This window comes from Aestuariimicrobium kwangyangense DSM 21549, from assembly GCF_000421525.1.
Taxonomy (GTDB): domain Bacteria; phylum Actinomycetota; class Actinomycetes; order Propionibacteriales; family Propionibacteriaceae; genus Aestuariimicrobium; species Aestuariimicrobium kwangyangense.
Genome location: NZ_ATXE01000001.1, coordinates 111,704 through 227,046 on the forward strand (window position 1 = coordinate 111,704; position 115,343 = coordinate 227,046).

Annotated in this window: 101 protein-coding genes (2 of these 101 running past the window's edge); 46 read left to right on the top strand and 55 right to left on the bottom strand. The window is 68.5% G+C overall.

The genetic code is table 11. The annotated features are described in order from the left end of the window. The 5 genes in view from H507_RS13715 to mnhG are tightly spaced (at most 32 nt apart) and all read left to right on the top strand, a layout consistent with a single transcriptional unit that may run on beyond the window. Positions 1-34 carry the 3' portion of a Na(+)/H(+) antiporter subunit C gene (locus tag H507_RS13715; RefSeq protein ID WP_022908771.1) on the top strand. It extends 515 nt beyond the left edge of the window, so 34 of the gene's 549 nt are visible here — the last part of the coding sequence; its start codon lies beyond the left edge, outside the window; the stop codon is at positions 32-34. Further along, positions 34-1,548: a Na+/H+ antiporter subunit D gene (locus tag H507_RS13720; RefSeq protein ID WP_022908772.1), complete on the top strand. Its 1,515-nt coding sequence runs from the start codon at positions 34-36 to the stop codon at positions 1,546-1,548. The genes H507_RS13715 and H507_RS13720 overlap by 1 nt, the downstream gene beginning before the upstream one ends. 32 nt (positions 1,549-1,580) lie before the next feature. Next, positions 1,581-2,123 carry a Na+/H+ antiporter subunit E gene (locus tag H507_RS13725; RefSeq protein ID WP_051139588.1) on the top strand — a complete coding sequence of 181 codons (543 nt, stop codon included), beginning with the start codon at positions 1,581-1,583 and terminating at the stop codon, positions 2,121-2,123. After that, a complete protein-coding gene (locus H507_RS0100575; RefSeq protein ID WP_022908774.1) occupies positions 2,123-2,434 on the top strand; it encodes an MrpF/PhaF family protein in 312 nt (103 codons plus the stop codon). Before H507_RS13725 ends, H507_RS0100575 begins: the two co-directional genes overlap by 1 nt. Continuing rightward, entirely contained in the window at positions 2,431-2,769 is a 339-nt protein-coding gene (mnhG, locus tag H507_RS0100580; protein WP_022908775.1) for a monovalent cation/H(+) antiporter subunit G, read from the top strand. Before H507_RS0100575 ends, mnhG begins: the two co-directional genes overlap by 4 nt. Before the next feature lie 26 nt (positions 2,770-2,795). On the opposite strand, the gene meaB is transcribed toward mnhG, so the two are convergent. The 5 genes from meaB to H507_RS13740 all read right to left on the bottom strand — a co-directional run bounded on the left by meaB (position 2,796) and on the right by H507_RS13740 (position 10,399). Further along, a complete protein-coding gene (gene meaB, locus H507_RS0100585; RefSeq protein ID WP_026377566.1) occupies positions 2,796-3,890 on the bottom strand; it encodes a methylmalonyl Co-A mutase-associated GTPase MeaB in 1,095 nt (364 codons plus the stop codon). Positions 3,891-3,902: 12 nt separating this feature from the next. Continuing rightward, the gene (gene scpA / locus H507_RS0100590) at positions 3,903-6,092 is read right to left on the bottom strand and encodes a methylmalonyl-CoA mutase (RefSeq protein WP_022908777.1); all 2,190 of its coding nucleotides are present in this window, start codon (positions 6,090-6,092) and stop codon (positions 3,903-3,905) included. Further along, entirely contained in the window at positions 6,089-7,978 is a 1,890-nt protein-coding gene (mutA, locus tag H507_RS13730) for a methylmalonyl-CoA mutase small subunit (protein WP_022908778.1), read from the bottom strand. Before mutA ends, scpA begins: the two co-directional genes overlap by 4 nt. A 33-nt stretch (positions 7,979-8,011) precedes the next feature. Next, positions 8,012-8,719, bottom strand: coding sequence for a DNA-3-methyladenine glycosylase (locus H507_RS13735; protein ID WP_022908779.1), 708 nt, complete (start codon positions 8,717-8,719; stop codon positions 8,012-8,014). Between the two features lie 417 nt (positions 8,720-9,136). Next, positions 9,137-10,399 (bottom strand): MFS transporter, encoded by a 1,263-nt coding sequence (locus tag H507_RS13740; protein ID WP_022908780.1) that lies wholly within the window; start codon positions 10,397-10,399, stop codon positions 9,137-9,139. 103 nt (positions 10,400-10,502) lie between these two features. On the opposite strand from H507_RS13740, the gene H507_RS0100610 reads away from it, so the two are divergent. Beyond that, entirely contained in the window at positions 10,503-11,762 is a 1,260-nt protein-coding gene (locus tag H507_RS0100610) for a DUF2207 domain-containing protein (protein ID WP_022908781.1), read from the top strand. Between the two features lie 10 nt (positions 11,763-11,772). On the opposite strand, the gene H507_RS13745 is transcribed toward H507_RS0100610, so the two are convergent. Both H507_RS13745 and H507_RS0100620 read right to left on the bottom strand, forming a co-directional pair. Then, positions 11,773-12,993, bottom strand: coding sequence for an MFS transporter (locus tag H507_RS13745; RefSeq protein WP_022908782.1), 1,221 nt, complete (start codon positions 12,991-12,993; stop codon positions 11,773-11,775). Positions 12,994-13,118: 125 nt separating this feature from the next. After that, on the bottom strand, positions 13,119-14,801 hold the full coding sequence (locus H507_RS0100620; RefSeq protein WP_022908783.1) for an ABC-F family ATP-binding cassette domain-containing protein: 1,683 nt from the start codon (positions 14,799-14,801) through the stop codon (positions 13,119-13,121). 116 nt (positions 14,802-14,917) lie between these two features. Between H507_RS0100620 and H507_RS0100625 the strand changes: the two genes are divergently transcribed. After that, positions 14,918-15,514 (top strand): hypothetical protein, encoded by a 597-nt coding sequence (locus H507_RS0100625; protein WP_157438831.1) that lies wholly within the window; start codon positions 14,918-14,920, stop codon positions 15,512-15,514. 7 nt (positions 15,515-15,521) lie between these two features. Here H507_RS0100625 and H507_RS0100630 read toward each other — a convergent pair whose 3' ends face one another. The 5 genes from H507_RS0100630 to H507_RS0100650 form a co-directional block, all read right to left on the bottom strand. Next, positions 15,522-16,754, bottom strand: coding sequence for an anaerobic glycerol-3-phosphate dehydrogenase subunit C (locus H507_RS0100630; protein ID WP_022908785.1), 1,233 nt, complete (start codon positions 16,752-16,754; stop codon positions 15,522-15,524). 1 nt (position 16,755) lies between these two features. Next, the gene (gene glpB, locus H507_RS13750) at positions 16,756-18,237 is read right to left on the bottom strand and encodes a glycerol-3-phosphate dehydrogenase subunit GlpB (protein WP_022908786.1); all 1,482 of its coding nucleotides are present in this window, start codon (positions 18,235-18,237) and stop codon (positions 16,756-16,758) included. After that, positions 18,237-19,868, bottom strand: coding sequence for an anaerobic glycerol-3-phosphate dehydrogenase subunit GlpA (glpA, locus tag H507_RS0100640; protein WP_022908787.1), 1,632 nt, complete (start codon positions 19,866-19,868; stop codon positions 18,237-18,239). The genes glpB and glpA overlap by 1 nt, the downstream gene beginning before the upstream one ends. Before the next feature lie 342 nt (positions 19,869-20,210). Next, positions 20,211-21,272, bottom strand: a complete 1,062-nt coding sequence (locus H507_RS0100645; RefSeq protein ID WP_022908788.1) for a Gfo/Idh/MocA family protein — start codon at positions 21,270-21,272, stop codon at positions 20,211-20,213. A 59-nt stretch (positions 21,273-21,331) separates the two neighbouring features. After that, positions 21,332-22,264 carry a sugar phosphate isomerase/epimerase family protein gene (locus H507_RS0100650; protein WP_022908789.1) on the bottom strand — a complete coding sequence of 311 codons (933 nt, stop codon included), beginning with the start codon at positions 22,262-22,264 and terminating at the stop codon, positions 21,332-21,334. A gap of 129 nt (positions 22,265-22,393) precedes the next feature. Between H507_RS0100650 and H507_RS0100655 the strand changes: the two genes are divergently transcribed. Next, positions 22,394-23,443, top strand: a complete 1,050-nt coding sequence (locus H507_RS0100655; protein ID WP_022908790.1) for an NAD(P)-dependent alcohol dehydrogenase — start codon at positions 22,394-22,396, stop codon at positions 23,441-23,443. 152 nt (positions 23,444-23,595) lie between these two features. Then, positions 23,596-24,204 (top strand): hypothetical protein, encoded by a 609-nt coding sequence (locus tag H507_RS0100660; RefSeq protein WP_022908791.1) that lies wholly within the window; start codon positions 23,596-23,598, stop codon positions 24,202-24,204. A 16-nt stretch (positions 24,205-24,220) separates the two neighbouring features. On the opposite strand, the gene H507_RS0100665 is transcribed toward H507_RS0100660, so the two are convergent. Both H507_RS0100665 and H507_RS0100670 read right to left on the bottom strand, forming a co-directional pair. After that, on the bottom strand, positions 24,221-25,018 hold the full coding sequence (locus tag H507_RS0100665; protein WP_022908792.1) for a maleylpyruvate isomerase family mycothiol-dependent enzyme: 798 nt from the start codon (positions 25,016-25,018) through the stop codon (positions 24,221-24,223). Positions 25,019-25,064: 46 nt separating this feature from the next. After that, entirely contained in the window at positions 25,065-26,930 is a 1,866-nt protein-coding gene (locus tag H507_RS0100670; RefSeq protein WP_022908793.1) for a DEAD/DEAH box helicase, read from the bottom strand. A 270-nt stretch (positions 26,931-27,200) separates the two neighbouring features. Between H507_RS0100670 and H507_RS0100675 the strand changes: the two genes are divergently transcribed. From H507_RS0100675 to H507_RS0100685, 3 genes are all read left to right on the top strand, one after another. Then, positions 27,201-27,749: a YceI family protein gene (locus H507_RS0100675; RefSeq protein ID WP_022908794.1), complete on the top strand. Its 549-nt coding sequence runs from the start codon at positions 27,201-27,203 to the stop codon at positions 27,747-27,749. A gap of 232 nt (positions 27,750-27,981) precedes the next feature. After that, complete coding sequence (locus tag H507_RS0100680; RefSeq protein ID WP_022908795.1) at positions 27,982-28,413, top strand: SRPBCC family protein; 432 nt, start codon at positions 27,982-27,984, stop codon at positions 28,411-28,413. An 89-nt stretch (positions 28,414-28,502) separates the two neighbouring features. Next, complete coding sequence (locus H507_RS0100685; RefSeq protein ID WP_022908796.1) at positions 28,503-29,405, top strand: aminotransferase class IV; 903 nt, start codon at positions 28,503-28,505, stop codon at positions 29,403-29,405. Positions 29,406-29,412: 7 nt separating this feature from the next. Here the strand turns inward: H507_RS0100685 and H507_RS13755 are convergent, their stop codons facing one another. From H507_RS13755 to H507_RS0100700, 3 genes are read right to left on the bottom strand one after another with little or no spacing between them, the layout of a single operon-like run. Beyond that, on the bottom strand, positions 29,413-29,844 hold the full coding sequence (locus H507_RS13755; RefSeq protein WP_022908797.1) for a COX15/CtaA family protein: 432 nt from the start codon (positions 29,842-29,844) through the stop codon (positions 29,413-29,415). Between the two features lie 9 nt (positions 29,845-29,853). Beyond that, a complete protein-coding gene (locus tag H507_RS0100695) occupies positions 29,854-31,137 on the bottom strand; it encodes an RNA polymerase sigma factor (RefSeq protein ID WP_022908798.1) in 1,284 nt (427 codons plus the stop codon). After that, positions 31,134-31,490, bottom strand: coding sequence for a YciI family protein (locus tag H507_RS0100700; protein ID WP_022908799.1), 357 nt, complete (start codon positions 31,488-31,490; stop codon positions 31,134-31,136). The genes H507_RS0100695 and H507_RS0100700 overlap by 4 nt, the downstream gene beginning before the upstream one ends. A gap of 258 nt (positions 31,491-31,748) precedes the next feature. Here H507_RS0100700 and H507_RS0100705 point away from each other — a divergent pair, with 258 nt between their 5' ends. Continuing rightward, complete coding sequence (locus H507_RS0100705) at positions 31,749-32,729, top strand: ribose-phosphate diphosphokinase (protein ID WP_022908800.1); 981 nt, start codon at positions 31,749-31,751, stop codon at positions 32,727-32,729. Between the two features lie 28 nt (positions 32,730-32,757). Here H507_RS0100705 and H507_RS0100710 read toward each other — a convergent pair whose 3' ends face one another. From H507_RS0100710 to H507_RS0100725, 4 genes are all read right to left on the bottom strand, one after another. Further along, complete coding sequence (locus tag H507_RS0100710) at positions 32,758-33,345, bottom strand: hypothetical protein (protein WP_022908801.1); 588 nt, start codon at positions 33,343-33,345, stop codon at positions 32,758-32,760. Beyond that, complete coding sequence (locus tag H507_RS13760) at positions 33,342-34,193, bottom strand: PIG-L deacetylase family protein (RefSeq protein WP_022908802.1); 852 nt, start codon at positions 34,191-34,193, stop codon at positions 33,342-33,344. The genes H507_RS0100710 and H507_RS13760 overlap by 4 nt, the downstream gene beginning before the upstream one ends. A 106-nt stretch (positions 34,194-34,299) precedes the next feature. After that, complete coding sequence (locus H507_RS0100720) at positions 34,300-34,587, bottom strand: WhiB family transcriptional regulator (protein ID WP_022908803.1); 288 nt, start codon at positions 34,585-34,587, stop codon at positions 34,300-34,302. Positions 34,588-34,831: 244 nt separating this feature from the next. After that, a complete protein-coding gene (locus H507_RS0100725) occupies positions 34,832-35,596 on the bottom strand; it encodes a hypothetical protein (protein ID WP_022908804.1) in 765 nt (254 codons plus the stop codon). 234 nt (positions 35,597-35,830) lie between these two features. Here H507_RS0100725 and H507_RS0100730 point away from each other — a divergent pair, with 234 nt between their 5' ends. After that, on the top strand, positions 35,831-36,916 hold the full coding sequence (locus H507_RS0100730) for a branched-chain amino acid aminotransferase (RefSeq protein WP_022908805.1): 1,086 nt from the start codon (positions 35,831-35,833) through the stop codon (positions 36,914-36,916). Here the strand turns inward: H507_RS0100730 and H507_RS0100735 are convergent. From H507_RS0100735 to H507_RS0100780, 10 genes are all read right to left on the bottom strand, one after another. Then, a complete protein-coding gene (locus H507_RS0100735; RefSeq protein WP_022908806.1) occupies positions 36,906-38,123 on the bottom strand; it encodes a glycosyl hydrolase family 28-related protein in 1,218 nt (405 codons plus the stop codon). The genes H507_RS0100730 and H507_RS0100735 overlap by 11 nt on opposite strands. Continuing rightward, positions 38,123-38,389, bottom strand: a complete 267-nt coding sequence (locus H507_RS18000) for a DUF5302 domain-containing protein (RefSeq protein ID WP_022908807.1) — start codon at positions 38,387-38,389, stop codon at positions 38,123-38,125. Before H507_RS18000 ends, H507_RS0100735 begins: the two co-directional genes overlap by 1 nt. Before the next feature lie 42 nt (positions 38,390-38,431). Continuing rightward, on the bottom strand, positions 38,432-38,983 hold the full coding sequence (locus H507_RS0100745) for a P-loop nucleotide/nucleoside kinase family protein (RefSeq protein WP_022908808.1): 552 nt from the start codon (positions 38,981-38,983) through the stop codon (positions 38,432-38,434). Positions 38,984-39,020: 37 nt separating this feature from the next. Beyond that, the gene (locus tag H507_RS0100750) at positions 39,021-39,326 is read right to left on the bottom strand and encodes a DUF3349 domain-containing protein (protein ID WP_022908809.1); all 306 of its coding nucleotides are present in this window, start codon (positions 39,324-39,326) and stop codon (positions 39,021-39,023) included. Continuing rightward, a complete protein-coding gene (locus H507_RS0100755; RefSeq protein WP_051139589.1) occupies positions 39,323-39,604 on the bottom strand; it encodes a hypothetical protein in 282 nt (93 codons plus the stop codon). The genes H507_RS0100750 and H507_RS0100755 overlap by 4 nt, the downstream gene beginning before the upstream one ends. After that, entirely contained in the window at positions 39,601-40,842 is a 1,242-nt protein-coding gene (locus H507_RS13770; RefSeq protein ID WP_022908811.1) for an inorganic phosphate transporter, read from the bottom strand. The genes H507_RS0100755 and H507_RS13770 overlap by 4 nt, the downstream gene beginning before the upstream one ends. Positions 40,843-41,050: 208 nt before the next feature. Next, positions 41,051-42,001, bottom strand: a complete 951-nt coding sequence (locus H507_RS0100765) for a sugar phosphate isomerase/epimerase family protein (RefSeq protein WP_022908812.1) — start codon at positions 41,999-42,001, stop codon at positions 41,051-41,053. A gap of 21 nt (positions 42,002-42,022) precedes the next feature. Further along, positions 42,023-43,114 (bottom strand): Gfo/Idh/MocA family protein, encoded by a 1,092-nt coding sequence (locus H507_RS0100770; RefSeq protein WP_022908813.1) that lies wholly within the window; start codon positions 43,112-43,114, stop codon positions 42,023-42,025. 124 nt (positions 43,115-43,238) lie between these two features. Next, positions 43,239-43,994 (bottom strand): sugar phosphate isomerase/epimerase family protein, encoded by a 756-nt coding sequence (locus tag H507_RS0100775; RefSeq protein WP_040437336.1) that lies wholly within the window; start codon positions 43,992-43,994, stop codon positions 43,239-43,241. A gap of 110 nt (positions 43,995-44,104) precedes the next feature. Next, complete coding sequence (locus H507_RS0100780) at positions 44,105-45,367, bottom strand: CapA family protein (RefSeq protein ID WP_022908815.1); 1,263 nt, start codon at positions 45,365-45,367, stop codon at positions 44,105-44,107. A gap of 176 nt (positions 45,368-45,543) precedes the next feature. Here H507_RS0100780 and H507_RS0100785 point away from each other — a divergent pair, with 176 nt between their 5' ends. The 4 genes from H507_RS0100785 (at position 45,544) to H507_RS17915 (ending at position 51,228) form a co-directional block, all read left to right on the top strand. Then, positions 45,544-47,769 (top strand): 6-phosphofructokinase, encoded by a 2,226-nt coding sequence (locus H507_RS0100785; RefSeq protein ID WP_022908816.1) that lies wholly within the window; start codon positions 45,544-45,546, stop codon positions 47,767-47,769. Between the two features lie 24 nt (positions 47,770-47,793). Then, positions 47,794-48,267, top strand: a complete 474-nt coding sequence (locus H507_RS0100790; RefSeq protein WP_022908817.1) for an S-ribosylhomocysteine lyase — start codon at positions 47,794-47,796, stop codon at positions 48,265-48,267. Further along, positions 48,177-49,070, top strand: coding sequence for a 5'-methylthioadenosine/S-adenosylhomocysteine nucleosidase (gene mtnN, locus H507_RS0100795; RefSeq protein WP_281166919.1), 894 nt, complete (start codon positions 48,177-48,179; stop codon positions 49,068-49,070). Before H507_RS0100790 ends, mtnN begins: the two co-directional genes overlap by 91 nt. Before the next feature lie 148 nt (positions 49,071-49,218). Beyond that, positions 49,219-51,228 (top strand): glycosyltransferase, encoded by a 2,010-nt coding sequence (locus tag H507_RS17915; RefSeq protein ID WP_245558825.1) that lies wholly within the window; start codon positions 49,219-49,221, stop codon positions 51,226-51,228. On the opposite strand, the gene H507_RS13780 is transcribed toward H507_RS17915, so the two are convergent. After that, the gene (locus tag H507_RS13780; protein ID WP_022908820.1) at positions 51,197-51,877 is read right to left on the bottom strand and encodes a LysR substrate-binding domain-containing protein; all 681 of its coding nucleotides are present in this window, start codon (positions 51,875-51,877) and stop codon (positions 51,197-51,199) included. The genes H507_RS17915 and H507_RS13780 overlap by 32 nt on opposite strands. A 32-nt stretch (positions 51,878-51,909) precedes the next feature. Between H507_RS13780 and H507_RS0100810 the strand changes: the two genes are divergently transcribed. Further along, the gene (locus H507_RS0100810; RefSeq protein WP_026377578.1) at positions 51,910-52,263 is read left to right on the top strand and encodes a DUF5997 family protein; all 354 of its coding nucleotides are present in this window, start codon (positions 51,910-51,912) and stop codon (positions 52,261-52,263) included. Positions 52,264-52,335: 72 nt separating this feature from the next. Here the strand turns inward: H507_RS0100810 and H507_RS0100815 are convergent, their stop codons facing one another. Further along, entirely contained in the window at positions 52,336-53,772 is a 1,437-nt protein-coding gene (locus H507_RS0100815; protein WP_040437340.1) for a sulfatase family protein, read from the bottom strand. Positions 53,773-53,797: 25 nt separating this feature from the next. Here H507_RS0100815 and H507_RS0100820 point away from each other — a divergent pair, with 25 nt between their 5' ends. Next, entirely contained in the window at positions 53,798-54,739 is a 942-nt protein-coding gene (locus H507_RS0100820; RefSeq protein ID WP_022908823.1) for a phosphotransferase, read from the top strand. 138 nt (positions 54,740-54,877) lie between these two features. On the opposite strand, the gene H507_RS0100825 is transcribed toward H507_RS0100820, so the two are convergent. The 3 genes from H507_RS0100825 to H507_RS0100840 form a co-directional block, all read right to left on the bottom strand. Then, entirely contained in the window at positions 54,878-57,988 is a 3,111-nt protein-coding gene (locus H507_RS0100825) for a S8 family peptidase (protein ID WP_026377580.1), read from the bottom strand. Positions 57,989-58,190: 202 nt separating this feature from the next. After that, positions 58,191-58,700, bottom strand: coding sequence for an FBP domain-containing protein (locus H507_RS0100835; protein WP_022908826.1), 510 nt, complete (start codon positions 58,698-58,700; stop codon positions 58,191-58,193). A gap of 109 nt (positions 58,701-58,809) precedes the next feature. Then, a complete protein-coding gene (locus tag H507_RS0100840) occupies positions 58,810-59,682 on the bottom strand; it encodes a hypothetical protein (protein WP_022908827.1) in 873 nt (290 codons plus the stop codon). 316 nt (positions 59,683-59,998) lie between these two features. Here H507_RS0100840 and H507_RS0100845 point away from each other — a divergent pair, with 316 nt between their 5' ends. Further along, the gene (locus H507_RS0100845) at positions 59,999-61,285 is read left to right on the top strand and encodes a citrate synthase (RefSeq protein WP_026377582.1); all 1,287 of its coding nucleotides are present in this window, start codon (positions 59,999-60,001) and stop codon (positions 61,283-61,285) included. Between the two features lie 121 nt (positions 61,286-61,406). On the opposite strand, the gene H507_RS0100850 is transcribed toward H507_RS0100845, so the two are convergent. From H507_RS0100850 to H507_RS0100865, 4 genes are all read right to left on the bottom strand, one after another. After that, positions 61,407-62,156, bottom strand: a complete 750-nt coding sequence (locus H507_RS0100850) for an FAD:protein FMN transferase (RefSeq protein ID WP_051139590.1) — start codon at positions 62,154-62,156, stop codon at positions 61,407-61,409. An 18-nt stretch (positions 62,157-62,174) separates the two neighbouring features. Then, entirely contained in the window at positions 62,175-62,753 is a 579-nt protein-coding gene (locus H507_RS0100855; protein WP_022908830.1) for an FMN-binding protein, read from the bottom strand. Next, positions 62,750-64,195, bottom strand: a complete 1,446-nt coding sequence (locus H507_RS0100860; protein ID WP_026377584.1) for a ferredoxin reductase family protein — start codon at positions 64,193-64,195, stop codon at positions 62,750-62,752. Before H507_RS0100860 ends, H507_RS0100855 begins: the two co-directional genes overlap by 4 nt. Before the next feature lie 682 nt (positions 64,196-64,877). Further along, the gene (locus H507_RS0100865; protein ID WP_169512667.1) at positions 64,878-65,489 is read right to left on the bottom strand and encodes a winged helix-turn-helix transcriptional regulator; all 612 of its coding nucleotides are present in this window, start codon (positions 65,487-65,489) and stop codon (positions 64,878-64,880) included. 218 nt (positions 65,490-65,707) lie between these two features. Between H507_RS0100865 and H507_RS13785 the strand changes: the two genes are divergently transcribed. Both H507_RS13785 and H507_RS0100875 read left to right on the top strand, forming a co-directional pair. Then, on the top strand, positions 65,708-67,669 hold the full coding sequence (locus H507_RS13785) for a penicillin-binding transpeptidase domain-containing protein (protein ID WP_022908833.1): 1,962 nt from the start codon (positions 65,708-65,710) through the stop codon (positions 67,667-67,669). A 25-nt stretch (positions 67,670-67,694) separates the two neighbouring features. Then, positions 67,695-68,465, top strand: coding sequence for an SIR2 family NAD-dependent protein deacylase (locus H507_RS0100875; RefSeq protein ID WP_022908834.1), 771 nt, complete (start codon positions 67,695-67,697; stop codon positions 68,463-68,465). A 68-nt stretch (positions 68,466-68,533) separates the two neighbouring features. Here H507_RS0100875 and H507_RS0100880 read toward each other — a convergent pair whose 3' ends face one another. Genes H507_RS0100880 through H507_RS17055 form a run of 3 tightly spaced genes read right to left on the bottom strand, consistent with a single transcriptional unit; the run spans position 68,534 to position 70,415 of the window. Further along, the gene (locus tag H507_RS0100880) at positions 68,534-69,151 is read right to left on the bottom strand and encodes a DUF3618 domain-containing protein (RefSeq protein ID WP_022908835.1); all 618 of its coding nucleotides are present in this window, start codon (positions 69,149-69,151) and stop codon (positions 68,534-68,536) included. After that, positions 69,151-69,621: a phage holin family protein gene (locus H507_RS13790; RefSeq protein WP_022908836.1), complete on the bottom strand. Its 471-nt coding sequence runs from the start codon at positions 69,619-69,621 to the stop codon at positions 69,151-69,153. Before H507_RS13790 ends, H507_RS0100880 begins: the two co-directional genes overlap by 1 nt. After that, a complete protein-coding gene (locus H507_RS17055; RefSeq protein ID WP_022908837.1) occupies positions 69,618-70,415 on the bottom strand; it encodes a hypothetical protein in 798 nt (265 codons plus the stop codon). The genes H507_RS13790 and H507_RS17055 overlap by 4 nt, the downstream gene beginning before the upstream one ends. Before the next feature lie 354 nt (positions 70,416-70,769). Between H507_RS17055 and H507_RS13800 the strand changes: the two genes are divergently transcribed. From H507_RS13800 to H507_RS0100915, 5 genes are all read left to right on the top strand, one after another. Next, positions 70,770-72,185: a type 2 periplasmic-binding domain-containing protein gene (locus H507_RS13800; RefSeq protein WP_022908838.1), complete on the top strand. Its 1,416-nt coding sequence runs from the start codon at positions 70,770-70,772 to the stop codon at positions 72,183-72,185. After that, positions 72,182-73,111 (top strand): carbohydrate ABC transporter permease, encoded by a 930-nt coding sequence (locus H507_RS0100900; RefSeq protein WP_022908839.1) that lies wholly within the window; start codon positions 72,182-72,184, stop codon positions 73,109-73,111. Before H507_RS13800 ends, H507_RS0100900 begins: the two co-directional genes overlap by 4 nt. Then, positions 73,108-73,983, top strand: a complete 876-nt coding sequence (locus H507_RS0100905; protein ID WP_022908840.1) for a carbohydrate ABC transporter permease — start codon at positions 73,108-73,110, stop codon at positions 73,981-73,983. Before H507_RS0100900 ends, H507_RS0100905 begins: the two co-directional genes overlap by 4 nt. 41 nt (positions 73,984-74,024) lie before the next feature. Next, complete coding sequence (locus H507_RS0100910; protein WP_022908841.1) at positions 74,025-74,897, top strand: mechanosensitive ion channel family protein; 873 nt, start codon at positions 74,025-74,027, stop codon at positions 74,895-74,897. 62 nt (positions 74,898-74,959) lie between these two features. Beyond that, positions 74,960-75,553, top strand: a complete 594-nt coding sequence (locus H507_RS0100915; RefSeq protein WP_022908842.1) for a nucleotidyltransferase domain-containing protein — start codon at positions 74,960-74,962, stop codon at positions 75,551-75,553. Between the two features lie 34 nt (positions 75,554-75,587). On the opposite strand, the gene H507_RS13805 is transcribed toward H507_RS0100915, so the two are convergent. Beyond that, positions 75,588-76,727 (bottom strand): glycerate kinase, encoded by a 1,140-nt coding sequence (locus H507_RS13805; RefSeq protein WP_022908843.1) that lies wholly within the window; start codon positions 76,725-76,727, stop codon positions 75,588-75,590. 75 nt (positions 76,728-76,802) lie between these two features. Between H507_RS13805 and H507_RS0100930 the strand changes: the two genes are divergently transcribed. From H507_RS0100930 to H507_RS0100955, 6 genes are all read left to right on the top strand, one after another. Then, positions 76,803-78,323 (top strand): CCA tRNA nucleotidyltransferase, encoded by a 1,521-nt coding sequence (locus H507_RS0100930; protein ID WP_022908844.1) that lies wholly within the window; start codon positions 76,803-76,805, stop codon positions 78,321-78,323. 26 nt (positions 78,324-78,349) lie between these two features. Next, positions 78,350-80,428, top strand: a complete 2,079-nt coding sequence (locus H507_RS0100935; RefSeq protein ID WP_169512668.1) for a DUF6049 family protein — start codon at positions 78,350-78,352, stop codon at positions 80,426-80,428. 64 nt (positions 80,429-80,492) lie between these two features. Further along, positions 80,493-82,523 (top strand): protein kinase family protein, encoded by a 2,031-nt coding sequence (locus H507_RS0100940; protein WP_022908846.1) that lies wholly within the window; start codon positions 80,493-80,495, stop codon positions 82,521-82,523. Beyond that, positions 82,520-83,104: an RNA polymerase sigma factor SigM gene (sigM, locus tag H507_RS13810; protein WP_022908847.1), complete on the top strand. Its 585-nt coding sequence runs from the start codon at positions 82,520-82,522 to the stop codon at positions 83,102-83,104. The genes H507_RS0100940 and sigM overlap by 4 nt, the downstream gene beginning before the upstream one ends. Before the next feature lies 1 nt (position 83,105). Further along, positions 83,106-83,717 carry a hypothetical protein gene (locus H507_RS0100950; RefSeq protein ID WP_022908848.1) on the top strand — a complete coding sequence of 204 codons (612 nt, stop codon included), beginning with the start codon at positions 83,106-83,108 and terminating at the stop codon, positions 83,715-83,717. A 138-nt stretch (positions 83,718-83,855) separates the two neighbouring features. Further along, positions 83,856-84,113, top strand: coding sequence for a hypothetical protein (locus H507_RS0100955; protein WP_022908849.1), 258 nt, complete (start codon positions 83,856-83,858; stop codon positions 84,111-84,113). Positions 84,114-84,441: 328 nt separating this feature from the next. On the opposite strand, the gene glpK is transcribed toward H507_RS0100955, so the two are convergent. Both glpK and H507_RS0100965 read right to left on the bottom strand, forming a co-directional pair. Further along, positions 84,442-85,959 carry a glycerol kinase GlpK gene (gene glpK / locus H507_RS0100960; protein ID WP_022908850.1) on the bottom strand — a complete coding sequence of 506 codons (1,518 nt, stop codon included), beginning with the start codon at positions 85,957-85,959 and terminating at the stop codon, positions 84,442-84,444. Between the two features lie 145 nt (positions 85,960-86,104). After that, positions 86,105-86,845 carry an MIP/aquaporin family protein gene (locus tag H507_RS0100965; RefSeq protein WP_084707654.1) on the bottom strand — a complete coding sequence of 247 codons (741 nt, stop codon included), beginning with the start codon at positions 86,843-86,845 and terminating at the stop codon, positions 86,105-86,107. Between the two features lie 298 nt (positions 86,846-87,143). Between H507_RS0100965 and H507_RS0100970 the strand changes: the two genes are divergently transcribed. Both H507_RS0100970 and H507_RS0100975 read left to right on the top strand, forming a co-directional pair. Further along, entirely contained in the window at positions 87,144-88,031 is an 888-nt protein-coding gene (locus H507_RS0100970) for a sugar-binding domain-containing protein (RefSeq protein ID WP_084707655.1), read from the top strand. A gap of 275 nt (positions 88,032-88,306) precedes the next feature. Continuing rightward, positions 88,307-90,163 (top strand): glycogen debranching N-terminal domain-containing protein, encoded by a 1,857-nt coding sequence (locus H507_RS0100975; RefSeq protein WP_022908852.1) that lies wholly within the window; start codon positions 88,307-88,309, stop codon positions 90,161-90,163. A gap of 8 nt (positions 90,164-90,171) precedes the next feature. On the opposite strand, the gene H507_RS0100980 is transcribed toward H507_RS0100975, so the two are convergent. The 3 genes from H507_RS0100980 to H507_RS17755 form a co-directional block, all read right to left on the bottom strand. Beyond that, positions 90,172-91,407 (bottom strand): Nramp family divalent metal transporter, encoded by a 1,236-nt coding sequence (locus tag H507_RS0100980; RefSeq protein WP_022908853.1) that lies wholly within the window; start codon positions 91,405-91,407, stop codon positions 90,172-90,174. Positions 91,408-91,471: 64 nt separating this feature from the next. Further along, entirely contained in the window at positions 91,472-93,907 is a 2,436-nt protein-coding gene (locus H507_RS13815) for a beta-galactosidase (protein WP_022908854.1), read from the bottom strand. After that, the gene (locus H507_RS17755; protein WP_022908855.1) at positions 93,904-97,353 is read right to left on the bottom strand and encodes a GH36-type glycosyl hydrolase domain-containing protein; all 3,450 of its coding nucleotides are present in this window, start codon (positions 97,351-97,353) and stop codon (positions 93,904-93,906) included. Before H507_RS17755 ends, H507_RS13815 begins: the two co-directional genes overlap by 4 nt. A 243-nt stretch (positions 97,354-97,596) precedes the next feature. On the opposite strand from H507_RS17755, the gene H507_RS0100995 reads away from it, so the two are divergent. The 5 genes from H507_RS0100995 (at position 97,597) to H507_RS0101015 (ending at position 104,347) form a co-directional block, all read left to right on the top strand. Then, positions 97,597-99,261 (top strand): ABC transporter substrate-binding protein, encoded by a 1,665-nt coding sequence (locus H507_RS0100995; protein ID WP_022908856.1) that lies wholly within the window; start codon positions 97,597-97,599, stop codon positions 99,259-99,261. 103 nt (positions 99,262-99,364) lie between these two features. Further along, entirely contained in the window at positions 99,365-100,354 is a 990-nt protein-coding gene (locus tag H507_RS0101000) for an ABC transporter permease (protein ID WP_022908857.1), read from the top strand. After that, positions 100,351-101,319, top strand: a complete 969-nt coding sequence (locus tag H507_RS0101005) for an ABC transporter permease (RefSeq protein ID WP_022908858.1) — start codon at positions 100,351-100,353, stop codon at positions 101,317-101,319. The genes H507_RS0101000 and H507_RS0101005 overlap by 4 nt, the downstream gene beginning before the upstream one ends. A gap of 1 nt (position 101,320) precedes the next feature. Continuing rightward, a complete protein-coding gene (locus tag H507_RS18130) occupies positions 101,321-103,273 on the top strand; it encodes an ABC transporter ATP-binding protein (protein WP_022908859.1) in 1,953 nt (650 codons plus the stop codon). A 69-nt stretch (positions 103,274-103,342) separates the two neighbouring features. Continuing rightward, positions 103,343-104,347 carry a LacI family DNA-binding transcriptional regulator gene (locus H507_RS0101015; RefSeq protein WP_022908860.1) on the top strand — a complete coding sequence of 335 codons (1,005 nt, stop codon included), beginning with the start codon at positions 103,343-103,345 and terminating at the stop codon, positions 104,345-104,347. 34 nt (positions 104,348-104,381) lie between these two features. On the opposite strand, the gene H507_RS0101020 is transcribed toward H507_RS0101015, so the two are convergent. Further along, the gene (locus H507_RS0101020; RefSeq protein WP_022908861.1) at positions 104,382-106,013 is read right to left on the bottom strand and encodes a glycoside hydrolase family 13 protein; all 1,632 of its coding nucleotides are present in this window, start codon (positions 106,011-106,013) and stop codon (positions 104,382-104,384) included. A 249-nt stretch (positions 106,014-106,262) separates the two neighbouring features. Between H507_RS0101020 and H507_RS0101025 the strand changes: the two genes are divergently transcribed. Next, on the top strand, positions 106,263-107,732 hold the full coding sequence (locus tag H507_RS0101025; RefSeq protein WP_022908862.1) for an MFS transporter: 1,470 nt from the start codon (positions 106,263-106,265) through the stop codon (positions 107,730-107,732). Positions 107,733-107,960: 228 nt separating this feature from the next. On the opposite strand, the gene H507_RS0101030 is transcribed toward H507_RS0101025, so the two are convergent. From H507_RS0101030 to H507_RS0101045, 4 genes are all read right to left on the bottom strand, one after another. After that, complete coding sequence (locus H507_RS0101030; RefSeq protein WP_022908863.1) at positions 107,961-108,794, bottom strand: sugar phosphate isomerase/epimerase family protein; 834 nt, start codon at positions 108,792-108,794, stop codon at positions 107,961-107,963. Next, complete coding sequence (locus H507_RS0101035; protein WP_022908864.1) at positions 108,791-109,981, bottom strand: dihydrodipicolinate synthase family protein; 1,191 nt, start codon at positions 109,979-109,981, stop codon at positions 108,791-108,793. The genes H507_RS0101030 and H507_RS0101035 overlap by 4 nt, the downstream gene beginning before the upstream one ends. A gap of 2 nt (positions 109,982-109,983) precedes the next feature. Then, on the bottom strand, positions 109,984-111,168 hold the full coding sequence (locus H507_RS0101040; RefSeq protein WP_022908865.1) for a Gfo/Idh/MocA family protein: 1,185 nt from the start codon (positions 111,166-111,168) through the stop codon (positions 109,984-109,986). A 115-nt stretch (positions 111,169-111,283) separates the two neighbouring features. Beyond that, positions 111,284-112,339, bottom strand: coding sequence for a LacI family DNA-binding transcriptional regulator (locus H507_RS0101045; RefSeq protein ID WP_022908866.1), 1,056 nt, complete (start codon positions 112,337-112,339; stop codon positions 111,284-111,286). A 329-nt stretch (positions 112,340-112,668) separates the two neighbouring features. Here H507_RS0101045 and trxB point away from each other — a divergent pair, with 329 nt between their 5' ends. From trxB to H507_RS0101065, 4 genes are all read left to right on the top strand, one after another. Then, positions 112,669-113,619, top strand: a complete 951-nt coding sequence (trxB, locus tag H507_RS0101050; protein ID WP_022908867.1) for a thioredoxin-disulfide reductase — start codon at positions 112,669-112,671, stop codon at positions 113,617-113,619. Positions 113,620-113,756: 137 nt separating this feature from the next. After that, positions 113,757-114,083, top strand: coding sequence for a thioredoxin (gene trxA, locus H507_RS0101055; protein WP_022908868.1), 327 nt, complete (start codon positions 113,757-113,759; stop codon positions 114,081-114,083). A 155-nt stretch (positions 114,084-114,238) separates the two neighbouring features. Continuing rightward, positions 114,239-114,724 (top strand): hypothetical protein, encoded by a 486-nt coding sequence (locus H507_RS0101060; RefSeq protein WP_026377597.1) that lies wholly within the window; start codon positions 114,239-114,241, stop codon positions 114,722-114,724. Between the two features lie 19 nt (positions 114,725-114,743). Then, the gene (locus H507_RS0101065) at positions 114,744-115,181 is read left to right on the top strand and encodes an OsmC family protein (protein ID WP_022908870.1); all 438 of its coding nucleotides are present in this window, start codon (positions 114,744-114,746) and stop codon (positions 115,179-115,181) included. Here the strand turns inward: H507_RS0101065 and H507_RS0101070 are convergent. Beyond that, positions 115,134-115,343 carry the end of a GNAT family N-acetyltransferase gene (locus H507_RS0101070; RefSeq protein WP_157438835.1) on the bottom strand. It continues 477 nt past the right edge of the window, so only the last 210 of its 687 coding nucleotides appear in the window; its start codon lies off the right edge, out of view; the stop codon is at positions 115,134-115,136. The genes H507_RS0101065 and H507_RS0101070 overlap by 48 nt on opposite strands.

A 115,343-nucleotide genomic window follows, 5' to 3' on the forward strand; every position in this document is an offset into this window, starting at 1 on the left:
GACCACCCCCACCCAGCCCGGGGAGGCCCCCTGATGGACCTGACCAATCTCGTCCCGATCCCGGTGATCCTGCCCTTGGTGGGTGCGGGGATCACCCTGGCCGCGGCCCGGCGTCCACGCGTGCAGAGGGTTGTCTCGGGCGTCGTGCTGGGGCTGGTCGTGGTGGTCGCCCTCACGCTGTGTTTCGCCGCCGACCGGGTCGGGCCGATCGTGTTGTGGGTGGGCTCCTGGGACTCGTTCCTGGGTATCGCCCTGGTGGCCGACCGGTTGTCGTCGCTGATGTTGCTGGTCTCGAGCATCGTCACTGCCCTGGTGGTGATCTTCCCGTCACGCCGGGAGGTGACCGACTCCCCCGACGGGGTTCCGGTCTCGATCTTCCACCCCACCTACCTGGTGTTGACGGCGGGCGTCTCGAACGCCTTCCTCGCCGGAGACCTGTTCAACCTGTTCGTCGGGTTCGAGATGCTGCTGTTCGCCTCCTACGTGCTGCTGATGCTGGGGGCCACCCGCGAGCGGGTGAGGGCGGGGGCGACCTACATGGTGATCGGCGTGCTCTCGTCCACCCTGTTCCTGATCGCGATCGCAGTGGTCTACGGCGCCACCGGCACCGTCAACCTGGCCCAACTCTCCCAGCGGCTGGCCGACCTGCCGGCCAGCCTGCAACTGACGATCCAGTTGCTGCTGCTCGTGGTCTTCGCCATCAAGGCGGCCATCTTCCCGCTGTCGACGTGGTTGCCGGACTCTTACCCGATCGCCCCCGCGAGCGTCACCGCCGTCTTCGCCGGGCTGCTCACCAAGGTCGGCGTTTACGCGATCATCCGGCTGCAGTCGTTGCTGTTCCCCGACAGCCACCTGACCCCGTTGTTGCTGGTGGCCGCCATCGGATCGCTGCTCGTCGGCATCCTGGGAGCGCTCGCGCAGGGAGAGATCAAGCGGTTGCTCTCGTTCACCCTGGTCAGTCACATCGGCTACATGCTGATCGGTGTCGCCCTCGGTACCGAGGCGGGCATGGCCGGTGCCATCTTCTACGTGGCCCACCACATCCTCATCCAGACAGCGCTGTTCATCGTCGTCGGACTGATCGAGCGCGTCGGCGGGTCGACCTCGATGCGCAAATTGGGAGGTCTCTCGGCCGTACCGGTGCTGGCGGTGCTCTACCTGGTGCCGGCGCTGAACCTCGGTGGCATGCCACCCTTCTCGGGCTTCATCGGCAAGGTGTCCCTCATCCAGGCTGCCTTCGCCCAGGGCTCACCCCTGGCCATCGTGGCGGTGGTCGCGTCGGTCGTGACCAGCCTGTTGACCCTGATCGCCGTGATGCGTGTCTGGAACCGGGTGTTCTGGCGTCCATTGCCCGAGGGCGCCGACACCGGACGAACCCCCAGCCTTCGCACCGTCCCACGCATCTGGATCGCCGCGACCTCGGTGCTGGTGCTGATCACCATGTCGCTCACCGTGCTCGCCGGACCACTGACGGCCTACGCCCAACGAGCCGCCGCCGACATGCACGGTGGCAGCTACGTCGCCGCGGTCAAGGAGTCCCTGAGATGACGGAGAAGGGGGCGATGACAGAGAAAGGGGCGATGAGGGAGCGGCCCCCGCTCAGGCATCGGGTGAACCTGTCGACCACCGTGGGCCTGACGGTCATCTGGGTGATGCTGTGGGGTAGCCTCAGCCTCGGCACCGTTGTGTTCGGGCTCCTCACCGCGGTCGTCATCCAGGTGACCTTCCCCCTGCCCGACGTGGACGAACTCGAGCACTTCCGCCCGCTCGCCTTCCTGGCACTGGCCGCGCACACGGCCAGCGGCCTGGTCACCTCGTCCATCTCGGTGGCAGCGAAGGTGTTGGCCTTCCGGACGCCCACCCGCAACGCCATGATCCGGGTGCCGCTGCGCACCACCAGCCAGTTCGTGAGCTCGATCACGGCGGAGCTCACGACGCTGGTTCCCGGGTCGATCGTGATCGACGTCGACGACGGTGACCTGGTGGTGCATGTCTTCGACGCCTCCACACCGGAGGCGATCGACCGGGCCCGTCTCTCGGTGCGGCGTACCGAGGCGAGGGTGATCCGTGCGTTCGGGTCGAACCAGGAACGCGCCGAACTGCGCGAGGAGGGAGGAGCCTGATGGTCGTGCTGTTGTGGATCTCGGGGGTGATGTTCACCCTGGCGGCGGTGCTGACGGTGGTGAGGATCGTCCGCGGCCCCGGGGCCGCCAATCGGGTCGTCGCCACTGACGTGCTGATCGCAACCGTGGTGGGCGGATTGGTGATCGAGGCCGCCGCCAACCGTCACGCGTACACCATCCCGATCGTGCTGGTGCTCGCCCTGGTGGCCTTCTCGGGCACGGTCTCGATGGCCCGCTTCGTCGCCGGCCGCCAGGAGGTCTTCGACGCCTCCCCCGACGCCGAGATCAGCAGGGAACGAGGCATCCGATGACCATTCTGGTGGGGTGGCCTGGGGTGCTCGACGTCACCGGCGCGGTGCTGATCCTGCTCGGTGCGCTGCTGTGCCTGGTCGCAGCCATCGGCCTCGTCCGGCTGCCCGACGTGCTCAATCGCATGCACGCCGCGTCGAAACCGCAGACCCTTGGCCTCGTGCTGCTCTGCATCGGCCTGGCCCTGATCCTGCGCACGACCCAGGCCTCGCTGATGCTCACCCTGGCGGGCATGTTGCAGTTGGTCACCGCACCGGTCGCGACCCAGGTGATGGGACGAAGCGCCTACCGTACCCGGCAGCACGAGCAGTCGCTCATCGTCCAGGACGAGACCTGAACGTGCCGTTCTGGCTGCGACCCGGATCAGTCGCGGGCGGCCCACGGTTGATCGGGGACCGACCTCGCGAAGGTCTCCAGCACCTGCGCGGCTCCGTCGAGGGCCGACACCCGGTGGGTGCTCAGACCTTCCTCCAGTGAGGACGCGAGCCGGCGGACCTCCGGATCGGCCTTGAGGGAGTCGAGCAGGGTGGCCTCGACCATCGACCACATCCAGCGCTTCTGCTGCCCCGACCGGAACCCCGCCAGACCGCCGGGTTGCGCCTCACGGTACGCACGGTGATCCATCACGGCGGCCCACACCTCGTCGAGACCGATGCGTTCAGCTGCCGAACAGGTCAGCACCGGCACCCGGCGCTTGTTCGCGTCACCCGAGATCAGCTTCATGGCGATCGACAGTTCGCGGGCCGTCACCCGGGCCTCACCGGCGTTCTCACCGTCGGCCTTGTTGACGGCGATGACGTCGGCCAACTCGAGGATGCCGCGTTTGATGCCCTGCAACTGGTCGCCTGACCGCGCCAGGGCAAGCATCAAAAAGGTGTCGACCATGTCTGCGACGGCCACCTCGGACTGTCCGACACCGACGGTCTCCACGATCACCACGTCGTACCCGGCCGCCTCGACCAGCAACATCGCCTCACGGGTCGCCCTGGCGACACCACCCAGGTGATTGGCCGTCGGTGAGGGGCGGACGAAGGCCGCCTCGTGCATCGTGAGCTCGCCCATCCGGGTGCGGTCACCGAGCACCGAACCACCCGTGGCGGGGGACGAGGGGTCGACGGCCAGCACCGCGACGCGGTGGCCCTGCTCGATCAGCCGCAGCCCCATCGCGTTGATGAACGTGGACTTGCCTGCCCCGGGCACGCCGGAGATGCCGACGCGGATGCTCGAGGGGATCAGGACACGGGGCTCGTCCCTCGCCCCTGCATGATCACCGTTCTCGCGTGCGGGGTGATCGGATGTGGGTTGACCTGTCTCGGTCACCCGCAGCAGCAACTCGCGGGCGAACTCACGGTGGGCGGGGAGTTTCGACTCCACCAGGGTGATGGCCCGGGCCAGGTGCGCGCGGGAACCCGCGCGCACCCCGGCCACCAGGCCGTCCAGATCGATTCGGCGAGCCAAGTCAGCTCACCCTCACGCCTGGCTGTCGAGCCGCTCCCGCAACTCGGTCAACAGACGCTCGGCCGACTCGGGGATCACCGTGCCGGGCGGGAAGATGTCGTCGGCACCCTTGGCGCGCAGTTCGGCGAAGTCCTGCTCGGGGATGACGCCGCCCACGACGATCATCATGTCGTCACGGCCGAGCTTGTCCAGCTCCTCACGGAGAGCCGGCACCAGGGTGAGGTGACCGGCCGCGAGCGAGGAGACACCCACGACGTGCACGTCGGACTCGACGGCCTGGCGGGCGACCTCCTCGGGGGTCTGGAACAGGGGGCCGACGTCGACGTCGAAGCCGAGATCGGCGAAGGCGGTGGCGATCACCTTCTGACCGCGGTCATGCCCGTCCTGGCCCATCTTGGCGACCAGGATGCGCGGACGACGTCCCTCCTCGGCCTCGAACTCCTCGACGGCGGCGCGGGTGCGGGTCACGGCGGGGGTGTCGGCGGCTTCCTTGGAGTACACACCGCTGATGGTACGGATCTGCGCCGTGTAGCGGTCGAACACCTTCTCCATGGCCGACGAGATCTCACCGACCGAGGCCTGGGCGCGGGCGGCGTCGATGGCCAGCTTCAACAGGTTGCGCTCGGGATCGGTCGAGTCGGGGTTGGCCGCTGCCCAGGTGATCTTCTCCAACGCCGCCTGGGTGGCAGCCTCGTCCCGCTCGGCACGCAGCTTCTGCAGCTTGGCGATCTGCGAGGCGCGAACCGTGGCGTTGTCGACCTTGAGCACCTCGAGTGGGTCCTCGGAGTCGAGCCGGTACTTGTTGACGCCGATCACGGGCTGACGGCCCGAGTCGATGCGGGCCTGGGTGCGAGCCGCCGCCTCCTCGATGCGCATCTTGGGGATGCCCGCCTCGATGGCCTTGGCCATGCCTCCGGCCGCCTCGACCTCCTCGATGTGGGCCCACGCCTTGCGGGCCAGGTCGAGGGTCAACTTCTCGACGTAGGCCGAACCCGCCCACGGGTCGATCACCTTGGTCGTGTTCGACTCCTGCTGCAGGAACAGCTGGGTGTTGCGGGCGATGCGGGCCGAGAAGTCGGTGGGCAGGGCGATGGCCTCGTCCAGGGCGTTGGTGTGCAGCGACTGGGTGTGCCCTTGGGTGGCGGCCATGGCCTCGACACAGGTGCGGACCACGTTGTTGTAGACGTCCTGGGCGGTCAGCGACCAGCCGGAGGTCTGCGAGTGGGTGCGCAGGCTCATCGACTTGGGGTTCTTGGGGTCGAACTGCTTCACCAGGCGGGCCCAGAGCATGCGCGCGGCACGCATCTTGGCGACCTCCATGAAGAAGTTCATCCCGATGGCCCAGAAGAAGCTCAACCGCGGGGCGAACGCGTCGACGTTGAGTCCCACGGACTCCCCGGCGCGGATGTAGTCGACACCGTCGGCCAGCGTGTAGGCCATCTCGATGTCGGCCGTCGCCCCGGCCTCCTGCATGTGGTAGCCCGAGATCGAGATCGAGTTCCACTTGGGCATGTTGTGGCTGGTGTAGGCGAAGATCTCGCTGATGATCCGCATCGACGGGGTCGGCGGGTAGATGTAGGTGTTGCGGACCATGAACTCCTTGAGGATGTCGTTCTGGATGGTCCCCGCCAACTGCTCCGGCTTCACCCCCTGTTCCTCGGCAGCGACGACGTAGAGCGCCAGGATCGGCAGCACGGCACCGTTCATCGTCATCGACACCGACATGCGGTCGAGCGGGATCCCGTCGAACAGCTGGCGCATGTCGAGGATCGAGTCGATCGCCACACCCGCCATGCCGACGTCACCGGCCACGCGTGGGTGGTCGGAGTCGTAGCCGCGGTGGGTGGCCAGGTCGAACGCGACCGACAGGCCCTTCTGGCCGGCGGCGAGGTTGCGTCGGTAGAAGGCGTTCGACTCCTCGGCGGTGGAGAACCCGGCGTACTGGCGGATCGTCCACGGCTGGGAGGTGTACATGGTGGCGTAGGGGCCCCGCAGGAAGGGCGGCAGTCCCGGGTAGGTGTCGAGGTGGTCCATGGCGGCGTACGCGTCGCTGCCGTAGAGGGTCGACACCTCGATCTGCTCGGGGGTCACCCACCCCTCACGGCTGCCGGTCGCGGCGAGCAACTGCTCGAAACGCGCGGCGGCGTCGGCGCTCGGCTGACCGCCTCCCTCGAAGGGCACCTGGTCGAATCGGATGCTCACTGCTCCACTCCCTCTGCCTGCACGCCCAGTTGGTCGAGGACCGATGTCAGGAAGGCGACGACATCCATTCCCATGGCGACGGTTCCGTCGATCACCGAGGTGTCGTCGGCGCCGAGTTCCTTCAGGTTGCCGGCCAGGAAGACCTTCCCGGCTCCTGCCTGCTTCAATGCCTGCGCTGCCTCGAGCCCGTGTTCGGCATACACCTTGGCCGAGGAGCACAGCACCGCCACCGAACTTCCGGACGCCCGGAACGCCGCCACCACCTCGTCGACGCCGCCGTCTCCGGTGGGGGTGGAGATGCCTGCGATGTTGAACAGCGGGGTGGTGAACCCCTCGCGTGCGCCGAAGTCCCGGCGACTGCCCAGACAGGCCAGGAAGACCGACGGCTTGGCCGCGGAGGCCCGGTCGCGCAATGCCTCGAAGACCTGTGAGTCGCGCACGAGCGCCAACCCGGCCAGTGCGGGGGCATGGGGCCGCGGGGTCCGTTCGACGACCGGTTCGGTGGTCTGCGGGAACATCGAGACACCGGTGATCGGCTGGGCCCGGGTCGCCAACTGCTTGGCGCGCTTGGCGTTCAGGTCGGCGAGGGTGTCGGCGACCAGCCCGGAGTCGAGGGCTGCCACCATCCCACCGGCCACCTCGACCTGCTGGAACGCCGCCCAGGCTGCCTCGCCCAACTGGGCGGTGAGGCTCTCCACGTACCAGGAGCCGCCGGCTGGGTCGTTGACGCGGCCGATGTTGGACTCCTCGGCGAGCACGATCTGGGTGTTGCGGGCAACCCGCCGCGAGAACGGCGTCGGCAGCCCGATCACGGTGTCGAAGGGAAGCACTGTGATCGCCTCGGCACCGCCGATGGCCGCGCCGAAGCACTGGATGGTGCCGCGCAGCACGTTGACGTAGGGGTCGTCGCGGGTCAGCTGCCGGGCGGACGAGACCGCGTGCTGCCTGGCCCCCCGATGCTCCTCGGAGACGCCGAAGACCTCTCCGACCCGGTTCCAGACGGTGCGCAGGGCCCGCAGCCGGGCGATGGTGGCGAACTGGTCGGTGCCGGCGGTGACGCGGAAGTTGATGGCGTCGAAGGCCTCGTCGGCGGTGTGATCCTGGTCGATCAGGGCACGCACGTACTCGACCGCGCTGGCGATCGCCCAGGCCACCTCGTGCACGTCGCCCGCACCGAAGTTCGAGAACTGGTTGGCGTCGACCACGATGGCCCGCGACTTGGTGTAGCCGGCGAGGCGGGTGACGTACTCCCCCAGGTACGAGAGGTCTGCCGACGAACCGGTCAGCGCCGCCTGCCCGATCGGGTCGAGGCCCAGGTTCAACGACAGCGAGGAGTGGTCATGGTGCGTCCCCTCGTAGACGGCCAGCAGGGCGTCGGCGGCGGCGCGCTGGTCGGTGTGGCTCGAGACGTCGATCTTGGCGAGGTCGAGCAGCACGTCGGCCAGCACGGTCTCCAGGTCACCGGCTGCGATGGCGTCGGGGTCGACCCGCAGCCACAGCGACGTGGCTCCACGTTCGAGGTCCTCGAGGATCGCCTTGCGGGTGGTGTCGACGTCGGGATCCTCGTGCAGGGCACGCACGTCCCAGGCGTCCATGTCGCCACTGCGCACCGTCGTGCCCCGGGTGAACGGGGCTGCTCCCGGGTGACCGAGGGGCGGGTCGTCGTCCGATCGGGTGAACAGCGGCTCGATGTCGAGACCGTCGACGGTGTGGCTGACGAGGCGCTTGTGGCCTGCCTCCCAGTCGAGTTCCTTGCCCTCGGGGCGACCCTTGTTCAGCACCTTGAGCACGGCGTCCTGCCACTGCTGCTCGGTGGGGGTCTCGAAGACTCGTGCGAAGCCGGTGTCGCCGGCTTCGACCCCCGTGTCGGTGATCGGTGTGGTCATGTTTCAGCTCCACTGGTTGGTGACAGGGTCACGCTACCCAGCGCCGGTTCCCATCCATGGCTCGGGGTGGGAATTGCCCTCGTCGAGCCGCCTTCCGGCGCGGTTCAGGGCCGGACTGCCCGAGACCGTCGGGTCGTCCGCGATCCAGAACCTCCAGCCGAACAGGTCAGGGTCGGCACCCGCGGCGGGCACCCCGATCCGCGGTCCCGAGCGGATGCAGGCGGGATCGAGCGCGGGCTGGGGCCACTGCCAGCCGAATTCGTGGTCGGCGTCGGCGAGACCGGGGTGCCAGGCAACGGCGTCGTCGGCGTGGACGATGCCCAGGGCGACGGTGAGTCTGGCTGGACCCCGGGCGAGGTCGAGGGGCGCGCGGCAGACCCCCGTCCGGGTGCGTCGGGCCAGGGCCACCTGCTGCCCGGCGATCACCTCACCGGCCCGGATCAGCAGGCCATGGCCCAGCCCTTCGTCACTGCAGACCAGGTTCACGCAGTGGTGCAGCCCCATGTGCCGGTAGACGTAGAGGTGGCCGGACGGCCCGAACATCGTCTGGTTGCGGGGGGTGCGTCCGCGGAAGGTGTGGGCGGCGGGGTCATCGGCACCCCGATAGGCCTCGACCTCGGTGACGCGGATGGCGACCAGGGCACCGTCGCGCCAGGTGGAGAGCACGCCACCGAGGGCATGGCGGGCCGCCACCAGGGGGTCGGCCAAGCGGGGGTCGGACGCTCGGGGGTCGCGGGTCATGGCCCAACATTCCCGCAAACTCGTCGCCAGATCAGCAATCGGGCCGTCGGGGGGGCGGTGGGGCGACTTCTGGGGACGAGTTCCCGGGTTCCGTCGACGGGGCACCGGTCCTCCTCCCGCACCAGGTGCCCTCCCCCCGCACCAGTTGCCCTCGTCCGGCCCACCTGCCCTCCCCCCGCACGATCTGCCCTCGTCCGGCCCACCTGCCCTCCTCACGCACCAGTTGCCCTCGTCCGGTCCACCTGCCCTGTCCCTGGACGGGGGCAAGTGCGCCCAACGAGGGCAACCAGCACCGAACAGGGGCAAGTGGGCGGCTGGTCCCAACACGGGACGAGGGCAAGTGCGCGGAACGAGGGCAAACAGGACCGACCAGGGGCGAACCAGGACCCGACGAGAGGGGGCAACGAGCCCACCCGATCAGGACGCGGCCACCGGATGGAAGGGATCGGAGTCCACGTTCAGGTGCCGCTCCTTGCGGGTGTCCAGCACCCGCGAGAGCACCAGGATCCCTATGGCGTAGAGCGGCACCAACCAGAGGGCACGGGCGAGCGTCAGCTGGTCGGAGACCCATCCCACCAGCGGGGGGCTGAGGAAGAACCCGAGCCGGGCCAACCAGCCGACCACGGTGACCCCGAGTCCGTGCGGGATGCCCTCCAGCTCGTCCGCGGCGCGGAAGGCGGCCGGGAACAGGGTGGCGATACCCCATCCCACCAGCGCGAACCCGATCACCGCGGTCACGGGATGGGGAACGAGCAACGCCAGGCTCATACCGACGATCGCCAGCAGTGATCCCACCCGGGCCGTCATGCGGTCGCCCCACCTGTCGACCACCGGATCACCCAGGAATCGTCCGACCATCTGCGCCCCCTGCATGGCGATGAACGGGAGTCCGGCCACGAAGGGGGTGACGGTGAAGGTCGCGTTCATGAACAGGGCACCCCAGGAGTTGCCGGCGTCCTCGATCGAACCGGTGAACACGAGGACGAAGCCCAGGGCCACCACCACACCCATGGCCTTGGCCATGCCCCGGGGCAGCCGCGAACTGCGCTCGCTCAGCACCTCGCCCGCAGAGGCCGGGTGGGGCGAGGACACCATCCGCTCCGAGGAGTCGTGCCCGGGCAGGTGGTGGCGGAACGAGAACAGCGCCAGCGAGGCGAAGACCAGGAACCCGATGCCCCCCTGCCACAGCAGGGGTAGTCCCACCTGCGCCCCGAGCGCCCCCAGGAGCCCACCCACGACGGCACCCATCGACCACCAGCCGTGGTAGCTGTTCATGATCGATCGTCGGTAGCGCCGCTCGACCCGCATGCCGTGGGCGTTCATCGAGATGTCGGTGATGGCATCGCACGCGCTCGCGAACATCAAGGAGGCCATCAACCACAGCCACGACTGCGAGGCGTAGATGGTCAGGTGGAACAGGCTCGCGAGCACCTGCAACCCGACCGACAACCGGGCCGTCCCGAACCGACGCATCAACGAGGCGGCCGCCAGTCCGGCCAGCAGGCCGCCGATGGGCCCGAGACCGATCGCGAGACCGAACGCGGTGTTGGTCAGGTCGAGCTTGCGGACGAGCTCGGGGTAACGGGGCAACACCATGCACATCGACGCGCCGTTGATGAAGAACACCAACGACACGGCCCAGCGGGCGCGACGGTCCTCGAGGGCAGGGATGGAGCTCATCCGAGCAGTGTTCCATGTGCCGCAGTCGGGGATGAACGAGTGTTCAGTTCGGTCGATCGGTCACTCCTTGGACCCGCTTGGACCCATCCGGGAAGATGGACCCGTGGACAACATCGACCTCGGCTTCCTGGTGATCTCCGTGCTGGTCTCGGCGGTGTTGTTCGGTGTGGGCGCGATCGCCAACCGCTTCTACCACGACCGCATCTACTCGGGCCTGGTGCCGGGCATGGTGCCACTGCCGGGCACGCCCGCGCCCGACGAGAAGGTGAAGGGACGATCCCGTGAGTACTCCGGTGAGGTGGCCGTCGCCTTCTCGCCACCACGCGGTCTACGTCCGGGACTGGTGGGCACCATCGTCGACGGCAAGGCCGAGATGCGTGACCTGTCGGCCACCATCGTCGACCTGGCGGTGCGCGGGCACGTTCACATCGAGGCGGTCGACACCGACCAGACCAGAGTGGACGACCCCACCAAGAAGGCCAGGGACTGGCGCATCAGCCGGGTCGCCCCTGGCCCCGCCGACCCGCTGTCGCCGTTCGAGAACGACGTGATGACCAGTCTCTTCCAAGGCGACTGGCAGCCTGCTCGCGTGGCGCATCGCACCCAACTGCTCGGGCAGCACCTGGTGGGGCACGCGGACGAGCAACCCGACTCGATCCTGATGAGCCAGTGGGTGCGAACCCGTGGTGACTCGATCCGGGCCCTGCGTGAGTCACTGTATGCCCAGACGGTCGCCAACGGCTGGTACGCCAAGCCCCCGACCCAGGCCGGGGTGGGCTGTCTGGGACTGCTCGGACTGGTGGTCGCGTTCGGGTTCGTCGGACTGATGCTGCTCACCCAGGTGTCGATCGTCACCCTCGTCTCCGGAGCCCTGATCATTGGATCGGCGCTGTGGCTGCGGTCGAGGCTCAGGCCGCGCGTACCCCGAACTGCCCTGGGCACGGCCGCGCAGATCCAGGCGCTCGGTTTCAAGAAGTACCTCGAGACCGCCGAGGCCAGCCAGTTCAAGGTCGAGGAGGCAGCAGGGATCTTCGGGCGCTACCTGCCCTACGCCATCGTGTTCGGGGTCTCGGGGCACTGGGCGAAGGTGTTCGGCGAGATCCGCGAGGCGGCGCTGGCCAGTGACGGCTACGACATCCTCGAGGGACTCATCTGGTTCGACCTCCTGGGCGGCGACAACCTGCTGTTCGGCACCATGGCGATGCTGGGAGACGGTGGCTTCGCCGACCTGTTCGACGGAGGTGGACTCGACGCGCTGGGCTCGATCGCCGACATCGGTGACCTGGCCGGTGGTCTGGGTGACTTCGCCAGTGGTGTCGGGGACTTCGTGTCGAACATCGACTTCGGCGACTTCGACTTCTGAGGCCAAGCCCCTACTCCGCTGTCGCCACCCCCTCGACGGCCCCCTCGGCCGGAACCCGGTCCGCGACCACGGTGCCCCGCCGCTCGCGCGCCGCGAAGGCCAAGGCGGCGAAGCCAAGACCCAGGGTGGCGGGAACCGCGAAGGCCGTGCTGAGGCTGGAGTGGTGCGCGATCAGTCCCAGCAGCGCGGGCCCGATCAGGAATCCTCCGTAGGCCAGCGTCGAGGCGATCGCGATGGCGTGGTCGGAGTGTCGTCCGCCGACCTCGCTGGCGGCGGAGATGCCGGCCGGGAAGACGACGGCCAGCCCTGCACCCCACAGGGCAGCCCCGAGGAAGCTGACCGAGATGTGCGGGGCGACGATCACCAGCACCACCCCGAGCGCCGTGCAGAGGCCCGACAGCCGGATGGCGTTGACCCGTCCGAACCTGGCGATCAGCAGCGAGCCGCTCAGCCTCGACACGGTCAGGAACAGGGCGTACACGGTGTAAGCACTCGCCCCGATCGAGGCGGTCGAGCCCTTGTCCTCGATCAGTTGCAGAGCGATCCAGTCGGCGGCCGACCCCTCACCGATGGTGGAGCAGAGCATCATCACCCCGATCAGCAGCACCGGCACCAGGATCCCGCGGGCCGAACTCTGCGGGCTGTCGGCATGGGACGCGGCCGTGTGCGCCCGATAGTCCGTCCAGGTCGACACGGCGACAAGGGTGAGCACGGCGACCACCGGCATCGCGACAAGGATGTGCGGGCCCAGCCCCACCCCCAACCGTGTGACCAGGGTGCCGGTGGCGGCGCCGAGCAACATGCCACCACCCCACATGCCGTGCAGGGCAGGCATGATCGTCCGGCCCGAGGCCGCCTCCACGGCTGCCCCCTGCACGTTGACGGTGACGTCCCACGCACCGAAGAAGAAACCGGCGAGTGCATAGAGTCCCGCGAACGCCCACACCTGGGTGACCTGGGAGAGGGTGGCGAAGATGCTGGACGCACCCAGCACGCAGATCACCGACATCTGCTTGGGGCTCAGCACCTTCAGCACGAACCCCGTGAGCGGCATCGAGACCAACGAGCCGAGGCCCAGGCACAGGAAGACCAGCCCGAGGGTGCCCAGATCGACGGCGAGGTGCTGCTTGACGGCCGGGATCCGGCTGGTCCAACTGCCGATCAGGGCACCGTTGAGGGCGAACACGGCGAAGACCGTGATGACGTCGCGACGAATGTGGGCGGGGCTCATGGGTGCTCCGAGCGGGTGAGGGAAGGGCGGGCCGACAGGAACCGGCCGGACTCCCCCAGACTACGGTCGTCTGCGCCCGTGGTCGGCGGGTATCAGCGCCGGCCTCGGCGCCACCCCCACAACGCTCAGCGCGCCCGCACGACTCTCTTCTCGTCCCAGACCGGGGTCTCGGACTCGAGCACCCGTCCGTCGCTGCCGAAGACCAGGAAGCGGTCGAACCCGCGGGCGAACCACCGGTCGTGGGTGACCGCCAGCACGGTTCCCTCGAAGGACGACAACCCGTGCTCCAGCGCCTCCGCCGACTCGATGTCGAGGTTGTCGGTCGGTTCGTCGAGCAGCAACATGGTTGCCCCACCCAATTCGAGCAGCAGGATCTGCAGGCGCGCCTGTTGCCCACCCGACAAGGTCTCATAGGGCTGCTCGGCGGCCATCGCGAGCTCATAGCGGTCGAGCTTCCTGGCGGCCTCCTCCCGTGGCAGGCCGCCCCGGTGGTCGTCCCCGCGGTGCAGGATCTCGAGCAGGGTGCGTCCAACCAGTTCCGGCTTCTGGTTGGTCTGGGCGAACCATCCCGGACGAACCCGTTGCCCCAGCCTGGCCACGCCGGTGTGGGCCACCGGGGTGATCCGTTCGTGGTCGACGGCGGTGTTGGACGAGTCCGGCAGCGACCCTCCGCGGGCGAGCAGTCGCAGGAAGTGTGACTTGCCCGAGCCGTTGGAGCCGAGCACCCCGACCCGGTCGCCGTACCAGATCTCGGTCGAGAACGGCTTCATCAGACCGGTCAGTTCGAGGTTCTCGCACACGACGGCCCGCTTGGCGGTGCGGCCACCACCCAACCGCATGGTGACGTTCTGCTTGATCGGCACCGCGGTGGGTGGCCCCGCCTGCTCGAACTTCGCGAGTCGGGTCAGGGCAGCGGCGTAGCGGGAGGCGTTGGCGTCATTGCTGGCGGCGCGAATCTTCATGGTGAGCACGAGTTGCCTGAGCTTGGCGTGCTCCTCGTCCCATCGCCGACGTAGTTCCTCGAGCCGGGCGAACCGTTCCGCCCTGGCCTCGTGGAAGCTGGCGAACGACTTCCCGTGCACCCAGACGGTGTTGCCGGCGGCCCCGAGTTCGAGGGCGGCCACCTTGGTGGACGCGTTGGCGAGCAGTTCGCGGTCGTGGCTGACCAGCAGCACCGTCTTCTGGGTCTGGCGCAGTTGTTCCTCGAGCCACTGCTTGCCGGGCACGTCGAGGTAGTTGTCGGGTTCGTCGAGCAGCAGCACCTCGTCATTGCCCCGGAAGAGCACCTCCAACGCCAACCGCTTCTGCTCCCCACCCGACAGGGTCGAGACCTCACGCCAGCGCACCCGGTCGTACCCCACGCCGAGGGCCGCGGTGCAGCAGGCGTCGAAGATCACCTCGGCGTCGTACCCGCCCGCATCGGCGTACTCGGCCAGCGCCGTGGCGTAGGCGAGTTGCACTGCCTCCGAGTCGTCGTCCATCAACTGCAGTTCGAGCCGATCGACCTCCTCCGCGGCGGCGCCGATGCGCGCGGGTGACAGGGAGAGCAACAGGTCGCGGACCGTGGTCTCGTCCCTGATCTGCCCGATGAACTGGCGCATCACCCCGACAGACCCGGACCGCGAGATGACCCCGTCGTCCGGATCCAGGTCACCCTGCACGATGCGCAGCAACGTGGTCTTGCCAGCTCCGTTGGGGCCGACCAGTGCGACGATGGCGCCCTCACCGACCCGGAACGAGACCCCACTCAGCAGCGGCCGCCCGTCGGGCAGCGAGAAGTCGACGCCCGCCAGATCGATGTAGCCCACCGCTGCACTGTAGCGACCAAGCCCGGGCTGGCTCCCCACCATCTTCGCCTGACCCGCTGCCCGACTGGCCACAGGTGGCCGGTTCGGCTGACCGGTCGGTCGGGCAGACTGGCACCGTGAACCAGGCGAGCCGACGACCGAGCACCGGCCGGCCACGCGCGCGTTGGCTGGTGCTGGCTGCGTGGGTGCTGGCCGTCGCCATCGGGCTCACCCTCGGCGCCCGAGCCCTCATCGGACGAGGCGAACAGCCCCTCTCCCAACCCGTCCTGAGCGCTCCCCCGCCGCTCAGGACCACGCCCACGCCCCCCGCCGAGCCGGACTTCGGCACCTCCGCCACACCCGTCACGTTCCCGGCGGTGGTGGCCGACCAGCAGCCTCGTCCCTCGACCCTGCCCGACGGGTGGACGATCCTGCCGGGCGAACCGGAACTGTTCTCCGCTGCCGCTCCGGTGGTCTACGCCGACGGTGGCGTGGGCACTCTGATGGTCCTGGTGCAGCGCGCACCCGCCGGGACCACGGGGCTCGGCCGCTCGATGTCGTGGACGACCAACCGTGGCAGCGTCGTCTGCGGACGGCACCTCACCCAGGACGTGCTGCTGTGCGCCTTCCGCACTGCCGACGACGGTCTGCTCGTCGTGCAGGGGCGCGGGACGACGCTCGACGCCATCGCCCGTGCCACCCAGGACCTGCAGTCCCGGCTACCCGCCTCCTGAGGTCCGCTCAGATCCCGGGGATCGTCCCCAGTCCCAGCGCATGGTGCACCAGTTCGATCGGGTGGATCGTGTTCACCCCGGAACCCTTGCGGATCTGCCAACGACAGGTCTCGGTGTCGCAGGTGGCGAGGTTCTCGTTCGTGGCCCGGATCATCTCGAAGACGGGCCGTCCCACCTCTTGGGCGATCGCGTACTTCTCGGCCTTCAGCCCGTAGGTGCCGGCGATACCGCAGCAGGGCTGTCCAGACTCCTCGACCACCACCCCGGGGATGAGTTGCATCAACGTCTTGGCCGGCATGCCCATGCCCTGCGACTTCACCTGACAGGGCTGGTGATAGGGCACCGTGACGTTGGTCTCCCGGAACTGGGAGGGGTCGAACTCCCCCGCGTCGTACAACTCGACCAGCAACTCGGAGATGTCACGGATGCGGGTGCCCACCTTCGCGAGACGCTCGTCGTCAATGCCCAGGATGGTGTGGGCCTCATGCTTCAGCATGCCCGTGCACGAACCGGACGAGGACACGATCGTCAGCTCACCCGCCGACAGCAGGTCGTCGCACAGGGCCATCACCGACCTGCGGGCACCGTCGAAGAGCCCGTTGGACTGCTGGGCCAGACCGCAGCACCCCTGCTTGGGAACCAATACCTCGTAGCCCAGGTGTTCGAGCACCTCGATGGACTTCTTCGAGGTCTCCACTTCGAAGTAGCCCCCGGCGCAACCGGAGAAGAACACCACCGAGCCTCGCGTGACCGGGGTGGTCGACGGCTTGCGCTTGCGCAGCCACTGGGCCAACGTCTGCTTCTGGGCCGGCGGCATGGGAGCGTCCTTGGCGACCTTGAAGGTCGCCTGCACGAGACTGCGGACCAGACCGTTGCCCAACGCGGCATTGGCCAGCGGTGCAACCGGGTTCATCATGGCGCCCATCAGCGTCGTCTGGGAGATGAGCCGGTCGCGCAGCGGCATGTGCTCCTCCTTCATCACCGCCCGCGCCTGGGTGTTCATCTCGGCGATCTTCACCCCCTGGGGGCAGGCTTGGGTGCAGATGCCGCAGCTCGAGCAGTAGTCGATGGACATGTCGACCGACTCGCCGTCGCGGAAGCGTTCAGCCTGCGGACCCACGAACTTGGGGCCCGGGAACAGCGGGGTCACGCGCGCCACGGGGCACTGGGTCTCGCAAATGGTGCACTTCACGCAGTGGTCGAGCGTCATCCGGTTCAGCTGGTCGTGTTCGTGAGCCATCTCAGGCGCCCTTCTGTTCGCGGGGGGCGACCCCCTGCACCCCCGCAGGGGCGTCGGTCTGTTCGCGGGGGGCGACCCCCTGCACCCCCGCAGGGGCGTCGGTCTGTTCGCGGGGGGCGACCCCCTGCACCCCCGCAGGGGCGTCGGTCTGTTCGCGGGAAGTCTCGACGATCGCGTCGATGCAGCGCCGGGCAGAACCGAGGGCGATGCCCTCACCCGACTTCTCCTGCCAGCGGTACGCACCGGCCAGGATGGACCCTGCCGCGTGCAGGTTGGAGTAGACGACGGCACCGGTCTCGTCCACCGGCCTCTGCAGGCCATCGGTGCGCAAACCGACGGCGAACAGCTTCTGCGGGGCACCCCAGTAGTCCCCGTGCACGAGTTCCTCGATCGGGAGCACACCGTGGAGCGGAAGCCCCAGCGCGGTCTCGTGCAGCTGATCGTGGGAGTCGAGTTCGAGTGCCCCCGACTCGAACCCGCCTGGTGCGAACACGACGTGGTCGCAGGCGATGTCGCGGTCACCGCCGGCGACGTGCACCGTGACGGCGGTGACGCGCTGGTCACCGCCCGCGGACTGTTCGGACTTCACCCCCACCACGGACGACCCGAGCAGCAACCGTCCATGGCCCGCCTTGTAGGCGCGGGTGAGGGCCTGGTTGAGACGCATGCCCGGCACCGACGGTGGCTGCATGACGATCTCGAAGATGCGAACGCCCGATGCCCGCTCCAGCGTGCTGAGCACCTCGGGGTGGCGTTCCAGCCCGAGCACGGCGGGAAGCCCGAGCACCGCACCCTCGGGCAGGGCCTGTTCGCGCACATGGGTCGCGAGGCGGTCGGCGAACCGGCTCAGCGTCGCGGGCTCGTCGAGGGCGCGGGCGTAGACGACAGGGGATGAGTCGATCTCACCGGCACGGGCCAGAAAGTCAAGCGAGCTCCAGCTGGACTCGACCGGGCCCACGCCGTCGAGGGGGGTGCGGCCCAGGTTGGTGGCGATCAGTTGGGGATGGAAGTCCTTCAACTGTCGGATGCCCACGATGTGCAGGTGCTTGCCGGGTTCGGGCGCACCGGCCAGCATCGACACGGGCACGAAGGCGGTGGGCCGCCACGCCCCCACGGCCGTCGGCAACAGCGTGGGACGGCGCACGTCACCGCGCATCACCACCGCGCCGGGTGCATCGGCGGCCAGCTCCAGGAACTCGGCGACTCCCCGTTCCACGGCGTCGGCGCCGATGGTGCGGTAGGGGTGCTCCTCGGGGAGTTCATCGATGGCTGCGAGGGAGTCCGTGACCCGCTCGCTCCCTCGTTCGTCCGTGGCGCGGTAGCCGAGCACGTCAAGGGTTCCCTGGCTCAGCTGCATGCCACCCAGACCCTGGGTGACCAGGGTGACGCGGTGTCCGGCGCGATCCAGCGCGGTGGCCGCGTAGAGGCCGGCGAACCCGGCACCGACGACGACCACCCGCGATCCGGTGGGAGGGGTGGACATCAGACGATCTCCTTCTCGTCGGAGGGCAGGTGTTCGAGGTCGAACATGCCTTGAAAGATCCAGTTGTCGAGGGCCGTCTGGCGCACCTGGTCGCCGTACATGATGGGCCACAGCCCGATCCAGCGGTTGGCCAGGAACCGGCGCATCAACGCGGTGGCACGTGAGATGTCGACCATCTTCTCCTCGACGGCGATGCCAGTGGCGCGCATGGAACAGAACCCGCCCTGGCAGGGGCCCATGCCCAGTCGCAACTGCCGGCGCAGGTCGTCGAAGTTGGCAGTGGGCTGTTCGGCCATCAGCTCGGTGATCATGCCGCGGGTCATCAGCTCGCACTCGCAGATCACCTGGTCGTCGAGGTCGGCGTGGTCGTCGTCGCACGTGGCGGGCAGCTCGGCGTGTGAATGCGCCCGGCGGGAGCGTTCGTGCTCCCGCTCCTCGAGCCGATGGGTGACCACGTAGGTGGGCGCCGTCGCAGGGTCGATCTGGGTGGTGGCCGTCACGCAGGGACGATCCTCACCCAACTGCTCGCACATGGCGTCGACCATGCGTTCGGCCATCAACCGGTAGGTGGTGAGCTTGCCCCCGATGATCGAGATGATGCCGTGCACGCCGTCACGCTCGTCGTGGCGAAGGATGCTCATGCCACGGGTCATGTGACGGGTGTCGCTCGCGTGAGCCTTCGGGTCGTTGAACAACGGACGAGCGCCCGCCCACGCGTGCACGGCACGAGCCTGGCGGAAGCCCGGCACGAGCACCTCGCCCGCATCGAGCATCTGCTGCACCTCGGCGCGGGGGATCTCGAGCTTGTCGGGGTCAACGGCCCGCACGTCGGTCGTCCCGATGATGCTGACCGTGTGAACCGGCACCAGGATGTCGCCGTCGGCGGGATAGATGCAGCGGTTGACCACGGTGTTCACCAACCGGTGGTTCATCGCGATCATGATCCCTCGTCCGGGCACCACCTCGACCCCCTCGCAACCGGCGAGGTGGGCGATCTGTCCGGCCCACGGGCCGCCCGTGTTGAGCACGAACCTGCAGTCGATGACGACGTCCTCACCGGTCTTCTCGTCGATCGCCTTGACGGCGGTGACGCGACGGTCATCGGTGACGATGTCGACGACGCGGTGATAGGTGAGCACGCTCGCCCCGTGCGCGATGGCATCACGGGCGGCACCCCAGACCATCTGCCAACCATCGACCGAGGCGTCCTGCACGGCGAACGCACGTTGCATGCGGGGGTTCAGCCGGGGCTCGCGGCGCAGGGCCTCGGCGACGCTGATCTCCTCCGCGGGCACTCGGGTGGCCTGGGCAGCTGGCAGGAACTTCTCCGCGTAGGCGGGGTCGTCGTCCGGGCCGACGATGAACAGCCCACCGGTGCGCTCGACGCAGTGGGGCTGGATGCGGGTGATGATGTCGTTCTCCTCGGCACACTCCGTGGCCGAGTGGGGATCGGAGACGACATATCGCCCGCCGGAGTGCAGCAGGCCGTGATAGCGACCCGTGGTCCCCTGACCGAGGTCGGCCTTGTCGAGCAGGATGGTCGCGTAGCCCCGCAGGGCGGCATCGCGGAGCACTCCCGCGCCGGTGGCCCCGCCACCGATCACGACGACGTCAGCACTGAGCTTCTTCATTGAACCCTCCTGCGACCGGTCCCCCCGCGGCGAACTGGTGCCGGCGATGGAGTCGAGCTTTGCGTACGAGCCTAGTCACCGACCCCCGGCGAGGCATCGGATGCGGGGAGCAGGGCAAGCACGTGCATCACCCCTCTGGGGTTCTGCACGATCGTGCAGAGGGTCTGACCATTGGTGCAGAGGGCTGCAATCACCCCCAGTGGACGGTTGCGCCGGGCGGCCCAGTCCCGGCACAAGACGCACCGTGCGGTCACACCATCACCTCGGGGGTGTGGTGTGACCGCACGGTGTCGCTGTGGGTCGCTGGGCAGGACGTGGGCGTCCGGCCCCGTGGGCGAACGGTCAGCGGGTGATCTGGATCTCCTTGCCGGACTCGGCCGACTCGTAGATGCCGCGCAGGATGCGGATCATCTCGACTCCGTCGGCGACCGGGACGAAGGGCTCGGCCTCGCCCTTCACCAGTTCGACGAAGTGCCCGATCTCCTTCGAGAACGACGCGAAGTCGAAGCTCGGGTTCTGGATCTGCGGGTCGATGTTGAGGATGGTGTCGTACTTCTCGGTGACGAGCTTGAGCGCGGGCTCCAGCTCCGCCCCACCCTTGTTCCCGTACACCGCGACGAGCGTGGTCTCCCGGGGGATGTGCAGCGAGTAGGAGACGTCGGTGACGATCGAGGCACCGTTCTCGAACCGGATCACGGCGTTCACCAGGTCCTCGACCCCGTTGACGGCGGGGTCGTAGTCGGACGCCAACCAGCGGTCGAGGCCGGTGATGTTGGCCCGGTTGCCGATGGTCGAGTACGAGTTGGCGCTGATCGAGGTCACCTTGGGCTTGCCCATCAGCCACCAGGCCAGGTCGATGCAGTGCACGCCGATGTCGATCAGCGGGCCACCGCCGGAACGCTCGGGGTCGGCGAACCAACCACCGGGGTTGCCCGCACGGCGCAACATCGAGGCCTTCGCGTAGTGGATGTCACCCAGGTCACCCTCGTCGATGAACTTCTTCAACACGGTGGCGTTCTGTCCGTAGCGGCGCACCTGACCCAGTTCGAAGTGCAGACCGGTCTCGGCCACCACCTTCTCGAGCTCGAGGGCCTCGTCCACCGTCTTGCACAACGGCTTCTCGCCCAGCACGTGCTTGCCGGCGCGCAGGGCCTGCATGGCGATGGCGGCGTGGGAGTTGTTCCAGGTGCAGACGCTGACCGCGTCGATGTCGTCGCGGGCCAGCAGTTCCTCGACCGAGCCGTAGCTGTTGGCGAAGCCGTGGATCGAAGCCTTCTCGGCTGCCCGCTCGGCGACCTGGTCGGCGATCGCGACCAGCTCGACGTCGTCACGCTGCTTGTAGGCGCCGACGTGCATCTCGGAGATGTTGCCGGCGCCGATGACGCCGATTCCGACCTTGCTCATTCAGGGTGTCCCTTCGTTGGGGGTGATGGGTGGTGTGCGGGGACGAACCGAGCCGTGGCTCAGGCCTCGTCCAGGATGCGACGGGTGTTCTCCAGCGCTGCCTTGCAGGCCGGCAGGGCGTCCTCGATGCCCTCGAACTCGATGGTGATGAAGTCGTCGTAGCCCGACTCCTTGACCACCTTCGCGACCGCGGGGATGTCGATGTCGCCCTGGCCGACGATGGCGCCGCGCAGGAACTGTCCACCGCGAGTGCCGAAGAAGCCCAGGCCGGGGTTCGTCTGACGGATGTAGAAGTCCTTGAAGTGGACGATGTTGGCGTAGGCGATGTTGTTCTTGGTCGCGACGACGGGGTTCTCGTCGAGGCAGAGGAAGTTGCCGATGTCGAGGGTGGTGCCGAAGTTGGGCTCGTCCACGGCGTGGATGACCCGACGGACGCGCTCGGAGCCCTGCACGAAGAACCCGTGGTTCTCGATGGAGGTCCTGACTCCCTTGGTGGCCGCGTACTGGGCAATGGTCTTGGAGTGCTCGACGATCACCGGGAGGGCCTGCTCGAACAGCGGCAGGTCGTCACCGGGGTGGTTGCCGTGGCTCACGTCGTGCCGCAGCAGTCCGACGCCCAACTCGGCGCACAGGTCGATGTGGGCCTTGACCCGGTCGAGTTCGGCCTCGATGCCCCGGGCCGAGCTCGACTGGCCACCCGCACCGGGAGCCTGACCGTCTGCCGTCTCGGGCTTGGTCCAGAAGGTGGCGGGGAGGGCGATCTGGGCGATCGGCAGTCCCGTCTTGTCCTGGGCGGCCTTGATGGCGTCGACCAGGGGGCGATTGTTGGGCAGGTCGGACAGGTCGGACATCGGGTTGTCGCTGGCGAACCCAGCGGCGATCTCGATGTGGGCCGCGCCTGCCTCCTTTGCCCAGTCGAAGACCTCGGGCAGGCTCATGCGCCCGGTGCCGAGGTACTGGTGGAAGCTGTAAGAGCTGAATCCAACGCGCATGGTTCGACCCTAGTGGCGACGGGTGGCCCGTGGTGAGCTCGCGCAAACCGCGTGCGCGCTCGCCCGTCACGGTGCTGCTGCAGCCTGACTCGATGAGGGGTTCGGGCGCAGCAGTGGTTGGATGGAGACATGCCACAGGTTCTTGCATATGCCACCTCGTCCAAGGACGGGATCTTCGAGAAGACCACCATCGAGCGGCGTGAGCCCGGCCCCACCGAGATCTTCTTCGAGGTGAAGTACGCCGGCATCTGCCACTCCGACATCCACACGGTGCGCGAGGAGTGGGGTCCCGTCGACTTCCCCATCGTTCCCGGCCACGAACTGGCCGGCATCGTCACCCAGATCGGTTCCGAGGTCACCAAGTTCGCCGTCGGCGACAAGGTGGGCGTCGGGTGTTTCGTCGACTCCTGCGGGGAGTGCGAGTACTGCACCTCCGGTCAGGAGCAGTTCTGCTCGTCCACCGAGAAGCCCACGGTCTGGACCTACGGCGACAAGGGTCGTGACGGGAAGAAGACCGACGGCGGGTACTCCCAGGGCATCACCGTCGAACAGAACTACGCGTGCCACATCCCCGACGAGATCCCCTTCGAGGCCGCCGCTCCGCTGATGTGCGCCGGCATCACCACCTACTCCCCCCTCAAGCGCTGGGGGGCCGCCCCCGGCAAGCAGGTCGCCGTCGTCGGCATGGGTGGTCTGGGACACATGGGTGTGCAGATCGCCGCCGCGCTCGGAGCGGAGGTGACCGTGATCAGCCAGACCATGAGCAAGAAGGACGACGGGATCAAGTTCGGCGCCCAGCACTACTTCGCCATGAGCGACCCGGAGACCAAGAAGCAGTTGCGGGCCAGCTTCGACCTGATCCTGACCACGGTCTCGAACGCCGACACCGTCGCCGACCTGCTGCCGATGCTCAAGGTGAGCGGCGCACTGGTGAACGTGGGACTGCCCGAGGAGCCCGTCAAGGTCGCGTTCGGCGCCCTGTGTGGCGGCAACAAGATCATCGCCGGCTCCAACATCGGAGGCATCGGCGAGACCCAGGAGATGCTCGACTTCTGCGCCGAGCACGGGCTGGCCCCGCAGGTCGAGGTGATCTCCGGTGAGGAGATCACCGGGGCCTACGACAAGGTGGTCAACTCCCAGGTGCGGTACCGCTACGTGATCGACACCTCGACCTTCTGAGTCGGACCGCCGTCCACACGGCGCCGATTGGTTCCTCACGCCGCCCCGTGCCCTCACCGGCACGGGGCGGTCGTGCTCCAGTGCACCGGCAAGCTCACCCGTACGGCGGTGCGGGCGTCAGCTGCACCCGGGGGCACCTAGGGTTCTCGACCATGACCAACCCGAACCAGCCCGGAGACCCGCAGCCGCAGGCATGGGGCCAGCCCCAGTGGGCACCCGCCCCCGCGTACCACGGTCAGCCTGCGCCCCCCTTCCAGACACCCCAGCATCAGGCACCCCAGCATCAGGCACCCCAGTACCAGCCTTCCGCATGGCAGCAGGCCCCCGGGTGGCAGCAGCCCGTCTCGGCTCAGGCCTCACCGGAACAGGCCGTCCAGGGTGCCGGTCAGGGTTTCGTGGAGCTGACCGTGCAGGGCAACGCCTTCACCAGCAGCATGCTGACGCCCACGGTGACGATCGACGGCCACCGGATCACCACTCGCTACGGCCTCAACACCATCCCCGTGCCGGCCGGCCACCACCACATCGACGCCTCCAGCCAGTGGATGCGTACCTACGGGCAGGCGTCGCTCGATGTGACGGTCCGTCCCGGCGAGCACGTCCCGGTGTTCTACGCCTCACCCTTCCACCAGTTCACGACCGGCTCGATGGGCCACGAGCCCCAGAAGCGCAAGGGGCTGGGAGTGATGCTGGGCATCGTGGTCTCCCTGCCGCTCGTGATCTTCGTCCTGGGGCTCGCGGCATCCCTGGCCGGGTCCTGAAGCCCGTCAGCCGGGCTCACTGGATGCCGAACTCCCGCAGGGCCGTGAGTTCGGCGATGGCGTCCTGGTCACCGGTCTGCTCCACCGTCGCCGGGCGCGACCAGACGAAGAGGTCGAGCTGGGCCACCGGCGCGGTCACCACCGCGGCGGGTGCGCGATCGCCGTCAGCGCGGCGTCCACCGATCTGGTCGGTGAACTGCCGACCCCAGGCCGTGCCCGACCAGCGGTAGAGCTCGAGCAGCCATCGCTGGCCGGTGTCGGCGCCCCGGAGTTCGACCACGGGCCCAGGCGTCACCTCGGCCGAGTCCGGCACCCAGTTGAGCATCACGTCGAGCACGTGGTCGACGCCTCCAGCTGCCACCTCGTCAGCGATCGGTGACACCGCACCGCCAGCCGCAGTCTCTGCGTCGACCCGGTGCATGGTCGCCTCATGGGTCTGCATCCGCCGGGTGAAACCGACCGTCTGGTCGGGCCCGAACCAGCTCCACGCCTCCTCGTGCGGCTCCCGTTTGCGCAGCGCCACCAGCAGTCGACCGGTGGCCTCCTCGCGTTGGCGGAAGAGCTCGTCGACGTCGTCGGTGAACGGGGGGCGCGACTTCTCGTACGCCTCGACCTGCTCGCCCATCAGGTGGTCGCCGATCACCGCCGCCCAGAAGTCATGCACCTCGATCAGGTGCTTGAGCAGGTCGCGGGCCGTCCAGCCCGGGCAGGTCGGAACGGGGGTGTCGGGGTCGATCCGCTGCAGCACTTCGGCGAAGCGGGCCGCCTCGGCATCGACGACGGCCAACGGGTCGAAACTCAGGTCAGTGTCCATGGTTCGAAGCTACGTCGACGGAGCGACAATTTCCCGGGATGCACCATCAGGCGGCGAACCACTGCTTCACCCGGTTGATCCGCTGGTCCACCTGCTCGCTGGTGGCCTTGGCCAGGGGCGGCCCACCGCACTCACGTCTCAGGTCGGCATGCACGTGGCTGTGCGGGCGACCCGTCTGTCGCGCGAAGGCGCTGACCAAGGTGTTCAGCTCCTTGCGCTTGGTGGCCAGCGCCCGGTGCAGCGAGACCTCGTCGGGCACCTTCTGCTTCTGCTCCACCCGCTTGCGACGGGCGAGGTGGCGACGTTGCCGCTCGGCCAGCACCATCGCCATCTCCTGGTCGGGCTCCAGCAACCCGGGAAGCCCCAGGTAGTCGCGCTCCTCGTCGGTGACACCGTTCATGGTGTCCCCCTCGTCGGCGACGAAGCCGTACTGCTGGGAGTCGAAGAGCACGTGGTCGAAGGCTGCCCGTGAGGTCAGGGCCTCGAACTGGCCCAGCAGGTCGTCCGAGGCGGCCTCTGACTGGTTCGCCTGTTCGACCAGTGACTCCTCCCACAGTCCGTCCTCGTCACGGGCGGGCTTGCGGTCGAGCACGTGGTCGCGCTGACGCTCCAGCATGGTGGCGTGCGCGAGGATGATCGGCACGGTGGGGAGGAACACCGTGGCCAGTTCCCCGCGACGCCTGGCCCGGACGAACCGACCGACCGCCTGGGCGAAGAACAGCGGCGTCGAGGTCGAGGTGGCGTAGACCCCCACCGCGAGCCGGGGCACGTCGACCCCCTCGGAGACCATCCGCACCGCCACCAGCCACCGTTCGTCGGAGGCCGAGAACTCGTCGATCTTCTGGGACGAGCCGGGGCTGTCCGAGAGCACGACGGTGGGCTTGGCGCCGGTGATGGCCTCCAGGATGCGCGCGTACGCCCGGGCGACGGTCTGGTTCGTGCAGATCACCAGCCCACCGGCGTCCGGGACGTGGCGACGCACCTCGGTGAGCCGGTGGTCGGCGGCCGAGAGCACGGACTGGATCCACTCACCCTTGGGGTCGAGCGCCGTGCGCCACGCGTGCCCGGTGAGGTCTTTCGTGAGGGCCTCCGACAGGTTGGCCTCGATCTCGTCGCCCGCCTTGGTGCGCCACCTCATCGGCCCGCCGTAGTTCATGAACACCACCGGACGGACCACGTGGTCACGCAGCGCCTCGGCATAACCGTAGGTGTAGTCGGCCCGGGAGCGACGCCCGCCGTCGTCGTCCGGCTCGTAGGTGACGAACGGGATCGGGTTGTCATCGGAGCGGAAGGGGGTTCCGGTGAGCATCAGTCGGTGCCGTGCCCACTGGAAGGCGTCCCTGACGGCGTCGCCCCAACTGAGTGCGTCGCCAGCGTGGTGGATCTCGTCGAGGATGACCAGGGTGCGCAGGTTGGCCACCCGCGCCTGGAAGCCGAACATGTTCGCTGCCACGCCGGCGTAGGTGGTGGTGAGGCCCACGTACTGCTTGCTGCGACCCTTGCGCGACGAACCGCCCATCCCCGGATCGAGCTGGATGCCGGCCCTCGCGGCGGCGTCGGCCCACTGGACCTTGAGGTGTTCGGTCGGGCAGACGACGATCACCCGCTCGACGGTGCGGTCGTGCAGCAGTTCGGCGGCCACCCGCAGCGCGAACGTGGTCTTGCCTGCGCCGGGGGTCGCCACGGCCAGGAAGTCGCGGGGACATGACTCCAGGTACTGGCCCAGTGCCTCGGCCTGCCAGGCGCGCAGGCGATGGGCGGTGCCCCACGGTGCGCGCCCCGGGAAGGCCGGCGAGAGGTGGTCGAAGCCCGAGACCTGCCCCGGCTCGGCGACGCGCGGGGGGTGGGGTGGTGGCTCCAGTCCACCCGTGGCGCTGGGGTGGGCGGTGTCGTCCGCGGGCAGTTCGAGCATCGGAGTACCGAGGGTAACCGGCGGTGGTGACAATCCCCCAAACCCGGTGGCCGAGCCGCGGACGAGAGGGGTCGGCCACCGACAGCCGACTGTCATCGGGTTCGGGACGGCCCCGTCCGGCGGAGGTCTGCAGGGCGTCGGGGGTCGTTCCTGAAGAACTTTCTTGCCTCGGGAACAAAACCTGCCGGCCCCGGCGTTCTAGGATGTGTTCGGGTAGTTGAAACTTGAACAACCCAGCTCGCCACTTCAGTGACTTCAAGGAGAAACACCATGACCGCTCTCACCGATCTCAACGGCACCTTCGCCCTCGACCCCAGCCACACCCGCATCGGCTTCGTGACCCGCCACGCCATGGTCACCAAGGTGCGCGGCTCGTTCGACGAGTTCGAGGGCACTGCCTCGGGCAACGGCCAGGACGCCTCGAGCGCCTCCGTCAACGTCGCCATCAACGCCGCCTCGTTCGACTCCCGCAACGAGCAGCGCGACGGACACGTCAAGAGCGCCGACTTCCTCGACGTCGAGAAGTACCCCACCATCACCTTCGCCTCGACCAATGTGGCCATCAACGGGAACGACCTGGTCGTGACCGGTGACCTCACCGTCAAGGACGTCACCCGTTCGATCAGCATCCCCTTCGAGTTCACCGGTGCCGCCACCGACCCCTTCGGCAACGAGCGCATCGGCTTCGAGGGCAGCACCAAGATCAGCCGCAAGGACTTCGGCCTCACCTGGAACGCCGCCCTCGAGACCGGCGGTGTGCTGGTCAGCGACGATGTGACCCTCGAACTCGAGATCTCGGCCATCAAGCAGGCCGCCTGAGTCCTGTCCGCGGAGCGGACCTGACACCCCCGGTTCCCCCGGTGCCGACGCACGTCGGTACCGGGGGAATCGTGCTTTACCACGTTGCAATGGCAAACACCGCTCAACCGAACCGGTTCTTGGGCAAAACGTCTGGAAAATCACACCTTTGCGCCCAGCCGACACCTTGATCGCGGTAGGCCCACCAGCGAAACTGAGGGCTAGCCGAAGGGGGCACCTCATGACTCATCCGATGGTCATCGAAGTCGTTGTTCCTCTGCCGGTCAAGGATCTCTGGGTCCTGTGCACGACCGAAGAGGGTTTGTCACAGTGGTGGTGGCCGCAGTTTGGTGACACGACGTACCAGATCGACCCACGCCCACTCCACCGCTATCGATTCGCCAGCGCCACCGCAGGCGTGGGTGTGCACGGTGACTACATCATCGTCGAGAAGTTCGGGGCCCTGGAGTTCAGTTGGGTGTGGGAGGACGACGGGCCCCAGGTCAGCGACCACGTGCGCCTGACCTTCACCCCGCACGGAAATCGCACCGTCGTCCGCGTCACCCACACGATGGTCGAACCACACCCGAGCACCCGCCACAAGTTCGAGCACTGCTGGCATGACGTGATCGCACGCCTGGTCAACTGCCACCCTCACTACGAGCTCGAGGTACGCGCCAGCTGAGCGTCTCGGGCGGATGACCTGGGCGAGCCCCCGCGTGAAGCCGGGGGATGCAACCGGGGCGAGAAGGTGGAACGCCCTAGGCTGGGCCCATGACGACACAGCTGGTGGGCGTGGTGGGTCGCGGCCTTCTCGCCCCGGACTCCCCGCACGCCCGCGAACCGAAGACCGCTCCCGGGCAGGTCATCAGCGTCGATGACCTGGGCTTCACCAGGGGCGACGGGGTGTTCGACGCCACCCGGGTCGTCACCGCCGACGACGGTTCATCGTCGGTTGACCATCTCGACCGGCACCTCGCCAGGTTCGCACGCAGTGTCGCGGGCATGGATGGCGACCCACTCGACGAGGGGCCGTGGCGTGAGCTCATCGGCCGGGCCGTCGAGGCGTGGACGACACCCGGCGAGGCGGTGCTGAAGATCATGTGGACGCGCGGCCTCGAGTCATCGACCAGCGAACCGACCCAGGTGCTCACCATCACCCCTCTCAGCGAGGGAGCCATCCGCCTGCGCGAGGGCATCGCGGTCGCCCTGATGAGCCGCGGCACCAGCTCGGACGCCTACCGCGACGCCCGCTGGTTGCTGGGCGGGGTGAAGACGCTCTCGTACGGGATCAACATGGCCGTGAAGCGGGAGGCTGCACGGCGAGGCTGCGACGAGGTGTTGCTGACCAGCACGGATGGGTGGGTGATGGAAGGCCCCAATGCATCGTTGGTCACCCTCCACCTCGACGGTGGCCGTCCGGTGCTGCGCTCCACCCCGGTGGAGGGGACGGGGATCCTGCGCTCCATCACCCAGGAGGTGCTCTTCGAACGTGCCGCCAGCGAGGGCGTCGCGACGGAGCTCGTGCTGCAGACCCCCGAGGAGGTCAAGCGGGCCGACGCCGCCTGGTACCTGTCATCGGTGCGCGGCGCAGCCAGGGTCACCCGATTCGACGAACACCCTGTGGCCGGGTCGGACGAATGGACGGCCCGGATCCGGGGCTGGATCGGCTTCTGAGCCGACCTCACTCCTCGATCAGGTCGAGGTCATCGTCCTCGGTGTGCTCGCCGGGCACCTTGGCGATCATGGCGTAGAGCGCCCCGATGGCCACGGCGATGAGCAGACCCAGCACGATGTGGACGACGGTGACACGCATCGAGCCCAGTCCGATCTGGACCACCATGAGGATCGGGATCGACAACGCGTGGAAGAAGACACCCTTCCTCCCTGTCACCTTGGCATGACCGCGGGCGAAGGCAGCCGCCACGATCGAGACCAGGAACAGTGTGTAGGCCACCACCGCGTGCACACCCTGGAGTGCGGTCATCTGGGCAGCCACGGCGGCACCCAGCAGCACCTGCAGGCCGACGAGCGCAAGGGCGATGATCACGGTGATGCGCAGGCGACGGGTCGCGGGGGCGGCGACCACGGGCGCGGGGTGGTTGGTGTCAGTCATGCGGCCAGCCTATTGCAACGCGCCGATCCCCTTCGTGGCTGGCACCTCCCCCAGCTCGTGCAGTCGTCTCTCGATGTGCAGCCTCGCCCCATCGGTACGCGCCAACTGCAGTGCCTCCCGGTGGCATGCCAGGGCGGCTTGGTGGTCACCGGCTCGACGCAGCAGCTCTGCCCTGGCCAGCGCGACCTGCGGTGAACCAACCAGGTGCGGATCGGCGGCAACCCGTTCCAGGGCGACCAGCCCCGCCGGCGGGCCATCCCTCATGCCCAGGGCGATCGCCCGGTTCAGCGCGACCACCGGTGACCCCGTCGCCTGCAGCAGGGCGTCGTACCAGACCAGGATGGTCGCCCAGTCGGTCAGCTGGGGTGTCGGGGAGGTGCTGTGCACGACCGCGATCTCTGCCTGGGCCCGGTACGGTCCGGCTGGTTCGCCCGAGGTGGCTGACAGTTCACGGGACCGTTCGAGCGATTCGATCCCTGCCACGACCATTGGACGATCCCACAGGCTGCGGTCCTGCTCGTCCAGCGGGATGAAGGCACCGTCGGTGCCGGTCCTGGCGGGTCGTCTGGCGTGCTGGAGCAACAACAGCGCCCGCAGCCCGTGCACCTCGGGGTCGAGAGGCATCAGCCATGCCGTCAACTGCGCCAGCACGAGGGCCTCGTCGGCCAGGACGTCCCTCAGTCCCGAACCCTCGGTCGAGTCGTGGGCCTCCGTGAAGATCAAGTGGATGACGGCGAGCACCGCGTCGATGCGGTCGTCCAGGTCGTCGACGGGGGGCACCGCGAGCAGCAGGCCGTCCCGACTGATCCGGGCTCGCGTTCGCCTCAGTCGCTGGCTCATGGTCTGCTCCTGCACCAGGAACAGGCGTGCCAGCTCACGGGTCGAGAGGCCGTTGACGGTCTTGAGGGTGAGGGCGACCCGATCACCGATCGCGATGTCGGGGTGGCAGCAGGTGAACAACAGCCGGAGTCGATCGTCCGCGTAGCCACCACCGTCGTCGGCGAGGGCCGGGGAGCGCTCCTCGACCACCTGCGCACGTGCCAGCGCCCGCGCCTCGGCCGTCCGCCGTCGGATCACGTCGAGTGCACGTCGGCGGGCCACCGTGGTCAGCCAGGCGGCAGGCGACTCGGGCACGCCCTGCCGCCCCCAGGACACCAACGCCCGCTCCGCAGCGTCCTGCAGGCAGTCCTCTGCCAGTTCCCAGTCGGAGGTGGCACGCAGCAGGGTGGCCACGATCTGTGGCCGGTCCCTGCGCAGTGCCACCTCCAGCGCGGCGCGGACGAGATCGGTCACTGGTCCTCGAAGGGCCAGAATGCCCTCAGTTCGATGACTCCGCGGTGCGCCATGGGGTGTCCCACGGCCACCTCGATCGCCTCGTCCAGGTCGGCGCAGTCGAGCACGTCGAACCCCCCGATGAACTCCCCGGCCTCGGTGAACGGGCCCTCGGTCACCAGCCGGGCGCCACCGCGCACCCTCACCGTGACGGCCTCGGGGGCCGGGCGGAGCGGGCTGCCGATGACATACCTGCCGTCGTCGTTCGCCTGTTGCCACCATTGCTCGACATCGGGGGCTCCCGCGATGTCGGCATCGCTGGGTGCGGTGGACGAGTGGGCGGGTTCCTGGCAGACCAACATCAAGTACTGCATGGCTGACTCCTCATCGTTGTGTGCTTGTGTCCCACTGACGATCGGGGATCCCCAGATCCGACACATCCGTCCCCGAAACTTCCGCGGCCCAAACTCCGTCCCCGACATTTCTGCGACCGACACTGCCACAGTGCTGTGCCGAGCACCCGGACGACGCGGTGACGCCGAGTGCGGCAAGCCCGGGCCGCCAGCCCACGGCCGGGGGAGCGCCGATAGTCTGTGCCCAACGCAGCTCAGCTCGAACCCTTGGGGGTAGGCATGAAAGACGCCGTTCTCTTCTCCGGATCCGCCCACCCCGCGCTCGCCGCCGAGATCGCGGACAGCCTCCGTCTGCCGCTGAGCAAGGCCAAGATCAGCCGGTTCTCCAACGACTGCCTGCAGGCCCAGCTCCTGGCCAACTGCCGCATGCGTGACGTGTACATCATCCAGCCACTGGTGCCCCCCACCCAGGAGCACCTGGTCGAACTGCTGATGATGATCGACGCCGCTCGCGGGTCGTCGGCCGCCCAGATCACGGCCGTGATGCCCCACTACGCGTATGCCAGGTCGGACAAGAAGGACGCCTCCCGCATCTCGCTCGGTGGCCGGCTGGTGGCAGACCTGCTGGTGACCGCAGGGGTGAGCCGCGTGCTGACGATGGCGTTGCACGCCCCTCAGGTGCACGGGTTCTTCTCGGTGCCCGTCGACCACCTCACGGCGATCGGGGAACTGGCGGCCCACTACCGCGGACGAGACCTCAGCAACCACGTCGTCATCTCCCCCGACCTGGGCAATGCGAAGACAGCCACCCAGTTCGCCCGGCTGCTGAACCTGCCGGTGGCGGCCGGCTCGAAGCAGCGGCTGGCCGACGACAAGGTGGTGATCGACTCCATCGTCGGCGACGTCGCAGGCAAGCGGGCCATCGTGCTCGACGACGAGATCGCCACCGGCGGTTCCATCGTCGAACTGCTCGATCGCCTGGCCGAGTTCGGGGCCATCGATGCCTCGGTCGCCTGCACCCATGGCCTGTTCACCGGGAGGGCCGTCGAGAGGTTGTCGAACCATCCGATGATCACCGAGGTGGTCACCACCAACACCGTTCCCAGTCCGCACGACTGGGACGCGCTCGAGGTGCGCAGCGTCGCGCCGCTGTTCGCCGACGCCATCCGTCGCATCCATGAGGGCCGGTCGGTCTCAAAGCTGTTCAAGGACGTCGACCCGGCCTACGCTCCCCCACCACCGGCTGACGGATTGTTCTGAGCCAGGCCGTCCCGCGTCGGCCCCAGGATCACCGACGGGAGACGAGGGGGCGGACGAACCACGGCGCCCCGGGAACCATCACCACAGCAACGACGACCAACCCCAGCCACGCCAGCGAGAGCCCTTGGGCGAACAGTCCCGAGCCGAGCACGACCAGCAGGGCGAGCAAGGTCAACGCCAGCAGTGCCGTCACCAGCACTCCCACCACCACCCACGCGGTTCGCCGCGAGCGCGCCATCTGGCTGCGAGCAGCGAGCACCGTGATCAGGGTCGGTCCGATGAGGCACCCGAAGACGATGCCGAAGGTGGCCGCCACCAGCCCGCTGAGGGTGCCGATGCGCAGCGCGCCATCCTCGCCGCCACTGAACGCGATCCTCAGCCAGAGCGCGACGCTCGCGCCGAGCGAGGCAACCGCCACCACCAAGGCCACCCGCAGCGCGATCCGCGCCATCGGCAGGGGCTCGACATCCCGCTGGGCGCCTGTGTCGCCATGGCGGCCCCCATGGCCGCGACCAGACCTGCCGCGGCCACCCTTGGTGCGGCGCGCCTGCTCTCGTCGTTCGCGTCGCTGTCGATAGGGGTCGGAGGTCTCGATCGACTCCAGTCCGCCGATCACGCTCGGTCGTCCCCCACCCGAACCGTCGCCGGTGAGTCATCGGGCACGGAACCCGCCGAGGAGCCGAACGGCCAGGCCGCCGTCATGGGTTGGGCCAGCCCCTCCTCGATGAAGTACTCATGGCCGAAGGCCAACTCGAACACCTCGTCGGGCATCGAGAGCATCGACTGCACGTCGGACTGCGAAGCGTGGCACTGCAGCGCCGCACGTTTGCTGGCGATCACGTCAGTGATGTCGACGTCCCAGTGCAGGTCGGCCTCCAGGGTGCCCATCGGGTTGCCATCGTCGGCCGGGCCGTCCGGGTCCCAGTCGAGATCCATGCCGGCGGCCCGGGCCTCCTGGGCCCGCTGACGCTGCCGGTCGCGGTTGAAGGTGGCCTGCAGGACCCGAGGACGGCGGGCCGCCTGCTCAGCGGCCTGGTTCATCACGGTGTGCACCATGATGTGGTCAGGATGCCCGTAGCCCCCATGCCAGTCGTAGCCCACCAGCACCTCGGCGCCCTCCTCGTCGAGAACATCGGCCACCTTGCGGCCTGCCTCGACCGGGTTGGCACGGGCAAAGCTCAGGTCGTTGTGGTTCTGCTCCCACCCGGTCATGCCCGAGTCGGCATAGCCCAACCAGACGAGACGGTCCACACCGAGCACGCGCGCACTGGCCTCGGCCTCGAGGCGGCGAGCGGCCGCCACCTCGTCCGGGGTGGTGCACCCCTCGGGAGCAGTGCCGTGGTCACCGTTGGTGGCGCAGACCCACACCACCCGGTGACCGTGCTCCTTGGCCAGCACCATCGTCCCCGAGGTGCCGGACGCCTCGTCGTCGGGGTGGGCGTGAAGGAAGACCAGGGTTGCCATGAACCACCTTTCGAGCGAACGGCCTCACTCTAGTGGCGCATGGCAACCCTGCCGGGACTTCCCGAGGAGTCGCGCGATGCAGCGTTGCTGCACGTGGGGCTGTGTCTCAGCTGGCTGCCTGCTGGTGCATCGGCATCTCGACCAGCACCTCGTGCCAGTTCTTGACGTCGGGCCGCTGGCGCAGCAGTGCCCGGCGCTCGCGCTCGGTCATGCCCCCCCAGATGCCCCACTCGATGCGATGGTCGAGCGCCTCGGCGAGGCAATTGGCCCTCACCGGACAACCGACGCACACGGCGGCGGCGCGCTTCTGCTGCTTGCCTTCGGGGAAGAGGTCATCCTCTGCTCCCCGGCAACGAGCCAATTCAACCCACGAACTGATCTGGACAGTGGTCAAGGTGGCCTCCTCAGGTTGGATTGCGTCCCCGCGCCGTTGCGGCCGGACCCGCCTTGGAGTTGCTCTGCTCAATCAGCCAACCACGCGGCAGGGCCGCTGACAAGGGTTTCCCGTGACCTTTCTGTGACCTCACACCCCGGCTCACCCGGAGGGCATTTGGCATAGTCGCGCCGAAGATGCGAGGGAGCATCTACCCACACCCGGAGGACGCTGTCAAGGTTTGGGAGAGCAATTCAACAGATCGTCAGCATTCGGGACGGACCCCTGGCGCGGGCCCGAACTCGACTCCCTTGAACACCGAGTTCTTCGCCCACTCGTAGTAGGCGCGCTGGCTGGCGCCGGCTCGGTCGTAGGGGTTGTCGAGGGCGCACCGCGAGACGTAGTAGCCGATCACCTCTGACATGGTCTCGGAGGACGACCCTCGTCCGTACTTGGAGAACCCCCCGTGGCGGGAGTACAGAGCACGGAAGCTGTCGAGGTCCGCCTGGTGACCGCCGGGCTTCATCTGGTGCATGTGTCCGAGTTCGTGGATCACGATGCGCACGAGTCGTCCCTTGTCGGAGGGGTACGCGGAGTGCCACTTCGCGAAGTCGAAGGTGAGCCGGCCCGGATTGGTCAGCCCCCAGTCACCCCACGCCCAACTGCGGGTCGGGCCGGCATGGATGCGGATCACCCGTTGCCCGGAGTTCCTGCGCACGTCATCCAGGTAGCTGGTGCACGAGACCGCGTCGAGGGTCTCCCAGACGATCTTCATCAGCGGGCGATTGGCGGGGTTGGTCCATCCAGCACCCGTGAGCTGGAGACCGAAGGCCTGCTCCATCGTCTTGCGGGTGACGGCGGGTGTGGCGGAGGAGGGCCACGGGTGCCGCGCGGGACACGGCTCCGGGATGCCCGCCACCGGGGCGATGCTGAGCGGCGGCGCCACCGGCAGCGCGGTGGGGGGCGAGGGGAACCAGCCACCCAGCCCGAGGATGACGGCACTCACCAGACCGGCCACGAGGGCGTTCACGGTTGGGGCCTCCCTCGGGGGTGGGACGGTGGGGAATCAACAGTGGTGGAACTCCGCCCACCATCACCCTAAGAGTTTCTCAGGAACTTGGCTCGGGCACAACTCCGCGACCCAGGCGTCGGCCCCGGGGGCAAGGCCTTGGACGGCGGGGCGGCGCAAGATGACATCCCAGCGGTGCGACCATCGTCCGAACCACCACTCCACCCCGTGAGCCGCTGGCATACGCTGACCGACATGAGCCCCTTCGCCGTCGCCGAGCCCCCCAGCCCCACCTCCCCCGAGGTGCGAGCAGACATTCTGGCGGCGCCGACCTTCGGGCAGCACTTCACCGACCACATGACCGTGGCCCAGTGGGATTCCGACCAGGGCTGGCACGACCAGGCCATCGTTCCCCAGGGGCCGCTGCAGCTGCACCCGTCCACGGCCGCGTTGCACTACGGCCAGGAGATCTTCGAGGGTCTCAAGGCCTACCGTCACGATGACGGGTCGGTGTGGATGTTCCGTCCCGAGATGAACGCGCGCCGCTTCCAGCGGTCGGCGGAGCGGTTGGCCATGCCGGCGCTGCCCGTCGAGGACTTCCTCACCTCGCTGCAGTTGCTGGTCGACCTCGACCGGGACTGGGTCCCGTCCCCCGAGGGTGAGCAGAACCTCTACCTTCGTCCGTTCATGTTCGGCACCGAGCACCTCATCGGCGTGCGCGCCTCGCACAGCTACACCTACTGCGTGCTGGCCACCCCCGCGGGTGCCTACTACTCCCAGCCGCTCAAGCTGTGGGTCACACCCAACTACTCGCGGGCGGCAGTCGGTGGCACCGGCGCCGCCAAGTGCGGAGGCAACTACGCTGCCAGCCTGAAGGCCGCCGACGAGGCCGCCGAGCACGGCTGCGGTCAGGTGCTCTGGCTCGACGGTGCGGAACATCGTTGGGTCGAGGAGTGCGGCACCATGAACATCATGTTCGTCACCTCCGACGGCGAACTGCTCACCCCTGCCACCAACGGCAACATCCTGGAGGGCGTGACCCGCGACTCCCTGCTGCAGCTGGCCCCCGACCACGGTCTGCGACCAGTGGAGCGCGCCATCGAGTTCACCGAGGTGCAGCGTCGGCTGCTCGACGGCACCATCACCGAGGTCTTCGCCTGCGGCACGGCAGCCGTGGTCACTCCCATCACCGGGTTCCGCACCCCCGACGGTGGTGCCGACCTCACCGTGGCGGACGGCCAGGTCGGCCCGCTGACAGCCGCCATCCGCCAGCACCTGCTCGACATCCAGTACGGACGCGCCGCCGACCAGCACGGTTGGCTGGTGAAGGTCAGCGACTGACCAGTCGCCGCAGCGTCCGCAGAGTTCTCGACCGAAGCGGACGAAGCCGCTCGCGCACCCGACGTCCTGCCTCGACGGCTCGTGACCCCATCGAGCGGGTGAGTGGTGGGGGCACCACGGTGCTGCCGCCGGGCTCGGACGTGCCGGGCGCCAGGTAGCTCGCGTTTCCCTTGTACTCGACCTGGTTCCACTGGTCACCGCTGATGGTGGCCCGCACCCCGGAACCCTCTGCCCAGCGGTAGGCCAGTTGGTGGAGTCCCGACCGGGGTGGGTTGCCTCCCTTGAAGGTGTTGCCCAACGCCACGATGCTCGCCGTGGTGGCGGCGCCATCGGCATCGATCCACACCCGTTGGTTGGTGAGGTAGACGTAACACCCCAGCGCCGTCACGGTCGAGGAGCGGGTCCCGCTCAGCTGCACCCCCACGGCCCCCCTCACAGGGTCGAGCTCGGGGTGGGGAGGGTTCGACTCGAAGTAGACCGAGTGCAGGTGGATGGAGTCATGGTGGGCGGCCTTGATGCCCACGCTGTAGGCCTCGATGGCGCCCCCGAAGATCTTCACGTCAACGTTGTCGGCGAGGCTCAGCCCGATGCCGGCACGATCGTCGGGATCGACGCAGTTGATCCGCGGCGCGATCAGGGTGAGGTTGTAGGCACGCTCCACGCGCACCCCGACCCGGTTGCGGTAGAGGCGCAGCCCGGTGAAGTGGCCGTACCAGAGGTCGAGGCACTCCAGGGCGAGGTCGAAACGCTGCAGGCTGACGTGCTCGAGGACCACCCTGCCGTGGACGACCATGCCGGTGCCCGAGCCGGAGCCCTCGATGCGCAGCTGCTTGAAGGTGGTGTTGTAGCGAGCATCGATGGCCGGGCCGTCGCTCACCCGGGTCAGCAGCGTGTTCGGGACGGGATCGCTGTCAGTCGACGTGTCGGCGATGCCGACACCCTGCCACTGCTGGTCGGGAGGTACCACCACGGTGCGGGTCAGCAGGAAACGGCCTCGTCCGAACAGGACGATGCCGTGGCTGCCCGCGGCGCGGCTGGCTGCCTGGATGGCGTCGGTGTCATCGGTCACCCCGTCGCCGACGGCGCCGTAGCGCCTGACGTCGTGCAGCACCCCGCCGCGGGTCTCGAGTTCGTCAAGCCTGGCCGACAGGCGCTGCAGTTCGGCGCGCAGGTCGTCCTGGCCGGGCGCCGGGTCGGCGTCAGCCATCAGCCGCCGGACTTGCGGCGGAAGACCCGCTTGCCGCCGGCCTGGCCATGCGGGCCACCGGCAACCTTCTGGTCACCCTGAGGTCCGGCGGCAGCCGAGGCGTGGTTGGACCGGTTCTTCTTCTCCAGCGCCAGCCGCATGGCTTCCTTGGGGTCGACCGGCGACGCCGTCTCGTCCCCGGGGTTGCTGCTGGTCGGCTGGTCGCTGCTGGTCGGCTGGTCGCCGCTCGTGGGCTGGTCGCCGCTCGTGGGCCTGTCGCTGCTCATGGCCCCACTGTGGCACAGACCCGCCCGGGGCAGGGTGGCTTTTCAGCTCAGGTCGAGCCGAGGCAGAGAGGGCCACCGCCACGCTGCCCAGGCGGCCCACGTCTCGTGTCCGGCCGGGGGATCGGGAATCGGGGCGTAGGCCAACTCGTCGGCACTGGGTGGGATGCAGGCCGCGAGATAACGGTCCTGGTCGGCAGCGCTCATCGGGAAGGTCTCGTGGGGCACCTCGAGCCAGCGCGCGTCGCAGCGGGCGCGGCGAACCTCCTCGTCCACCCACAGGTGGTGCAGCCGGAAGTCGGCCCCGGCCAGTCCGGCCAGGTCACGGATGGCCCATCTCTCCTCGGGTGACCAGCAGCCGAAGTCGAGGATCACCGACAGTCCCCCGCGCAGGGCCCGGAATCCGGTCCAGATCAGGCGTCCTTCGAGCACGTCACGCTTGCCGTCGACATCGGAGACACCGAACAGCGGCTGCATCCACTCGTCGGGGGTCAGCCTCAGCGCGCCCGTCCGGGTGGCCAGGTCGCGCGCCAAGGTGGTCTTGCCGCTGCCGGGCAGTCCGACGGTCAGGTGGAGGGTGACGGGCTCGCTGGTCATCGGTGACATGCTGCCACTCCCCGTGACAGGTTCGCGATCAGTTCTCCGGATGGCCGAAGTCCATCAGCGGCCAGCCGCCGATGGCCAGGTGCGACGCCACCCGGTGCACGTCATCGTCCGATGGCTGCTCGAGCACCACTCGCTGCACCATCCCGCGGATCTGTTCGGGGGTGACGGGCAGCACGCGTTCCTCGACGAGTCGCTGGGCGACGGCGTCGACCTCGGCCGGGGTGAGCCTGCGTCGCAGCACCTCCATCAGCGGCATCACGTCCTGGGCGGGCACGCCCTGGGGGTACCCAGCCGTCAGCCACCCGAGGATGCGGGTGATGACGTTGTCGGTCACAGCTGCGCCATGATCTGCTTGCCGGCCACGATGAAGGCGATGCCCAAGACGACGGCCACCAGCACGACGCCGAAGCACAGGGTGCTGAGCACCCGGCCCGACATCGACATGGTGCCCGTCTCGACGTGCCCGTCGGCGCTCACCGTGCGGCCCAGGGTGGTGGCTCGCATGCCCAGCGCGAAGATCGCCGGGACACCGGCTCCGAGCACGAGCGCGACGGCCATCACGGTGGCCAGGTTCCGGGCCATGGCGGCCACGTCGAACTGCATGAGCGTCATGCCAACACCTTCGCTTCGCTCGGGGCCCCACCGGCCAGTTGCGTGGCGGGGCCGGTCAGGCCACCGAGGGGACGAGCCGTAGGCACCAGGCCTCCGTCCCACTCGTCGTTCACGTTGTCGTGGTGGATCGGGTTGCGGCGGGCGCGGCGCAGGATCAGTAGCGAGGCGGCCACGAGCAGCACCACGACGGCAGCCTCACCTCCCAGACCGGGGACCAGTCGCACGAGCAGCTCGCAGAGGCCCCCCACCAACGCGGCAGCCGGCAGGGTGATCAGCCAGGCCACCACCATGCGTCCGGCCACCGACCAGCGCACGACAGCTCCGGACTTGCCGACTCCGGTGCCCAGGATCGAGCCCGTCGCGACATGGGTGGTCGACAGCGACATGCCGGCGTGGGACGAGGACAGGATGATCGCCGCCGAGGCGGTCTCTGCCGCCATGCCCTGGGGTGAGTCGATCTCGACCAGTCCCTTGCCGAGGGTGCGGATGACCCGCCAGCCGCCCGACCAGGTGCCAGCGGCGATGGCGACGGCGCACAGCACCTTGACCCACCACGGAATGCCCTGGGCGACGGTCCACTGACCCGAGGCGATCAGCGCGAGGGTGATCACACCCATCGTCTTCTGAGCGTCATTGGTGCCGTGCGCGAGCGAGACCAGGGAGGCGGAGCCGATCTGACCCCACCGGAAGCCGCGGGAGCGGGTGTGGTCGGGCACCTTCGCGGCGATCCGGTAGACCAGCCAGGTGCCGACCGCTGCCACCACTCCGGCGACCAGCGGCGCTGCGATCGCGGGGATGGCGACCTTCTCGAGAATGCCCTCCCACTTCACGGCCGAGGTGCCCAGACCGGCGATGGTGGCACCGATGAGTCCGCCGAACAGCGCATGGGAGGACGAGGAGGGAATTCCCAGGAGCCACGTGATCAGGTTCCAGAGCACGCCGCCGACGAGCCCGGCGAGTACGACGCCCAGCAGCACGGTGTGGTCGATCGCGAGTGGTGCGCCGGTGGGGTCCTGGATCTTGATGACGTCCTTGGTGACGGTGAGTGCCACCTGGATCGACAGGAACGCCCCGACCAGGTTGAGCACGGCCGACAGGCCGACAGCCGTGCGTGGCTTGAGCGCCCCGGTGGCGATGGAGGTGGCCATCGCGTTGGCGGTGTCATGGAAGCCGTTGGTGAAGTCGAAAGCCAGGGCGACGACGATCACCGCCCCCAGGATGATGAGAACTTCGGTCACACCAAAATGGTGCGCCCGCCGCGCCCGCGCCACCAAACCGCTGGGAAGCAATCAGGGGGGTTGTTTGCCCAGTGTTCATCTTGGGCGCAGCGATCTGTGACCAAGATCACCACCGTGGCGACGTCCGAGCCCAGCGTGGGGGCCACCAGAACAGCAGAGGGCCCCGCCGGACGGATCCGGCGGGGCCCTGCTGGACGAACGGTCGGCCTCAGGCGAGGTGCGACAGATTCGGTTCGATCGACCCGATCAGCGGACGAAGGTGGTTGTAGGCAATCCGCAACCCCTCGATGTTCTTCTCGGGGTCACCTCCCCACAGCGGGTCCTCGTGCTCGACCGAGAGGGTGCCGGTGTAGCCGACCTCGTAGAGCTTGTCGACGACCTTGGCCCAGTCGACGGTGCCACGGCCGGGGATCCGGTAGCGCCACCAGCCCATGTACCAAGGGTTGCCGCCCTTGTTGATGGTGCCGTAGAAGCCCATCTCGTTCCGCTTGCGCGGGAACAGTTCGAGGTCCTTGGCCTGGGCGTGCACGATGTACTCGGCGAAGGGCTCGATGGTCTCGACGGGGTCGATGCCGATCCACGTGAGGTGGCTCGGGTCCCAGTTGAGGAACAACCCCAACTCCTTGCACATCCACTCCCACAGTTCCGGGGAGTACGCGATGTTTCCGGGGTAACCGTCGGGGTGCCAACCCTCCATCACGCAGTTCTCGATGACGACCTTGACGCCCTTCTCGCCAGCGTGGTCGGTGATCTCGGGGAAGACCCGCTCCGCCTCCCGCTGGTTCTCGTTGATCGACTTGGCCATGTCACGTCCGATGAAGGTGCCCGCGGTGGGCACCTCCAGGGCCGCGGCCATGTCGATCACCTTCTTGAAGTGTTCACGGATCTGGCCCCGCCGCTCGAGGTCACCGTTGAGGTTGTTCTCGTAGTAGGCCAGCGAGGTGATCTCGAGGCCCGTGCGCTCGCGGATGGCGTTGACCCGCTCGACCTCGGCATCGAGGTTCGAGACGTCGATGTGCGAGGCCTCGAAGTCGCGAGTGGCGGGGCCACCGGGCCAACAGGCCACCTCGAGGGTCTGGTAGCCCTGTTCGACCGCGTAGTCGGCGATCTGTTCGAGCGACCACGACGGCAGACAGGCCGTCAGGAATCCCAACTTCATGTGCGTGCCTTTCCCGATCCGTCAGAAGTTGACCGGCTGGCCCGACTTGGCCGAGGCGTAGATGGCCTCCAGGATCTGGGTCACGACCAGCGCCTGCTCGGGCTTGACCACCAGTTCGCTCTCGCCCTTGACGGCACCGTAGAAGGCCTTGGCCTCGTTGGTGGCGTCGTTCGCGGCGCCTGCTCCCGGTGAGAAGAACCGCGAGGTGTCCGACTTGGTGAGCACGGTGCGGCCGGCCACGACATTGTTGATGGTGGCCTGGTAGGCACCACCGTCGTGGTCGAGTTCGACGCCACCCTTGGTGCCGGCGAGGGTGACCGCGGCCTCACGCGAGTGCGCGAAGTTGATCGCCCAGGCCGCCTCGAGGAAGATCATGGCGCCGTTCTTCATCTTCACGTAGCCGAAGGCTGAGTCCTCGGTCGAGAAGTTGTCCTGCGGGAAGTCCGAACCGGCCTCGCCGTAGGGGATGTCGGCGATCTTGTGGAAGACCGACCCGTTGACCGACTCGACCTCGTAGTTGTCCATCAGCCACAGCGACAGGTCGAGGGCGTGGGTGCCGATGTCGATCAGCGGGCCACCGCCCTGCTTCTCGACATCGGTGAAGACGCCCCAGGTGGGCACGCCACGGCGGCGGATGGCGTGGGCCTTGCCGACGTAGATGTCACCGAGCAGGCCGTCGTCGACAGCCTTGCGGGCCATCTGCACGTCGTCGCGGTAGCGGTTCTGGTAGCCGATCGACAAGATCTTGCCGGTCTTCTTGGCGGTGTCGACCATCTGCTTGGCCTCGGCCGACGAGATGGCCATGGGCTTCTCGCACAGCACGTGCTTGCCGGCCTCGAGGGCGGCACAGGTGATCTCGGCGTGGCTGACGTTCCAGGTGCAGACGTGGATCACGTCGATGGTCTCGTCGGCCACCACCTGCTTCCAGTCGTTGGTGGTGTAGCTGCCCTCGACGCCGTACTGCGCGATGTACTCGTCGCACTTCTCCTGCTCGAAGTCGCAGAAGGCGATGATGTCGACGTCGTCGGAGACCGACGCCAGGCCGGGCAGGTGCTTGCCTCGCGCGATGAAGCCGAGGCCGATGATCCCGACGCGGATCTTCTTGTCACTCATGAATGTCCTTATTGAGGGTGTGTTGACGGAACGTGTCTTGACGAAAGGTTTGGTGCTGGAGGGGGTGGTGGTGCGTGGGTGGGGCCGCAGCGCTGCCGGTCCCGGGGGTGCTGGGAGCGAACTCTCAGCGGTTCTGCAGGTAGGCGATCGACGCGACGACCTCGTCGAGGATGTCACCGTCGGTCTTGTCGAACTCGACCACCCAGGTCTTGTCCTCGGTGGCACCCAGCAGGGTGTCGAGGTCCATGCTGCCCTGCCCGAGCACCACGTTGGCGGGCTGCTCGTCGTGCTTCTCCCTCGAGAACTCGCGGGTGACGGGGGCGGGGCCGTCCTTGATGTGCAGGTGGGTGACGCGGTCACCCAGACGCTGCACCAGTTCGACCGGGTCGAGACCGGCCACCGAGACCCAGTAGGTGTCGATCTCGAGCACCACCTCGGGGTCGAGCAGGCTGACGAAGTAGTCGTAGGAGTTGACGCCGTCGAAGTCGGTGAAGAACTCGAAGTGGTGGTTGTGGTAGCCGACCTTGAGTCCCTCGGGGGCTGCCTTGCGGGCGGCCTCGTTGAGCTGGGTGGCCAGCTCCTGGATGCCTTCCTTGGTCGTCCACTTCTGGGGATCGAAGAAGGGCTGCACCAGCGTGGTGCCACCGACCTCCTTGAGGGCGGCGACCGAGTTGTCGAAGTCGCCCAGCAGGTCGGTGTGGGTGGTGGTCACCTTCAGTCCGCGCTTGGCGAGGGCGGCGGGCAGCCACTCCCGGAACTGGGTGATGCCGAAGGGCTCGACCTCGGTGATACCGGTGCCGGCCACGACATCGAGGGCGTGCTCGGCGTCGCGCTCGAGCTCCTCGCGGATGGTGTAAAGCTGCAGGGACAGATTGCTCATGGGTTCCACTCTTCCTTGACTGGATTCCTCCGCGCAGGAGGACGACGATGTTTCCTGGCTCCATTCAAACAGAGTGGCCATTCAGTTTGTAGCGGGTCCAGCGTAAACGGTCAACCCTCGCTCAGCCCCTCGTCCCCACCCATGGAATGGACGGCCTGGCGGGTCCGCTGGAGGGCCACCTGCAGCCGCGCCCGGTCGCCCGTACCGCTGGCCAGGCTCGGGACGACGGGGAGGATCCGGACGGGATGGCCGGGGCTGTAGTGGGTGACCAGCGTCGGTATGTACTCGGCCCTCGACACCTCGAACCCACCCCCGGAACGCTCGGCCACCGTGAACCGCACCGTGATCCCCTCGTAGCCCCTGGGCACGTCGGTCAGGTGCTGGGCGACCAGGTTGCCCATGCCGTAGACCACCCAGGTGTGGTTGACCCTGGTGATGGGCTGCACCACGTGCACGTGCTCGCCCACGACCAGGTCGACATCGGACGACGCCGTCAGTCTGCGCACCAGTTCACGTTGCGCCTGGTTGGGGGCGGTCTGGTACTCGTCCCCACCGTGCATCGACACGACGACGAAGTCGGCCCCCGCCTGCCGGGCGCGGTGGGCCTGCGCGAGCAGGTTGTCGGCGTCCCACATCGACAGTGACCACTCCCGACCCTTCGGCAGCGGGATGCCGTTGGTGGCGTAGGTGCCCGAGACCAGGCCGATGCGCACTCCCTGCCGGGTGGTGAGGATCACCGGGGTGGCCCGGGCCGCTGCCGTGGGGAACGTGCCGACGGGTTGCACCCCGTGCTGGCGCAGCAGGTCATAGGTGTCCTTCAGGCCGCTGAACCCCTGGTCGATGGAATGGTTCGAGGCCGTGGTGCAGGCGTCCCACCCCATGGTCGGGATCCACGCGGCGATCTGCCGAGGTGCACGGAAGGTGGGATAGCCGACAGGCGCCTGGCCGAGCTTGGCGAACGGCACCTCCTCGTGGCAGACGGCGAGGTCGGCCGACGAGATCACGGGCTTCATGGCAGCGAACATCGGGTCGAAGTCGTAGGTGTCGCCCTTGCCGGTGCGGCGATGGTCGTCGGCGGCGGAGAGCCACACGGAGTCATGCCACAGCAGGTCGCCGGAGAACACCAGGGTGGCGGCGCGGTGCTGGGCGGTGGTCGACCCGGTGGGGCTCGCCGCCGGGGCGGTCGGCCGTGGGGACCGCTCGCCGACGGTCGTGCCTGCCGTCGACGGCCTTGTCGTCGCCGAACTCGGGCCGTCCAGCGGGATCCGCGCGCAGCCTGTGACGGCCAGCGCCCCGACCATGGCCGCGGCCAACCAACGACGGCTCCCGCGTGTCATCTCGTCGCTCTCCTCCCCGTCAGTGTTCGGGACCATCCTCGACCCCTCGTCCCTCACACGCCCCGGAGGCCCCACCGGTTGCCCGACTCGACGGCAACTTCTGGCCCACCCTCGGCCCGGACGACGGCGACTGCGACACTGGGGGCGTGCCAGCGACACCAGCCCTGCCTTCCGCCGACGCCGCTCCGCTCGCGGATGCCCCAGCCCGCGCCGTGGCCGCCAGCGGGTCGGTCCCCCGGCTGGGCATCCTGACCTCCGGAGGCGATGCCCAGGGCATGAACGCGGCCGTCAGGGCCGTCGTCCGCACCGCGCTCTCGATGGGCGCCGAGGCCTTCGCCATCTACGAGGGCTACCAAGGCATGATCGAAGGCGGCGACGGGATCAAGCAGTTCAGCTGGGACGACGTCGGCTCGGTGTTGCACCGCGGTGGCACCGTCATCGGCACCTTTCGCAGTCTCGACTTCAAGGAGCGTTGGGGACGCAAGAAGGCCGCCGCGAACCTGGTCGACCGCGGGATCGACCGGCTGATCGTGATCGGCGGTGACGGGTCCCTGTCGGGCCTCGACCTGTTCTCACGCGAGTGGCCGGGCCTGCTCGACGAACTGGTCGCCGAGGGGCGCATCAGCCAGACCAGCGCCGACGCCCACCCCGCCCTGATGATCGCCGGACTGGTCGGTTCCATCGACAACGACCTGGTGGGAACCGAGACCACCATCGGCGCCGACAGCGCCCTGCACCGCATCATCGACGCGCTCGACGCGCTCTCGTCCACCTCGGCCAGCCACCAGCGCCGCTTCGTGGTCGAGGTGATGGGACGACACTGCGGCTACCTGGCGCTGATGTCGGCGATCGCCGGCGGGTGCGACTGGGTGTTCGTACCCGAGAACCCGCCCGCCGACGGGTGGGAGGACAGGATGGCTGCCGCCCTCAGCCGTGGCCGAGCCCAAGGTCGCCGCGAGTCGATGGTGATCGTGGCCGAGGGCGCCCAGGATCGGCACGGCACCCCGATCACGGCCCGCCTGGTGGCCGATGTCATCAAGGACAAACTCAACGAGGACGCCCGAATCACCATCCTGGGTCACGTGCAGCGGGGCGGTCGTCCCAGTGCCTACGACCGGTGGGCCTCGACCTGGCTGGGGTACAAGGCCGTGCACCAGGTTCTCGCCGCCCGGCCGGGGGATGCGGGCACCGTGCTCGGCATCCGCGGCAACAGGGTGGCCGCCTTCGACCTGGTCGAGGCGGTCGAGCGCACCCGGCAGGTGCCGGTGCGCATCCAGGAGCAGGACTTCGAGGGGGCCATGCAACTGCGAGGGGGCTCCTTCCACGAGATGGCCGACATCTTCGACGAGTTGAACAATCCCGAGCACGTCGAGTCGTCCTCCCCCGACACCCAGCGGATCGCGGTCCTGCACGCCGGTGGACTGGCGCCCGGCATGAACACCGCCGCCGAGGCGGCGGTGCGGTTGGGCCTGAGTCGGGGATTCAGCGTGCTGGGGGTCCGCAACGGCTTCGACGGGCTGCGAGACGGCGACCTCACCGAACTCGGCTGGGGCGACGTCGAGGGCTGGATGGGCGAGGGCGGGGCCAACCTGGGCACCAAGCGCGACGTGCCCGAGATCGAGCACCTCTACTCCATCTCACGGGCCATCGAGGACAACCGGATCTCGGCCCTGCTGGTGGTCGGCGGCTTCAATGCCTACGAAGGGGCCTGGCTGCTCAACCACGAACGCGACCGCTACCCCGCCTTCAACCTGCCCATCGTGTGCGTGCCCGCCAGCATCGACAACAACCTGCCGGGCTCGGAACTCTCGGTCGGCGCGGACACCGCCCTGAACGCCATCACCGAGTCGATCGACCGCATCAAGCAGTCCGGTACGGCGACGAAACGTTGCTTCGTGATCGAGACGATGGGACGCCAGTGCGGCTACCTGGCCGCCATCGGCGGACTGGCCGGCGGTGCGGAGCGGATCTACCTGCACGAGGAAGGCATCACCCTCGACGACCTGGTCACCGATCTGGAGTGGATGCGTGACTCCTTCGCGACCGGACGACGCCTGTTCCTGGCGGTGCGGAGCGAGGGCGCCAATGACCACTACACCACCGACTTCCTCGCCCGACTGTTCGACGAGGGGGGTGGCGACCTCTTCGACGTGCGCCAGTCCATCCTCGGTCACCTGCAGCAGGGCGGGAACCCGACCCCCTTCGACCGACTCCTGGCGGTCAGGCTGGTGAGCCGGGCGCTCAATGTCATCGGCGGACAGTTCGCGTCCGGGAAGCACGACGGTCTCTACGTCGGCCTCACAGCTTCCGGGATCGAGACCGGCAACCTGGCCCACTTCCACGAAGTGATGGACATGAAGCACCGGCGCCCACTGGAGCAGTGGTGGCTGGAACTGGGGCCGATCGTGCAGGCGACCGCGCACGGGCCGGGAGCGTAGAACCCTCGGACTAGGGTGGGCGTCATGACCCAGAAGATGAACGTCGAGAGCTTCAACCTCGACCATCGCACCGTGGCGGCGCCCTACGTCCGCGTGGCCGACACCAAGCAATTGCCCGGCGGTGACGTGCTCACCAAGTACGACGTGCGCTTCACCCAGCCCAACCAGTCGCACCTGGAGATGCCGACGGTGCACTCACTCGAGCACACCATCGCCGAGAAGATCCGCGACCACGTCGACAACGTGATCGACGTGTCGCCGATGGGCTGCCAGACGGGCTTCTACGTGCTCGTGGTGAACCAGGAGTCGCTCGGCGGATTCGAGGGATTCCTGACGACGCTCGAGCAGGCCCTCAACGACGTCGTCAACGCCACCGAGGTGCCCGCCGCCAATGAGGTGCAGTGCGGATGGGCCGCCTCGCACACCCTCGAAGGTGCACAGGCCGCTGCGCGGGAATTCCTGGGCAAGCGCGACGAGTGGGCCCGGGTCACCGCGTGAGTTCCTCCCCCCTCCCGGAGAACCCCGTCCACTCGAATCCCGGCCACTCGAATCCCGGCCACTCGAATCCAGGCCACTCGAACCCCGCCCGGTCGACGACAGCAGACCGGACGAGGGTTCGCGCCGTCATCGTGGCAGCCATGGAGTCGGAGTTCGCGCCCCTCCTGGCCCGTGGTGAGGTGACCGGCGACGCGGTGGAGGTCGGCGGCGCCCGGTTGCAGCCGGCCCGCCTGGCCGAGTCCGAGGTGCTGCTGGTCAGGTCGGGCATCGGTCTGGTCAACGCGGCCCTCGCCACCACCGCCGCGCTGCTGCGCCTGTCCGGGGAAGGACTCGAACCGGGCCTGGTCGTCTCGGTGGGGTCAGCCGGCGGGTTCGCCGGGGCCGTCTCGGTGGGTCAGGTGGCCGTCGGCAGCGAACATCGCCACCACCAGGCCGACGCGGTCGCCTTCGGTTACGTGCTGGGACAGGTGCCGGGCATGCCGGAGCACTTCCCTGCCGACCCCTCGGCCCTGGCCGCCGTGGCCGGGCTGGACGGGGTGGTCGTCGGACCCCACGCATCGGCCGACGTGTTCGTGGCCGGTCCGCTGATCGAGAAGGTGCTGGCTGACTTCCCCGGGACGGTCGCCGTCGAGATGGAGGCCACGGCCATCGCCCAGGTGGCGCACTCGTTCGGCATCGGTTTCGTCTCGGTGCGCGGTATCTCCGACCTGTGCGGGGTCGACGCGGCCGCTGACCATGCGGCCACGGTCGATCGGGTGAGCGCTGCGGCCGCCGAGGTGGTCCTGCGCATCCTGTCGTCCTGATCACCCGTTCCCGAACACCCGTTGCGAACACCCAAGGCCCGAAAGCCGGGGTGGAGGACGTCCGCGTGGTCGCTGCTCGGGTTTGTGCTGAGGGCTGACGGCTGTCGGCTCCCGAGAGCCTGATCGCTACGCTCGACGCGTGAAGATCATGTTCGTGTCGATGCACACCTCCCCCGTCGCCACCCCCGGGTCGGGGGACGCGGGAGGCATGAACGTCGTCGAATGGAACATCGCCACCGCCCTGGCTCGGCAGGGGCACGACGTCACCTTGGTCACCCGCAAGTCCAGCCCGGACGATGCCGACAGCACCGAGGTCGGCCCCGAGGGCGCACCCGGGCGGATCACCCTGGTGACGCTGCCCGCCGGCCCCCTGGCTCCCTTGGCGAAGTCGGAGATCGACGCCCACATCGACGAGTTCCGGGCCGGGCTCGCCGGGCTCGAGGCCCCCGGGATCGTCCACTCCCACCACTGGATGTCGGGGGTGGCCGCCCTCGACGTGGCCCGTGGGTGGCGGGTGCCGCACGTGCAGAGCTTCCATTCGGTCGCGGCCCTGCCGGGATCCCCCTTGTCGAGCGGGGAACCCCCGGAGTCGCCAGCCCGCGTTCCCGGGGAGCGGGTCACCGCCCAGACCTCCGATGCCGTGGTCGCCATCTCGGCCGCGGAGGCCGGAACGGTGGTGCAACGCTGCGGGGCCAACCCCGATCGGGTGCACATCGTGGCCCCTGGCGTCGACCGCACCCAGTTCTTCCCACGCCCGGGCGGAGTGGTGGGACCGGATCGGGACGATCCCGGGTACGCCGTCTTCGCGGCGCGGCTGCAACCTCTGAAGGGGCCAGACCTCGCCATGCGCGCCCTCGCCCATGTCGAGAAGTGGCTTCGCCCACGGCTGGTGATCGCCGGCGACTACTCCGCCGACTTCGCCGACTACGGACGAGACCTCGCCGCGCTCGTGGGGCGGCTGGGGCTGTCCGAGGAGGTCGAGTTCGTGGGCGGTCAGGACCGCGAGTCGCTGGCCGAACTGATCCGCGGGGCCCGGCTGATGCTCGTCCCCTCGCACTCGGAGACCTTCGGGCTGATCGCGCTGGAGGCCGCGGCTTCCGGGGTGCCCGTGATCGCCGCCGCCGCGGGTGGTCTGCGTGAGGCGGTCGTGCACGGCGAAACGGGGCAACTGATGGACTCCCGCGACCCGGCCGAATGGGGCAAGGCAATCACGCACGTGCTCACCACCCCGGGGCTGCACGAGCGAATGAGTGTCGTCGCGCCCATCCACGCCCGTCGCTTCGACTGGAACCACACGGCCACCGCGCTGGTGGAGCTGTACGAGTCGCTCACCTCGCGGGCCCATGCCCACCCGACCTCGACCCAGGAGTCGTCCGTGACCCACCCCCTGCTCGACGACGTGCGACGTGTCGCCATCGTGCACGCCCACCCCGACGACGAGACGATCGCCACCGGTGCGCTGATCGCCCACCTGCGCGAACGCGGGGTCGAGGTGAGGGTGCTGACCGCCACCCGTGGGGAACGCGGTGAGATCGTGCCGGGAACCTTCGACGTCAGTGACGCCGACGCCCTGCACCACGCCGACGACCTCGATGCCGAACGCGAACGTGAACTGGCGCGGGCGCTCGCCACCCTGGGGGTGGAACGCGCCGAGTTCCTCGGCCAGGGCAGCGCGCGGGTCGCGGGACTGCAGGAACGCCGCTACTCCGACTCGGGCATGCGCTGGGTCACCCCGTCGGTCGCCGGACCTGCCCTCGACTCCCCCGATCACGCGTTCAGCCTGTCGCCGGTCGACGAGGTCGCCGGCGACATCGCCGCCTGGCTCGAGTCGGTGCGGACCGATCTGGTGATCACCTATGACGAACTCGGCGGGTATGGGCACCCCGACCACGTGCGTGCCCGTGAGGCGGTCGAGATCGCGACCCGGCGACTTCGTCTGCCGTTGGCCGAGGTGTTCCAGGCGGGCCACTCGGAGCGCTTCGGCGAGGGCTCGATCGGTGAGGGGGTCGAGTGGCTCGACCTCACCGACAAGCTCGGGGTCGTGAAGCGAGCACTGGGCCAGCACCGCACGCAGTTGACCGTGGACGGCGACGACATCGTGCACGTCGGCGGTCAGCGCGAGCCGATCACCGTCCGCGTCGGGTTGCGCGAGGTCTAGGACGACGGGCCTTCGGGCTGGTCCGGGTGGCCGGTGCCGGTGTTGACCGGCCGGCTCTCTCCTGCGCGCTGCGTGAACTGGTGGCACTTCGTCCGCGGACGACGCCGATGAACTCCTCGACCAGGGGGTGGTCGTTGGTGACCAGCCACGCCAACCCGATGGTGGTGGGTTCGGCGTCGGTCACCACCCGGTGCACGAGGTCCTTCCGGCTGCCGCTGCGTGCGATCGACATCGGCACCCGCAGCACGGCCGCTGACCAGGTGGCGAGCTCGATGCTCCCGGGGTCGGCGTGGGTGATCACGCGCTCGTCCACGAGATCGTCCGAGCTGACCTCGTCGAGGGCTGCCAGCAGGTGGTCGCCGCTCATCCAGACCACGGGGACCTCGTCGTAGAGCGTGATCAGGTGCAGCCCCGAGCGGTCGATGGGCAGGCGGACGAAGGCCAGGTCGACCCGTCCCTCGACCAGTGCCCGCCGCTGGTCGTCCTGGGCGAGTTCCACCACCTCGAGTGACGACCGGAAGCGCTCAGCCCAGATGCGTCGCCACTTCGTGAGCGTCACTCCAGGCACGAATCCCACCCTCAGCCCGCGCCTGCTCACCCGGGGTCGGTCGACGGGTTCGGGGACGGCATCGCCGGGCTCAGTGGTCACCCGCCGAGGCTAACCGGTCTACGCTTCCCCGCATGAGCCAAACGATGAAGCCGGCCACTGCGGCGGCCAAGCTCGGCATCCACCTGCCCGCGGCACCCGAGGACTTCCAGAACACCCCGATCACCCGTGCCGAGGTGGACGAACTGCGCGCCAACCCGCCCCAGTGGCTGGTCGATCTGCGCCGCAACGGACCCTTCCCCCGCGACGTGATGGCACAGAAGCTCGGGGTGTCGAAGTCGGGGCTGGCCCGCTCGGGCATCACCGAGGCCCTGACCAGCGACCAGATCGGTGAACTGATCGCAGACCCGCCGGAGTGGCTGGTGCACGAGCGTCAGGTGCACCGCAAGGTGACCATCGAGGAGAACCGCCTGCGCAACCGGGGCTGAAGCTCACCCCGGGGTTCGACAGGGTCGCTCCGCTCCCCACTCAACCCCACAAGACACCAGGCGGGTGCCTGCTCAGCCGACGTAGGGCTCATCGTTGTAGTGGCGTTGCAGTCTCGCCAGCTCACGTTCCAGCTCGGCCCGCACGTGGGCGTACTGAGGGTCGTCGGCGACGTTGACCAGCTCCTGGGGGTCGTTGACGAGGTCGATCAACTCCCACTCAGGGGGGTAAACCTTGTCACTGGCCCCCTTCACCCCGAGCCCCGCGGCGTAGTAGTAGACGAGCTTGTGGGTCGCGGTCCGCACGCCGTAGTGGCTCCAGGCCCCGTGGCTGGGGTCGTCGTGCTCCCAGTAGCGGTAGTACACCGAGTCGGCGTGACCGGTGCCGGCGGCAGGGTCACCGAACAGGGGGACGAAGCTCTCGCCCTGCTGCTGCGGGAGGTCGGCGGGCCCGAGACCGGCCAGGTCGAGGAAGGTGGCCGCGAAGTCGACATTGGTCAGCGACCTCGCCACCCGCGTGCCGGGGGCGATCACCCGGGGCCAGCGGGCCAGGAAGGGCATCTGCAACGACTCGTCGTAGATGAATCGCTTGTCGTACCAGCCGTGGTCCCCGAGGAAGAAGCCCTGGTCGGAGGTGTAGATGACCAGCGTGTCCTCGGCCACCCCTGCCGCGTCGAGGGAGTCGAGCACTCGTCCCATCGACTCGTCGATCGCCTGGATGCAGCCCAGGTAGTCACGCATGTAGCGCTGGTAGTTCCAGCGGGTGCGCTCCACCCGGTTCTCCTCACCCAGCAGTTCGGCGGGCACGTCTTCCTTGACGTCGGTGACCGTGAGGTCGTCCGAGACCCGCATGCGCGCCACCTTCACGGCCGTCGGCTTGGTCTCGTAGTCGTCGAACAGGGTGTCGGGTTCGGGGATGGTGCCGACCGGGTAGGCGTCGGCGTGGCGGGGGTGGGGCTCCCAGGGGCGATGGGGAGCCTTGTGGTGCAGCAGCAGGCAGAAGGGTTGGTCCGGCTCGCGCCCTGCGATCCAGTCGCAGGCCAGATCCGTGATCAGGTCAGTGGCGTAGCCCTCCACGTGGGACGAACCCTCGGCCGTGATCAGCTCGGGGTCGAAGTACTCGCCCTGACCCCGGAAGATGGCCCAGTCGTCGAACCCCTGCGGCAGGTTCTCGTCGGCCTCCCCGAGATGCCACTTGCCGAAAAGGGCGGTGGCGTAACCCTTGCGCTGGAGCACCTGCGGGAAGGTGGGCAGGCGGTAGTCGAAGTCCTCGTAGATCGAGCGCACGCCATTGAGGTGCGAGTACGTACCGGTCAGGATCGTCGCGCGTGAAGGTGCGCACACCGAGTTGGTGCAGTACACCGCCTCGAACAACGCCCCCTCGTCAGCCAGCCGGTCGAGCTGGGGCGTGCGGTTGATCCTCGAGCCGTAGGCGCCGATGGCGTGGGCGGCGTGGTCATCCGACATCACGAAGGCAATGTTCGGGCGTCTCATCGGGTTCGCGCGGCTCATGGCCCCCGATCCTAGGGTTGCTGCCATGAGTGACACCCCCACCACCGCCGGTCCGGTCATGCATGCTGACCAGATCGACATCTCCATCGACGTGGTCGCGCGGTTGCTCGCCGGGCAGTTCGGCCCACTCGTGGGCCGTCACCCCACCGTGACCCCGGTGACGGGCTCGGGAACGGTCAACGCCATCTTCCGGGTGGGTGACGAAGTCACGGCTCGGTTCCCCCTGCAGCCGGGAGCGGGCCCCGACCAGCTGCGCGACGACCTGGCGGCCGAGCAGGCCGCCCTGGCAGAGCTGGCGCAGATCTCACCCGTGGCCACCCCTCGTCCGCTCGGGGTGGGCGAGCCGGGGCACGGTCACCCCCTGCCCTGGGCAGTGCAGACGTGGCTCGACGGGGTGGACGGGTTCCGGGCCGAGACCTCCACCGCTGGGTTCGCCGATGACCTCGTGAGCCTGGTCACGGCCTTCCGTGAGGCCGACACGCGCGGTCGTCCCTTCTGCGGCAGGGGGCGTGGGGGCAGCGTCGCCGACCACGGACCCTGGGTCGAGACCTGCCTGCACGAGACAGCCCGCTTCGTCGATTCCGAGACCATGGGACGGCTGACCCGCCTGTGGCACGGCTTCCGCGACCTGGGGTTCGCCTCGACGCCGCCGGTGATGGCTCACGGTGACCTCATCCCCGGCAACGTGCTGGTGGCCGACGGCCGACTGGTCGGGCTGCTCGACGGTGGTGGCTTCGGACCCGCCGACCGGTCCCTCGACCTGGTCTCGGTCTGGCACCTGCTCGGCCCCGAGTGGTGGCAGTCGGTGCGCGAACGCCTGGGCAGCGATGACGAGGAGTGGCAGCGCGGTCGGGCGTGGGCCTTCGAGCAGGCGATCGGGCTGTGGTGGTACTACCGCACGAGCAACCCGCAGATGTCGCGTCTGGGTGAACGGACCCTGCGACGGCTGCTGGTCGACCAGCCTTGACCACCGCCGCTTCCAGAGCCTCCTGACCCTCGGGCTCCCGCGCCGGGCCCTCGGCCCCGGACGTGAACAGGCCCCCGGAGCCTGGGCTCCGGGGGCCTGGTCGAACCACGTGGTGGTCGCGTCAGCAGCGAGGGTGCCTCATCGTGCGGTCACCAGCAGGGCCTCGTCGGCCCCGGAGTGGTTGTCGTACGAGACGACCATCACGCCCAGGGGCTTGGTGGCCGACGCGGCCGCCGGGTCGATGGCGAGCTTGACCTCGGCCTTCTGGCCCTTCGCCAGCTCGACCCAGTCACCGTCGCTGATCGCCTTGTTCCACGGGCTGTAGTGAGCCGTTCCCGAGAACTCGTCCCCGACGGAGCTGTCCTCGATGGAGTAGCTGGCCGCCGACCAGTCGAAGGCACCCGACGCCTGGGTCACATCCAGGTCACTGGCGTAGACCGGCAGCAGCACCGTCGAGGAGTCCGTCGGCGCCTGCGCGAGGAAGCCGGAGACCGACAGCCCCTTGGTGGCCACGTCGTAGATGAAGACCTCGGTCACACCGTTGGGGTCATCGGCACGGACGAGGCCGGAGTCGACCGCGAAGACGATCTTGTCGGCCTTGCCGTCCCGGTTGGTGTCGAGGACGACGTCATACTCCAGCGTGGCCGCGTTCGAGAAGCGGGTCCACGAGTTCACGGCGAAGACCATCAACTGGTCCGACCCGTCGGCGAAGGACTGCACACCGGCAGCCCTCAGGTCGACGCCACCGTAGTAGGAGCTGGCGTCACCCTTCTTGTCGGTGACACCGAGGGTGTAGAAGTCGGCCGTGCCCGGCTGGGCCTGACCGTTCTTCACCTGGACGACAGCACTCGACCTGGCCAGGTCGAACTGGCCCTTGCTGGTGGCCGTCACCTGGCTGGTGGAGCGAGGCACCAGCAGGTAGGGCACCGCCAGGGTCTCGTCACCGGAGGTGGCGACAACCCGACCCGACACCTCGAAGAACGACCACTGACCGGGGCCAGCCATCGACGAGGGGATGTCGCTGGCGTTCACCGACAGGGTCACGTCGACCTTGACGGTCGCGCCGGCGGGAACCGTCACGGTTGCGGGCGAGATCGAGACCTTGGCCGGCTTCGACTGCGGGCTGGCCACGCTCGACAGGCTGAACGTGCGTGCCGTGGTGCCCTTGTTGGTCAGGCTGACCGACTTGGTCTTGACGTAGTCCTTGCCGAACTCGGCCTCCCCGAAGCTGAGCGAGGCCTCGGTCTGCCTGGTGTTCTTGGCATTCCAGGCGTCCCCGGAGGCGAGCACCGAGGTGTTGAGCAGTTGCCTGATGTCGACCAGACCGTTGCCCTCACGGGTGACGCGGTAGTCCGACAGCTTGGAGGCGTCGGAGGTGGACACGAGCGCGTTGCTGATCTCGACACCGCTCCACGTCGGGTGCGCCTGCACCGCCAAGGCAGCGACGCCGGTCACGTGCGGAGCAGCCATCGAGGTGCCCGACATGATGGCGTTGCCGTTGCCGGTACCCACCCCGACCGACGAGATCGACACTCCCGGGGCGGTGACGCCCGGCTTCAGGCTGGACGAACCGTTGGTGGGTCCACCCGAGGAGAACGAGGCTGCCTTGCCGAATCCGGGGTTGCTGATCTGGGCGGCTGCCATGGTCAGGGCCTGACCGGCAGCGGCGTTGAACAGCGGGCCGTCGGAGCTCCGCACCCCCACGAAGGGAATGGTGACGGTGTAGGCCGCTCCGGTGTCGGGGTTCTCGGTGATGGGGCCCTCGTAGGGGGGCAGGTCATTGGTGGAGTTCACCATGACCACCGCATCGGCACCGGCCTGCTGGCCGTAGATGGCCTTGGCGACCCGGGCGCAGGTACCACGGACGACGACGGCCACCTGGGCCGGTGCCGCAGGGTCGGCCGAGATGCCCGCGTTGGTGAACGACGCCGGTGAGCAACCCTCGGCCTCGTTCGCCGGGGTGGCGGGGTTGTCCTTCACCACGACGATGTTGAAGGGCGTGCTGGGGATGGTCGCGGCGTTGGCGTTGATCGCCTCGACCGTGTTGCCGTTGAAGCTGAGCTTCACCCCGGGGAAGGTGGCGGTCGAATCGCTGGCCGCAACCGAGATGACCCCCGACCCACTGGCGGGCGAACCGGTCATGTAGGGGTTGCCACCGGAGTTCCCTGCCGAGGCGACGACCACGACACCGGCAGCGGCGGCGTTGCTGGCAGCCACGGCCGAGGCGTCGTCGTCACGCCCGTAGGTGGAACCCAGCGACATGTTGATGACATCCATGTCGTTGGCGACGGCCCAGTCGATGGCCTCGGTGGTGACGTCGGTCGAGCCCGCGCAGCCGAACACGCGGACCGCGTACAGGTCTGCCTGCGGAGCGACGCCGGGTCCGACGGTCCATGCCTTGGTGGTGGTGGACGAGTCGTAGGGGCCGGTGTAGCTGGCCCCGTCCGCGGTCACACCGCCGCCTGCGGCGGTGCCGGCCACGTGAGACCCGTGACCCTGGCAGTCCAGCGGGTTGGGGTCTGGCTTGGGCACCGAGCCGGCCACGTTCGCGTTGTAGGCATCACCGACGAGGTCGATGCCACCCTTGACGCGCGGGGCGTTGGGCCCGAAGAGGCTCGGATCGGCCGGCTTCGTCTCGTTGGCATGCGCGGCCTGATACGCGGCTGCGGTGCCGGGACCACCGAAATCGGCGTGGGTGTAGTCGATACCGGTGTCGATGATGGCGACCTTGACACCCTTGCCGGTCTTGCCGGTGGACTCCCACGCCTGGGGGGCGCCCAGGTAGGGAACCGAGGTGGCGTTGTCGAAGGTGTACACGTGCACGGCAGTGACGGACTTCACTCCGGGCAGGGCAGCCAGGGAGGCGACGTCGCCACGCTTGACCTGCACCTTCACACCGTTGATGGCCGACTGCATCTGGGCCTCGACCCGTCCACCCTTGGCCTTGACGGCCTTGACCACTTCCTCCTGGGAGGCCTTGAGGCTGGAACGCAGCTGGGCCTTCTGGCTCTTGCTGAGCTTGCCCTGGTTGGCCTCGACCACGGCGACGGGGTCGGCGGTCAACTGGACGACGACCTTGACGGTCGCATCAGGGTTGGCGGCTCCGGGGCGGAATTCGGAGGCCAGCTTGGCGCCGGCCTCGACTGTCTGGAAGTTCTTGACGTTGTTCGCTGGTTCGGCATGGGCAGTGGCGGGGAAGGCCAGCGCCAGGACGCCAGCTCCCAGCAACACAGGGAGTTTCTTGCGCACGGGTGCACCTCACGATTGGGACGACCACGACTAAAGGATGGGGTGAACCTAGGCCAGGGCTGTGTCCCATGTCCACGAATTCACACAATTCGGTGACACTGTTACGCCACCGACACCAACCCGTCCCACGTCGGGCCCACGCTCACGCGCTCCGAGAGCGCCGCCTCGACCACCACCCCCCTCCGGCAGGACGCGAGGGAGGTCACTCCTGCGCGAGCCGCTCCACGAACTCCGTGAGGTTGCTGCGCAACCTCATCACCTTGACCTCGCGGGTGATCGTCTCGTGGGGCTGCACCCGGGCCGGTTGCCGCAGGCCGCGCACGTACAACGAACAGCCGAGGTCGGCGCACAGGTAGTTGCCGCGGGAGTTGCCGGCACGACCGGCCGCGCCGGGTCGGGCCGCCGTCATCAGCGCAACGTCGGAGCTGGAGTGCACCGTGAGGCACAGGGAGCACATGCTCTGCCGCTTGACCCCCGACCCCTTGCTCGCCCGCAACACGAACCCGATCGGTTCGGAATCGTCCTCGGAACCGTGGACCGGGCGCTCGGTGACCAGGTACGAGGTGCCCGAGCCGCTGGGGTCGACCCAACCCAGCAGGTCGAGGTCGTCCCAGGGTTGCGCATCGAGGTCGGGCAGCGAGAGCCGCTGCGCCACCCCCTTCGAGCAGTTGACGAAGGAGGCGCGGATCTCATCGGCGGTCAGCTTCTTCACGCGGTCCAGCGTGGCACATCGCGGCAACTGAATTCCGGGTCACGGTTCGAGCTGAGCGCCCGTGTGCCTGCCACTGAGTGGGGAGCGGAGCGACCGTGACGGAACCACGTCACGGGCGGGCGAAGCTGCCCTGACCCCGGTACATCTCCACCGATTCGCGCAGCGCCTTGAGGAAGTAGGGCGGGAACTCCATGCCGTTGTGGTTGGCCCACAACAGGCGGGCCTCGAGGCGACCCAACTCACGGGCGTACAGCTCGATCTCCTGGTCGTAGCCAAGACCGACCACCACGCCGCCCATGTCGGCCTGGAACTGCTTGACGTAGTCGACGCCCACGAGCGTGAAACTCTTCGACCGCAACTGCTTCGCGAGGAACATCTGCCATGGGGCGAGCACCTGGTCCTGCACCATCTTGGTCGCAGACATCTGGTAGAAGGCGAAGTGCCCCGGTTCCTGCTGCTTGATGGGGTGGATCACGGTCCTGGCAATGGCGTGCTCCCCCATCCGGTCCAGTTCCTGGATCAGCGTCGAATAGGCGAGCACCGCTTGCCGCTCCGTCGAGGCGCCGGTGAGGTAGTAGAGGAAGCGACTCACTTCCTGGATGGGCTGCACGTGAGCCATGGCGCCCAGCAGGCGCATGCGCAACGGCACCGTCATGAAGGCCTGGGCGGGTTCGAGTCCCAGGTCGACCTGCAGTTGGTCGAGCAGGTAACCGTGCGCCATTTCCTGGTCGTACCAGACGTCCTGGTAGAAGAGACGGTCGACCTCGCTCACCTCGGGCAGGATCGTCAACAGTTCGAGCACATTGCGGTCGACCTCGAGTTCCACGCGCGCCAGGTAGTCGATCACTCCGGCGAACCGCTCCCGCACCAGGTCGGGACGATGGATCGTCCGGTCGGCGGACTCCAGGGGAATCGGCGGGTGGTTGTCACCCAGACGCAACACGTGGTCGGTCAGGGATCGTTCCGTGATCAGCTTGGCCACAGGCACACTGTGCCAGTTGCGGTGGCGGCTCTCCACACGCAGCGATGGTGCGGAAGCTCACACGCACACACCGGACGCCCTCTTGCGCTGCTCTGCCGGGTGAATGTGCTCGTCGGAACGAGCGCGGGTTCCGCACTGGGCGAACACCCACGAACGCCGTGGTCACCTGCACGGTGCCAAGCGACCACCGCCGTTGGTCACGGGTGGTCCGGGCACCTCCGCTGAGGGTAGGGTCGAATCACTGGACCACTGGCTGTCACCCGCCTCGATGATGTCGGGAGACCGGTGGTCTTCGGTTCAAGGAGGAATGGAAGCGATGCCAACACCTGCAACCCTGAAGTACGAGGGCGGCGAACTCGAGCTCGCCGGGATTGACGCAACCGCCGGGAACAACGGCTACGACATCTCAAAGGTGTTGGCCACGACCGGCAACACCACTCTCGACGTCGGATACGTCAACACCGCCTCGTGCCGTTCGTCCATCACCTTCATCGATGGCGACCAGGGCATCCTGAGGTACCGCGGCTACCCGATCGAACAGTTGGCCGAGGAGTCCACCTTCCTCGAGGTCTCGTACCTGTTGATCTACGGCGAGTTGCCCTCCCAGGAGCAGCTCGACACGTTCGCGGGCAAGATCTCGCGCCGCATGCTGCTGGACGAGCGCATGCGCGAACTGTTCCGCTGTTTCCCGCGCGGCGCCCACCCGATGCAGGTGCTGGCAGCCGGTGTGATGGCGCTCGGCTCCTTCAACCGCGACACCCTGTCGGTGGACGACCCCGAGCAGGTCGAGCAGGCAAGCCTGCGGCTGATGGGTTCCACCCCGACGTTGGCCGCCTATGCCTACAAGAGCTCGGTGGGTGAGCCCTTCCTGTACCCGCAGACGAAGCTGAACTACGTCGAGAACTACCTTCGCCTGTCGTTCGGCTCCCCCCAGGAGGAGTACGAGATCGACCCGGCAGTCGTCCGCGCGTTCGAGACCCTGTTCATCCTGCACGCCGACCACGAACAGAACTGTTCGACCTCGACCGTGCGCATGGTGGGTTCGGCCGATGCCTCGATCTACGCGTCGGTCTCGGCTGGCGTCAACGCCCTGTCGGGCCCGCTCCACGGCGGTGCCAACCAGGCGGTGCTCGAGATGCTCACCCAGTTGAAGCACCAGGGACTCGACGCCAAGACCTACGTCTCGCAGGTCAAGGACAAGAAGTCGGGCGTCAAGCTGATGGGCTTCGGTCACCGCGTCTACAAGAACTACGATCCCCGCGCCAAGATCATCAAGGGCCACGCGGACGAACTGCTGCGGGTCTCGGGCAAGTCGAATGCGCTGCTCGACATGGCACTCGAGCTGGAGGAGACGGCCCTCAAGGACGACTACTTCGTCTCACGTCGTCTCTACCCGAACGTCGACTTCTACACCGGTCTGATCTACGAGGCCATGGGCTTCCCCGCGAACTACTTCACCGCGCTGTTCGCCATGGGCCGCATGCCCGGATGGATTGCCCAGTGGCGCGAGGAGCGCAACGACCCGGCACGCAAGATCGGTCGCCCCCGACAGATCTACACCGGCGAGGTCGAGCGCAACTACGTGCCGATGTCCGACCGCTGACGCAGCTCAGCACCGGGGAACTCGTCCCCACCACGAACACCCTGTGCCCTCGGCACAGGGTGTTCGTCGGTTGAGGGTGTTCGTCGGTTCAGGGTGTTCGTCAATTCAGGGTTCTTTCGTGTCAGGCCCGGAACGCCGGAGTGGCCCAGACATCGCCGGTCTGACCGAACGCCAGCACCTCGAGCTGGTGCTCGGTCTGCATCTGCTGCAGGGTCTGGCGACCCCCCGCCATGATCGCGGTGGCAAGGACGTCGGCCGTGACGATGTCGCGGGCCTGCACCGTGACCTGTCTGAACTGGTGCTCCTGGGGCAGTCGCCAGATGTGTTCGCCTCGTAGCGCCGTGCCCGAGGTCGCGACGGCGGGCAACTCCTCGGTCAGCAGTGCCTGGCTGACCAACTGGTGCTGGTCGTCGGGGTCGACGATGCCCGCGACCCACGGCCGTCCGTCGGCGTCGTGGCCGCGTGCCACCAGGTCACCACCCACGTTCAGGCACCAGTCGGGCAGGCCCTGCAAGAGATCGGCGGCCGCGTCGATGGCGAGGGCCTTCACCACGCCGTGCAGGTCGATGGTGCCGTCAAGCCGGTACGGATGGAACGCGCCGTCGGTCAGTGTTCCCCAGTCGTGGGCCACCCAGTAGGCCGACCGGTAGGCAGGCGAGGCATCGGCGAACGCCAGCTCACGTCGGCTCACCCGACTCGCCTCTGACTGGGGCTTGTAGAGGCTGAACCGTTCGTCCATCTCGGAGAAGACCGACATCACCCGCGGGCCCAGGTTGGCCGGCAGTCCGCCGGGAGCCACCAACGACCCCACGGTGCCCATGGTCTCAAAGACGAGGCGGTCAGGGGTGGCGTGGCTCACGGACCTGCTCATGTCTGCCTTCATGTCGCCTCATTTCGCCTGGTCGAGGGCGCTCTGCAGGGATTGCAGGTAGGCCTCAGAGGTGTAGGTACCCCCCGAGATCGTGTTCACGGCGGCGGAGTTGGCGGCCAGCACCTCACTGCGGAGCATCGGCACGGCCTGCTCGTCGATGCGGATGGAGTGGTGGTCGCCATCGGAGGAGACCTGTTCGGACAGGCCCGAGATCCTTCCGCCCGAGACGGTCACGGTGACGGTGACCGATCCGTACTGGTGGTTGATCGTCTGACCGGTGTAGGTCCCGTCCTTCAGCCCGGACGAGGGAGTGCTCGCCTGACCGCTCGCGGACGGGGCGCTGGAACTCGGTGCTGCCTGGCTCGTCGTCGACTGGTCCCCCGACTGCCCCGTGGAGCCGGACCTGCCGGTCTGACCCGCCCCCGTCGCGCCGGATCCAGTGCTGCCGGACTGGGTCGTGGTCGACTGGGTGGTCGACTGGGTGGTCGACGGCTGGCTGGCACCCAGGGTCTGTGAGTTGACGGTGCCGATGTTCCAGCCGAGCGCGAGAACCCCCGCCCCGGCCGTGACGGCTGCGATGGTTGATCGAGTACTCACCAGGAGAACCTTTCGTGGTGGATGTGGTCGGCATCGAGGCCTGCCTGCATGGCTTCCTCGGTCAGGGCGTCGGCCCAGGCCTGGGGTCCGCAGATGTAGAGGTCGGCCTGGGCGATCCAGCCGACGACGTGGGCCAGGTGCAGGGGACCCGCGCTGGCGGGGGCCCAGCTGCCCCCGCGTGATCCCGTGAGCACCACCAACTGGGCGCCCTTGGCGCGGCACAGCCGGTCGAACTCGGCGAGGTGGACCAGGTCGTCCTGGCGAGAGCCCCGGGCGATCACGACCGCCCGGCCCGGCTCGACCTCCATGCCCTCCAGCAACGACTTCAGCGGGGCCAGTCCGACTCCGGCACCGGCGAGCACGACCGGGACGCGGGTGCGCACGTCCGGCGTGAGCAGCCCGAAGGGTCCCTCGACGCTCACCCTCGTACCCAGGCGAACCGCAGCCAGGGAGCGAGTGCCGGTACCCAGTCCACGAACGGTGATGCTGAGGCTTCGTCCGTCGGGCGCGGCCGACAGCGAGAACGGGTGGGCGTGCCACCACAGCCCCGGTGCCCAGAAGCGCCAGCTGAGGAACTGGCCCGGGCGCGCCCCCAGGTGGTCAAGGTTGCGGCCGGTCATGGTGATGCAGACGGAGTCGCGGCTGACGGGGCGAACCGAGGCGACGCGCAGTCCGTGCTCGAGTGAGCCGACCAACGGACGGACCACCCGGAAGGCCACCAGCGCCGCCGCGGTGGCACTCAGCAGCAGCACCCAGTAGTCGCGGACGACACCGCCGGCCAACAGTCCGCCCGTCGTGAACTGGTGGGGGATGGCCAGCCCGATGGCGGCGTAGCTGGTGACGTGGACGACATGCCACACCTCGCGGGGGATGAGGCGCCGGGCGGCCGGGACGGACGTGAGTCCCACCAGTGCGGCGACGCCCGTGCCGACGATGGCCAGCACGACGTCGGGGGTGCTCCACAGGTCGGAGATCCCACCCGACCAACTGCCGGCCGTCACCGACCAGGCGGCGGTGAGGAAGAAGATGTGCAGGCCGAGGGTGATGAAGGTACTGGGCCCGAGCCGCCTGTGCAGCTCGAGCGCCCCGTCGTGACCGATCGCTCGGTCGACGAACGGGATCCGCGCGGCCAGCAGCAACATCAGCACCATCAGGGTCATGGCGACCAGACCTGCGATGGCGCCCAGACTGGTGAGCGCCTTGGCGATGCTGCCGAACCCGTAGTCCGATCGTCCGGCCAGGAAGACAGCCACGGACGCGGCGATCAGCACCCACCCGGTGACGGTGACCAGATCGGCCCTGGCCCGACGCAGCCAGCTGCGCCGGCGGGCACCGGGGAGGCTGGCCCCGTCTGACCGCCCCCAGGAGGGGCGGGGAGCGGCGGGCACCCGACCCTGACGCGGGGGCGCCTGCTGTGAGGAAGGACGAACGGTGACTGACATGACTCGAGTTGACGCCCGTTGGCTGTGCGCGGGCTGTGTGTCAGCCGTGGGCGGCCTTCGAAGCCTGCGATCGGACGACGCGCAGGTGCGGACGAAGGCAGTGCGCGATGTCGTGCATCGCCGTCTGGGCGAGCGTCGTCAACGCCTCCGGAGCGATGCGAAGGAAGGGGCTCCCGCCGGGCCCTGAATGGCCTCCACGCCATTGGTGGTGCGCGGCCGACAAGGGGTCGTGTCCCCGCCGATCGGAAACATGTCCGCGTAGCGGAAAGTGGTCGCGATGGCAGGCATCAACCGGTTCCCCGGGTTGCCAGCGGTCACCAGTCGACACCCGGCGCGCGAGCCGCTGTCAGCCCCTCACGGTGCTCGCGGAACCCATCGGGCGGGTCACCGGCGGACATCAGTACCCGGGCATGTGGGAACCCGGACCACGAGCATTTGGGGGGATGCGCAAAATGGGGGGATGCGCGCGCTGTGATCCGGGTTCGACAACCATGTTAGGTGACACTTGCCCCGTTCGCGAACCCAGTCCCACCACCCCACTCTCTGAAAGAAGATGAAAGAAGTCTCACAAGGGGGGATGTGGTTGTGGAATTGGTCACATTCGCTTGAATCTCCGTGATCCAGCCGTGATGTGACCGTTTCGGGGCGCGCCGGGGCCGCCGGAGCTGGCATTTCGCAGGGGTCAGGCGCCGAGCCGATAGCCCAGCCCGCGCTGGGTGAAGATGACTCGCGGACCGTGCGCCTCGAGGCGACGGCGCAGCGACGAGAGGTGCACCTCGACGAGGTTCTGCCCGTACCCCTCGTATCCCCAGACGGCAGACATCAACTCCCCCTTGGACACCGTCAGCCCCGGGGTGCGTGCCAACCGCCACAAGAGTTTGCGCTCCGTCTCGGTGAGGGCCACCTCGGAACCGTCGCGGAGCACCCGGTGGGCACCGGGTTCGATCACGAGGTCGTCGACCGTCACGGCCGATCCCGAGTCCCCGTCCAACAGCTGGGCGACTCGCTCCACCATCGCCGCGGCCTCGAGCGAACGAGGCAGGTGAAGGTCTGCTGGCACCCTGGTGGCCCGGGAGCGGCCGGACGTCTTGCCCACGACCAACACCCTGACAGCGGTCTCGCCGCGCGCAGCCTTGAGTGCGGCGACGTCCGCCTCGGGCAGCGCGCCTTCGACGACGAGCACCTCGGGACGAAGGGCTTGGAGGGCCGGCAACAAGGGGCTGCCATCTGCCAGCCCGTGCGCCTGGTGCCCGTGGGAGCGCAGGCTGCTCACGAGGGCGCGACGATTTGCCATCGTGTCCCCCACCACCAGTACCCGCCCCACGGGGTACATCTTGCTCCTGTTGGGGCCATCACACCAGTGCCTGTTTTCGTGCTCACTAGGCATGGCGACCCGAACCGGTGTGACTGGGGCGGCTCCGGCCCCCCTGAGCGGAAATCGATGGCCACAGGGGCCGGGGAGAGTTGTCGGAGGGGGCGGCTATTGTCGACCGCAACGAGAGGATGCCAGCGATGCCCGACACCCCCCGAGCGCTCGGCGCAGCCCTTCGACCGGCTGTCGTCTGTCTGCTCGCCGTGACAGTCAGCCTGGCTGGGTGCAGCACAGTGCCGTCCTTCAAACCGAACCCCAGTCCCACCGCGGCACAGGCGACTCCCTACCAGGGCCCGGTCGCCGATCAGACGGTGACGGCGCTGGTGCAGGGGCTGGTGGCGGGGAATCTCGACAAGGTGCCGATCATCGGAGACGCCGCCTCTGCCAAGGGTGCGCGCGATGACTACGCGACGATCATGTCGGGCATGGACGGGCTGACTCCCTCGATCACCACCACCCCGGTGCGCTACCTGCCGGGTGGGGTCGCCCAGGTCGACCTGAAGCAGAGTTACGCGTTCGAGACCTCGAGTTGGCAGTTCACGACCACGGCGCGGCTGAACCTCAGCGAGGGCCGCTGGTTCGTCCAGTGGGACCCGAGCATCATCCACAGTGACCTGGACGAGCGGAACCGCCTGAGGCACACGCGCACCGTGCCGGGGCGCGCAGCCATCGTCGGCGCAGGCAACCAGACCCTGATGGAGGAACGCGAACTCTTCCGGGTCGGCATCGACAAGCAGAACCTGCCGGCGTCGCAGTGGGACTCCTCGGCCAAGGCGCTGGCGACCCTCGTCAATGCCAATCCAGGCGAGTTCGCCGCCCGCGTGAAGGCTGCCGGCGCCAAGGCCTTCGTCGCGGTCGCAACCCTGCGTCAGACCGACATCCCGGCCGGGATGACCGCCATCCCGGGAGCCGCGACCGTGGCGACGACCGGGGTGGTCGGGCCCAGCCGTACGTTCGCCAGGTCCATCCTGGGTGTGGTCGGCGAGGCCACCCCTGAGCAGATCAAGGCGAGCAAGGGGTTGCTGCAGGTCGGCGACCTGGTCGGGCAGAGCGGCCTGCAGCGCCGTTATGACAAGCAGTTGCGCGGGTCGGTGGGGCACGTCATCTCGTTGGTGCCCCGCAAGGGGCTGTCGACCCCGGCCCCGAGTGACAAACCGGACGTCGAGACCGACTTGTTCACCCAGGCGCAGGTGGAAGGGAAACCCTTGCAGGTCTCCCTCGACATCGATAGGCAGATGAAGGCAGAGGAGGTGCTCGCCACAGTGGCGCCGATCGCCTCGATGGTGGTCATCAAGCCATCGACCGGCGAGATCGTCGCCGCTGCCAACTCCCCTGCTGCCGGGGAGAACCCGGATGCGACCTTCGGCCGCTATGCCCCCGGCTCCACGTTCAAGGTGGTGACCGCCCTGGCCCTGCTGCGCAAGGGGTACAGCGCGGGCACTCCGGTGAACTGCTCCCCGACCGTCACGGTCAACGGTCGCGTCTTCAAGAACTACTCCGACTTCCCCGCCTCCAGGGTGGGCACCATGAGCCTGCAGGACGCCTTGGCCCTGTCGTGCAACACCGCCATGATCCGTGCCTACACCAAGCTCGGGCCCGGCGACCTGGCCCAGGCCGCCTCGAGTCTGGGGCTCGGGAAGGACTACGACGCAGGCTTCTCGTCCTTCTTCGGGTCGGTGCCACAGGCGCCGAACCTGACCACCAAGGCGGCCGACATGATCGGCCAGGGACAGGTCGAGGCCTCACCGATGGCCATGGCGGGGTTGGCAGCCTCGGTCTCGGCCGGACGGACCACGATCCCGTGGCTGGTGGCGACCAGCAAGCCGCGCCCCGCCGCTCCTCCGCTCACCAGTGGCGAGGCCGCCCAACTGCGCCAGATGATGCAAGCTGTCGTGTCGAGTGGCACCGCGCACGGCCTGCAGGGTCTGATGCTGGGTGCCAAGTCGGGCACGGCGGAGTACGGCTCCGCCAAACCCCCCAGGACACACGCCTGGATGATCGCCTACAACTCCAAGGACCTGGCGATCGCGGTCATGGTGGCCGACGGGGAGTCGGGTTCGAAGAGTGCGCTCCCCCTGATCAAGGCCTACCTGGCCCCCTGACCGCCCGACCCTCGATGGAGGACCCATGCATCTGGCATCCGTGGACGAGGTACGCGAACGACTGGACGCCGCCTCACGCATCGTGGTGCTGACCGGCGCCGGCATCTCGACAGCGGCTGGGATCCCCGACTTCCGCGGCCCCCAGGGCCTGTGGACCCAGGACCCGGACGCCGAACTCGTCTCGACACTCTCGTACTACCTCGAGGACGAGGATGTCCGGCGGACCGCTTGGCAGCGCCGCTTGGCCCAGGCGGCGGACCACCACCAGCCGACCGACGCCCACCGTGCCCTGGTGGCACTCGAGCACCAGGGCCGTTTGTCAGGGGTCGTGACGCAGAACACCGACGGTCTCCACCTCGACGCCGGTCACAGCCCGGCGGTGGTGCACGAGATCCACGGTTCGGCGCGAACCTGCAGGTGTGAGCGGTGCGGACACCGGCAGCCCATGGCACAGGTGCTGGCCCGCGTGGGCGCAGGCGAGGCGGACCCCCATTGTCAGCAGCCCGAGGGACGGGGGACCTGTGACGGCATCCTTCGGGCCACGGTGGTGCTCTTCGGGGAGATGCTCGATCCGCACGTGCTGCAGGCGTGCGTCGACGCCGTGGAGCGATGCGACCTGCTGGTTGCGATCGGCTCGACGCTCGCCGTCAACCCGGCAGCTGCGCTGGTGCCCTTCGCCATCGGGAACGGGGCGCGGGTCGTGATCGTGAACAATGCGGAGACCGAGCACGACGACCTCGCGCACGACGTGCTCCGCGGAGACATCCAGGACCTGGTGCCGCGCCTCGTGCGGTGACCCCCGGGGAACCGCCGTCCAACAGCGCTCGACGGGCCGGGGCCGCGCCCCGGCCCGTCGTCGTGCGCTCAGCTCCCCTGGACCTCGCGAACGGTGGCGGCTGACTCCTGGGCCTGTCCCTGCACCTGCTCCTTGGCGGCCTGACCCTCGTCCTTGACGCGGTTGGCGGCGTCACCGGCACTCGCCTTCACGGAGTCGACTGCCTCCTGAGCGGGTGCCTTGAGGTTCTGGGCCACATCCTTGGCGGCCTGCACCGCCTTCTCCTTGAGCGGCTCGACCTCATCCTGCAGGTGGGACACCGCCCGCTGCTCCTTCTCGGACGCAGGCACGAGGGACGACACGAGCAGACCCACCCCAAAGGCGACCAGACCTGCCGCCAGCGGATTGCCGCGTGCCTTGCGCTTCACGACGGAAGGCGCATGTGAGACGCGGTCGCCCATGTCGGAGAGGGTCTCGGACGCGCCCTCCTTGAGGTCACCGACCCGACCACCGTCATGGGGGTCGTCGGGAGATCCCATGATGGCGTCGCGAGCGCCGCTGACCGCCCCCTTCACCCGTTCCACCTGCCGGTGGGCCACGTTTCGGGGGTCGGCGGTGTCGACCAGCGCGTCGACGTTGTGGCTCAACTCCGAGCGGGTCTGGTCGATGTCGGATCGAATCTGGTCTGGATCATTGTTGATGGTCATCACATCTCCTGTCCTTGGCCCTTGATGGCGCCCGGTACCTTGCTCAATGTTTCGGTGGTCTGTTCCAGTCCCCGAATGCGTGCGAATTCGTGTTTGCCCTTCAGGAACAAAACTCCGGCGACAATGGCCCACACGATCGCAACGATCAATGCTGACCATTCCTTGCCCATGAACTGGCCCAGTCCCCACCATGCACTGGTCGAGACGAACCCGAGGAACATCAGGCCGCCGATGCCTGCGCCGGCGAAGAGGCCGATGCCCTTTCCTGCTTGGGTTCCGGACTGGCGAACCTCCGCCTTGGCCAAGGCCACTTCCTGACGCATCAGCGTGGACAGATTGCTCGCGACGTCGCCGAGCACCTCCCCGAGGCTGCGGCCGTCGTCGGTCTCGAGCGCGGGCCTGCGGCCCTGGTAACCCTCGCGCACCGCGTCGGTCACCGAGCCGCCCGACGGATTGAACTCCTCGCTCATCGCAGCCCCCCTCCCGGCCCGACCGGCTGGTCGGTGGTCAGGAATCCAGCCCCTCCCACCGGTTCGGGAGCGAAGGGAGCCGACTCCCTGACTGCCGGGTACTCCGACCTGCGCGCCTCGACGGCGCGCGCGCCATCACCGGAATCAAGGCTGGTGTTGGCCGCGACCGCACCTCGGGTCAGCCGGCCGGCAACCACCCCCGCGAGACCGCACAGGGCCAGGAAGGTGACGGGCTTGCGTCGGGCGAAAGAGGTCACCTCTGCCAGCACGTCGGCCGGTTCGCGCGTCTCGAGCCACTCGGCCGCCCTGCTCCCCTCGTGGGCAGCTTGGCGGGCGAGGCTGGTGAGCGGCCCGCTCTCGGTCGACCCTGTCGCCATCCCGTGCATCTCCCGGGTCAGCGAGCGGAGCCCGGAGGCGAGGCTCTGCTGTTGGGTGCCCGCCTGCTCGCTGAGCTGCTGGGTCAGGGAGTCGAGCAGGTTCTTGGCGTGGTCCCTGGCTTCTGCTGCGACGTGGGCGGCTTCCGAGCGGGCGGTGTCGACCACCTGGCTGCCGGCATCGACGGCCGCGTCCTTGACGCGAGTGGCCTCCTCCTTGCCGACCTGCGTCGTCGAACGATCATCAGTGGTCCGATCCTGCGAACTGCCTGCGGGAGCTCCGGTGGCCGTTGTCGGCCACGCTCCACCATCGCCGCGGCTGGCTTCGGTCTGGACGAAGTCGCTGTCGGCGGTCGGGAATGGCTCCTCAGGTGCCCACTGGGTGTAGGCGGGATCGTTGTCTCGTGGGGTGTGTGTCATGGTGCAGCTCCTCGTTGCTCGCGGTCATCGATCCGGAGTCGGATGACCCGGAATCACAGCGTGAACAGCTGTCTCTCCACGGTAGGCACAAATGCGGCCAATGGGCGCGTTCACCGATTTTGAGTCCAAAAGGGTGGATGGGGACCTGCCACTTCACCCTTTTGGATGATTCATCGCGCCGCCATCGAGGCGTAGCTTCCGAACAAGTCACTCCCACGGATCGGTCACTGCTGACCGACCCCTCGGGGCGTCAGAGCGCTGCTCATGTTGCCACCTGCAAGGAGGAATTCCATGTCCGGAATCAGACAGGTCGATCGGCGAGGTTCGAGCACCCCGGTCCGAGGAGGGGACCGCGTGGGTGCAGGGCGCCTCGCCGTCCTGGGGGTGGCCGGGGCCATCGGGTTGAGCGTGGTCCTCGCCGCCTGCAACCCGGCGGCCAGCCGACCGGAAGCCGGATCCACGGGGTCCAGCACCGCAGCGAGCGGCTCGAGCACCGGGCCCTTCACCAAGCAGCCGAACGGCAGTTTGCGGATCAGCGGCTTCAACCCGTCCGATGAGGTGGGCAAGTCGCGCAGCGACTACGCCGCCTCCCAGTCCGCCGGTGTCAAGGTCAGTCAGGACACCACGAACTTCGATCCGCAGAAGTTCACCGCCCAGGTCGCGTCGGGCAACGTGCCGGATCTGATCCAGGCCGATCGTGCGATCATCGCCACCTTGGCCGACAAGAAGCTGGTGATGCCGCTCGACCAGTGCTACTCCGTGTGGGGCGTGAAGCCGACCGAGCAGTACTACCCCGCCGCGATCGACGACCTCACCTACCAGGGCAAGGTCTACGGCATCCCGCAGTTCTTCCAGGCCAGCATCATCATCGGCAACGACACGGTCCTCGGCCAACACGGCCTCAAGGTCAGCGACCTGGACACCTCTGACCCGGAGGGACTGGTGAAGGCCGCGGCCACCATGACCAAGAAGCAGGGCAACAAGCTGACCACGGAGGGGTTCGAGGGTGACATCCCCGGCAGCGCCGCCCTGTGGCTCAAGGTCTTCGGCGGGGGGATGTACGACAAGGACGGCAAGCCCACCCTCGACACTCCCGAGAACGAGAAGGCGCTGACCTTCATGAAGCAGCTCTCAGACGCCCAGGGCGGCTACGCCACCATCAAGTCCTTCAAGGATGCCCAGGACGTCTTCGGGGACAACAACGCCTACGTCGCCAACCAGGTCGGGGCCCAGGTGTGGGCCCAGTGGTACGTGAACGTGCTCACCAACACCAAGGACAAGGTGAAGATCTCGGGACAGGTGATCAAGGACAACCAGGGCAAGCCGCTGGGATTCGCCGGCGGGTCGGCCTTCGCCATCCCGAGCAAGGCGAAGAATCCCTCGGCCGCCTGCGCCTGGGCGGTCAATGCCACCTCGACCAAGGCGTGGGACGCAGCCGCGCAGGCGAGACTGCAGACGGTGAAGGAGAAGAAGGGGCTGTTCACGGGCCTGTTCACCGGCTCCCCCGTGGCTGACCAGCAGATCCGCTCCGCCTACGTGAAGCCCACGGGCAACGCCGGCTTCGACCAGACCATCGAGACCACCTACGCCGCGCTCGAGAACACCGTCTCGACGGGCTCCTCGCCGGTGGGGCAGCAGGCGTCCAATGCGCTGAGCAATGCCGTCCAGAGCGCCCTCACCGGTTCGGCCTCACCGTCGGCAGCACTCAAGCGGGCCCAGTCGACGGCGATGGAGGCGTGGGCCCAGTCCGCAGCAGGCAAGGGCAAGTGAGCACCACCGCCAAGCGACGACGGCGGGAGACGTACCAGTGGCGTGAGGCTGTGGCCGGCTACCTGTTCATCCTGCCCTGGCTGATCGGCCTGGCCGTGTTCACCGTCCTGTCGATGGGCTGGAGCCTCAGGCTCAGCTTCCAGCACTACGACCTGGCCACCGCCACGGGCACGTCGGCAGGACTCGACAACTACCGCCAGTTGGTCGGCAACCCGCGGGTGGCGACGGCCCTGGGCAACACCTTCACCTACGCCCTGATGGCGGTACCCGTCGACATCTGCTTCGCGCTGCTGTTGGCCATGCTCCTGAGTCATCAGCGTCGGTTCACCGGTCCCTTCCGGGTCATCTACTACCTGCCGAAGATGACGCCCCCGGTTGCGACGGCGGCGGTGTTCCTGCTGCTGCTCAACGGCCAGTACGGGGCCATCAACCGCTTCCTCGGCTGGTTCGGCGTCGACGGGCCGACGTGGCTGGTCGACCCGCACTGGGTCAAGGTGTCGATCGTCATCATGACGCTGTGGGCGGTCGGGGGCACGACGGTCATCCTGCTCGCGGCCCTGCAGAACGTGCCCCGGGAACTGTACGAATCGGCCCAGGTCGACGGCGCGAACGGCCTGGCCCAGTTCCTCAGGATCACGGTGCCGATGATCAGCCCCACCCTCTTCTTCCTCGTCATCACCAACACGATCGGGGCGTTGCAGGTGTTCGACCAGGCATACCTGCTGTTCTACCGGGACGGGAACGCGGCCGCCCCCGACGCCGCACTGTTCTACGGCGTCTACCTCTACCAACAGGCCTTCCAGCAGTTCAATTTCGGACTGGCGGCCGCCATGTCCTGGCTGCTGTTCGCCATCCTCATGGTGATCACCGCGGTGCAGCTGAAGCTGGGGAATCGCTTCGTCCACTACGAGGGAGGCAATCGATGAGTGGGCCGGGGCTGAGCCCTTGGTCGGCTCTGGGACGCCGCTCCGCGGGGGTCGTCCGCCTCGTCCTGCTGCTGGCCTTCGCCGCGATGTTCCTCTACCCGTTCGCCTGGCTGTTGTCTGCGTCGCTGAAGCCGCGAGGTCAGGTGTTCGACAACCGGATCCCTCCTCGTACCTGGGTCTTCGGCAACTACGTGGAGGTCTTCCACCAGCTTCCGCTGTTGGCCTGGGTGTTCAACTCCGTGCTCATCGCCGTGCTCGCCGCCACCTTGGTGACGCTCTCCAGTTCTGCGGTGGCCTTCGGCTTCGCCTACTTCCGGTTCCCGGGACGCAAGGTGCTGTTCGGTCTGCTGCTGGCGACCATGATGCTGCCCGGCGCCGTCACCCTGATCCCCAACTACCTGATCTGGAAGTGGCTGGGCTGGTTGGGCACGAACGTCCCCCTGTGGGGAGGCACTCTGTTCGGCTCGGCGTTCTACATCTTCTTGATGAGGCAGTTCTTCCTCGGAGTCTCACGAGACCTGTTCGAGGCGGCCCGGGTCGACGGTTGTTCCTACTTCGGCCTGTTCTGGCGCATCGCACTGCCGCTGGCCAAACCTTCGGCCATCATCGTGTGGCTCTTCGAGTTCCAGGCCTCCTGGAACAACTTCCAGGGCCCCCTGATCTACCTCAACTTCGGAGACCCGTCCTCGTACACCGTGCCGCTGGGCATCAGCTACGCCATGACGATGTACTCCCCCACCGCCGGCGGTCACGGCGACTACCAGTACGTGATGGTCGCCTCATTGCTGGTCACCCTGCCGATGTTGGTGATCTTCGCCTTCGCCCAGCGTCACTTCATCGAGGGGATCGCGGCAGGCGGGGTCAAGGGCTGACCGACGCCGCGTCCTTGATGCGATGCGGTTGAATGAGGCACGTGGTGCTCGAAACATGGTGGCAGGTCTCGACCGGCAAGCTGATCCAGGCGGCGGTGGTGCTGCTGGCCGCCGCACTGGTCCGTGGCCTGGCGGTGCTGGCCGTCCGCAAGTCGATCGACGGCATGGTGCAGCGCACCCAGGCGAGGCTCGAGGCACAGACGACCCGCCGCACCATCGTTCCGGCTGCGTGGACGAGCGCCCGCCAACTCGCCCGCACCCGCACGCTCGGGTCGATGCTGAGCTCGACCATCACGGTCGTGGTCGTCACCATCGCCGCCCTCACCCTGATGAGCATCTTCGGGGTGCCGATGGGGCCACTGCTCACCTCGGCCGGTGTCGGAGGAGTGGCACTGGCGTTCGGGGCCCAGTCACTCGTCAAGGACTACCTGACCGGCATCTTCCTGATCGCCGAGGACCAGTTCGGCGTCGGTGACGTGGTCACTCTCGGCGCCGTCACCGGCACCGTCGAGGAGGTGACGCTGCGGGTCACCCGCGTCCGTGACGGCAACGGGCAGGTCTGGTACGTGCGCAACGGCGAGATCGTCACCGTGGGCAACACCTCCCAGGGCTACTCCAACGCGCTGGTCGACGTCGCGGTGCACTACACCGCCCAGGCGGAGGCGGTGATCGCGATCGTCCAGTCAGTCGTCGACGAGTTCGACGCCGACGAGACCTGGTCGAAGCACCTGCTCGAGAAGCCCACGGTGCTGGGCGTGGAGTCGATCCAGGGCGAGACCATGACGATCAGGGTCGCCGCGAAGTGTCTGCCCAACGAGCAGTGGGGGGTGCAGCGAGAACTGCGTGAGCGGTCGAAGCGGGCGCTCGACGAGGCGGGGATCCGTGGCCCCGGACTCGCGTGGCCACGCCACTGAGCTTTCGGGTCGAGCGGCGTTGGGTCGAGCAGGGAACGAACCGGACCTGACAGGATGGCGCCGTGAATCACAGTGCAGACGCCGACGACAGCGACGTGACCGGCTCGGACGAGGTCACCGAGCGCTCCCAGGGCATCTCGGCCGAGGAGGTGGCAGCCATCGTCGACCACCTGGAGTCGTCCGGGGTGACCTACCAGGTCAACGGTGGCTGGGGCGTCGACGCCCTGGTCGGGCGCCAGACGCGGGAGCACTCCGATGTCGACGTGTTCGTCGACGGCCTCGCCTTCGAGCAGGTGGCCGACTGGCTGCTGGCCCGCGGTTACGTCGAGGAACAGGACTTCATGCCGGTGGCCACCTGGTTCGTGCAGGTGACCGAGGACCGCATCAACCGCGTCGACCTGCACCCGATGGTGCTGGACGACGACGGCAACGGATACCAGTCGGGCGAGCTCGACCGGTACTTCCACCACCGGGCGGACCAGCGCACGACCGGCACCATCGCCGGCAGGCCGGTCGTGGTGGGCAACCGGGAACATCTGGTCAGTCTGCGGAAGGGCTACCCGCCGCGTCCGGTCGACCTGCACGACCTGATCGAGCTCGAGAAGTTGCGCGGGCTCGAGGTCGGACGAGTCGACCTCCCGGGCCACACCGACTGACGCCGGGCCGGGGCAGTCCACACCCAGACGGTGGTCAGCCGGGGGCCAACCCGAGGTCGCGGACGATGGTGGCGGCCGCCAGCTCGAGCAGCGGTCCGGCCTCGGTGAGGCAACGCTCGAGCGAGGGTTCGAGATCGGTGAGGGCCACGGCGCGCGCGAATCCGGCCGCGCGCAGTTGGCTGTCGCTCAGCGATCGGCGTCCACTGAGCACTCCCACGGGTACGCGGTGTCGGGCGGCGAGGTCGGCCACGCCCACCGGCGCCTTGCCTGCCAAGGACTGATCGTCGAGCGACCCCTCACCGGTCAGCACCAGGTCGGCGCCCTCCACGGCCGCGTCGGCACCCGACCAGTCGAGCACCACGTCGACCCCCCGACGCATCCGCCCACCGAGCACGAGCAGGGCCCACCCCGCACCGCCGGCCGCGCCAGCCCCCGCACGCTCACGTGCGCCTCGCCCCTGCGCACCCTCCAGCAGGTCGGCCAGCCGCGCGAGCTCCTGGTCAGCGCGGTCGACGTCCTCGGTGGTCAGCCCCTTCTGCGGGCCGAACACGTGCGCCGCCCCCGAGGGGCCCAGCAGGGGGTTGTCCACGTCGCTGGCCACCACCACCTCGACCTGCCCGAGGCGCGGGTGGAGCCCGGTCGTGTCGACGCTGGCGAGCCGGGCCAATCCGTCCAGGCCAGGAGGCACCTGCCTGCCATCCTCGTCGAGGAGGTCGACTCCCAGCGCCTGCAACAAGCCCGCCCCACCATCGGTGGAGGCCGATCCACCCAGCCCGACCACGAGCTGGCTGCAGTGCGCGTCGAGGGCGGCGGCCATCACCTCGCCGAGCCCGCGGGTCGAGGAGCGTCCAGCGGCGAGAACCGTTCGCCCGTCGGGGCCCGGGGGCAGGCGCAGGAGACCGCACGCGTCGGCCAGTTCGGCGACGACCACCCCGTCACGCAGGGCGAAACCGGACTCGACCGGCTCGCCCGTGGGACCGGTGCAGGTCACGGGATGCCACTCGAAGCCGGCCGCCCGGGCGGCGTCGAGGGTGCCGTCACCCCCGTCGGCCACGGGGAGGGTCACCACGTCGGCACCCGGCAGCACCGACCGGGCACCCCGGGCCACCCGGGCATTCGCCTCGACCGCCGTCAGCGAGCCCTTGAACTTGTCCATGGCGACCACGACTCTCATGAGGTCATTCTCCCGGTTCCACCCGCCACGGGGTGATTCAGCGCCGCCGGGACGGTCGAACTAGACTTGCCCCTCGTGTCCCTCGCTCCCGCCCAGCAAGCCGCCATCGACGACCTGATCTCGTCCACACCGGTGATCAGGCGGCTGGGTGACCTGTTCGCCGCCGCGGGCCACGAGCTGTACCTGGTCGGGGGTTCGGTGCGCGACGTGCTGCTCGGGCACCTGGTCAACGACCTCGACTTCACCACCTCGGCGCGCCCCGGGCAGACCGAGAAGCTGCTCAAGCAGGTGGCCGACCACGTGTGGGACGTCGGACGCGAGTTCGGCACCATCACCGCCAGGGTCAGCGACCCGGCGGCCCCCGCCACCGCAGATCCTGCCGACCAGCCCCACGAGGCCGAGGCCGGTGCGGACCGACACTGGCTCATCGAGGTGACCACCTTCCGAGCCGACGCCTATCGCTCGGACTCGCGCAAACCGGAGGTCAACTTCGGCGACTCGATCGACGACGACCTGGTCAGGCGCGATTTCACGGTCAATGCCATGGCCATCGAGGTCTCGGACGACCACCCCACCTTCGTCGACCCGCACGGGGGACTGGCAGACCTGGCGGCGCGCCGCCTGATGACGCCGTTCGCCCCCGAGCGGTCGTTCTCGGACGACCCGCTGCGCATGATGCGCGCCGCGCGGTTCGCCAGCCAGCTGGACTTCCAGCCAGCAGGTCCGGTGATCGCGGCCATGACCAGCATGGCCGACCGCATCGAGATCATCTCGGCCGAACGTGTGCGGGACGAACTGTCTCGGCTGCTGCTCACCGCCCAGCCCGCCCGCGGTCTCGACCTGCTCTGCACCACGGGCATCGCCGACCACGTGCTGCCGGAGCTGCCGGCGCTGCGTCTGGAGGTGGACGAGCACCACCGCCACAAGGACGTCTACCAGCACTCCCTGATCGTGCTGCAACAGGCCATCGAGCTCGAGCAGGCCCGCGGCCACCGTCCCGACCTGGTCAACCGCCTGGCGGCCCTGCTGCACGACGTGGGCAAGCCGTCCACCCGGCGGTTCGAGGACGACGGCCGCGTCTCGTTCCACCACCATGACGTGGTCGGGGCGAAGCTGGTCCGCAAGCGGCTGAAGGCGCTGCGATTCTCGTCCGAGGAGGTCAAGGCGGTCTCCAAACTGGTGGAGTTGCACCTGCGCTTCCACGGTTACTCCGATGGCCTGACCGGCGAGAACGCCGGCTGGACCGACTCCGCGGTCCGGCGCTACGTGCGCGATGCCGGCGACCAGCTCGAACACCTGCACATCCTCACCCGGGCCGACTGCACCACCCGGAACCAGCGCAAGGCGACCCGGTTGCGCCGTGCGTACGACGACCTTGAGGCCCGCATCGACGACCTGTTCGCCCGCGAGGAGCTGAATGCGATGCGCCCCGACCTTGACGGCACCCAGATCATGGCGTTGCTCGACCTCGCTCCGGGCCCACAGGTCGGGCGGGCCTACCAGCACCTGCTCGACCTGCGGATCGAGAACGGTCCCCTCGGCGAGGAGCGCGCGACCGAGGAACTGCGCCGCTGGTGGGAGCAGCAGGAATCCTGACCGACCGCGGCAACTACGATGAGCGGGTGACCCGCCCCTCCAGCGCCGACGGCAGTGCCCGACGCTGGGTGAGCGCTGCTGTGGGGCTGCTGCTGGTGGTCCTCGCCACCCTCGCAGGCGCCCCGCCGGCCCATGCGGACGACCCGATCGAGGTGGCCATCACGTTGACCTCGGTCTCCCCGCAGGTGGTGCCGAAGGATCCTGCGGCCCGGATCACGATCTCCGGCGAGGTCGTGAACACCTCCAAGGTCGCGATGAAGGGGGTGCAGGTCTCGTTCTGGCGCTCCCGCGACCCCATCTCCACCACCGCGGAACTGCAGCAGGCCGCCGCCAGCCCCTGGGACGTCCCCTTCGGTGAGCGGATGGGCGTCGACGGCACCGAACCCGACCTCAACCTGTTCAACATCACCACCGAGAACGAGCCGAGCTTCGGCCCCGGCGCGAAGGCGACCTTCACCGTCAGCGCCCGGGTCGACCAACTCGACCTGGGATCAGTGAGCGCGGACGATCCCAGCGGTGGCGTGCGCCTGGTGGGGGTCCACGTGCGCGGTACGCCCGCCGGAGGCACCAACCACACCGTGGGCAGGGCGCGCGTCTTCATGCCCATGTCGGCGCCCACCTCCGTCGACCGCGCGTCCATCGTGGTGTTGACCTCGGCCCCGTCGATGTTGCCCGACGGGACCTTCACCGACACCCACCTCGCCGGCGAACTGGGCGGCCGGTTGGGTCGACTGTTGGCCGAGGCGGCGCAACCGGGCGCCACCGTGCTGATCGACCCCTCGCTGTACGACGAGTTGACGGCGATGACCTCGGAGGGCGGTTACCGCCTCTCCAGTGGGCAGGTGACCACCGAGGGGGCACAACAGGCCAGTGACTTCCTGCTCGGGTTCGGGGCGTTGCAGTCGGTCAACACGGTCTACCGCCTGCCCTTCGGCAATCCCGACCTCGCCCTCGCGCACCAGTTCGACCAACCCGAGGTGGTCAGCCGGGCGGCGGCAGCCCTGCCCGCGAACCATCCCCTCAGTGGGTTGCCGGTCGCCGTCGTCCCTGACCGCAGCGTCGACTCGTCCATCGTGTCGTTCATCGCGCCCCTGCATCCCACGTTGCTGGTGCTCCGGAACAATCCGGGGCCGGAACGCCAGCAGGTGGGCGACCTGATGGTGGTGCGCACCGACACCCGGCTGGGGTTGGGCGGACCCGGGCCAGCGCCCAGCTCCACCGATCCGCAGCGGGTGGGCCGGGCCCTGAGTGAGCTGCTGCTCGATCCCTCACCCCAGATCGTCACCCTCTCCGACCAGGTACTGCCCGCCGTCGATCGCGCCATTCGTCCGCTCTCGACGCTGGTACCCCTGACTGCCCTGGAGGAGAGCTCCGGTCGGGTCGTGTGGCCGAAGGCGGTCAAGGGCAATGTCGTCTCCGCCGACTGGTGGGCGCAGCTCGACACCACCGCACAACGGCTCACCGACGCCGGCGACCTGCGTGGTGATCTGGCCACGGGCAAGCGGCAGGCAGCGGCCGCCACCTCGCGAGCGGCCGCCTCCAGGTTCACCGCCGAGTCACGGGTGGCCTACCTCAGCGCCGTGCGCGGACTCATTCCCAGCATCGACAGCCAGAACGTGCGCATCGTCAGCGCCGAGAAGTTCGTCGTCTCCGAGGCCACCACCCGGTTGCCGATCACGGTCACCAACAACACCGACCAGCCGGTGGCGGTGCGCGTGGTCTTCATCTCCGAGAACCCACAGCGCATCTCGCTGCCTCCCACCGACGTGGTGACGGTTCCTCCCCACGGTTCGCACGCCTTCACCTTCACCGTCGAGGCCCACACCAACGGCGCCCTCACGGTCCGCGCGCGGCTCGAGACCTCGACCGGGGTGCCGGTGGGCGTCGAGCACCGATTCATCCTGACCGCCAACTCCCTGGGCCGGATCGGCTGGATCCTGATGGTCAGCTCGGGACTGGTGGTGTTGGCCGCGACCGCGCTGCGCATCCGTCAGGTGCGTGGCGAGCGCGGACGAGCCTCCCTCCCCGCAGTGGCCGGCGCACCGTCGGTGAGCGGCGAGGGGTTCGTGACCCCTCCTGACCTGGGAACACGCCCGCACCCGTGACCACCCAAACAGACCGCCGTCCAGCCATACTGGGGACGACCACTGGCAACCCGAGGACGCACCCATGACCCCACCTGACAACGCCCCCGGGCGGAGCGGGGACGGCTCCGGTGACTCCTGGGTGAGTGGGGACCGCAGCGACCAGCAGGGCTACGTGCCACCGCAGTGGGACTCATGGTCCGACCCGCCCGAGGCCTTCCCCGAGTTCACCCATCGCCCGCCCCGGGAGGGGCGCGCGCCCGATGGGGGCACGGTTCCCCCGCAGCCGGAGTCGTCGGACGATGAGGCGACCGAGGTCTTCCATGCCTTTCCCTCCCACTCTGGTCAGGGGCATCCGGGCCAGTCGCGTCCGGGCCAGGACGCGAGCGTGTTCAGCGGCACTGCGGCCACCACCGGGTCACTCGCGCAGCCTGACCCCTCGGACGAACCCACCGATCATGACCTGCCCGTGGGACTGCCCAGCGTGCGCGTGAACCAGGTGATCGCCGACCGGTACCGGCTCGAGGAGGAGCTGACCCAGCGCCACCAGACCCTGACTTGGCGCGCCTTCGACACGAAACTGTCCCGGGCGGTGCTGGTGCACGCCATCGCGGCCACCGATCCGCGCCGCCATGCCGTGCTCGAGGCGGCCCGCCGGTCGGCGATCGCCACTGATTCGCGGTTCCTGCGCGTGCTCGACGCCGTCTCGGACGATGCCCAGGACGGCACCTACATCATCTGCGAGTACGTGCCGGGGGAATCCCTCGAACGGCTGCTGGCTCAGGGACCACTGAGCGTGCTGGAGGCCGCGTGGGTCGTCCGCGAACTCGCCGATGCCCTGACCCCCATGCACGCGGCCGGTCTGTTCCACGGCATGCTCACCCCCGACACCGTGCTGGTCACGGCAACCGGCAGCGTCAAGATCGTCGGATTCCTGATCGATGCTGCCCTCGCCCCGGACGGCCATCCGACCGCCGCATGGTCGGACCGCGAGGAGGCCGATGTCAGGGCTCTGGGGCAGCTGCTGTACGCCTGCCTCGTGACCCGCTGGCCCACCATGGACGAGTCCGACCGCACGTGGTGGGGCCTGCGCGCGGCCCCCTTCGATGCGAAGGGATGGCTCACCCCCCGACAGGTGCGCGCCGGCGTCTCGCCGGCCCTCGACCAGGTCTGCGACCAGATCCTGCACGAGCGACCCAGGCTCGGCGGCGCTCCGCTGCGTTCCGCGGCCCAGGTCGACCAGGCACTCTCCCGGGTTCTCGGAACCGCGGAGGCCTCCGCCGACCTGGAGCACCGGGTACGCCACCCGCAGGCGCGCTCCGGCATCGATGACACCCTCAGCGACCTCACCGGCACCGGGCGGGTGCCGGTCGCCGCGGTCGGGGCCGCACCGACCCCGAGGTCCGCGGACACGCCCGACGAGTTGGAGGCCGGTCCGTCCACGCGTCTGCTCCCCGCCCATGACGGCGTCCACGGGCCGGACCACCCACGGACTCGTCCGTCGACCTCGCGTCCATGGCTGCGAGTACTGCTGGTGCTGGTGCTGGTCAGCGTCGTCGTGGGACTGGTCGCCGTCGCGCTCCACCGGACGGGCAAGCCGGGTGCAGGGCCGGTCACCACGCCTTCGCCCTCGGCCGCCAGGACACTGCCGATCTCCAAGGTGGACGACTTCGACCCGACCGCCGACGGCGGCAACGACGAGGAGAACCCCAACCAGGTGGCGCTGGCCTGGGACGGCAAGCCGACGACTGCGTGGACCACCCTCACCTATCGCGGGAACCCGAAGCTGGGCGGGCTCAAGCCCGGGGTCGGTCTCGTGGTCGACCTGGGACAGTCGGTCACCGTCGGCAGCGTCCGGGTCACCCTGCAGGGCAGCCCCACGGCCATCGCCGTCATGGTGCCGCAGGGCAATGCGGCCTCGGTCACCGAACCCGACATGTCGAGCGTGAAGAAGTGGCGGCAGGTGGCCGTCAACGGTGAGGCGGGAACCTCGGTGACGCTGAGCCCCAGCAAGCCGGTGACCACCCGCTTCGTGCTCGTCTACCTGACCTCCCTGCCCAAGGTGGACGCCGGGCGCTACCGGGCAGGCATCTCGGAACTCCAGGTGACCACGTGACCTCGCTGCTGCACGAACTGGCCGATGTCACCGACGCCGACCTGTTGGCCCGACACGTCGCAGGTGACGAGCAGGCCTTCGAGGTGCTGTTCACCCGACACCGTGATCGCCTCTGGGCGGTCGCGCTACGCACCATGCGCAACCCGGACGAGGCCGCCGACGCCCTGCAAGAGGCGATGATCTCGGCCTTCCGACGAGCCGACTCGTTCCGCGGACAGGCTGCGGTCACGACCTGGCTGCACCGGATCGTGGTGAATGCCTGCCTCGACCGCATGCGCCGCAACAAGGTGCGCGCCACCCAACCGATGCCGGACAATCCCGACCACGATCCCACCCTGGCCGTGGCCGGCGACCTGCAGGAAGAGTTCAGTGACAAGGAGACCGCGGCCGACGTGGCCCGAGCCCTGGCGTCGATCAATGCCGACCAACGGGCGGCGCTGGTCCTGGTCGACATGCAGGGCTACTCGGTGGACGAGGCAGCCGCCCTGCTCGGCTGCGCGCCCGGCACCGTCAAGAGTCGTTGTTCGAGGGGACGAGCCAGACTGGCTCCCCTGTTGGCGCACCTGCGCGAGGATGGCTGAGATGACCCGCCCTGACCACGATCCTGCACCCGGTTCCGGTCCGATCCCCGACCGGGACGCCGGACCCGACCGCGACCCGAAGCTGCCTTCCGGGGCGGGTGATGCAGGGCTCGCGAGTCGTCCGATCCTGGTGACCCGCACCGACCTGCTCGAGGCCGAACCGCTCCCCCCGCTCAAGAGCCCACGAGAACGCATGCTGCGGGCGCTGGTGATCGTGGTCGTCTTCGGGGTGCTCGGATTCCTCGGCGGACGTGACACCTGGTGGTTGATCTTCGCCGGGGTGGTCGTGTGGGGCATCTACTGTGCGAGCGTGTGGTGGGACGCACGAGCCTTCGTCCAGGCCAGGGGCCGCACCCTGGCCGTACGCAACCACCTACGGATGCATGAGATCGACGCCGCGGACGTCGCCGGGGTGCGCTACCAGTTCAACGGACGACGACCCGACTTCACGGTGCAGACCCGGCAGGGGAGGTCGATCTGGGTGCCCTGCTCCCGTCTGGAACGGGGCCACTCGACCTTGTTCGCATGGGTGGGATGGTTCGCCCCGACCGCGGAACTCGACCAGAAGTCGCAGCGCTACTTCGACCACCTCGTCGCCGAGAAGCTGATCTGATGCCGCCGACAGCCGGGAACCAGATGTCGGTCCGTGCTCGTCCAACAGGGCGAGACGCTGCTCCGTCCGACCCCCGGCTGGTCACCGAGGCCTCGGTGCTGGGGGCCGGACGTGGCGACGCGAACCGTCAGGAGAATCATGAGCACGAACGCTGACTGGGTCGGTGAGGTGCTGGGCGCCGAACCCACCCCGGCCATGCCGGACGAGGTGCAGGCCCGCATCGTCGCCGCCCTGCGCGACGAGGTTGCCCACCGCAACGCCGGCGAACTCGCAGCGGAGGCCAAGCAGGCCTTCGACGAGGTCGACCGCCGATCGTCCCTGGGGAGCTTCTCGCCCAATCCGCCCAGCCACTACGACAAGCCGGGGCTGGGGATGCGCGAGCTGAAGGACGCGTGAGCGCCCACTGGTTCGTCGTCCCTCCCTGCCGGGTTCGGTCCCAGTTGCCCGGGTTTCTTCCCAGGTGCCCACGAACGGCGCACTTGCCCTGCCCTTGGACGGGGGCAGGTGCACCGCACGAGGGCAACGGGTGCGGTTCGGGGGCAAGTGGTCTGGTCCGGGGGCATCAGTACGCGACCTGCAGCGGACGAGGCCACCCGCTCAATCGACCGCGCACCGAGCACTGAACACCGAGCACTGACACAGGGATCGGCCCCCGCCACCCGAAGGTGACGAGGGCCGATCCGGCTTGCCTGTCGTGCTCACCCGCTCCCGCGGGCAGCCGAGCTCACTTCACGTCGTCGTCGACCCAGTCGAAGGTGCGCGTGACGGCCTTCTTCCACAGGCGGTACTGACGGTCGCGGTCCTCGGAGTCCATGTTGGGCTCCCAGCGCTTGTCCTCGGCCCAGTTGTCGATGACGTCCTGCTCGCCCGACCAGTAACCGACGGCGATACCGGCGGCGTAGGCGGCGCCCAGCGCGGTCGTCTCGGCAACAACCGGACGAACCACCGGCACCCCGACCATGTCTGCCTGGAACTGCATGAGGGTCTCGTTGGCGGTCATGCCACCGTCAACCTTGAGCTCCTGCAGCTTGGCACCCGAGTCGGCCTCCATGGCGTCCAGCACCTCGCGGGTCTGGAAGGCGGTGGCCTCCAGCACGGCGCGGGCGATGTGGCCACGGTTGACGTAACGGGTCAGGCCCACGATGGCGCCACGGGCGTCCGACTTCCAGTAGGGAGCGAACAGACCCGAGAAGGCGGGGACGAAGTACGCGCCGCCGTTGTCCTCGACGCTGGCCGCCAGTTCCTCGATCTCGGGGGCCGACGAGAACATCTTCAGGTTGTCGCGCAGCCACTGCACCAGGGACCCGGTCACCGCGATCGATCCCTCGAGGCCGTACACGGTCTCAGCGTCGCCGATCTTGTACACCGGAACCGTCAGCAGGCCGTTGGTCGAGGGGACGATCTCGTGCCCGGTGTTCATGATCATGAAGCAGCCGGTGCCGTAGGTGTTCTTCGCCATGCCCTTCTCGAAGCAGGCCTGACCGAAGGTCGCCGCCTGCTGGTCACCGAGGATGCCGGCGATCGGCACACCCGGGAGCAGACCCTGGGATCGTCCCTCGCCGTAGACCTCGGAGCAGGACTTGATCTCGGGGAGCATGCTCATCGGGATCGTCATGTCCTTGCAGATCTCCTCGTCCCAGCTGAGGGTCTTGAGGTCCATCAGCATGGTGCGGGAGGCGTTGGTGATGTCGGTGATGTGCAGGCCACCGTCGACGCCACCGGTCATGTTCCACACGACCCAGGAGTCGATGGTGCCCATCACGAGCTTGCCTGCCTCGGCATCGGCGCGTGCGCCCTCGACGTTGTCGAGCACCCACTTCACCTTGGGGCCACAGAAGTAGGTGGCCAGGGGCAGACCGACACGATCGCGGTACTTGTCCTGGTTGCCGCCGCCGAGCTCCTCGACGATCTTCTGGGTGCGGGTGTCCTGCCAGACGATGGCGTTGTAGACGGGCTCGCCGGTCTCCTTGTTCCAGACAACGGTGGTCTCACGCTGGTTGGTGATGCCGACCGCGGCGATGTCGTTGTGGTTGACCGAGGCCTTCGACAAGGCCATGCCGACGACCTCGCGGACGTTGTCCCAGATCTCCTTCGGGTTGTGCTCGACCCAGCCGGCGCGCGGGAAGATCTGCTCGTGCTCCTTCTGGCCCGAGGCCACGATCTGGCCGGAGTGGTCGAAGACGATCGCTCGCGAGCTGGTGGTTCCCTGGTCGATGGCCAGGATGTACTTGGTGTCGCTCATTGACTCTGTTCCTCTTCCTTGAGTGAGTGTCGTGCTGAGTGAGGGTTGTGGTTCGAGTTTCCGTGCCGTCTGCCCTCGGGTCGGCGGCTCGGAGGTGGTGCCGGTCGCTGCCGTCACAGGTCGACGGCAGCGGTTGGTCGTCCGGTCAGGGAAGCAGCACGTGGCTCAGGGCACCGGCGAGCAGACCACCGATGATCGGGCCGACGACCGGAACCCAGGAGTAACCCCAGTCGGAGTGGCCCTTGCCCTTGATGGGGAGCAGAGCGTGTGCGATGCGGGGTCCGAGGTCACGGGCGGGGTTGATGGCGTACCCGGTGGGGCCACCGAGGGAGGCGCCGATGCCGACGATCAGCAGCGCGACTCCGAGCGCTCCGAGCCAGCCGAGGTTGGCAGGGCCGGTCTCACCGTTGGAGCTGAACTTGCCGGCGCCGATGACCACGAAGACCAGGACGAAGGTGCCGATGGCCTCGGTGATGACGTTCCACATGTAGTTGCGGCTCTCGGGGCCGGTCGAGAAGACACCCAGCTTGAGGGCGGGGTCCTCAGCGGCATCGAACTGCTCCTTGTAGGCCAGCCAGCACAGCACGGCGCCGAGGAAGGCACCGACCATCTGGGCGGCGATGTAGGTGAGAACGGTGCCGACCGACATCTTCACCCCGGAGGCGAGCAGGCCCAGCGTGACGGCCGGGTTGAGGTGACCGCCGGACTTGTACGAGACGAGAACACCGGCGAAGACTGCAAGTCCCCACCCGAAGTTCACCATCAGGAAGCCGGTGCCCTTCCCCTTGTTGAGGGGAAGGATGTTGTTGGCGACGACGCCGCCACCGAGGAGGAGCAGCATCGCTGTGCCCACGACCTCGGAGAGGAAAATTGTTCCCACGGGAATCTCCCTTCGGTGCCTCAGCACCTGTGAACGCGCCTGGGGCGCGGGTCAATGCGGATGATCGGAACGGATCGATCGGGGTGGGCTGCACATCGCTGTGGGGCCCGGGTGGCGAGTCAGGGAGATTGGCAGCGGTGCCCACCCCCATGGCGCGACACCATGATGTTGCGCTCAGTCAATCGACTGTTGCACGATTGCGCCATGCTCCTGCACGAACGTGCAGGTGCACCCCAAGGGGTGAGCGAATTTGTCCGACGAGCTCTATTCGGTGGCCCAGCTCTATTACGTGCAGGGCGAGACGATGGACTCCATCGCGCGCCAGTTCCGCACGTCCCGCTCCACCATCTCGCGACTGCTGAAGGAGGCCCGCGAAACCGGGGTGGTCGAGATCCAGGTGAGGGAGCACGACTCGTCCTCGGGAACGCTGGCATCGACCCTGCGCCAACTGTTCGGGGTCAAGGTGACCGTGGTCCCCGTCAAGGGCCAGGCGACCGAGGTGATGCGGCTCGACCGGGTGGCCCAGGTCGCCGCGCACCAACTGAACTCGATGGTGCTGGACGGCCACACGGTCGGTGTGGCCTGGGGGACGACCCTGGCCGCCATCGTCAGCCACCTCAACCCGCGGGAGCACTCGGGAGTGACCCTGGTGCAGTTGAACGGCGGTGCCAACGGCATGACCACCGGCATCCCCTACGTGAGCTCGATCATGGCCCGCATGGCCGAGCTGTGGGATGCCCAGATGCTGTTGTTCCCGGTGCCGGCCTTCTTCGACTACCCCGAGAGCCGGCAGGCCATGTGGCGCGAGCGCAGCGTCCAGAGCGTCCGCGCCGTCCAGCGCTCAGCCGACGTGGCCGTCTTCGGAGTCGGGAGCATGACCGCCGGGGTACCGAGCCACGTGTACTCCGCCGGTTACCTCAACGAGGACGACATGGTGAGCCTGCGCGCCGACAAGGTGGTCGGCGACATCTGCACGGTGCTGTTGCGCGAGGACGGCTCGTGGCGCGACGTCTCGCTCAACCAGCGGGCGTCGGGCCTCACCCCCGGTGAACTGCAGGCGATCCCGCGCAGGTTGTGCGTCGCGGCCGGGGCGGCCAAGGCGCTTCCCCTGCTGGCCGCGCTGCGGGCCCGGGCCGCGACGGAGGTCGTGGTGGACGACGCGGCCGCCCGCGCACTGCTGGAGCGCCTCTGAGAGTGGGCGCCGCCGCCGAACCCCCCTCAGGCGCGACCGGAGCGGAGCAGGACCTGCAGGATGTGCATCTGAATGGTCGATCGCGTCCCGGATGGGCTGCGATGGGCGGTTCAGCTGCACGGGCTGCACCAGCCTCGCCGAGGGCACGAGGCTGGCTCGCCCGCTGGCCGCGCCCGGCTGGCGGGGCCGGCGGGGCCAGCGGTAGCGGGGGGATGGCTCGCCGGTCATCACCTGAACTGCCCGTGCGCCCCGTCACGATGTGGAACGCTCGAACCATGAACCAGCCGTACCTGCACGCCGACGTGTGCGTGCTCAATGCTCCCCTGCAGGCGTGGTCCCAGCGTGACGGCCAACTCACCGGTCAGGGAGCACAGGGTGTCTACGTCGGCGACGAGCGGGTCCTCTCACGGCTCCTGCTCGAGGTGGCCGAACGCACCGTCGAACCCACCTGCACCCACGTGCCGGGGGGGCCGACAGCCCGGTTCCACGCCATCGTCCGCACACCCGAGTACGGGGTCGACCCGGCGATGTGGCTGCAACGCACCCGTGAGGTGAGCAACGACACGCTCACCGAAACCATCAGCGTGCGCTCCTCGGCCACGGTCGAGACACCGCTGGGGCTGGTCATCCGGTTGGTGCCCGACACGAGCACCATGGAACAGATCAAGCAGGGTCTCGCCGGGGCACCGGTCGACCTCACCACGCTGGCCCGAGAGGGCGAGGGGTTGGTCTGGTCATGGCGCGACGACTCCACCAAGGCCTCACTGGCGGGCCCCTTCGAGGTCGAGGGCTCCGAGCTGGTGGCCCGGGTCACGGTGCTCGTCCCACCACGCGGTGAAGCAAGCTTCTCGTTCACCCTGTCGGTCACCGACACCGGCGCACCCTTCGGCGCCACCACCGCCGCTCCCCTGGAACTGCCGGAGACCCGCTCCGAAACGGCACTCGACCGGCTGCTCACCACCAGCCTGCGTGACCTCAACGGGCTCCGGATGGCGGAGCCGGACCGTCCCGACGATGCCTTCTTCGCCGCCGGTTCGCCCTGGTACTTCACCCTGTTCGGCCGGGACTCGCTGATCAGCGCGAGGTTGGTGCTCGACCACGACCCGTCGATCGCTGCCTCCACCCTGCGCGTGCTGTCGCGCCGTCAGGGCACCGCCACGAATGTCGACACCGCCGAACAGCCGGGCAAGATCCTGCACGAGGTGCGCCGGGTCACCCTGAACCTCGACCAGACCACGAGCCTTCCGCCGGAGTACTTCGGGACCATCGACGCCACTCCCCTGTGGATCATGCTGCTGGTGGACCTCGCCGCCACAGGCGAGGACGTCCGCGAGTTCGAACCCGCCCTCAGGGCGGCGCTCACCTGGCTTCGTGACCACTCCGACGCCGATGGCGACGGCTTCCTGGAGTACCGTGACGAGTCCGGGCACGGCCTGGCAAACCAGGGGTGGAAGGACTCCGGTGACTCGATCCGCTGGGCGGACGGATCGGAGGCGACGGCCCCGATCGCCCTCTGCGAGGTGCAGGGCTATGCCCATGCCGCCGCAGTCGGCGCCGCGGGACTGCTCGAGAACTGGGGCGATGACGATGCCGCCGTCGAGTGGCGCGAATGGGCCGAAGCGCTCAACCGCCGCTTCCGGGAACACTTCTGGGTCGCCGACGATCTGGGCGCCTACCCTGCCCTCGCGCTCGATGCCGACAAGAGGCCCGTCGACGGGGTGGCCTCGAACATGGGACATCTGCTCGGCACGGGCATCCTCACCAGCGACGAGGCCCGCACCGTCGTCGACCGGCTGCTGCACGAGTCGATGTCGTCCGGGTATGGCATTCGCACCCTGTCGACGACGAACGCCGGCTACTGGCCGATGGGCTACCACGTCGGATCGGTCTGGACCCACGACACTGCCTTCATCATCGACGGTATGCTGCGCGAGGGGTTCACCGACGAGGCGGAGCAGGTGGCGGCCGAGTTGCTGCGCGCGGCCGAGGGCTTCGAGTTCCGGATGCCCGAGCTCTACGGCGGGCAGCCGTCGACGGAGATCTTCCCGCCCCACCCCTACCCGGCGAGTTGTCGTCCGCAGGCGTGGGCTGCGGCCTCGGCCATCGTGGTGGCCAGAGCCCTCGCCGACTGACCCGACCCTCAGCCCAGCAGGGTCAGCACCAGCAGCGCCACGTTCAGGGTCACGATCGCGGCGGCCACCAGCCACGCGAGCCACGTGAGTGCACGAGGGTTGGCGAACCCTCCCATCACCCGACGGTCGCTGGTCAACCGCACCAGCGGTACGAGTGCGAACGGCACTCCGAGGCTCAGCACCACCTGCGAGAGCACCAGCGCCCGGGTCGGGTCGAACCCGGAACCGAGCACCAGCAGGGCCGGTACAAGGGTCACGAGCCGGCGCCAGACCAGCGGTACCCGCACCCGCAGCAGTCCAGCCATGATGGTCGCGCCGGCGTACGAACCCACCGACGTCGAGGCCAGTCCCGAGGCCAGCAATCCGATGCCGAACATCAGCGCGATGACCGGACCCAGTGCCTCGCCGATGGCCGCGTGGGCGCCCGGGATGGTGTCGGTGCCGCCCACCCCCTGCAGGCTGGTGGCCGCCAGCACCAGCATGGCGATGTTGACCGTTCCCGCCACCACCAGCGCCGAGACGACATCGACCCGGGTGGCGTGCAGCAGCCGCGGCGTCTCGGCTGGGCTCGGAACCACCTGGAAGTGGTCGCGGGTGAGACCCGAGTGCAGATAGATGGCGTGCGGCATCACGGTGGCCCCGAGCATGCTGGCGGCGAGCAGCACCGAGTCGCGTCCGTCGAACCGGGGTACGACTCCCGCGGCGGCGCCCGGCCAGTCGATGGGTGTGATCACCAGCCCGGCGGCGAAACCGACACCGATGATCGCCAGCAGACCCGCAACCACGAACTCGAAGCGGCGCTGCCCCCTGGACTGAACCAGCAACAGCACCATCGACACCGCCCCCACGACCAGACCCCCGACCAGCAGGGGGAGCCCGAACAGGATGTTCAGCGCGACCGCTCCGCCGACCACCTCGGCCAGGTCGGTGGCAGCCGCGACCAACTCGGCCTGGGCCCAGTAGGCCAGGCGGCCGCGCCGTGGCAGCCGGTGCCCGATCAGCGACGGCAGGGTCTCACCCGTGACGAGCCCGAGCTTGGCCGACAGGTACTGGATCAGCACCGCCATCAGGTTCGCCGCCACCAGCACCCACAACAGCAGGTAGCCGTGGTTGGCGCCGGCCGTCAGGTTGGCGGCCACGTTCCCGGGGTCGACATAGGCGATGGCCGCCACGAACGCGGGGCCCAGCGACCACCACAGCCCGCGCCGAGGGCGGGACGACGGGGTGGTCACGGTCGAGGTCACAGGCGAAGTCTGCCCCACGGCCCGTGCCCGGGCGTTGACCTGCGCGGGCGACGACGCGAAGGGATCAGCCCGGTGTGAGGGTCACCGTCAGCGAGTCCTCGTCCACCACGGCGCTCGCCCCGACGACCTGCAGCCACCAGCCAGGATGGGTCGCGGACCTCAGTGGCTCACCGAACTTCAGGCGCACCGTGCCGTCGTCCGCACGCGTTGACCCGATGACCTCGGCGTTCGCCGTGAGCCTCGCTCCCGGCAGGCCGAGCGGTGACAGTTCCAACCCGAGCGGCAGCATCCAGCCGGTGTAGGGCTTCAACCTCAGGTGCTCCCCGACCACGGCCCGGCCGTTGAGGGAGACCTCGGCGTCCATCTCGTAACCGGAGATGTTCCACAGGTGCAGGATCCGCGACTCCCGGTCCGAGAGGGTGGTGGTGCCGAACAGGCCGGGGAACTCGGAATCCAGAACCAGGCCGCGCGACACGCCCAGTCGATCGAGGGCTCGTCCGAACCAGGTGGGGAGACCCGGCAGCTCGGCGGTGAACAGTACGACCCGTCCGGCGCCGACGGCGACGTCGAGCGCGCACGCGTCGCCCGAACCGGCCAACGTCAGCACCACCTCACCGCGGGTGACCTGCAAGGGCTGCGCCCAGGCGACCCGCACCTCGGCCTCGGGCGCCGCCCAGCCTTGGGAGACGACCGAGGGATGGGACCGGTGGCCCTCGCTGACGGGCTCCCCCGGCCTCACTCCCAGGGCGTCGGCGAGGATCGTGCACGGACGACCGGCCAGGTCGAACTCGGGCATCCGTCCCAGCAGCAGCAATGACCCGCCGCGTTCGCAGTGGTCGACCAGCCAACGCTGGGTCGACTCCGCCAGGTGCTGCGAAACGGCGCACATCACGGTCACCGGCCGTCCATCGACCTGGCGGGCGAGGTCGTGCTGCACGTCGACGGCGTCGAACCGGTGGCCGCGCATCATGGCCGGGCGAGCCAGGGCGCGCCGAGGACCCGCTCCGCGCCAGCGCGCCAGGTCGGCCACCACGCGGGTCATCACGGCCGAGTGGGGATGGGCGTACTCGGTGGCATAGGAGTCGAGGACCAACCCCAGGGAGAGGTCGTCGAGTTCCTCGGTCGAGGTGGCCAGCCAGGGTTCCATCGTCCGGGCGAGGTGGGCCGCCCGCGCGGTGGGGGCGAACGTCGGTCCCCGCGTGCCCTCCGGTGTGATCGGCGCCGCGAAGCCGTGGCGTTCACCGGTGAAGGCGATCCGGTCGTTCCCGTCACCCACCGGGGTCTGCAGGGGCGGGTTGATGCCTCCGGCCATCAGGTAGTAGTTGAGCATCCGATTGCCCTGGGCGAGGAAGAGCCGGGTCTTCAACTCGACCGTGTGCGGGTCGTAGTTCTGGTCGAAGCCGCCCCCGTAGTCGCCTGTGCCCGCCTCGAACTCCAGCGAGGTGATCGGCTGGTCGGCGTCATGGACGGCCGCCTGGTAGGCGTTGAGCACATACAGGTCGGGGGTCGTCTCGAGGGTGAGGTTGCCCACGTAGTGGTCGGAGCCCGAGAGGTATCCGGGGCGCCGCGCGTAGGTGTCGACCAGTTGTGAGATCCCGATGGGGAACGGCTGCCCCGAACCGTCGGCGGTGCCGTGGATGTTGACCAGGAAGGGGACGCCGACCACGCCCGCCTCCTCGGCCATCGCGCGCAGGGCGTCGACGTAGCGGGCGAATCGTCCCCGCATGAACTCGGCCAGATCGACCCGCAGGTCGCCGGCCCACCGCTCGTCCGGGGATCGGACGGCCTCGGTCCAGGCCGCGTGGTCGTCCGGATCATCGTCCAGCAGACCCGGGTACCTCTCGCTGACGTGCTCACCATGTCGATGGCGCACCCAGCCGCGGAAGTCGTCCAGCAGGTGCTCGGTGAGGTCTGGGGAGTTGGTGACCCAGGCCAACATGCCGATCTCGTTGTCGAGTTGCACGGCGATCACGGGGCCCCGTGGGGCTTCGGGAGCAGAGCCGCCACCGGCGGTGTCGACGTGCAGCCTCGCGGCCAGCACGGGCATCACCGCCTCGTACCACCGCCTGGTCTCGGCCAGGAAGGCCGGCGCCAGGTAGTCGACCGTCGCGGTCGTGGACGGTTTCGCGTCCCATCCCACCGGGACGATCTCGGGGTGCTCGCGGTACAGGCGGTACGGGAGCCCCTCGTTCTTCAGCTCCGCCATCTGGAAGGGACCGGGTCGGGCGATGAACCAGAGCCCGCGGTCAGCGCACAGGTCGATGAAGGCGCCGATGTCGAGTTGCGGGTCAGTGCGTCCGGTGACGTCGAGGGAGCCGTCGGCGAGTTCGTGCACCAGCCACGGGATGTAGCTGGCCACCGTGTTGCACCCCGACTCCACCAGCAGGTCGAGTCGTTGCTCCCACTGGTCGCGGGGGGTCCTGAAGTAATGGATCTCGCCGGCCACCACCACCCGCGGTTCACCGTCGACCAGCAGCCGACGCCCACGCGCCTCGATCACGCACCCACCTCCACCACGACCGCAGCCCCGGCGCGGAACGGAGCCGCCTCGACCGACCATCCCGGTGTCCGGTAACGGTTGTCGAGAGGCTGACCGACCATGGGCTGGCCGTCGACGGTCACGGCTCTCACCCCCGCACCGGTGCCGCGGACGCGGTAGGTGATGGTGAGGTGCCCGTCGGTGACCGGCACCCTCGCCACCAGACCGTCGAGGGCCGCCGGCAACACGGGGTCGAGCTCGACCCGGTCGCCCCGTCGGCGCACCCCGAACAGGTTCTCGGTGACCAGACGCAGGAACAGTCCTGGCCCCGAGGAGTAGATCCGCCATCCGCCCTCGAGCGGCACCTCACCGGCCATCAGGTCCGGGTAGCGACGCTCTGCCTCCCAGCGGTCGGCGAAGTCCGCGTCGGAACTGGAGTAGTAGCAGGTGGTCTGCCGCGGACGAGCCTGCGGCAGCCGGTCCGTCAACGCAGCCGGGCACACCAGCAGCAGGGCACGCCAGAACTCCTCGGCGCGCCCCATCGTGGCCAAGGCCTCGGCGTAGCGCAGGTGTGCATGGGTGTACATCAGTCCGATCTCCCGGCCCCAGAAGGTCGCCCCCTCGGCGCGCTGGAAGATCTCCATGGGCCCACCGCGGTATTGGGCCGGACGATCGAAGAGGCGGGCCCCATCGGGACCGAGCAGGTGGTCGGCGATCAACTGCAGGTGGTGATCGGCCTCGTCCGGGGTCAACTGCTGGCCCGAGATGGCGTGGATCCAGGGCAACACACCGTGGGTCAGTCCGGTGCGGCTGTCGCGGGGGTGCACCAGCAGTTCCACGGGCCCACCCGGGGTGTGCCCCGGTTCGGGGAAGACGCCGTAGCCGGCCAGTTCCCCGTCGACCAGCAGCAGTTCGCGCAGGTCGTGGAGGGTGGCACCGGCGAGGCTCGCGGAGCGCTCGGCCAGGCCGAGCAGCGCCCGGTCGTCGCCGGCGACCCCTCGCACACCCTCGGCGAGGTGCCGCAACGCCTCGGTCTGCAGCACCGAGGTCCATGTCGAGACCATCTGGTGGGCCAAGGCCGGGTCGGCCGGCTGGAGCGAGTCGTTCCAGTCACCGTGACCGTACGCCGGCAACGAGGAACCCGGCACCAGGTGTTCGCCGATGTGATCCAGGGCCCGTGACAGGTGCTCGGCCACGGGGCGCGGTGCGGTGGGCCCCGCCTCGCCCGAGAACGGTACGAGCACATCCAGGAAGTCGCGGTCACCGGTCAGTCTGAGGTAGTCGCCCACGGCCAGCACCGGCCAGAGGACCACGTCGCCGTGGCTCTCGAACTGGGCCCAGCGCCCACCCGGGGGCAGGAAGTCGAAGGCCTGCGGCCAGTCGCCGCGCTCGTTCTGGGCGGCGAGGAGGTCGAGCAGGGTCGTGCGCTGGGCCTCGTCCGCGGCCAGGGCCGTGAGCAGCCCCACCGGGCCCTGGCTGACATCACGCGTGCCCCAGCCACCCCCGGAGAACTGCTCCAGCCCGCGCGGGCTCAGGTGGTGGATCAGCGCGTTGTGGGCGAACCAGCGCAGCGTCGAGTCGAGCACACCGACCTCCCTGCCGGCAATCGCGTCCGGGCCCAGGGCCGGGGGCGTGACCCCCAGGCGCGTGGTCACGGTGCGCCAGGGGTCGGGCAGGTGATCGGCGGCCGCCCGGGCCAGTTCGGTAGCGACCACGTCGAGGGTGAGCGACAGGTCGATCTCGGTGACCGCCCCGAACTCGGCCACCAGCCAGGGCTGGCGTCGGCTGACCCCGTCGTCGAAGAGCAGCTCGTCGCCCCCGAAGGCGGCGGCGCCGTCGGATCGCCAGTGGGAGGTGAACGACCGGTCACCGAGGGCCACGGTCACGCCGGTCCCGTCGGGGGACTCGGTCACGTCCACCTCGAGCGGGGCCGGCACCTGACCCAGGTCGTCGCCCAGGGCGACGTGGCAGGCGACCAGCACGCGGCTGGGCGAGCCCTCGATCACCCGCAGCGTCAGCGGCAGGTGGTGCCGGTCGGTGGGCGCCTCGGCGATCACCTCGAGCAACAGGTCATCGGCCCGGTACAGCCAGCGGGCGCGGTCGGGACGCAGGGCCCACGCGCTGGGCTCGACCAGCAGTCGCGCGCCTTCGCCCCGGTCGATGAAGATCCGCAGTCCGTGCGCCTGCATCAATCCCAGGTAGGTGCGCCTGGCCGAGATGGCCACCCCTTGGTTGACGTGCCCCTGCGAGACCTGCGAGGCGAAGACCCCGGCCATCCACACCGTCGAGGTGAGCAGGTCGGTGTCGGGGGCCAGTGCGCTCCCGGTGCGCAGCATGTGACCGTGCGGACGAAGCACCGCCCGCTCCTTGGCGGCCAGGGTCACGACCTCCGCCTCGGCACCCTCACCGATCTGGAAGGACCACAGCCCTCCCTTCGGGTCGGACTCGACCAACGCCCGATCAGCGCCGAACAGCCGGTGGACCTCGGGCTCGTCCAGGTCGTCGCAGACCAGCGGCGGATGGTCGAACAGGCTGGTCGCGGGTGCCTCGGGCTCGCCGGTGTCGGGGTCCCTGCGGTGGCGTCCGTCACCCACGAGATCGTCGGTCGCACCCTGCGCCAGCCCCTCGGCGAACACGAACGCAGCCTCTGCCAGGGAGCGGTCGGCCGAACTGGTGGCGGCCGGGTGGTCGGGCACCAACACCCCGAAGAAGCCACTGGTGGTTTGCCGACCGGGCACCAGGGTCAGTGGGGCAGCACCGAGGGCGACGAGCGTGTGTTCCCCCTGCAGGCGACGCGAGGGCAAGCCGCCCGAGAGGTCGAGTCGTGCTCGTCCACTGGCGGTCGAGGTGAGCTGGCGGCCATCGGTGGCCCACTGTTCACCGACCCCCAGGGCTCCGATCAGGGCCCACGGCACCTGCTTGCCGGGCATGTTCTGGCGGACGGCGACCGCGGTCCCGTGGTCGGGCAGCTCGACGGGAGTGAGGTCGAGGTACTGGCTGACGTAGAACTCGTTGAGGCGCAGCACCTCGTAGGGAGCCAGTGCCACGTCCTGGGTGTGCAGCAGCGAGACCTCGACACTCTCGGCGCCCTCGACCGCCAGCCCGACGCGCCAGACCCAGGCCAGGACGTCTGGCGAGAAGTGCAGTGACACGCGGTACCGCACTCCCAGTGCGGTGCCGGTCACGACCGGCGGCTCACCCTGGACCCGGGCACCCGTTCCCGATCCGAGCAGCGGCACGACCAGGTCGTCGCGCCGCAACCAGAGGTTGCCCAACCCGGCCTCCAGTTCGCTGGCCGGGTGCTGCAGCAGGCTCAGGCCCGCGACGTCAAAACGGCTCAGGGCACCGGTGGAGGCGAATTGCGCAGACATGTCCTGACAGGTCAGGAAGTGCGGGACCCCACGGCCCTGCTGAGGTCGCACGGCGGGGGGTGGGCCGGCCTCACTGCCGGTGCTGTCGATGCTCACCCCGTCGTGTCTACCGACCATCTGGGCTTGTCGCAAGCGATTCAGCGATGAATCCCCGCGAAAGTGACCTCGCTTGGAATCACGATTCGTGATCTTTCATGAAAGTGTTTTCACGCCGACCGTGAAAGCCATTTACATGTGGACGATCGCTGTCCCCGGGGGATTTCTCGTGGTTAGCTGACGCCACCGACCACTAGGAGACCCACAATGAAGTCACGGTCAGCTCTAGCTGCGTTGTCGGTGATGGTCACGACCACCCTCGCTGTTGCGGGATGTTCGGGACAGGTCAAGACGACGCAGAACGACCCAGCCGGATCGACCGGCCCGGTGAACTCCGCCGGCACCGACAAGATGATCGACACCCTGACGCTTCCCGCCGAGGTGCCCGACAACGTCGCGGGCATCGAGAACTACAACCCCTGGGCGCCCAACGTCACCTCGAAGAACTACTTCTACGAGCCGCTGATGATCCGCAGCTCGGTGAACTGTGAGGTCGTGCCCTGGCTCGCCACCGACTACAAGTGGGACTCGGCCTCCCAGATCCACTTCACCATCCGCGACGGCGTGAAGTGGTCCGACGGCCAGCCCCTCACGGCCGACGACGTGGCCTTCACCCTGAACCTGCGCAAGCAGTACGCCGCCCTGGACGACATCGGCCTGTGGAACGACACCTTCGGAGCCCACGCCGACCAGGTCACAGCTGAGGGGAACACGGTCACCATCAAGTTCTCGGGCAACGCCGCGGCCAAGTTCGACTCCCTGATCACCACCAAGATCATCCCCAAGCACGTCTGGGAGAAGGTGGGCGACCCGACCAAGTACGTGGAGAAGAAGCCCGTGGGGTCTGGTCCCTTCCAGGTGAAGTCGTACAACGGACGCAAGCTGGTGCTGGAGCGCCGCGCCGACTACTGGCAGGCCGACAGGGTCAAGGTCAAGAACCTCGTCCTCGAGGGCAACTACGACGCGACCAACGCCGCGCTGAAGCTGACCGCCGGCCAACTGGACGCCTACTGGGGTGAGATCCCCAACCCCAAGGTGTCGTTCCAGGACAAGAACCCCTCCCTGAACCACTTCTGGTACGCCCCGGCGGGCTCCACCGTGCTGACCCCCAACACCCAGAAGGCCCCGTTCAACGACGCGGCCTTCCGTGAGGCCTACTCCCAGGGCATGGACAAGGACCAGATGTCGGCCAAGGCCACCTACTCGGTGATGAAGCCGGCCAGCCAGACGGGCCTCAAGCTGCCCTACGCCGAGAACCTGATGCCCGATGCGCTGAAGAACCAGGACACGGTGCTGAAGTACGACCCGGCCAAGGCGAACCAGATGTTCGACGACGCCGGCTACAAGGTGGGCAACGACGGCTTCCGCACCACCAAGGACGGCAAGCCGTTGACGATCCAGTTCTCGGTGCAGGCCGGCTGGATCGACTACCAGGCCGCGGCGGACGTCATCGTCCGCGACCTGAAGGCGATGAAGCTCAACGCCAAGGTGGTCGCCTCGCCGCCCGATGCCGTCGACCTGAAGAAGAAGCAGGGCGACTTCGACATGATGCTGGAGTACCTCAACGGTGCCTGCGAAGTGGCGCGCAACCTGGGCTCCAAGCTCGCCAGTGACCAGATCCCGACCAAGACGACGGTGATGTCGAACGTCGAGCGCTGGAAGGATCCCAAGACCGACGGGATCGTCAAGCAGTTGTCCGGCGCCACCGATCCGGCCGAGCAGAAGAAGCTGGTGGGTGAACTGGTCGACGTGATGATGACCCAGTACCCGGTCACCCCGCTGTTCTACGCCCCCGCCCGCATGATCTACCGCACCGACCATGCCGTCGGGTGGCCGTCGGAGCAGGACCCGTACGCCACCAACAGCGACATGCTGCTGATCATGACCCACCTGAAGAGCGCGAAGTAACGCGCCGGCGGATGGTCGTCCGAGTCGCCCCCCAGACCCGGACGACCATCCGCCCCACCCTCCCGCGAGGACGCCGGAGGGGACACCGTGAAAGGGGGCGCACGTGCGCTACTTCCTTCGACGCCTGGGGTACTTCTTCCTCACCCTGTGGGCCGCCGTGACGTTGAACTTCCTCATCCCGCGGCTGCAGCCGGGCGACCCGGCCGAGATCATGGTCAAGAAACTGGCCGGCAAGGACGCCGAGCTCGATCCGGCCAAGGTCGCCGCCATGCGCGCCATGCTGGGCGCCCCCGACGGAAACCTGTTCCAGCAGTACCTCGCCTACCTCAAGCAACTGCTCAGCGGGAACCTGGGCGTCTCGTACACCTACTTCCCCTCACCGGCCACCGAGGTGATCGGCAAGGCGCTGCCGTGGACGCTCATCCTGGTCGGGGTCACCCTGGTGCTGAGCTTCCTGATCGGTACCGTCCTGGGCGCCTTCGCCGCCTGGCGTCGCAACTCCACCTTCGACTCGGTGGCCACGCTCGGCTCGACCTTCCTGGGCAGCCTGCAGTCCTTCTGGGTGGCGCTGCTGCTGCTGTTCGTCTTCGGCTACATGCTGGGCTGGTTCCCGACCGCTGGCGGCTACGACGAGTCGACCCCCGGCGCCAACTGGGCGTTCGTGCAGGAGGCCGTGATGCACTCGGTGCTGCCCGCGGCCGTGCTGATGATCCTCGGCCCGATCGGCTGGATCATGCAGATGCGCGGCACCATGATCATGAACCTCGGCGAGGACTACATCCGCCTGGCCCGAGCCAAGGGTGTGCCCGACGGCCAGATCGCGATCCGCTACGCGGCCCGCAACGCCCTGCTCCCCTCGATCACGGGGCTGGCGATGGCAGTGGGCGGCATCCTCGGCGGTCAGATCCTGATCGAGCAGACCTTCGACTACCCCGGTCTCGGACGCCTGATGGGTCAGGCCGCCACGGCCAAGGACTACCCGCTGCTGCAGGCACTGCTGCTGTTGACGATCACGGCCACCCTGGTCGCCAACCTGATCGCAGACCTCACCTACGGCATCCTGGATCCCCGCGCTCGAAAGGCCGGCGCATGACCAACCCCACCCAGCCCACTGCTGACGCCACCTCGACCCTGCACGAGCAGGCCGGTGAGGCCGACCTTGACGCCGTCGCCAACCCCTCCAGCGGTCGGCGTGCCCGCGGCGGGTCGAACGGCCCGTCGTGGTTCCAGATCATCTGGGCGTCGAAGAAGGCACGCGTCGGCATCGTCCTGCTCGGTCTCTACGTCCTGGTCGCCCTGCTGGCACCCGTGATTTCCCCTCATGACGCGGCCGACACCACCTTCAACCCGGTCGAGCTGCCCAGCGGTGCCCACTGGATGGGCACCACCACCCAGGGCGCCGACATCTTCAGCCAGCTGATCTACGGCACCCGCACCTCACTGATCGTCGGCCTGTTCGGTGGCCTGTTCGCCACCGCCCTGGCCCTGCTGATCGGCCTGATCTCGGGTTACCTCGAAGGCACCTGGATCGACGACATCCTGTCGTTCGTCACCAACGTCGCCCTGGTGGTGCCGGTGTTGCCCCTCATCATCACGCTGATGGCCTACTCCGAGGTGCGCAGCATCTGGTTCACCATCTTCATCATCGGCATCATCAGCTGGGCCGGACCCGCCCGCGCCAAGCGGGCGCAGATCATCACCCTGCGCAACCGCGACTGGGTGACGGCGGCCAAGTTCGCCGGGGACGGCACGGGCACGATCGTCTTCCGCGAGATCCTGCCCCAGATGACCTCACTGGTCGCGGCCGGGTTCTTCGGGGCCGCCAACGGCGCCATCGGCGCCGAGGCTGGTCTGTCGTTCCTGGGTCTGGGCAACACCGAATCGGTCTCGTGGGGAACCATGCTGTACCAGGCCCAACTGCAGGGGGCACTCGCCCAGGGCCTGTGGATCTGGTTGATCGTTCCCGGCCTCGCGCTCGCCGGGCTGATCTTCTCCCTGACCCTGGTCAACTTCGGGATCGACCTGATCTCGAACCCGCACCTGCGAGAGGACGGCTGAGATGGCCCTGCTCGACGTGGACGACCTCGTCGTCCGGTACAGCCCCAAGCTGCACGCCCCCCTCAACGCCGTGGACGGTGTCACCTTCTCGATCGCCGAGGGCGAGTTCGTCGGCCTGATCGGTGAGTCCGGCTCGGGCAAGTCGACGCTGGCCAACGCGATCCTGCGTCTGACCGAGCGTCCCGGCCGGATCGCCTCGGGCACCATCACCTTCAACGGCACCGACATCACCACGAAGTCGGCGGACGAACTTCGTCCCGTGCGCTGGCGTGACCTGTCGACGGTCTTCCAGAGCTCGATGAATGCTCTCAACCCGGTGGTGCGGATCGAGCCCCAGTTCCGTGACGCCATCGAACTGCACTCCTCGCTGCGCGGCGGTGCCGTCGTCGAACGCATCAAGGAACTCTTCGACCTGGTGATGATCGACCACCGCTACATCCGGGCCTACCCGCACGAGTTGTCGGGAGGCATGAAGCAGCGCGTCAACCTGGCCCTGGCCCTGGTCAACGACCCGAAGTTCGTGCTGCTGGACGAGCCCACCACAGGTCTCGACGTGGTGGTGCAGCGCTCGATCCTCGAGAACATCCGCGAACTGCAGCGCAAGCAGGGATTCGCGGTGCTGTTCATCAGCCACGACATCGGCACGGTGATGGACCTGTCCGATCGCATCCTGGTGATGTACGCGGGCAGGATCGTCGAGGAGCACACCACCGCTGACCTGCTGGAGCGTCCGTTGCACCCCTACACCAAGGGACTGTTGGGATCCTACGGCGACCCCCGAAGCGAAACCGTGCGCATCACCTACGTACCCGGTCGTCCGCCGGATCTCTCCCAACCCCACCAGGGGTGCCTGTTCGCGCCCCGATGCCCCGAACGGATCGAGCGCTGTCTGAGCGTCGAACCGCCCCTCCTCCCCCTCGTCCCCGTCCTGCCCCTCAACCGCGGGCCGCTGGAGCCGGCGCCGGCCCAGCCGTTCGTGGGGTCGGTGATGACGCCGCGGGTGGCCTGCCACGTGGCGCAGTTGCAGGCCACCGCACCGGACACCCCCGGGCTGCCCGCCCCCACCCGTACCTTCCAGGGCCCCGAATTCGTCAAGACCATCGACGAGAGCGAGGGCGCCCTGGCCAGCGAGGTCTTCCTCGAGGTGAAGGGGGTCTCGAAGGTCTACACCAGTCGGCAGGGGTTCTCGACACGGGAGTTCACCGCCGTCGACGACGTCAGTTTCGAGTTGCGGCGGGGCATGGTGGCCGCCCTCGTCGGGCAGTCCGGGTCGGGCAAGTCGACCCTCGCCAAGCTGATCACAGGTGTAGAGAAGCCGACCTCGGGCGAGATCGTCTTCCATTCCTCCGAGGGCCCGATCGACGTCGCCGGGTTGTCGGGGTCACGGTTGTCGCGCTACCGAAAACTCGTGCAGATGGTCTTCCAGGACCCCTACTCGTCACTGAACCCGAACAAGACGCTGCAGTACATCCTCTCCCGTCCGCTGAAGAACCATCGTGGCCTGCGTGGCGCCGAGGCCAGGGCCGAGATCGACTCCCTGCTCGAACGGGTGGCGCTCACTCCTCCCGACCGGTACCGGGGTCGCTACGGCTACGAACTGTCCGGTGGCCAGCGGCAACGGGTGGTGATCGCGCGGGCCCTGGCGGCCAAGCCCGAGCTCGTGATCGCCGACGAGCCCATCTCGAGTCTGGACGTGTCGATCCGGGCCGAGATCCTCGAGTTGTTGCACCAACTGGTGCAGGGATCCGATGTCGGCATCCTCTACATCACCCACGACCTGCTGTCGGCTCGCATGCTGGCCGATGAGGTGATCGTCCTGAACGGGGGAAAGGTGGTCGAGCAGGGCAAGGCGATCGACGTCATCCGCAACCCCACCGATGCCTACACCCGCACCCTGCTCGAGGCCATCCCGAACCCGTTCGCCGCCCACCCCCCGGTGGAGGCAGCCGGCTGAGTCAGACCCACCAACGCGCGTCGGCGCTCGGGTCGGCTCGTCGTCGGCGCCCGTCCCTATGCTGGGCACATGTCGCCCGATCCCGTGCAGTCCCCCGTCACCGTCTACACGGTGGCGCAGCGCGCCGGGGTGTCGATCGCGACGGTGTCACGCGTGCTGCAGGGATCGGTTCCGGTCACCCCCGACACCAGGCAGAAGGTGCTCGACGCCGTCGAGGACCTGGGTTACGTGAACCTCAGGACCGGACGAGCCGTTGGCCTCAAGCTCGAGACCCACGCCCTGGTGATGCCCTCGCTGGGCGGCACCTACTTCACCGACCTGGCGATCGGTTTCGAGTCGACCGCCGACGAGTTCGGGCAGTCGGTGTCGGTCCTGTCGACCGATGCCGTCGAGGACCCCGCGAGCCGGGTGCTCGACCTGGCCACGAAGGTCGACGGCATGGTGATCACCACGGGCACGGTCGGCGACGACGTGATCGAGCAGATCTCGCCGAAGGTGCCGCTGGTGCTGGTCGCCCGCAGCCAACTCGAGGGCTGCGACGCGTTCACCAGCGAGAACATGGAGCCGATGGTCGAACTGGTGCGCCATGTCCTGGGGCACGGCCGTACGAAGCTCCGCTTCGTCGGTGACCACACCCGCAGCCGCGACGTCTCGCGTCGCTACGCCGGCTTCCTGCAGGCTGTCAGCGAGGCGGGTCTGGGTGACCCCCACGGGCCCTTCCCGGTGTGGATGAACGAGGAATCGGGACGCAGTGTCGCCCTCGACGTGCTGGAGCAGATCGGCGACATCGACGCCCTCGTCTGCGCCAATGACGAGTTGGCGCTGGCGTTGATGCAGTCCTTGGCCCAGCACGGCGTCCGTTGCCCCGACGACGTGGTCATCACCGGTTGGGACGACACCATGGCCTCCCGCTACATCGTGCCGGGGCTGACCACGGTGGCCCAACCGACCCGCGAACTGGGACGGGCCGTCTCGGTGCGGTTGCACGAGCGCATCGCGCAGCGGTCGCCGGCCCAGCCGATGGTCAGCCTGCCGAGCACCATCCGGGTGCGGCAGTCCTGCGGCTGCCTCTGAACGTCCACGCTGCGGTGGTGCCCGCTGCGGGAGCTCACCCCTTGGTGGTGGGAACCCGGAGCCAGACGGTGGTCTCAGCCGGCAACTGGTCACCGTCGAGTTCACCGGATGCCAGCACCACCTGGGAGTCGGGCAGGTCGATCGAGGCCTCCGAGAAGTTGGCGAGGCACTCCCAGCCCCCGGGGCGAGCGAAGTGCAGCACCCCCGGCGCCGAGTCCTTGAAGACCAGTTCCTCGGAGGTCTGCAGTTCGTGGCGCAGGCTCACGGCTTCCACGTAGAAGTTGAGCACCGAGTCGGGGTCGGCCGTCTCGGCCTCCACCGAGAAGTCGCCCCAGCTCGGTGGTTGCGGCAGGTGGGACCCGTTCGTACCGAACCCGAAGGACGTGCCGTCGACGGTCCAGGGCAGCGGCACGCGGCACCCGTCCCGTCCGACATCGACACCGGGAGAGCGGAAGAAGGTGGGGTCCTGGCGCTGGTCGTCCGGGATCCCGACCACCTCGGGCAGACCCAACTCCTCACCCTGGTAGAGGTAGGCGGCGCCCGGCAACGCCAGCAGCGCCGCCGTCGCGGCACGGGCCCGACGCAGACCTCGTGGCAGGTCGACCACCGGGTCGTCCCCTCCCGAGAGCTTGTGGCGGGTTCCCTCGAGATCGGAATCGGGCAGTCCGAACCGAGTGACGTGGCGCACCATGTCGTGGTTCGAGAGCACCCAGGTGGACGAGGAACCCGACCGCGCCGCCAGTTCGAGGTTGTCGGTGATGATCCGACGCCATGCCCCGGCCTCGAACGGCGCCTTCAGCAGGTCGAAGTTGAACGCCTGGCCCAACTCGGACGGCGAGGCGTAGGCCACCCGTGATGCCGCCGGCACCCAGGCCTCGGCCACGGCCACGCGGGGAGGGCTGTACTCGTCGAACACCTTGCGCCAGCCGCGGTAGATCTCGTGCACGGAGGGGAGGTCGCTCAGTCTGGGGTGGGTCGCCCAACTGACGCCGTCCTCGTCGCGACCGCGGGGCAGGGGCTCGGAGAGGTCCTTCTTCAGCAGGTTGGCGACGTCGATCCGGAACCCGTCGACCCCCCGGTCGGACCAGAACCTCAGGGTCTGCTCGAAATCTGCGATGACCTCGGGGTTGTCCCAGTTCCAGTCGGGCTGGGCGGGGTCGAACAGGTGCAGATACCACTGCCCGTCGGGTACCTGGGTCCACGCCGGACCTCCGAAGGAGGCTCCCCACGGGGTGGGCGGCTCGTCATCGGGCGAGTCCCGGAAGATGTAGCGATCCCGCTCCGGCGACCCGGGCCCGGCCGCCAGGGCAGCCTGGAACCACGCGTGACCCGAACCGGAGTGGTTCGGCACGATGTCGACGATGATCCGGATGCCGTTGGTGTGCAGCGTGTCGACGAGGGTGTCGAAGTCGTCGAGGGTGCCCAACCGGGGGTCGACATTGCGGTAGTCGTCGACGTCGTAGCCACCGTCGGCCAGGGCTGAGGGATAGAAGGGGGACAGCCAGACGGCGTCGATACCGAGCCGGACGAGGTGGTCGACCCGTGAGGTGATGCCGGCCAGGTCGCCCAGACCGTCGCCGTTCGCATCGGCGAAACTGCGGGGGTAGATCTGGTAGACCACCGCTTGGCGGTACCAGTCCGCGTCGGTGACGGCGGCGGGATTCATGGCTCTGTGCCCTCCTCGATGACGGCTGACGCTTCCCCACGGGGGCTGCGGTGTCGCCCCAAGGTTATCGAATCGTGACCAAACCGGGCCGTGAAAGCCGTCTCCTGCGATCCCTCCCCCGGGCGCGGCCGGGGCCCTCGGGGCAACAGTTGGCACGGCCGGAGCAACAAGTGGCACGGGGCCGGTGACCCACCGCGGCCGGGGTCAAGCTGATGCAAACACCTCCCGCTGAGGAGACAGAGGAGAATCATGACCAACCCCACCACCCCGGCCGGGCACAACACCCCCGGACTGGTCCAGGCACCTGACGGTGACCTGATGACCCTGGGCGAGGACGGCGTCCGTCTCGTCCGTGAAGGCGAGAACAGCCAGGACGACCCCACTTTCGTCGCGCCGAAGGGTCGCACCGCGGCGACCGTCACCCTGGGCATCTCGCAGTCGATCGACAACTCCGAGGGTGGAGTGTCGAAGACCTTCTTCCCGCAGATCATGACGGCCTTCAACGTCGGCACCACCGAGGCCGGCCTGCTGAACGCCCTGGCCTCGGCCGCCCGCATGGCCTTCGGCCCGGTCTGGGCGATCGCCGCCGACCGCTTCGGCCGCAAGAAGGTGCTGTTCATCGTCACCGGCCTGTGGGGCCTGTGGACCCTGGCCACGGGTTTCGCCGGTTCGTGGACCCAGTTGCTGGTGCTCTACGGCATCGCCCTGGTCGGCACCGTCGCGGGTGAGCCCATCCTCAACGGGCTGCTCGGTTCGATGTACAAGGCGTCCGAGCGAGGACGAGCCTTCGGCCTGGTGCGCTCGACGTCGTCCGCCCTGGGCATCGTGATCACCCCCATCCTGGGCCAGTTCGGTGACAACCCCGACGGCTGGCGCTATGCCATGTACGCCATGGGTGGCCTGTCGGTGCTCTCCGGCATCCTGATCCTGATCTTCGTGAACGAGCCGAAGCGCATCTCGTCGTCCGAGATCGCCGAACTGCGCGAGGAGGCTGGGTTCTTCCGCCCCTCCGACGTGCCGAAGCTGTTCAAGATCCCCACCTTGGTGGGCATGGCGCTGATGCTGCCGCTGGTCACCTCGCTGGTGCTGTTCGGCTTCATGAACATCGTTTGGGCCCGCAATCTCGGCTACGGCGTCAAGAACGGTTCGTACCTCTACACCGCGTTCGCGATCGGCTCGACCCTGTCGGCGCTGCTCGGCGGCTTCCTGGCCGACCTGTTCACCAAGAAGTTCGGCAACAAGGGCCGCATCATGCTGTTCCAGCTCTACGCCGTGGCCTTCGCGACCATCGTCGCCCTCACCATGTACTTCGCCCGCTGGTGGGACTCCGACGTCAGCCCCCTGCCCAAGGGTGCGGTGTCGACCAACAACCCCAGCGTCACCTACTACCTGATGGTGTTCCTGATGGGTCTGATCTTCTCGATCGGCTTCTCGGGCTGTGTGTTGCCGATGGTCTCGTCGGTCGCCCCCCGGCAGCTGTCGGCGACCACCTTCGCCCTGCTGTTCTCACTGATCCAAGGTGCCCTGACCACGGTGTACAGCCTGGTCGTCGGCAAGGTGGCCGATGTCATCGGCGACCTGCAGCTGACGCTGTTGATCGGTGTCTCGGTGCCCTACCTGTTGAACGCCCTGGTCTGGTTCATCTTCTACAAGACCTATGACAAGGACGTGAAGCTGCAGGCCGAGCGCACCCGCCTGATCGAGGAGGGCGCCTTCTGATCGGCTGAGCCCTCCTGGGAGGGCGCGGCCTCACCGGCACCGTGAATGCGGGTGCCCCCGGATGGTTCGGGGGCACCCGCTCTGCTTGGTGCGAGCCGCATGACCTGCAGCGAGTGCACCCGAGAGGGCTTTCGCGTCCCGTTCGGGACGCGATGGCCGTTTCAGATGCACTCGCTGCACATGCACCGCCCGGCGGTCCGCCGCGGTGCCACGGAGAACTTCGGCAACTCAGCGGCCGGAGACCACCAGGTCGAGGTAGCGCCGCTTCATGGTGGCCACGACCTCGTCGGGATCGGAGGCCCAGACATCGGCATTGAAGATCTCGACCTCGATGTCGCCGCGGTAGCCCGCCTGCTCGACCAGGCGCCACTGGGCGGCGAAGTCGATGTGGCCGTCGCCCATCATCCCCCGGCTCAGCAGCGTGTCCGCGGCCAGGGGCAGCACCCAGTCGCAGACCTGGAAGCTGACGATCCGCTCACCCGCGCGGTTGACCTGCCGGGCCAGCTCCGGATCCCACCACACGTGGTAGCTGTCGACCACCACCCCCACCCGGTCGGCCGGGAACTGCTCGGCCAGCTCGAGGGCCTGGCCCAAGGTCGAGAGCACCCCGCGATCGGCCGCGAAGATGGGGTGCATCGGCTCGAGCCCCAGGGTGACGCCGTGATCGGCCGCAGCGGGAGCGAGCGCGGCGATCCCCTCGGCCATGCGATCGCGGGCACCGTCCAGGTCCTTCGAACCAGCCGGCAGGCCGCCCACCACCATCACCAGGGTCGGGGCCCCGATGGCGGCCGCGTCGCGTATCGCGCTGAGGTTGTCGTCGAGGGCGCGGCGGCGCTCCTCCGGGTCGTCCGAGGTGAGGAAGCCACCCCGGCACAGGGACGACACCCGTAGCCCGGCCCCCTCCAACAGCCTGCGGGCGCGGTCGACACCGATCTCGGCCAGCGGCTCACGCCAGACCCCGATCGACCCCAGGCCCTGCCGGACGCACAGTTCGATCGCCTCGGGCAGGGTGAGCGTGTTGGTTGTCTTCTGGTTGAGCGAGAGCCGCTCGAGCCCGGTCATCGCGCCCCGCCGGCCGGCTGGATGTCGAGGTCGATGCCCTGCACGGCGGCGAGCCGGGCGAACCGGTGGGCCGCGAGGTCGGGGTCGGGGATGAGCCCGGCTGCGGCGGCCAACTCCAGCGTGATGGCGTAGTGCGGCAGGCTGCGAGCCGACTGCAGTCCCCCCACCATGGTGAACGAGGGCTGGTGGCCGGTGAGCCAACTGAGCAGGGCGATCCCCGCCTTGTAGTGGTAGGTCGGTGCCGAGAAGATGTGGCGCGACAGGGGCACGGTGGCCGCGAGCGCGTGGTCGTAGGCGTCCTCGTCCCCCTCGTCCAGGGCGGCCAGGGCCGTCGCCGCAGCGGGTGCGATGGCGGCGAAGATGCCGAGCAGGGCGTCGGAGTGGTGACCCCCCTCCCCCTTGATCAGTTCCGGGTAGTTGAAGTCGTCACCGGTGTAGAGCCTGACGCCGGTCGGCAGCGCAGCGCGCAGCCCTCGTTCGTGGTCGGCGTCGAGCAGGGAGACCTTGATGCCGTCGACCTTCTCGGGTCGGCTGCGGATCAGGTCGAGCACGGTCGCGGTGGCGTCACCGACCTCGGACGAACCCCAGTACCCCGCCAGCACCGGGTCGAACGCGGGCCCGAGCCAGTGCAGCACGACCGGCTGGTCGGCGCGGTCGAGCAGGTCGGAGTAGACGCGCAGGTAGTCGTCGGCGTCACGGGCCACGGCGGCCAGCTGCCGTGAGGCCATGAGGATCGCCTGCGCCCCCGTGGACTCCACGAACTCGAGTTGCTCGAGGTAGGCGTCGCGCACCTGGCCGACCGAGCGGGCGGGGCCGGTGAGCTGGTCGGTACCCACCCCGGCTGCGATCCGCGCCCCGGCCAGCCTGGCCTCGTCCGACGACCGGCTGACGAGCTCCCGGGTGGTCGCCCAGTCGAGTCCCATGCCTCGTTGGGCGGTGTCCATCGCCTCGGCCACGCCCAGGCCGTGGCGGAACAGGTGCCGGCGGAAGCCCAGCGTCGACTCCCAGTCGACGACTGCCGGTGCACCCGGGGTGTTGTCACCGTAGGGGTCGGCCACCACATGGGCCGCGGCGAACGCGACCCTCGTCCGGAACGGTGCGGTGGGCACCACCCAGCCCCGCGGATCGCCGAGGGTGACCCGTTCCAGACTCCCGTCGGCCCGCGGGAGATTGAGCCGTACGCCCATCGTCAGGCGCCGACTCGGTCGAGCAGGTCGTTCCCGGCATCGAGTCGCAGGTCACCCAGCTCGATCCGGCGACCCTCAGCGTGGGACTGCAGCGCGGCCTCGGCCAGACGGACCCCGCGGGCCCCGGCCATGAAGTCGTAGGGATGCTCACCCTCCCCCGCCCGGGACTTGAGGAACTGCTCCCACTGCGCCTTGAAGCCGTTGTCGAAGACCTCGTTGTCGGGCACCTGCGACCACTGCTCCCGGAAGGGCATGGGTTCGGCCACGTCGGGATTCCAGACGGGTTTGGGGGTGACCGAACGGTGCTGGACGACGCACTGGTGCAGCCCCGCGACGGCCGAGCCCTCGGTGCCGTCGACCTGGAACTCGACCAGTTCGTCGCGGTGCACGCGCACCGCCCAGGAGGAGTTGAGGGAGACGACGACGCCTCCGGCCAACTCGATCAGGGCGTAGGCCGCGTCGTCGGCAGTGGCCTGGTAAGGGCACCCCTGCTCGTCGACACGTTCGGGGATGTGAGTGGCGACCCGTGCGGTGATGGCGGTGATGGGTCTACCGAACACGTTCTCGAGCACGTAGCTCCAGTGCGGCATCATGTCGACCGCGATCCCACCGCCCTGCTCGGACCGGTAGTTCCACGACGGACGCTGGGCGGTCTGCCAGTCGCCCTCCCAGACCCAGTAGCCGAATTCACCCCGCACCGAGAGAACGCGACCGAAGAACCCGCCCTCGACCAGGCGACGGAGCTTGCGCAGCCCGGGCAGGAACAGTTTGTCGTGCACCACGCCCACCCGCACCCCGGCCTGCTCGGCCGCGCGGGCGAGCCGGAGCGAGGCCTCGAGCGACTCGGCGATCGGCTTCTCGGTGTAGACGTCCTTGCCCGCGGCGATGGCGCGGAGCAGGGACTGCTCGCGCACGTTGGTCAGTTGCGCGTCGAAGTAGATCTCGTCGTCGGTGGCCAACGCCTCGTCGAGGTCGGTCGTCCACCGCTCGATCCCGTGCCTGCCGGCGATCTCGGCGAGCTTGTCGGCATTGCGCCCCACCAGGATCGGGTCGGGCATCAGACGGGTGCCGTCGGCGAGGGCGACGCCGCCCTGTTCACGGATGGCGAGGATCGAACGGACGAGGTGTTGGCGGTACCCCATGCGTCCGGTGACGCCGTTCATGATGATGCCGACTCTGGTGACCATGCTGCTCCCTGGTTCCGGTGGCCCTCCGCTGTGGGAAAGCGCTTACCGACAGCCTAACGAGAAGCATCGCGTCGACACAACAGGTTCGGCCAAAGGTGTCCACCGGCCGTGCGGGTCAATCGCGGACGAGCGTCCGGGTGCTCTGTCGGAGGACGACCCGGCCGGTGATCGGCACCGTGCGCGGTGCCCCGATCGAGGGCTGCAGCGCGAGGGCGGCGGCTGCTCGTCCGGCCTCGAACATGGGCAACGCCACCGTCGACAGGTGCGGATGGATGTCACGCAGGGTGGGCACGTCGTCGAAACCGGCGAGCGAGATCTGGTCGGGCACCCCGACCCCGGCCTCACGGCAGGCCGTCAGGGCCCCCACGGCCAGCGCGTCCGCGGCGGCGAACACGCAGGTGACAGGATCGGACGTGGCCGAACCCGGCCCGTGCTCGGCCAGCAGGGTCTCCATCGCCGACGAGCCACCGTCACGGCTGAACGCCGAGTGCACCACCACAGGGGCGGGAGCCCCGGCAGCGACCACGGTGTCGACGAATCCCTGGGTGCGGTCGACCGGGGTGTGCAGGTTTTCGGGGCCCGCGAGGATCCCGAACCGTCGGTGCCCCAGGTTGAGCAGTGCGGCGGCGAGATCGGCGGCGCCCTCCCGGTTGGCGATCACCACGGCGTCACCACCCAGCATCGACTGGCCGAGACTGACGACCCGTCCCCCACTGGCCTCGACGGCCTGCACCTGCTCGATCAGGGCCTCGTTGAGCGAGGCGTCGATGGCCCTGGACCCCGCCAGCACCACACCCCGCACCTGCTGGGCACCGAACATGCGCAGGAACTCCTGCTCGCGCTCGGGCAACCGGTCGGTGATGGCCAGGTTCACCAGGCATGACGACGCGGAGGCCTCGGCGATCACACCCGAGGCAATCGTGGCGAAGTAGGGATCGACGATGTCGGCCACCACCAGCCCCAGCACGTTCGTCCGCCCCCGCGCCATCGCCTGGGCCTGCACGTTGACGACGTAGTCGAGCTCGGCGGCGGCCTGCAGCACCCTCTCAGCCAGTTCCGGGTTCACCTGCCGGGTCCCTGAACCGTTGATGGCTCGCGACGCGGTGGCCAACGACACCCCCGCGCGCTCGGCCACCTGCTTGAGGGTGGCTCGTCCGGCCGATGTGGTCATCGGGCTCCTGTCAGAGGGCGGCACCCTGGATGGGTGGCATCGGGTGTGTGGGATCGGGTGTGTGGGATCGGGGCAACGGGGGGATCCGCGCCAGATGGGGCACGTGAGCCGCCTCGCCGTCACCTGGCGTGACGAGAAGGCCTCTGGTGTGCCCCGATTGGCGCGGTTGGCAGCGCGAACATGCGCCAGCAGCGGGAACAATACGCGCTGTCGAGCGCCGGGGAATGAGGGGCCACGACAAGGTGTTGGCCTCAGTAGACTGATGCGCGCATCCGCGCATCCACCGCGGCCCTCCGCCACGGCACCAACGACCCTGAGGGAACCTCCACATGAGCGACGACATCCGCGACGTGATCATCATCGGATCGGGACCAGCTGGCTGGACCGCTGCCGTGTACGCGGCCCGGGCGCAGTTGAAGCCGCTCGTGATCGAGGGCTCGACCGATGCCGGCGGCGCGCTCATGAACACCACCGAGGTCGAGAACTTCCCCGGCTTCACCGACGGCATCATGGGCCCGGAACTGATGGCGAACATGCGCGCCCAGGCCGAGCGGTTCGGCGCCGAGGTCATCACCGATGACGTCACCGAGGTCGACCTGACCGGCCCCGTCAAGCTGGTCACCGACGGTGAGGGCACCGTCCACCGCGCCCACGCCGTCATCCTCGCCACCGGCTCGGGCTACCGCCGACTCGGCATCCCAGCCGAGGACACCTTCTCGGGCCGAGGCGTCAGCTGGTGCGCCACCTGTGACGGCTTCTTCTTCAAGGACAAGGAGATAGCGGTCGTCGGCGGTGGTGACTCCGCCGCCGAGGAGGCCACCTTCCTCACCCGCTTCGCCAAGAACCTCACCCTGATCCACCGTCGCGACGAACTCCGCGCCTCGAAGATCATGGCTGACCGGGTCGCGAACGACCCCAAGATCGACATGGCCTGGAACTCCGAGATCGTCGACCTGCAGGGAGAGGGCTCGCTCAAGTCGCTGACCCTGCGCGACACCAGGACAGGTGAGACACGACAGCTCGAGGTGCAAGGGCTCTTCGAGGCGATCGGCCACGACCCCCGCTCCGAGCTCTTCGTGGGGCAGGTCGACCTCGACGACGCCGGCTACGTCAAGGTCGCGCACCCCAGTACCCGCACGAACCTCACCGGGGTCTTCGCGTGCGGTGACCTGGTCGACCACACCTACCGCCAGGCGATCACGGCTGCCGGTTCGGGCTGCCAGGCTGCCCTGGACGCCGAGAAGTTCCTCGCGGACCTGCACGACGCCGCCCTCGCCTGAGGGCTTCCGCCACGTCGGGCGGCTTCGGTCTTCGTCGAGGTCGCCCCCGGTTTTGACAGACTCACTTGACAGACTCACTGGGCAGACTGGGACACACCACTCCCGGCTCCCCTCCCCCATCCTCCGGAAGGAATCCGATGTCGAACATCACCGAGGTCACCGACCAGACCTTCGAGCAGACCGTGCTGAAGTCGGCCAAGCCCGTGCTGGTGGACTACTGGGCCGACTGGTGCTCCCCCTGCAAGCAGATGTCCCCCATCCTCGACGAGCTGTCGGCGGAGTTCGGTGACCGGGTGTCGTTCGTGAAGATGGACACCAACACCAACCCGGTGGTGCCGGCGTCGCAGGGCGTCATGAGCCTGCCCACCCTCCAGGTCTTCGTCGACGGCCAGGTCGTCAAGCAGGTCACCGGGGGCAAGACCAGGAATGCCCTCGTCAAGTTGTTGGACGAGTTCGTCAACTGACGATGGCCGAACCCGGTCACCGCTCCGGCGGTGGTGAGCCTCCCCTCGTCCGACCCGTGCCGTCGGTGCGTCCAGCGCCGCTGGGCGGACGGAGGCGGCGTCCCGCGCGTGCGCTGCGGGAGGAGGAGCCGAACCGCCGCCGCACACTGGCCGTGATGCTGGTCGCGACGGTCGTGCTCGCCCTGGTGGCAGCCGCCGGGGCCTATCTCGTCAACCGGTGGACGCCGACGGCGACCCAGACGACCACGGTCACCCCTCCCCCACCCCGGGCAACCTGGGCGCTGGAGCTGCCGGTCACGGTCGGGGCCTATTCACGTGATGCCTCCGAGGGGGCGACCCCCAGTCTGGGGACGGATGGCAAGACCACCATCTCGGCTCGCTACTCCAAGGAGGGGCGGCAGGCGGCTGTCGTACTGATGAGCCGCCCGTACAAGAACCTCAAGGAATTCATGACCGTGGCGAACATGAACGCGGTCACCCCGCAGGGAGAGGCGTTGTGCGGCTTCTCCGGCGACTTCAACACCGAGGGCTGCGCGATCCAGCGTGACGACACCGTAATCCTGACCGTCGCCGTGGGCGACACGACCCGCACCGAGTTGCTCGCACTCGCCGACAACGTCGCCGCCCAGGTGGCCAGATGACCGACCGACAGGAGTCCCGATGACCAACGACCAGACCGCCAGCAACCGGCGCAGCATCGACCTGACCCGGATCGAGAAGGGGCGATATCGCGCCACCAATTCCCGCGGCGGCAGCCTCGAGTTCGGTTCGGGTGGCACTGGGGAGTTCACGCCCGTCGAACTCCTGCTCGCGGCGATCGCCGGGTGCTCGTCGGTCGACGTCGACCTCGTCACGTCGCGCCGATCGGAGCCGACCACCTTCCAGGTGACCACCTCGGCCGAGAAGTCCAAGGACGAGAACGGTGCGGCGATGCTGACCGACGTGCAGGTCTCGTTCACGGTTGACTTCCCCGATGACGAACAGGGACGCCGGGCGGCCGGCATGGTCGACCGCCTGATCCAGCTGAGTCACGAGAAGGACTGCACCGTCTCACGCACGGTCGAGCTGCCGACCGAGGTGACTTTCACCCGCGCCTGAGGGCTCCGGACGAGGCTGCTGCACCCACTCGGCCACCCGCGTCATCGCCTTGCGCCACTGGGGCTCGACGGCCACGGTGCGGTTCAGGTCGATCCGATGCCGTCGCGGGAGGTCGGTGGGCACGAATCCGACCGCTCCGAGGAATTCTGCCGACGGTTCGCA

Excerpts from the sequence above, each read along its gene's own strand:
- H507_RS13720 (WP_022908772.1), top strand. The coding sequence starts at position 34 with ATGGACCTGACCAATCTCGTCCCGATCCCGGTGATCCTGCCCTTGGTG.
- H507_RS13725 (WP_051139588.1), top strand. The coding sequence starts at position 1,581 with ATGAGGGAGCGGCCCCCGCTCAGGCATCGGGTGAACCTGTCGACCACC.
- H507_RS0100575 (WP_022908774.1), top strand. The coding sequence starts at position 2,123 with ATGGTCGTGCTGTTGTGGATCTCGGGGGTGATGTTCACCCTGGCGGCG.
- mnhG (WP_022908775.1), top strand. The coding sequence starts at position 2,431 with ATGACCATTCTGGTGGGGTGGCCTGGGGTGCTCGACGTCACCGGCGCG.
- mutA (WP_022908778.1), bottom strand. The coding sequence starts at position 7,978 with ATGACCACACCGATCACCGACACGGGGGTCGAAGCCGGCGACACCGGC.
- H507_RS13735 (WP_022908779.1), bottom strand. The coding sequence starts at position 8,719 with ATGACCCGCGACCCCCGAGCGTCCGACCCCCGCTTGGCCGACCCCCTG.
- H507_RS13740 (WP_022908780.1), bottom strand. The coding sequence starts at position 10,399 with ATGAGCTCCATCCCTGCCCTCGAGGACCGTCGCGCCCGCTGGGCCGTG.
- H507_RS13745 (WP_022908782.1), bottom strand. The coding sequence starts at position 12,993 with ATGAGCCCCGCCCACATTCGTCGCGACGTCATCACGGTCTTCGCCGTG.
- H507_RS0100630 (WP_022908785.1), bottom strand. The coding sequence starts at position 16,754 with ATGGCTCACGAACACGACCAGCTGAACCGGATGACGCTCGACCACTGC.
- glpB (WP_022908786.1), bottom strand. The coding sequence starts at position 18,237 with ATGTCCACCCCTCCCACCGGATCGCGGGTGGTCGTCGTCGGTGCCGGG.
- glpA (WP_022908787.1), bottom strand. The coding sequence starts at position 19,868 with ATGAAGAAGCTCAGTGCTGACGTCGTCGTGATCGGTGGCGGGGCCACC.
- H507_RS0100645 (WP_022908788.1), bottom strand. The coding sequence starts at position 21,272 with ATGAGCAAGGTCGGAATCGGCGTCATCGGCGCCGGCAACATCTCCGAG.
- H507_RS0100650 (WP_022908789.1), bottom strand. The coding sequence starts at position 22,264 with ATGCGCGTTGGATTCAGCTCTTACAGCTTCCACCAGTACCTCGGCACC.
- H507_RS0100655 (WP_022908790.1), top strand. The coding sequence starts at position 22,394 with ATGCCACAGGTTCTTGCATATGCCACCTCGTCCAAGGACGGGATCTTC.
- H507_RS0100660 (WP_022908791.1), top strand. The coding sequence starts at position 23,596 with ATGACCAACCCGAACCAGCCCGGAGACCCGCAGCCGCAGGCATGGGGC.
- H507_RS0100665 (WP_022908792.1), bottom strand. The coding sequence starts at position 25,018 with ATGGACACTGACCTGAGTTTCGACCCGTTGGCCGTCGTCGATGCCGAG.
- H507_RS0100670 (WP_022908793.1), bottom strand. The coding sequence starts at position 26,930 with ATGCTCGAACTGCCCGCGGACGACACCGCCCACCCCAGCGCCACGGGT.
- H507_RS0100675 (WP_022908794.1), top strand. The coding sequence starts at position 27,201 with ATGACCGCTCTCACCGATCTCAACGGCACCTTCGCCCTCGACCCCAGC.
- H507_RS0100680 (WP_022908795.1), top strand. The coding sequence starts at position 27,982 with ATGGTCATCGAAGTCGTTGTTCCTCTGCCGGTCAAGGATCTCTGGGTC.
- H507_RS0100685 (WP_022908796.1), top strand. The coding sequence starts at position 28,503 with ATGACGACACAGCTGGTGGGCGTGGTGGGTCGCGGCCTTCTCGCCCCG.
- H507_RS13755 (WP_022908797.1), bottom strand. The coding sequence starts at position 29,844 with ATGACTGACACCAACCACCCCGCGCCCGTGGTCGCCGCCCCCGCGACC.
- H507_RS0100700 (WP_022908799.1), bottom strand. The coding sequence starts at position 31,490 with ATGCAGTACTTGATGTTGGTCTGCCAGGAACCCGCCCACTCGTCCACC.
- H507_RS0100705 (WP_022908800.1), top strand. The coding sequence starts at position 31,749 with ATGAAAGACGCCGTTCTCTTCTCCGGATCCGCCCACCCCGCGCTCGCC.
- H507_RS13760 (WP_022908802.1), bottom strand. The coding sequence starts at position 34,193 with ATGGCAACCCTGGTCTTCCTTCACGCCCACCCCGACGACGAGGCGTCC.
- H507_RS0100730 (WP_022908805.1), top strand. The coding sequence starts at position 35,831 with ATGAGCCCCTTCGCCGTCGCCGAGCCCCCCAGCCCCACCTCCCCCGAG.
- H507_RS0100735 (WP_022908806.1), bottom strand. The coding sequence starts at position 38,123 with ATGGCTGACGCCGACCCGGCGCCCGGCCAGGACGACCTGCGCGCCGAA.
- H507_RS18000 (WP_022908807.1), bottom strand. The coding sequence starts at position 38,389 with ATGAGCAGCGACAGGCCCACGAGCGGCGACCAGCCCACGAGCGGCGAC.
- H507_RS0100745 (WP_022908808.1), bottom strand. The coding sequence starts at position 38,983 with ATGACCAGCGAGCCCGTCACCCTCCACCTGACCGTCGGACTGCCCGGC.
- H507_RS0100755 (WP_051139589.1), bottom strand. The coding sequence starts at position 39,604 with ATGACGCTCATGCAGTTCGACGTGGCCGCCATGGCCCGGAACCTGGCC.
- H507_RS0100765 (WP_022908812.1), bottom strand. The coding sequence starts at position 42,001 with ATGAAGTTGGGATTCCTGACGGCCTGTCTGCCGTCGTGGTCGCTCGAA.
- H507_RS0100770 (WP_022908813.1), bottom strand. The coding sequence starts at position 43,114 with ATGAGTGACAAGAAGATCCGCGTCGGGATCATCGGCCTCGGCTTCATC.
- H507_RS0100775 (WP_040437336.1), bottom strand. The coding sequence starts at position 43,994 with ATGAGCAATCTGTCCCTGCAGCTTTACACCATCCGCGAGGAGCTCGAG.
- H507_RS0100780 (WP_022908815.1), bottom strand. The coding sequence starts at position 45,367 with ATGGTCCCGAACACTGACGGGGAGGAGAGCGACGAGATGACACGCGGG.
- H507_RS0100790 (WP_022908817.1), top strand. The coding sequence starts at position 47,794 with ATGACCCAGAAGATGAACGTCGAGAGCTTCAACCTCGACCATCGCACC.
- mtnN (WP_281166919.1), top strand. The coding sequence starts at position 48,177 with ATGGGCCGCCTCGCACACCCTCGAAGGTGCACAGGCCGCTGCGCGGGA.
- H507_RS17915 (WP_245558825.1), top strand. The coding sequence starts at position 49,219 with ATGTTCGTGTCGATGCACACCTCCCCCGTCGCCACCCCCGGGTCGGGG.
- H507_RS0100810 (WP_026377578.1), top strand. The coding sequence starts at position 51,910 with ATGAGCCAAACGATGAAGCCGGCCACTGCGGCGGCCAAGCTCGGCATC.
- H507_RS0100815 (WP_040437340.1), bottom strand. The coding sequence starts at position 53,772 with ATGAGCCGCGCGAACCCGATGAGACGCCCGAACATTGCCTTCGTGATG.
- H507_RS0100820 (WP_022908823.1), top strand. The coding sequence starts at position 53,798 with ATGAGTGACACCCCCACCACCGCCGGTCCGGTCATGCATGCTGACCAG.
- H507_RS0100845 (WP_026377582.1), top strand. The coding sequence starts at position 59,999 with ATGCCAACACCTGCAACCCTGAAGTACGAGGGCGGCGAACTCGAGCTC.
- H507_RS0100850 (WP_051139590.1), bottom strand. The coding sequence starts at position 62,156 with ATGAGCAGGTCCGTGAGCCACGCCACCCCTGACCGCCTCGTCTTTGAG.
- H507_RS0100860 (WP_026377584.1), bottom strand. The coding sequence starts at position 64,195 with ATGTCAGTCACCGTTCGTCCTTCCTCACAGCAGGCGCCCCCGCGTCAG.
- H507_RS0100865 (WP_169512667.1), bottom strand. The coding sequence starts at position 65,489 with ATGGCAAATCGTCGCGCCCTCGTGAGCAGCCTGCGCTCCCACGGGCAC.
- H507_RS13785 (WP_022908833.1), top strand. The coding sequence starts at position 65,708 with ATGCCCGACACCCCCCGAGCGCTCGGCGCAGCCCTTCGACCGGCTGTC.
- H507_RS0100875 (WP_022908834.1), top strand. The coding sequence starts at position 67,695 with ATGCATCTGGCATCCGTGGACGAGGTACGCGAACGACTGGACGCCGCC.
- H507_RS0100880 (WP_022908835.1), bottom strand. The coding sequence starts at position 69,151 with ATGACCATCAACAATGATCCAGACCAGATTCGATCCGACATCGACCAG.
- H507_RS13790 (WP_022908836.1), bottom strand. The coding sequence starts at position 69,621 with ATGAGCGAGGAGTTCAATCCGTCGGGCGGCTCGGTGACCGACGCGGTG.
- H507_RS17055 (WP_022908837.1), bottom strand. The coding sequence starts at position 70,415 with ATGACACACACCCCACGAGACAACGATCCCGCCTACACCCAGTGGGCA.
- H507_RS0100905 (WP_022908840.1), top strand. The coding sequence starts at position 73,108 with ATGAGTGGGCCGGGGCTGAGCCCTTGGTCGGCTCTGGGACGCCGCTCC.
- H507_RS13805 (WP_022908843.1), bottom strand. The coding sequence starts at position 76,727 with ATGAGAGTCGTGGTCGCCATGGACAAGTTCAAGGGCTCGCTGACGGCG.
- H507_RS0100940 (WP_022908846.1), top strand. The coding sequence starts at position 80,493 with ATGACCCCACCTGACAACGCCCCCGGGCGGAGCGGGGACGGCTCCGGT.
- H507_RS0100950 (WP_022908848.1), top strand. The coding sequence starts at position 83,106 with ATGACCCGCCCTGACCACGATCCTGCACCCGGTTCCGGTCCGATCCCC.
- H507_RS0100955 (WP_022908849.1), top strand. The coding sequence starts at position 83,856 with ATGAGCACGAACGCTGACTGGGTCGGTGAGGTGCTGGGCGCCGAACCC.
- glpK (WP_022908850.1), bottom strand. The coding sequence starts at position 85,959 with ATGAGCGACACCAAGTACATCCTGGCCATCGACCAGGGAACCACCAGC.
- H507_RS0100970 (WP_084707655.1), top strand. The coding sequence starts at position 87,144 with ATGGACTCCATCGCGCGCCAGTTCCGCACGTCCCGCTCCACCATCTCG.
- H507_RS0100975 (WP_022908852.1), top strand. The coding sequence starts at position 88,307 with ATGAACCAGCCGTACCTGCACGCCGACGTGTGCGTGCTCAATGCTCCC.
- H507_RS0100995 (WP_022908856.1), top strand. The coding sequence starts at position 97,597 with ATGGTCACGACCACCCTCGCTGTTGCGGGATGTTCGGGACAGGTCAAG.
- H507_RS0101005 (WP_022908858.1), top strand. The coding sequence starts at position 100,351 with ATGACCAACCCCACCCAGCCCACTGCTGACGCCACCTCGACCCTGCAC.
- H507_RS18130 (WP_022908859.1), top strand. The coding sequence starts at position 101,321 with ATGGCCCTGCTCGACGTGGACGACCTCGTCGTCCGGTACAGCCCCAAG.
- H507_RS0101015 (WP_022908860.1), top strand. The coding sequence starts at position 103,343 with ATGTCGCCCGATCCCGTGCAGTCCCCCGTCACCGTCTACACGGTGGCG.
- H507_RS0101020 (WP_022908861.1), bottom strand. The coding sequence starts at position 106,013 with ATGAATCCCGCCGCCGTCACCGACGCGGACTGGTACCGCCAAGCGGTG.
- H507_RS0101025 (WP_022908862.1), top strand. The coding sequence starts at position 106,263 with ATGACCAACCCCACCACCCCGGCCGGGCACAACACCCCCGGACTGGTC.
- H507_RS0101030 (WP_022908863.1), bottom strand. The coding sequence starts at position 108,794 with ATGACCGGGCTCGAGCGGCTCTCGCTCAACCAGAAGACAACCAACACG.
- H507_RS0101035 (WP_022908864.1), bottom strand. The coding sequence starts at position 109,981 with ATGGGCGTACGGCTCAATCTCCCGCGGGCCGACGGGAGTCTGGAACGG.
- H507_RS0101040 (WP_022908865.1), bottom strand. The coding sequence starts at position 111,168 with ATGGTCACCAGAGTCGGCATCATCATGAACGGCGTCACCGGACGCATG.
- H507_RS0101045 (WP_022908866.1), bottom strand. The coding sequence starts at position 112,339 with ATGACCACATCGGCCGGACGAGCCACCCTCAAGCAGGTGGCCGAGCGC.
- trxB (WP_022908867.1), top strand. The coding sequence starts at position 112,669 with ATGAGCGACGACATCCGCGACGTGATCATCATCGGATCGGGACCAGCT.
- trxA (WP_022908868.1), top strand. The coding sequence starts at position 113,757 with ATGTCGAACATCACCGAGGTCACCGACCAGACCTTCGAGCAGACCGTG.
- H507_RS0101060 (WP_026377597.1), top strand. The coding sequence starts at position 114,239 with ATGCTGGTCGCGACGGTCGTGCTCGCCCTGGTGGCAGCCGCCGGGGCC.
- H507_RS0101065 (WP_022908870.1), top strand. The coding sequence starts at position 114,744 with ATGACCAACGACCAGACCGCCAGCAACCGGCGCAGCATCGACCTGACC.